We start from the raw sequence: 113,872 nt of genomic DNA, 5'->3' as shown, positions 1-113,872 counted from the left end.
TTTGCCGCACGCATCCACAGCAACGTCGCGCAGATGGCGGTGCTGGCACGCGAGATCCTGCAGCAGGCACGCCAGCGTCATGCCGAACTGCCGGACCATGGGCTGGACGTCTTGACCGCCAACGCCACCGGCGAACCGATCCTCACCGCCGCCTGGTACGCCGACGCGGCGTGAACTTGAAGACCGCGCCGGCGACGGCGCGTTTTTTCTGGATCCGCGCCAGTTTGATTCAAATGCCGGATCGGAAGACGCCGATCAAACCGCACCGCATCGAACGGCCGCGCGAGGTGCATTGCTTGCACAGGCACACCACCCATCTCGCCCGGTCCTTGCCCGCCAACCGTCGCAGGACCTTACGCGGCATGGATGCCGCGTAAGAGCCTCCATGGACGGATTCACGGCATGTCCCGCGATGGTGGGCGGGCAAGGGCCCTGCAGCAAACTCACAGCGGCGAGGACACCGCACCTGCCAACCTGGTCGTGCGCTGATGGGAACCAAACTAGCCGCGCCTACCTGGGGGGAGGCATCGTCGTTCTATCAGCGGCTCTCAGCCCATCCCACCATTGATGCCGATGACCTGGCCATTGATATAGCCAGCTGACTCCGAACACAGAAACGCAACCAATGCGGCCACTTCGTCGGGCTTGCCGACCCTGCCGGCCGGTACCAGTTGCTTGATCACTTCCGGCGCGAAGCTTTCGCCGACCATCTCGCTTTCGATCACGCCCGGCGCGACCACGTTGACCGCAATGCCGCGGCTGGCCATCTCGCGTGAAAGCGATTTACTGGCACCGTGCAAGGCCGCCTTGGCCGCGGCGTAGTTGGTCTGCCCGCGATTGCCCAGCACTGCCGCCACCGACGACACGCTGACGATACGGCCCCAGCGGGTACGCGCCATCGGCAGCAGCAGCGGCTGGGTCACGTTGAAGAACCCGTGCAACGACACGTCGATGACCCGATGCCACTGTTCGGCGTTCATGCCGGCCATCGGCGCATCGTCGTGGATGCCGGCGTTGTTGACCACGATCTGGATCGGGCCGACCTCCAGCAGGCTTGCCAGCGCCGATGCACTGGCCTGCGCATCGGCCACATCGAATGCCACCGCCTGCGCACTGCCGCCGTCGGCCACGATCGCTGCGACCACTTCATCGGCGCGGGCGATATTACGATTGGCGTGCACGATCACATGGCGACCCTGTGCTGCCAACTGACGGCAGATCGCACCACCAAGATCGCCACTACCGCCGGTGACGAGTGCGCGGCGCTGTGCTGAGTTCATAAATAACGATCGCTTGGTCGGACAAGAAGAACGTTATCGTAGACCAAGCTATGCGCCTACAAGCGCAGCTTTCACATCCGGCCAGTCGCTACAGCTGGATGAATACCGGCTAGCTGCCTGCACGGCGATGCACAGGCGACGGCGTTTCATCGACTATGCCGCAGATTGAAAGGCGGCCGCTTGAGCACCTCTGAAACAAGCTGATAGCGTCTTGGCAAAGGCTGTGTAACTTGAAGACGGAGACGGCAAGGGGGACACAATGGACTTGGTCGAACTAGGCAAGCAAGGCGAACATGCAATGAATGCATGGTTGAAAGCATACAGCTTTAGCTACGTCGCCATCTGTCAATCACCTGACACCTTTTCACCATTATTTGGTGCATCGGTCAAACGGCCCGACTTCCTGCTACTGCTGGAATCGATCGGTTTGATCGCTATTGACGTGAAGAACTATAGCCAGTTCAAAGGCTGCTATGGCCTTCCCTATGAGGCCGAAGTCAAACGTGCGGTGACATTCGAGCGGATGTTCCGCATTCCGGTGTGGTATGCGTACTTCAATCGCGATGACGCAGGCCAGTCATTCCACTGGATCAGCGCATTAAAGGCGGTTGAAGTAGGCGAGATCAAGCCAGCCAGGGGTGATCGCGAGGAATTTCTGTCCATCGGCTTGGCGCATTTCGAACATCTGTGCACCGGCATCGACATCGCAAAGTTGTATACGCATCGTCTGCCCAGCGCCTGCAACTTGAGTGCACTGACCGTATTGAAGACAGAGACCATTTCGACCTGAGTGGCTGATGGTTGATCTCAGGCCTTACCCAACATCACCGTGGCACGCCCTTCGGCGAGCAACTGCTCTGCGTGGGTCAGGCGAAAACCGTATTGCTGGCTGTCCTCGCCCTGCATCAACACCTGTGCTTCGCAGATGATCGCACCGGGCAGGTCGTCCAGATAGGTAACATGCAGGTCCACCGCGCGCAACGCCACCAGCATGCCCGGGCGCACCGGCTTGCCCAATTCCCGTCCGAGCAAGCCGCCATGCACAGCCATGGCTTGTGCACCGTATTCGCATAGATGCAGCGCGCGCAGGCAGCCATTGGAACGCAGCGGATGCGTGTCGCTGCGATGGGCATCACTGCGCAACACGATGCGCTGCGCATCCCACTCCACCACTTCTTCCCACAGGCACATGCTGCCCTGGTGCGGAATCAGCGCGGCAATCGCCTCACGTCCCTGCATGTGCATCTCCGTTTCTTGCACGTTCCAGCGCCGGCTCGCGCGACACCAGCAAGGCCAGAATGAAATTGAACAGCACCCCCAGCGCCACCGTGCTGCCGATCGCACGCAACACCGGGATACTGGACGCAGCCAACAACGCGAACACCAGCAGCGTCATCAGGCTGCACACGATCAAGGCATGCAAGGTGCGCAGCTGGTCGGCGTGATCGTCGCCGGCATGATCGAAGAACAACGCGTAATCCAGGCCCAGACCTGCCGCCAGGATCAACGCGATCAGATGGAACAGATTGAGCTCCACCCCCATGCCGCGCAGGATCGCCAGGATCAGCACCGTGGTCAGCGCCATCGGCAGCAGCACGCGCACGATCCGGCGCGGGCTGCGCAACGCGATCGCCACCGTCGCCGCCAGCAGCAGCGCGGCCAGCCCCAGCGCGCCGAGCACACGCCCACGATACGCAGCGACCAGGGATTCGGACGCGTCCTTGAGATCCAGCAGCTGCGCGCCGCTGCCTTGCACGGCGGCGGCCAGTACCGACGGATCACGCAAGCCGGTCAACGACACCAGCGCGGTGCTGCGATCGCCACGGCCCAGCAGCAGCCCGCCGACCGAGGTCGCCAGCGGCGAGCCGGCCAGGTCCTTCGGCAACAGCGGCGCGGCGCGCTTGGCAGCGTCCAGATCCTGCAGGAACGGCGCGAACGCATCGCCGCGAAACGGTGTGGCGGCCACCGCACTGTCGGTCAATGCGCGCGCTTGCCCGGCATCCGGCAACGCGGCCTGACGCGCACGCTGGGTCTTGGCGCTGGGCAGATAGCGCGCGGCCATGTCGTAACCGGTCAATGCGCCGGCGCGCACCAGGGCATCCAGGCGCGGGCGCAACTGCTCGCTGGCCTGCAGCGCTGCCTCGTCGTTGGCGGCAGGCAGCGCGAGCACGTAACGCACGTCGGGTGCGCCCAGTTCCTGCCGCAGATGCGTGTCCTGCGCTAGGGCTTTGGGCGGCACCGGAGTCAATTTCGACAGATCGTTCTGCCAGAACTGGCCGGGGGCGAACGCGATCACCGCGATGCCGATCAGCGCAATCACCGCCAGGCTGATGCGCGGCCGCGGCAGGCGCGCAATGCCGCGCCACAGCGCGGCGAGCATGCGCGAATCGGCGTAGTCGCGCGGCGCCGGGTCGATCAACCACGGCAGCAGCCACCGCGTGGTAATCGCGGCGGTCGCCAGCCCGGCGATGGTGAACACCGCCAGCTGCCGCAAGCCATCCACACCGGAAAACAGGAAGGTCACATAGGCAATGCAGGTGGACACCACGCCGGTGGCCAGCGTCGGCCACAGATGGCGCGCGTTGTCGCGCGGATCCAGACCGGGACGCTGATGGCTGAACAGGTGGATCGGGTAATCCTGCACCACGCCGATCAAGGTGAAGCCGAATGCCACGGTGATGCCGTGCACGCCATCGAACAACACCGCCACTGCAGCCAGACCGGCCAGACCGGCACTGGCCAGCGGCAGCACGCCGAGCACCGGAATCTTCCAGCTGCGATAGGCGACCAGCAGCAGCAAGACCAGTCCCACCGTATCCAGCGTGCCGATCCATTGCGCCTCGCCCTGCGTGCGCGCGGTGATTTCCACCGCAAACGCGCCGGGGCCGGTCAAGGTGAGCCGGGTCGTGCTGCCCTTGCCGACCTTGGCAAACGCCGCCTGCACCGCGTCGTAGGCCAGCTGCTGACCGGTGGGATCGAAGCCGGCTGCACGCGTCTGCACGATCAGCAAGGCCGAGGTGCCGGCACGGTCGAACCACACCTCGTTACGCGTCTGCGGCGCCGCTGCCGGCTGCAGGGTTTCGGCCAGATGCAGCACTTCCAGCGTGGGGTCGCGCGGCAGCAACGGTTCCACCAGCGCAGCCGCAGGCGAGCCCAGATCCTGCACGCGCGACTGCAATGCCGCCTGCAGGGTGTGCGCATCCAGCGGCGTGGTATCGAAACTGTCGCTGAGCAGATAGCGATACGGCAGCAGGCGCTCGGGGATCGCATCCAGCCCCGCAGTGCCGCCATTGCCGACCAGCTCGAACAGCTCCGGCTGTGCGGCCAGGGCCTGCTGCAGTGCCTGCGACTGCGCGGCCAGCGTGGCCGGGTCGCTGTTGGACAGCGCCATCAGCAACAGGCGCGAGCCGGGGCCTTCGCCGAGTTCTTCGATCAGCAGTTTCTGCGCGGGCGTGCGCGGGGCGGGCATGAATTTGCGCAGATCGCCGGTGACCTTGAGCATCTCGCTCAACCAGAATCCGGCGACCGCCAGCAAGGCCAGCCACAGCAGCGCCAGGCCGATGCGGCGGTTTGCGTTCAATTTAAACGCCATGCGCAAGCCTCGCCGTGCCAGCGGAACGTCCACCGGCCGCGCGCGCGGCATCGGGCTGTGCTGGCGCCTTTCTTTTACTGCGGGCGGGCATGAATTTGCGCAGATCGCCGGTGACGTTCAGCGTCTCGCTCAACCAGAATCCGGCGACCGCCAGCAAGGCCAGCCACAGCAGCGCCAGGCCGATGCGGCGGTTTGCGTTCAATTTAAACGCCATGCGCAAGCCTCGCCGTGCCAGCGGAACGTCCACCAGCCGCACGCGCGGCATCGGGCTGTGCTGGCGCCTTGCTTGCGCCGAGGGCGCGCTGCGTCACGCGCCCGACCCGTGGCACAGCGTGGTCAATGCCGCTGCATCGGTCACGCTTGTAGCCTCGCGCGCCGCACCGGCCAGCAGCGTGCGTTGCACGTCGCCCTTGGCCGGCAGGCTTTCGATGCAGCGCAACTCGTCATTGCGCCCGTACAGACGCAACTCGCGCACCTGCCTGGCCACGGCAGCGTCCCTGGGCTGCAGCGTCAGTTGCCAGGCCTGCGGCTGGCCCTGCCCGCTGATGCGGTAGTGCTGCTCCAGTAGCGCGCGGTCGCCGGCCAGCAACGCGCCGAAGCCGGACTTCAAGCCGGCCAGTTCGGGCACCCGGCTCAGCGAAAAACGCCGCGGCGATTTGCCCTCGCGTTCCAGCACGCCTTCGTCGCCTTGCAATGTGGTGGTCTCGCGATACGGCGCACTGACCTCGCGCACCAGGGTCTGCGCATCCGGGCGACGGTAATGGCCCTGCACGCGCAGCGGCGTCTTCAGCAGGGCCGAGCCACGCAGTTCGACGAACTCGGTACTGACCGGTGCGGGGCGTGCCAGGCGCTGCAGCACCTGGCCGACGTCCAGCGTCTCAGGCGGTGCGGCGCATAGCGGTGCGGCGCTGAACAGCAGTATCAGCATCCACGACAGGGTGCGGCACATCGGCATGGTGGGTGTTCCAGAAATCGTAGAAGTTGAACCAGTTGTACGGCGCGTAGCGCGTGTAATGTTCCAGCCTGGCCGCGTAATCGCGCATGAGTACCGCCAGCACCGGCGCGCGCTGGCGACGCGGCACGTCCAGGCCTTCGCTGAAGGTCTCGAACGCCAGCTCGTAATGATTGCCGCCGCGATACAGGCCGAAGGCCAGCACCACCGGCACCTTGAGCGCCGCGGCGATCAGCCACGGCGAGGTCGGGAACATCGCGTTGCGGCCGAGGAACATCGTCGGCAACGCCGGGTCGCCCTCGCGCGGGCGATCGATCAGCAGCGCCACCAGCGCACCGGCGTCGGTGGCGTCCTTGATCGCCATGACGATCGAGGTCGCGTCCATGCCGGCATCGATGATGTTGGCCGCCAGCTGCGGATTCAGCGCGCCCAGCAGCTCGGTCATGGCGCGGTTGTGCGCCTTGTCCAGCACCACCTTGACCTGCACGTCCGGCCGCTCGGTGGCCAGCACGCGCAGCGCATCGAAGCTGCCCAGGTGCGAGCCGAAGATCAGCACGCCGCGGCCGCGGTCCATCTGCGTATGCAGCTGATCCAGCCCGGTGATGTCGACCCGGAAGCGCTGCATCTGCCCGCACAGCATGTACACGCGGTCCAGAATCGTCGAGGCGAAGGTGTGGATATGCCGCGCCACGTCGCGTAGCGTGGCCGGGCGATCCAGCACGCGCGTCAGATAGGAACGCGAGGCGCTGCGCTCGGGCGCACGCACCAGCAGGAAGTACAGCGTGATCGGGTACAGCAGCGCGCGTCCCACCGCGCGCCCTGCATGCTGGGCAATGCCGCGGATCAGCCACAGCGCGAACCGTCCACCGCCTTCCGGGCGTTGCTTCCACTGACTGCTCATCGCGCCGCCTCCGCCACCAGTTCGCCGCTGACCAGCAGCTCGTCGGCGCGCTGTACGCGAAAGCGCCAGCGCGGGCCGACGCCGTCCAGCGTGACCGATGCCATCTGCCCGGGCAGCAACGGCTGCACGAACTTCACCTGCGGCAGGCGTGCCGCGGCACGTGGGCCATATGCGGCCTCCACCGCCTGCAGCACGTGGTCGAGCACGACCACGCCAGGCACCACGGGACGCCCCGGAAAGTGCCCGGGCAGGCAGGGATGATCATGCGGCACGACGAAATCCATAAGCAGGCAACTCAAATCCTGGGTTGAAGCATCGCAGCCACGGCGTTATGTGCCTGCTCGGTCAATTGCTGGCGATCCGGCGCATCCGGCCCGGTCACCGGGATCGGATCGCCGATACGCACACGGATGATGCCCGGGCGCACCCTGAACACACCCTCCACCGGCAGCACCTTTCCGCAGCCATCCACCGCTACCGGCACCACCTGCACACCAGCATCGATAGCGGCCTGCAATAGCCCGGCCTTGAATGGCAACAATGCGCCGCTGCGGCTGCGGGTGCCTTCGGGAAACAGACACAACTGTTTGCCCTCGCGCAGCAGCGCGGCTGCTTGCCGGCGCACCATCGCCCCGGCACGCCGGCTGTCGCGGTCCAGGAACAGCATGCCGGTGGCCCGCGCATACCAGTTCACGAACGGCACCTTGAGCATTTCGTCCTTGAGCAGGAACCGCAGCGGCACCGGCAAGGCGTAGAACAACGCGCAGATATCGATGACCGACTGGTGGTTGCTGACGAACAGATAGTTCCTGGACCAGTCCACGCGCTCGCGGCCTTCCACGATCACCTTGGCACCGGCGCCGCGAAACAGCACCGGCGACCACATCCAGGCGCCCATGCGCAGCAGGCGGTCGGCGTCGCGCGTGATCGCCAGCAACGCCAGGGCATAGACGATTCCGCCAGCGGTAAACGTCAGCGTGAAAGCCAATTGCAACAGATTGAACACGGCCCACGCCAGGCGCGACGGCATCCCTGCCAACGGCATTTTTGTCTTGTCCCCGAAAATGTGCACGTCCGTCGCTGCCCTGGCCACGCACTCAGCGCAGCAGATCGCGCCAGAATTCCGGCCCGAGCCGCGCCATCTGGCGCAAGAAGTCTGGCAGATTACGATAGGGGCGCTGTGGAAACCAGCGGCCGCGCAATAGATATTCGCCCACGAAGAACCCGCCAACCACCCCGTACGCCAGCAGATTGGCGAACAGCGACGCGCGCGCGTCGCTGATCGGCAGCGGCGAGGCGTAGCCCAGTTGCGCCAGCATGCCACTGGGTTCGGCGCACAGGCCCAGCACCAGGTTGACCAGGGTCAGCGCGCATAGCAGCAGCGCCCAGGCCAGGGTGAGGCGGCGCGTGTAGCGGTATTGCTCCGGGCTGATCGGCATGCCGGCCTGGCGATACAGCCCTTCGACAATGCGGCTGATCAACGGCGTGCGCCCGCGGCGCAGGCTGCGGCCGAAGAACCAGGCGATCCAGCCGGTGAACACCACCGGCGGCGCGGCCAGCACCAGCATCGCGTACGGCGAGTGCCACAACGCGCTCAGGCCCAGCACGGCCGGCACGGCCAGCGCCCAGGCCCAGGCCCGGCGCGCGACCATCGGTTCGATCAGCACCATCAGCACCAGCAAGCCACCGGCGATGACGGCCAGGTCCGGGCGATGGCTGGCGTTGGCCCAATGCGCCAGCGGCGAATACGCCACCGCCAGCAGCACGCCCAGCCCCAGCACCCACGGGGGCGCATCGGCAGGCGCTGCAGTTGGCAGGTCAGACGGTCTTGTTGGCTTCGACATGCGCCGACAATGCGCGCAGCGACGCGAAGATGCGACGGTTCTCGTCATTGTCCGAGCGCAGCTGGAAGCCATAGCGCTTGCTGATCGCCAGCGCCAGTTCCAGCGCGTCGATCGAATCCAGTCCCAGCCCGGTATTGAACAACGGCGCCTCCGGGTCGATGTCGGCGGGCTGGACGTCTTCCAGGTTCAGGCTTTCGACCAGGAGTTCGGCCAGTTCACGTTCGGCAGCGGTTTGCGAGGACATCCAGAGAGCTTCCAGGTGAGGGTCGGGCGACAGATTCGCAGCGAAATTACAAAACAACCACCACAGCGTCGCAGGCAACCGTCGGGTCGGCATGGGCGATGTTGCGGAACCACAGACAGTGTACGTTGCCGTGCCGGCCGATTCCGAGCACTCGCCAGGCCGGCCTTGCGGCCGCATTGTCGATGGTGTCGATCGTTCTGCAGCAGCGATTCGGCGGCCGGCATACCTGTCCGGGCCGCCGGTCAGGCTATCATGACTGCATGACGCTCGCCCGCTGCAGGTTCGTTCCAGGATGACTTCCACCGCTGTTGGCCCGACCCCGACCGCCAAGCCGGCAGCCGGGCCGGCTCCCGGACCCGAGTGCCCGGATGTCCTGATCATCGGCGGCGGGCCGGCAGGCTGCGCGGCCGCCATCGTGCTGGCCCAGCAGGGCTGGCAGGTGACCTTGCTGGAGAAGGCGCAGCATCCGCGCTTCCATATCGGCGAGTCGCTGCTGCCGATGAACATGCCGATTCTCGAACGCCTGGGCGTGTTGGAAGACGTGCGCGGCATCGGCGTGCTAAAGCGCGGCGCGGACTTTCCCAACGACAGCGGCGGCTACAACACCTTCCGTTTTTCGCATGCACTGGGCGTCAAGGCCGATTTCGCCTTCCAGGTGCCGCGTGCGCAGTTCGACCATGTGCTGTTCGCGCGCGCGCGGGCGGTGGGCGTGGATGCGCGCGATCAGGTCAAGGTCGAAGCGGTGGAGTTCGACGGGCAGCAGCCGGTGCTGCAGGCACAAGGCGTGGCGGGGGTGCAGCAGTTCCGCCCGCGCTATCTGCTCGACGCCAGCGGCCGCGACACCTTCCTGGGCAACCGCTTCAAGCTCAAGCGCGCCAATGCCAGACATCAATCGGCCGCGCTGTTCAGCCATTTTCGCGGCGTGGCGCGCCGGCCGGGCGAGGATGCCGGCAACATCAGCATCTACCGCCACGCGCATGGCTGGATGTGGCTGATCCCGTTGCCGGACGACATCATGAGCGTGGGCGCGGTCTGCTATCCGGAATACATGAAGAGCCGCAAAGGCGACAGCGAAGGCTTTTTCATGCGCACGCTCGCGCTCAACGCCGAGCTCAACGCGCGCATGCTCGGCGCCGAACGCGTGGCTCCGGTGCATGCCACTGGCAACTACGCCTACGAATGCACGCGCATGTCCGGCCCGCGCTGGTTGATGCTGGGCGATGCCTACACCTTCGTCGATCCGATGTTTTCGTCGGGCGTGTTCCTGGCCATGCACAGCGCCGAGCGCGGTGCGGCGATGGTGGACCAGGCCCTGCGCATGCCGCAGCACGAGGCGAAACTGCAGCGCGCCTTGCAGCGCGAACTCAAGCGCGGCGTGGACGAGTTCAAGTGGTTCATCTACCGCTTCACCTCGCCGACGATGCGCGCCCTGTTCGCGCAACCGCGGAACACCTGGCAGATCGAAGAAGCGGTGGTGGCGATGCTGGCCGGCGATGTGTTCGACAGCCCCAAGGTACGCCTGCGCCTGCGCGCGTTCCGCGCCATCTATGCATTGACCACCTTGTCGATGATGCCGCGCGCCTGGCAGTCCTGGCGCCAGCGCCGACGTCAGGCCACGCTCGGCTTCGACGGCGACACCCTGCAACGCGACACGCAACGACGAGACACCCGATGACCGCTTCCCAGGCCCAGACCACGCACAGCGTGCGCCATCCCCGCCTGCAGGTCGACTATGTCGATCAGACCGACCCGTCCGCATTGCTGGCCGACCCGCAGGTGCTGGCCGTGTTCGGCTTCGGCACTGCGGCGCCGCGCCTGGACGACCCACGCTACCTGCGCGTGCCGCTGCAGCCTTATCAAGCCAACGTGCTGGAAGTGTGGCGCAGCGATGCAGCGGTGCACAGCGGCCGCGACGGCAACATCGCCTGGGCCAGCGACGGCCGCCTGCAGTTCGGCGTGATCGAAATCGACGAGCAGGATGTCAATATCGAAGACGCCGCCGCCAAGGCCTATGCGGAGATCACCGCCTTCGTCACCGGCAGCCAGACTCCGCGCCTGCTGCGTATCTGGAACTATCTGGACGCCATCACCCTGGGCAGTGGCGACCGCGAACGCTACCGGCAATTCTGCGTGGGTCGTGCGCGCGGGCTGGGCGCCTTCGACACTGCGCAGCTGCCAGCCGCCACGGCGGTGGGACGCTGCGATGCCGAACGCGTCATCCAGATCTACTGGCTGGCCGCCAGCGACGCCGGCACCCCGCTGGAGAATCCACGCCAGGTCAGCGCCTACAACTACCCGCGCCAATACGGCCCGCAGCCGCCGAGTTTCGCGCGTGCCATGCTGCCGCCGGCCGGCAGCGACATGCCGCTGCTGTTGTCGGGCACCGCCGCCGTGGTCGGGCATGCCTCGATGCACACCGGCCAGTTGCTGGCGCAGCTGGAAGAGACCTTCGCCAACTTCGATGCCCTGCTCGGCGCCGCACGCCAGCACGCCCCCGCCCTGCCCGCGCAGTTCGGCGCCGGCACCCGCCTGAAGGTCTACGTGCGCGAGCAGGACGACCTTCCCAGGGTCGCGCAGGCGCTGGACGCCCGCTTCGGCGATGCGGTGCCGCGTCTGCTGCTGCACGCGGTGATCTGCCGCGACGAACTGGCGGTGGAGATCGACGGGGTGCATGGGTGAGCGACTGCGGGCGTCAGTGCTGATGCCCGCTGCAGCCACGCGGCAACAATGCTGCGTGGCGAGACCTGCGCTCAGCCGTTGAGCAAACCCAGCACTACATCGCGTGGCAGCTTGCCGGTTTCGTTGCGTGGCAGGGCGGCGAGTTTGCGCAGGCGGCGCGGCAGGAACACCGGGTCGACGCTGACGCGCAGGGCGGCGAGGATCTGCGCCTCGTCCAGGGTCGGGGCGACCACCAGTGCGGCGATGCGGCCGACCGCCTGACCGGGGTCGGGTGCGAGCTGCACGATGGTACCGTCGACGACGCCGGGGATGGCCAGCAGGCGACGGGTCAGATCGGCCAGCGAGGCGCGTTTGCCGGCGATTTCCAGCAGATCGGCCTGTCGGCCGCGCACCTGGAAACGGCCGTCGGCGGCCACGTCCATCATGTCGGCCAACAGGACCGGCGTGGCCAGATGCGGCGCGTGCACCAAGGTGCCTGCCGCCTGCGTTTCCAGGCGGACACCGGGCAGCGGTGTCCACGCCGCCTCCAATGCGGTGCGGCGCACGGCGAACACGCAGGTTTCGGTGGAACCGAACATCTCGCGCACCTGTCCGCCAAACCGCGCCTCGGCGGCAGCCGCCACGTCCTGCGCCAACGGCGCAGTAGCCGACACGATGCCGACCAGCGGCGGCAACGCCACGCCCGATTCCACCAACGCGCGCAGATGCACCGGCGTGGTCACCAGCACGCGCGGGGCAGGAATATCGGCCAGCGCGCGCGCCACATCGTCCGGGAAGAACGGGCGGCCCGCATGCACCGCAAGCTCCGTCACCATCGGCAGCAGGACCGACAATTCCATGCCGTACATGTGCTGCGGCGGCACCGTGGCGACCACGTGCGGCACCGCATCGGTGTGCGCCCACAGGCTCTCCAGCGCGACCAGATCCTGACGCGTGCTGGTCAGGAAGCTGCCCCAGGTCTTGGGGTTGGGTTGCGGGCTGCCGGTGCTGCCGGAGGTGAAGCCGATGGCCACAAGGGCGTCGTCGGCCAGCTGCGGGATCGGGCCTGCGGCCTGCGGCAACTCGGCCGGCAGCTGCCAGTAGCGCGGCGGTGCCAGCTCCAGCGCAAGATCGCCCAGGCAGTAAGCATCGGCATGCCGCGACTGCACTTCGCCGACCACGGCCGGTGCGCGCGAGGACGGCAGCAGCGACACCTGCCCGCGCAGCGCGCACGCATAGAACGCGACCATGAAGCGATAGCGGTCTTCGCACAGGTTCACCGCGTGGCGACCGTCCGGCAGCTGCTGCGCCAGGCCATGCACGTGCGCGATGAAGGTGGCCAGATCGACCGGCCGCCCCGCGCGCCAGGCCAGCGGCCGGCCAGGCGCGCCGACGGCCATCGGGTGGGAAACGGCAGGAACAGGCAGGCTGGACATGGGAACCGACAATCGCAAAGCGCGCTAGCTTGGCCGCCACCTGCCCTGCTGGCAAGTCGGGAGGTTTCCGGCTGCGCGGCGCTGGCCGCGGTTCGGAACCTCGGGCGAAGGCGTGCGTGAAGCAGACTGCACGTCGTCGCTGGCGCGGTGCGCGGCGTGGAGTGCATCGAGCGGATGCGCTGACATCGGCCAACATGCGCGCACCGCATCTGGTCGCGTCCGCCAGCCGCGAATGCCTTGCCTCTTCGATGACGCACTCGCCGCCACCGCGTCCGTGACCTGTGGCCCAAGCCCCCGGTGGAAGCGAGCTGCTAGGCTTGTCCGCTCCTCGTTGCGTCCAGTTGTCACCGATGCCCAGATTGTTGCCGCTGTCCTTGTTGTTGCTGGCTGTCACTGCGCACGCGCAGTCCGTCGCACCGCTCACCATCGAACAGGTGATGGCCGATCCGGACTGGATCGGGCCGTCGGTGGATCAGGCCTGGTGGCAGTGGGACGGCAAACAGGTGCAATACCTGCTCAAGCGCGCTGGTTCCCCGGTGCGCGACACCTATCGTCAGGGCGCCGGCGGCGGCAGCGCCGAACGCGTGGCCGACAACGCACGCGCCGGCCTGGATGCGGATAACCCGAGCTACGACGCGACCCGCCAGCGCATGCTGTTCGCGCGCAATGGCGACATCTTCCTGCGCGACCTGCGCTCCGGCGCGCTGACCCAGCTGACCCGCAGCAACGAGGTCGAGTCGCGGCCGCAATTTGCCAGCGATGGCGGCGCGATCTGGCGCGCGGGCAACAACTGGTACCACTGGCGCGCCGACGCCGGCACCGCGCAGGTGGCGGTGGTCAAGGCCGAGCGCGATCCCAACGCTGCGCCCAAGGCCGACGTGTTGCGCGAGCAGCAACTGGCCACGCTGGCCACGCTGCGGCGCGATCGTGAGCAGCGCGATGCGTTACGCACGCAGGAAGACACCTGGCGTCGCGCCGATGCCACGCGTGCGGCGGCACCGGTGTATCTGGGCGATGAGGTGGAGATCGTCGACAGCGCGTTGTCGCCGGACGGCCGCCATCTGCTGGTGGTCACCCAGGCCAAGCGTGCCGAAGCGGGCCAGGCCGGCAAGATGCCCAAGTACGTGACCGAATCCGGTTACGAAGAATTCCAGGAAGTGCGCACCCGCGTCGGTCGCAATGCACCGGTGGCGCATGCGCTGTGGCTGGTGGATGTCAGCGCCGGCACGGCAAGACCGCTGTCGTTCGACACGCTGCCGGGCATTGCCACCGACCCGCTGGCCGCGCTGCGCAAGGCCGCCAAGAAAGAGACGCTCAAGGGCAACCGCGCCGTGCGTGTGGAAAGCGATGGCGACGGCAGCGGGCCGGCGGTGCATTGGAGCGATGACGGGCGCAATGTGGCGGTGGAGATTCGCGCGGTGGACAACAAGGACCGCTGGATCGCCAGCGTGGACCTGGCCGAGGCCACGTTGCAGCCGCGGCATCGCCTGAGCGACAGCGCCTGGATCAACTGGGACTTCAACGATTTCGGCTGGCTGCCCGACAACCGCACGCTGTGGCTGCTGTCGGAAGAATCCGGCTATTCGCAGCTGTACACCGTGGAAGGCAACGGCAAGCCGCGCCAGCGCACGCGCGGCAAGTGGGAAGTGTCGATGCCGGTACCCAGCGCCGACGGCAGCAGCATGTTCTTTCTGTGCAATCAACAATGGCCGGGCGATTACGAGGTGTGCAAGCTGGATCTGCGCAGCGACCAGCTCACCGAAGTCACTGCCTTGAATGGCGTGGAAGGCTTCCGTCTGTCGCCGAACGGGCAGCAATTGCTGGTGCGCTATTCCGGCAGCTACCTGCCACCGCAGCTGGCGGTGGTGCCGGCCGCGGGCGGCCAGGCGACGGTGCTGACCGACACCCGCACGCCCGCCTTCAAGGCGCAGCCGTGGATCGCGCCGCAGTACGTGCAGGTACCGTCCCGGCATGGCGCCGGCACGGTCTGGGGCAAGTACTACGGGCCGCAACACCCCGAACCCGGCAAGCAGTATCCGATCGTGATGTTCGTGCATGGCGCCGGCTATCTGCAGAACGTCTCGCAGCGCTACACGCCGTATTTCCGCGAGCAGATGTTCCACAACCTGCTGGTGCAGCAGGGCTACATCGTGCTGGACCTGGACTACCGCGCCTCGGAAGGCTACGGCCGCGGCTGGCGCACCGCGATCTACCGCAACATGGGCCACCCGGAGCTGGAAGACTATCTTGACGGGCTGGACTGGCTGGTGACGCACAAGCAGGGCGACCGCGCGCGTGCCGGCATCTACGGCGGCTCGTACGGCGGCTTCATGACCTATATGGCGCTGTTCCGCAGCCCCGGCACCTTCAAGGCCGGCGCGGCGCTGCGTCCGGTCGGCGACTGGATGCAGTACAACCACGAGTACACCTCCAACATCCTCAACACGCCCGAACTCGACCCCGACGCGTACAAGACCTCATCGCCGATCAACTACGCCGACGGACTGCGCGACCATCTGCTGATCGCGCACGGCATGATCGACGACAACGTGTTCTTCAAGGACTCGGTCGACATGACCCAGAAGTTGATGGAGCTGCACAAGGACAACTGGCAGGTGGCGCCGTATCCGCTGGAACGCCATGGCTTTACGCGTGCCGATTCGTGGCTGGACGAATACAAGCGCATTCTCAAGCTGTTCAATGAGCAGGTGAAGCCGTAAGCCATGCCGCTGCGAGCGGGCGATGCGTGGTGCATCGCCCGCTCGATGACATGTCTTCCAGCGGCAGCATCCGGATGCTGCAGCAAGCACCAGGTCAGCCACGTCGCACACGTGGTGCGCTACTGCGTTACGCATCGCCGCGCGCCAACACGCCCGGCGCTCACCTGCACGTACGCAACTGGCCCTAAGCTTGGCGCAGGATCGGCAGATCGCTGGCGCATTGCGCTCCCCTCTGCCGGCCCGCCGCCCGACCGGAGCGCCGCCGGCACCGCAGCGGTTTCCAATTCGCGGCGCGCAGAAGGTAATCGCGATGGGCCTGTGGGACCGTTTGTTTGGACGCAAGACCCCGGTGGCGAAGACGCCCCGAGCCGAACCGACCGCAGCGCCGGCAGCGGCAGCCGATGACACAGATACCGACGTCGAGATCGACCCGGCGCTGCAACCCGCACTGACCCTGTTCCGGCGCGGCGATCAGCTGGGTGCCTACAACGCTGCGCAGGCGCAGTTGCACCTGGGTGCCGACGCGCAACGCCTGTGCGCGCTGGCGTTGAGCGCGTTGGACCGCTATCGCGAGGCGTATCCGCACTGGCTGGCGCTGTACGAGCTGGAGCCCACCGCGCACAACGCACTGCAGTTGGCGACCACCTCGGTGATGTGCAACGAGATCGATCGTGGCGAGCAGTGGTTGCTGACCTTCGACGATTTGAACGCGCAGGAGCGCTCCACTTCGCCAGCCACGGCACGCACCAGCTTCCTCACCGCGCTGACCCGCGCCGGGCACGGCGCGCACGCGTTGCCGCACCTGGACTGGTTGCGCGAGGCCTACGCCGGAATGTCGATCACCGACAGCCATTTCCTCTACGTGCGCGGGCTGCCCTTCCTCGACGCCTTCCTGGAACGCAGCACACCGCTGTTGCGCCAGTGCCTGCCTGCCGACGCGCTGCCGGGTTGGTACGCGCAACTGCAGCCAGCGCTGGATCCTCCGGGCCAGGCCGCCGTGGCCGCCCATATCGCCTCGCTGCAATGAGCACGCCGGCACCGGCCTCCCGGCCACGCGGCGGCTTCGTCACGCCGTTGGCGTGGGTGTCCTTGTTGCTGGGCGTCGTCAGTGCGATGTCCAACCTGTTGCAGATCGCGATGATCGCGCTGATGCCCGACGCGGCGACGCTGGGCCTGCCCGAAGGGATCACCCTGCCCGCCTCGTTGCAGTGGCTGATCGATCATGCCGTGTCATTGTCGGTCATAGGCGTGGTGCTGTCGGTGGCCTTCGCATGGTTGAGCTGGGCCTTGCTGCAGCGACGCGAGTGGGCGCGGGTCGGGTTCGTAGTGGTGTTGCTGGTGACCGGGCTGCTCAATGTCGGCGGCCTGGCGTTGATCGGGCCGGTGTTCGAGGGTGTGCAGGCGATGCTGCCTGCAGATGTCCTGCACAGCCCCGAGTGGCCGCAGCTGCAGGCACGCCTGCAGGCAACACGCCAGGCGGCGTTGCTGTTGACAGGCCTGGGCGTAGTGGCAATCGGCTGTCTCCACGCGGGGCTGGCATGGCGGTTGTGCACGCCTGCGGTGCGCGCCGAATTTGCCACCGCGCGCGGGCGCAACGCATGAGGGAACAGAGACTTCGAGCCGTGGCGACGGTTAGACACGGCACGGGCCTGAATCACAAGCTCGGTGAGTCGAGGGCGCGATGCCCTCACCACTTCCGGGACCGGTAAGGTCCCCGCACCAGGACGTTTTGAGGTTGCTTCATTGAAAGCCTGCTGATTGCTCGGCTCGTCTTGGGAAACTGATTGGGCACGCTGTTACGACAACGCAGGTTATGCTCTGCTTGCAACCTGCACACCAACCATCTCCGGTGGTCCTGGTCCGCTCACCGTCGCGGGACCTTACGCGGCATGGATGCCGCGTAAGAGCCTAAACGGACGTACTTGCGGCGTGTCCCGCGAGGGTGGGCGGGCAAGGGCCCTGCAGCCAGACCGCCGATCGCATGCCCTGCTTTCGCTTCTGCTTCTGCTTCTTCTGCCTCGCCCACACCGCCCGGTCCCAGCTAGACAACACCCCGCATATGAATCCTGGCGTGGGACGACCCGGCAAAGCCTGGCTGGCCAAGCACCCGATGCCTACACGCCGCAGCGCCTCGCCCTGCGACAAACGGGCGCGCTTGCCCGACTGCAAGAAGCGCGGCACACCGCTTAGAATCGCGGCATGAACGAATTCGACCGTGTACGCGATTATTTGACCGGCCTGCAGGACCGTATCTGCGCTGCCGTGGAAGCCAGCGATGGCAGCGCGCGTTTTGCCGAAGACCTATGGCAACGCGAGGAAGGCGGAGGCGGACGCACCCGCATCCTGCGCAATGGCGCGGTGTTCGAGCAGGCCGGCATCGGATTTTCCGATGTGTCCGGCTCGCGCCTGCCGCCTTCGGCCAGTGCGCATCGGCCCGAGCTGGCCGGGGCGACGTGGCGCGCCTGCGGCGTGTCGCTGGTGTTCCATCCGCACAATCCGCATGCCCCCACCACCCACGCCAATGTGCGCTACTTCCGCGCCGAGCGCGATGGCGAAGTGGTGGCGGCCTGGTTCGGTGGCGGCTTCGATCTCACTCCGTTCTATCCGGTCGACGAGGACGTGCTGCACTGGCACCGCACCGCGCAGGCCCTGTGCGCGCCGTTCGGCGAGGAACGCTATGCCGCGCACAAGCGCTGGTGCGACGAGTACTTCTTTCTGCGTCACCGCAACGAGACCCGTGGCGTGGGCGGGCTGTTCTTCGACGACCTGGGTCAGGATTTCGAACGCGACTTCGCCTACCAGCGCGCGGTCGGCGACGGCTTCCTGGATGCCTACCTGCCGATCGTCGAGCGCCGCAAGGACACGCCCTACGGCGAACGCGAACGCCAGTTCCAGCTCTACCGCCGTGGCCGCTACGTGGAGTTCAACTTGGTCTACGACCGTGGCACGCTGTTCGGCCTGCAAAGCGGCGGGCGTGCCGAAAGCATCCTGATGAGCCTGCCCCCGCAGGTGCGCTGGGAATACGGCTTTACACCGGAACCCGGCAGCGCCGAGGCACGGTTGATGGACTATCTGGTCCCGCGCGACTGGCTAGGCTAAATCCGTCGATTAAAAAGACAGCGCCAATGAAACGCTGTGTCGATTGATTGAGATAATTCGGCCTATTTAAATTTGTGATTGCCAATGCCACCGGCGAACCATGCAATGCGATGAACCGGTCTATGTTGCAGGGCAAACTAACGCGAGGCCAGAAAAAAGCCCCGCAGACCAGGGGGAGGTCGGCGGGGCCAGGGAAACGGAAACTTGGGGAGTAGTTTCCGCTCCGAGATCTGCTCCAGGGGATGGGAGAGATCTGACGACAGGCGTTGCGCCCGTCGAGGCATATAACACCATTTTCTACATTGATGGATCGTGAAGATAAGTGTTAAAAAGATGTAGAATTTAGCGGTTATTCATTCCACCGGCGCAGGCTCGATTCGTATTATGTCTGGTCTACGCATTCAGCGTATCAGCCTTATCTGCTGCGTCAGTGCGCCTCATCCCAGTTATCGCCAACGCCAGAATCGACCACCAGCGGCACGTGTAATTCGGCAGCGGCGGACATGCGCCTGGTCACTTCGCTCAGCAGCGTATCGACGAAATCGGTCTCGGCTTCGAACACCAGTTCGTCGTGCACCTGCAGGATCATCAGCGCACGCTCGGCGTGGTCGGTGATCCATCCGTCCACGCTGACCATGGCGCGCTTGATGATGTCGGCCGCGGTGCCCTGCATCGGTGCGTTGATGGCGGCACGCTCGGCGCCGGCGCGCTGGCCCTGGCTGCCGGCGTTGATGAAGTCCAGATACAGCCGGCGGCCGAACACCGTCTCCACGTAGCCCTTGTCGCGCGCCTGCTGGCGGGTGGTTTCCATGAAGTCGCGTACGCCCGGGTAACGGCTGAAGTACAGCGCGATGTAGTCCTGCGCCTCGCCACGGCCGATGCCGAGCTGGCGGGCAAGGCCGAAGGCGCTCATGCCGTACATCAGGCCGAAGTTGATCGCCTTGGCGGCGCGGCGCTCGTCCCCGCTGACGGTGTCGATGGTGCGGCCGAACACCTCGGCGGCGGTGGCGCGGTGCACGTCGGCGCCGGACTCGAACGCGCCGACCAGGCCGGGGTCGCCGGACAGGTGCGCCATGATGCGCAGCTCGATCTGCGAGTAGTCGCAGGCGATCAGCTTGCGCCCGGCCGGAGCGACGAAGGCGCGGCGGATGCGGCGGCCGTCTTCGGTGCGGATCGGGATGTTCTGCAGGTTGGGATCGGACGAGGACAGCCGCCCGGTGGCGGCGCCGGCCTGGTGGTAGCTGGTGTGCACGCGCCCGGACTGCGGGTGGATCATCTCCGGCAGCTTGTCGGTGTAGGTGCTGCGCAGCTTAGTCAGGCCGCGATATTCCAGGATCACCCGCGGCAGCTCGTGCTGGTCGGCGATGGCTTCCAGCGCCTCTTCGTTGGTCGAGGGCTGGCCCTTGGGCGTCTTGACCACGGCGGGGAGCTTGAGCTCGTCGAACAGCAGCGCCTGCAGCTGCTTGGGCGAATCCAGGTTGAAGGTGCGCCCGGCCAGCTCGGTGGCTTTCTGCTGGGCGGCGAGCATGCGCTTGGACAGGTCCGCGCTCTGCCGGCGCAGTTCGGCCGCGTCCACGCACACGCCGTTGGCTTCGATGCGTGCCAGCACTTCCACCAGCGGCATCTCGATGTCGCGGTAGACCTGCTCCAGGCCGGGTTCTGCGGCCAGCTTGGGGCCGAGCACGTGGTGCAGGCGCAGGGTGATGTCGGCGTCTTCGGCGGCGTAGCGGGTGGCGTCCTCCAGGCTGATCTGGGCGAACGGGATCTGCTTGGCGCCCTTGCCGCAGACGTCCTCGTACTTGACCGTGTCGTAGCCCAGGTAGCGCTTGGCCAGGCTGTCCATGTCGTGGCGGGCGCTGCCGGAGTTGAGCACGAAGCTCTCCAGCAGGGTGTCGTCGCTGTAGCCGGCCAGGGCGATGCCGTGGCGGCGCATCACGTGCAGGTCGTATTTGCCGTGCTGGCCGAGCTTGCGCACCGCCGGGTCGGTGAGCAGCGGTGCCAGCTGGGCCAGCGCCTGGGCGCGGTCGAGCTGGGCCGGGGCGCCGGGAAAGTTGTGGCCGAACGGCAGATACGCCGCCTGGCCGACCTGATCGGCCACACTCAGGCCGATCAGGTCGGCCTGCAGCGGATCCAGGCTGTCGGTTTCGGTATCGAAGGCGAACTGGCCGGCGGCGCGCAGGCGCGCGATCCAGCTGTCGAGCTGTTCCTGGGTAAGGATGGTGTCGTACTGGCCGGGTGCCGACAGCGCCGGGTCCACTTCCACCGGGGCGCTGACCGGGCCGGACACGAAGCCGGTACCGCGCGCGCGGCCGGGTTCGGTGCGGGCGCTGGCTGCGGCGGCGCCGAGCGCCATCGGCTCGGGCAGCAAGCCGGCCTGGGCAGCGGCGCCGCCGAGTTCGCGCAGCGCCTGGGTGAAGCCGTAGCGGGCGTACAGCACCGCCAGCGTTTCGGCGTTGGGCTCGCGCAGGTCCAGCGCGCGTGGGCCGCTGGCCAGGGTCACGTCGGTCTTGATGGTGACCAGCGCGCGGTTGAGCGGCAGCCGCGGCAGCGCGGCGCGCAGGTTCTCGCCGATCTTGCCCTTGATCCTGTCGGCGTTGGCGATCACCCCATCGAGCGAGTCGTACTCGGCCAGCCATTTGGCGGCAGTCTTGGGGCCGCACTTCTCCACGCCCGGCACGTTGTCCACGGTGTCGCCCATCAGCGCCAGCAGGTCGACGATCTGGTCGGGGCGCACGCCGAACTTGGCGATCACTGCCGCGTCCGAATCCATGCGGCTGCCGCTCATGGTGTTGACCAGTTCGATGCCCGGACGCACCAGCTGGGCGAAGTCCTTGTCGCCGGTGGAGATGGTCACGCTCAGGCCATCGGCGGCGCCCTGCAGGGCCAGCGTGCCGATCACATCGTCGGCTTCCACACCATCGATGCGCAGGATGTCGATGCCCAGCGCATGCACGATGTCGCACATCGGCTGCACCTGCGCGCGCAGGTCGTCGGGCATCGACGGGCGATTGGCCTTGTAGTCGGCATACAAGTCATCACGGAAGGTCTTGCCCGGCGCATCCACCACGAACGCGACATAGGCCGGACGCTCCTTCAAGGTGGCGCGCAGCATGTTGACCACGCCGAACAAGGCGCCGGTGGGCTCGCCCTGGGCATTGGTCAGCGGCGGAAGCGCGTGGAACGCGCGGTACAGGTAACTGGACCCGTCGATCAGGACTAATCTGCTCATACGCCAATTCTACGCTGCACGCTCACGCCACACCTTGCCGGCGCATACTGGCCGACGACCTAGAACGGATGACGACGATGATCAGAGCGAGTCTTTTGCTGCTGCCGTTACTGCTGCTCGGCGGCTGCGCCACCAGCGGTGCGGTCGGCGATGTGCCGGCCGGTGCGGATGTCACCAGCAAGACCATGGGCAACGGCGACAAGGTCGACGAGTACCGCGTCAACGGCCAACTGGAAATGGTGCGGGTGACGCCTGCACGCGGGGCGCCCTACTTCCTGTACGACCGCGATCACGACGGGCATACCGATGCGGAGAAGGACAAGGTCAACAAGGTGTATTGGAAGCTGTATAGCTGGTGATCCGGGAATCGGGAATCTTAGAGCGTCAGCCCGGCGGGTCTTCGGGCGCCGGTTTCGGTGACGTCAGCCTTGTGTGGCTGATGCCGGGCGAGATGGCCCCGCCGGTTTCGGTACGCCGCCGCAGGACGACAGGGATTACCTGTGCTGTCGCCCTGCGGCAGCTATCGGCCGGCGGCACTCGGCCAACCCGACACTTCATCTCAGCGTTGCGCAACCGACGTCGTGGTTTTCTGCGCTGGAAGTTGCGGGGGAGCGCCTTGGCCGGCGCGGCGCGCGAGCGAAACGCCTGCTGGCCCTGCTCCAGCCGCATCCACGCCTCATGTACCAGCTCGGTCGCCTGCAAGCCCGCGCGCGAAACGCGGTTTCGCGCCATACCGTGTACACCTGCCGCGCCAATGCATCGCCCGCGCCGGGTTCGTCGCGCTGCCAGGCCTGCAACAACTCGTTGATCGGAAGCTCGGACATCCCCGTCCATCTCGCCTGCGTGCGAGTATCCCGCATTGGTAACCGGGCAGGCGTTTCAAAACCGAACGGTCGCTCGCCTGTGCCGTCCCTGGCAAACGCGCGTCAGGGGGCCCGAGTCAGGCAGCCATCGAGATGCGGGCTGCCACGTCGGTCGCATTCGCCGCGCCGCGGGCACTACATGCCGCTATGCCGCGTCATGCGCGAGCTGAGCCAGCACACGCGCCGGGATGACGCGCCGGGGCGTGCCGGCATGCCGCCGGTGCAGCCCGCACCCTTGTTGCACGCCGAAGCGTTGCGGCGTCTTGCACAAGCCAGACGCCGCGTTGCCGCTCGGCCGGAGCCGGTGGAACGCTGATCCGCGTTCGGCGTAGGAGCGTGCCTGCGCGCGATGGGGTATTGCCGGTAACGCTTCGTCGCGCTCGGGCGCGCTCCTACACAAGAACGTGCTACCAAGAGAACATGCGACTTGAGCGCGCGATACGTTGCAGGTGGTCCTGCGCAGCAGGACATCCGGCGATCAGCGGACCACCAGCACCGGAATCGAGCTGTGCGTGAGCACTTCCACCGTCTGGCTGCCGAGCAGCATGCGGCGCATGCCGCGGCGGCCATGCGAGGTCATGATGATCAGATCGCTGCTGCACTCCTTGGCAGTCTGCACGATGCCTTCGGCGGCGAAGCGGTCCAGTACGTGACGCGAAGTGGCCTTGATATTGGCCGCGGCCGCCAGCTCCAGCGCCGGGCGCAGGATCTTCTCTGCGGCCGCTTCCCGCTCGGTGCGGTACTCCGGGCTTGCCTCGTAGCCCACGCTCCAGCCCATCGCGTCGTACATGCCCATCGCCCACGGCTCGGACACGGTGACGATATCCACCTTGGCACCGGTGGCCTTGGCCAACTCCAGGCCTTGGAACAACCCGCGATGCGACAACTCGGACGCATCGATGGCGATCAGGATACGTTTGTACATGGTGACCTCCTTGGATGACCGGCCTGGCTGCCGGTGGAATCAGCCTGACAGTCCGCTGTGGCACACGCCTTGATCCGCATCAATGCCGCCACGCGGGTTGCTGCAATACTCAATCGGTTGGCGCTGCATCGGCAGCGTCGCGGCTTGCGCGTACGCGCGCCGGATTGCCCAGCGCAGTCGCGCCGGCCGGCACATCGCGGGTGACCACCGCACCGGCGCCGATCACCGCGTCGTCGCCGATGCGCACGCCCGGCAGGATGATCGCGCCGCCACCGATCCACACATTGCGCCCGATGCGGATCGGTCGCCCGAACTCCAGCCCGCTGGCGCGTCCTGCCGCGTCGCGCGGATGGTCGGCGGCATAGAACTGCACTGCAGGGCCCACCTGCGTGCCGTCGCCGATGCTGACCTCGCAGACATCCAGGATCACGCAGTTGAAGTTGAGGAACACGTCCGCGCCCAGACGGATGTTGTAGCCGTAGTCGCAATGAAACGGCGGGCGGATCATCGCGCCTGCGCCCACCTCGGCCAATCGCTCGACCAGCAGCGCGTGCCGTTGGGCGGACGGCTGCGCAGTGCTGGCGTTGTAGCGCACCATCCAGTCGGCGGCGGCCGCCTGGTCGGCCTGCAGCTCGTCATCGGCAGCGTTGTAGAGCTCGCCTGCCAGCATCTTGTGTTTTTCGGTGCGCATCGGGCCGTGGGTCTGTGTGCGTTCGATTCGAATGCAAGGGTGTCACCGATGCCGCGGTGAATGCATCGGGCGATGCACCAATGCTGCCGGCAGTGCCTTCAGGACGATCGCACTGTCCCGTCCGGATCGGGACGCGGCTGCCGTCTGCCGAGCACACCCCGCGATGCAGTGCGATTGCCCGCTTAAACCACCGTCAGATTCGCGTATGCCATTACCAGCCACTTGGCGCCGACGTCGTCGAACTGCACCTGCACCCGCGCATGCGCGCCGGCGCCTTCGTAGTCCACCACCACGCCGCCGCCGAACTTGGGATGCTCGACATTGGCACCGAGCTTGATCGGTGCGGCTTCGACCACGCCATGTACCGGTCCGCCGCGGCTAGCGCCCAGCGAGGCGGTGCGCGAGACCTGCACTTTCGGGCGTACCTCGTGCAACAGATCGCGTGGAATTTCGCGCAGGAAGCGCGAGGGCACGTTGTAGTTGTCCTGGCCGTGGATGCGCCGCGATTCGGCGTAGCACAGCACCAGCTTCTGGCGCGCGCGGGTGATGCCCACATAGGCCAGGCGCCGCTCTTCTTCCAGCCGCCCGCTTTCTTCCAGCGAGCGTGCGCTCGGAAACAGGCCATCTTCCAGGCCGACCAGAAACACGATGGGGAATTCCAGGCCCTTGGCCGAATGCAGCGTCATCAGCTGCACGCCTTCTTCGCCAGCCTGGGCCTGGCCTTCGCCGGCTTCCAGCGAGGCATAGGCCAGGAAGGCGACCAGCTCGGTCATGCCCTGACTGTCTTCATCGTCCGGGCGGGTGAAGCGCGAGGCCACCGACACCAGTTCGTCCAGGTTCTCGGTACGCGATTCCGAATCCAGCCCGCTGCGGCTTTCCTTGGCCCAATGCTCGCGCAGCCCGGAGCGCATCAGCACATGGTCGATGCGTTCGGCCAGTTCCATCTGCCCGGTTTCGGCATGCAGCTGGCCGACCAGGCTCAGGAACGTGGCCAACGCATTGCGGGCGCGGGCGGCCAGGGTGTTTTCCTGCGTGGACAGCATCGCCGCTTCCCACAGCGACAACGCATTGGCGCGTGCCAGCCGGCGCACTTCATCCAGCGTGCGATCGCCGATACCACGCGTCGGTGTATTGACCGCGCGCTCGAACGCGGCATCGTCGCTGCGGTTGGTGAGCAGGCGCAGGTAGGCCAATGCATCCTTGATTTCGGCACGCTCGAAAAAGCGCATGCCGCCATACACGCGATACGGCAACTGCTCGGAAATCAGCGCTTCTTCCAGCGCGCGCGACTGCGCGTTGCTGCGATACAGCACCGCCACTTCGCCGTAACTGCCGCCGTCGCGCACCCACTGCCGCGCGCGCTCGACCACATAACGCGCCTCGTCGACCTCGTTGTAGGCCGCATACAGATCGATCGGATCGCCGTCGCCGGAATCGGTCCACAGCTGCTTGCCGATGCGGTCCGGGTTGTGCGCGATCACCGCATTGGCCGCGCCCAGGATATTGGCGCTGGAGCGGTAGTTCTGCTCCAGCCGCACGGTCTGCGCGCCGGGGAAATCCTTCAGGAAGCGCTGGACGTTCTCGACCTTGGCACCACGCCAGCCATAGATGGCCTGGTCGTCATCGCCGACCACGAACACATGCCCGGCCTCGCCGGCCAGCACGCGCACGAAGGCGTACTGGATGGCATTGGTGTCCTGGAATTCGTCGACCAGAATCTCGCGGAAGCGCGCACGGTAATGCGCCAGCAACGCCGGGGTGTCGCGCAGCAGTTCGTGCGCACGCAGCAGCAACTCGGCGAAATCCAGCAGGCCGGAGCGGTCGCAACGTTCCTGGTAGGCCGCGTACACCTGCCGGCGCACCTCGGTCCAATCGTCATTGGGCTCGGGCTGGATATGCTGCGGACGGCGGCCTTCGTCCTTCTGCTCGTTGATCCACCAGCTCATCTGCTTGGGTGGATACTTGCCCTCGTCCAGCTCCAGCGCCTGCACCACGCGCTTGACCAGCCGCAGCTGGTCGTCGCTGTCCATGACCTGGAAGCCTTCCGGCAGCCGCGCATCCTGCCAGTGCAGCCGCAGCAGCCGATGCGCCAGCCCATGGAAGGTGCCGATCCACATCCCGCGGCTGCCGTTGCGCAGCTGCAGGTCGGTGCGGTGGCGCATTTCGCCGGCAGCCTTGTTGGTGAAGGTCACCGCGAAGATGCCGTGGTTGGGCACGCCCTGGACTTCGTTGAGCCAGGCGATGCGATGGATCAGCACGCGCGTCTTGCCGGAGCCGGCGCCGGCCAGCACGAGGTAATGCCCCGGCGGCGCGGAAACGGCCTCGCGCTGGGCGGGGTTTAAATGATCGAGCAAATGAGAGACATCCACCGCCGCATTTTACCGGTTGTGGCGTCGCTGCGGCTGAGATTGCGATGAAGCGGTTGGGAATGCGAGGCTGCGCTCGTCCGCTCATCCGCCTCTGCGGGGCACCTTCTCCCGGCGGGAGAAGGGAACAACGCCGATCAACCGCAGCCCGGCAGTCCCAACACATCCCGCGCAATCGCCGCTGCCTGCTCACGCAGCTCCGGCACCGCCAGGCTCTCCCACAACGAACCGATCCGCAGGCTGCCGATCACCCGCAACCGCGGATTGGCGCGCCCATCGGCATCGATCAGACAGCCATCGGCATCGGTATCCACCCCGATCCCATGCGGCCCGGCGACCGCAATGCCCTGCCCCAGCAGCTGCTGCAGCAGCGGGTTGCGCATCGCCTGCACGCGCATTTCCACGCCGGTGGCGTTGACCAGCGTCTGCACATCCAGCTGCAGGGCATGCCCGGCACTGGCGCCGGCACTGACCCGCACGCAGGCGCCGGCCTGAAACGCCACCTCCAGACGCGCGCGATGCAGCTGCAATTGTCCGCGCGCGCGCATCGCCTGCAGCTGCGCATGTACCGGCACGGCGATGCGATGACGATGCACGTCCCAATAGCGCACCACGTGGCGCAGGAAGCGGCGCTGGTCGGCGATCGACAGCGTTTGCCACAAGGCCTGGCTCAGCGGGCGCACACGCTCCATCACGCTCTGCCAGGGCAGGCCTTGCGCCATCGCAACCTGCGCGCACTGCCGCAAGCTGCGCATCCGCGCACGCAGCGACAGCGCCAGCAACGGTTGCGGATCGAAGTCCGCCGCAATGCAATGCGCCTGCGGCAACGGCAGCAGCCCATGCCGCGACACCACATGCACCGAACCGCGATGCGCCTGCGCGGCAAGCGTCACCACCGTGTCGGCCATGCTCAGTCCCGAGCCGACGATGCACACCGCCGCGTCCTGCGGCAACGCGGCGACCGCGTCGGTATCCCAGGCTTCCACCCGCTGCGTTGCCGACAGGCCGGTGGCCCCGCGCAGCGGCAACGGCCGTAACGCGTTGCCTACCGCCAGCACCACGCTGCTGGCCTGCAGGGTGTGTCCATCGTCGAGCTGCAACAGCGCGCCATCGGCATCGCATTGCAACATCTGTACGCGGGCGCTGTGCACGGTGAGCGTCGCCGGCCCCTGCGCACGCGCGGCCTGCAGGCGATCGCGCAGGTAAGGCGCGTAGTGACGACGCCCGACGAAGTGCTGCGGCAGCTGCGCGTCCTCCAGCTCCGGGCAGCAGCCGTGCGCGCGCAGGTAATCGACGAAATCCTGCGGCGCCTCCACCAACGCACTCATCCGCGCGGCGGGCACATTGAGCAGATGTTCCGGCCGCGTGGTGGAGTACGCCACGCCCTCGCCCAGCATCGGGTGCGGCTCGATCAGCACGATCTGCACCGGCGCCGCGGCCTGACGCAACAGTTGCAGCGCCACCAGCACACCGGATGCGCCACCGCCAACGATGGCGATCACTGCATCGCCGGGATCACGCAGTTCATTCATCCGGCAATTGTAGGCGATGCGTCGCGCGGCACCGATGACAGCGGCCATGCCCGCCGAGAGGGCCGGGATAGCGCCGTGCCGCGCAGACAGACGGGGCCTGCCGCGTGCGTCCAACGGAACGGTGGCACAACGTATCGGTTCAAGCGCGGGGCACGCTCGCATCCAGCCAGACCTTGCTGGCCCAGGCTTGTACCCACCACGTCACCTGCCACCGCAGCCATCACGCTCCAACTGGCACTGCGCGCGCATGGACCGCGCACGCACGCAGCCACTACATCAACGCATCGGCCAGGCGCGCAATGCCCTCGCGACTGCGGCGCCAGGCCGGGCGCGTACGCCATTGCTCCAGCTCCAGCTGGCGTGCGTTGGCCAGGTAATCCTGCTCGATCGCACGCAACCGCTGCACCACGCCCTGGTCGTAACAGAGCATGCCGATCTCGGCATTGAGCGCGAACGAGCGGATATCCAGGTTGATCGAGCCGACCAGTGCAATGTCCTCATCCATGCTCAGGTGCTTGGCATGCAGGAAGTGCGGGCGATACAGCGCGATCTTGACCCCGCAGCGCAGCAGCTCTTCGAAGTACGCCTCCTGCGCCCATGCCGCCAGAATCTGGTTGTTGCTCTCCGACAGGATCAGCTGCACATCCACGCCGGACACCGCGGCGATGCGCAAGGCGCTGAGCAAGGCTTCGTCGGGAACGAAATACGGCGTCACCAGCACCACCTTGCGCCGCGCCAGATGGATCACCGCGTTGATCGCATCGCGCGCGTTTTCGAACGGATACGCCGGCCCGCTGGGCAGCAACTGCGTGGCGATGTTGGCCTCGCATACCGGTGCGTCCGGCCACACGTCCAGGCGCTGCCCGGTTTCGGTGAACCAGTCGCTGGCGAACACCGCTTCCAGATGATTGACCACCGGCCCGCGCACGCGCGCGACCAGCTCGCGATTGGGCACCCCCTCGATGAAGCCGGCCTCGGCCAGATTCTGCGAGCCGACAAAGCCCACCTGGTTGTCGATCACCGCAATCTTGCGATGGTTGCGCAGATCCATGCGCCCGCTGCGGCGCCAGCGCAGGCCGCCGGGCAACACCGCCAGCACTTCCACACCGGCCGCCTGCAGCCGCTTGCGGTAATGGCGCAGACCGCGCTTGGCGCCCACCGCATCCAGCAGCACGCGGCAGCGCACGCCCCGCGCACTGGCGCGCTGCAGCGCGGCGACCACCGCATTGCCCACCGCATCGTCGAACATCAGGTAGTACAGCAGATGCACGCGCTTTTCCGCCATGTCGATCGCGGTGATCAAGGCCTGCAGCGACTGCGTGTAGTCGTCCAGCAATTCCACCGCATTGCCCAGCGTGGGCATGAAGTCGCCCTGGCGTTCGATCAGCGGCACCACCTCGGCGCTGCTGGTGTCCGCCTGCGGGGTCCAGCGCAAGGCATGCAGGGGCAGTTGCTGCTCGCGGATGACCTGCGAGGCGGTGGCCTGGCGTTCCACCCGCACCCGCGACAGCCACGGATGCCCGAACAGCAGATACAGCGGCAGGCCGACCACCGGCACGAAGCCGATCAGCAGCAGCCAGCTACGCGCCGCACCGGGCGTGGTGCGGGCAGGAATCCACAACAGCGCTGCCAGGCGAATCGCCCAGTCCAGCCCCAGCAGCCAGGTCCCTTGCAACCAGTCGGGCAGCATCAGCGATCCGTTCTCAAGAAGGCTCCGATTCTGACGGCCCGGTGCGTGAACGCAACGGGGCGGGCGTATCCATCGGCGCGCAATAGCGAAACGGCCCGCCCTGCGCATCGGCCGGCTGCACGCGCTCGGCGCAGACCTGCCGCAGCGTCTGCACGAACGCCGACTGCGCGCGGGTGGGGTGCCAGTCGCTGCGCAGCGTCATGCCGATCTGGCGGCGCAGCTGCGGCCCGGCGCGGCCGATCTCGCACAACAAGCCGGCGCGGCGCTCGAACAGGAACTGGTCGCGCGACATCAGCGTGAGCCAGTCGCCTTCCAGCAACAACCCGCGGATGGTCAGCTCCGCACCGCATTCGATGCGCAGCGCCGGCGGCTCGATCCGCTGATCGCGAAACATGCGCTCCCACCGCGCGCGCACCGGCGTGCCGGTGGTGGCGATCACCCAGGGATAGTCCAGCAACTGCGCGAACGCATAGGCGCGCCCGGCCAGTGGATGCCCGCTGCGCGCCACAATCACCGGCTCGTCGTCGAACAACGGCTCCTGCAGTACATCGCGTACCGGCAACGGCTCGCGCAGCGCACCGATCAACAGGTCCAGCCCACCCTCGCGCAGATGCGCCAGCAATTCCGCGTACGGGCCTTCGACCACATTGACGCTGGCACCGGGATGCGCGCGCGCAAACCGCGCCAGTACCTGCGGCAGCAGGATCGCCCGCGCCAACGGCATCACCCCCAGCGCGATCCGGCCGGCATGCTGCGAGCGCAGCGCGGCCACTTCGTCCAGGCCGGTGCGCAATTCGGCCAACGCCAGGCGCACCTGCTGCAACAGCCGCGTGGCTACCGGGGTGGCTTGCATGGTCTTGCCGCGACGCACCGTGAGCGGCACCTCGATCACATCGGCCAGCGACTGCACCGCGCGGTAGATCGCCGGCTGCGAGACCCCGGCGCGCGCTGCCGCCAGCGAATAACTCCCCGCCGCATCCACCGCGACCAGCGCCTGCAGCTGCCCCAGCGAGACCCGTCGCTCCAGGCCGGGGCGGGCCGGCAGCCGCAGCGCCCGCCGCGCCACCCCGATGCCGCGACTCACTTGCCCCAACGCCCGCTCGATACGCGGCACCAGCAACTGCGTGGCCTCGGTGGCGACCATGCCGCCCGGATGCCGCTCGAACAGGCGCGCACCGAGCTGCTGTTCCAGCCGCGCCACCGCCTGCGTCAATGCCGGCTGCGACAGATTCACCTGCGGCGCGGCGGCGCTGATGCTGCCCAGCCGGTGCACCACGACCAGGGCGTAGAGATGACGAAGGTTGGGCTCGTGAGTCGACGGCATGCTCTAACTATAAGCAAAACCAATATGCATACCTCAAATTAATCTTGAGCCAGCAGGCGATCGCCGCACAGACTCGGCACACCCCTAACGAGGATGGATGGATGAGCCAGGTCGTCACCCGGATCGAGCGCACCCCGTTGGCCGTCGTCGACGGGCTTGCGCAGGCCGGCGTGGCAACGGTGCACGAGGCGCAGGGGCGCAGCGGCCTGCTGCATCATCGCCTGCGCCCGATCTACGCCGGCTGCCGTATCGCCGGCACCGCCGTCACCGTGTCGATCCCGCCCGGCGACAACTGGATGATGCATGTGGCCATCGAGCAACTGCAGCCCGGCGACGTGCTGGTGGTCGCACCGACCAGCGCCTGTTGCGACGGCTATTTCGGCGACCTGCTGGCCACCTCGGCGCAGGCGCGCGGCTGCCGCGGACTGATCATCGATGCGGGGGTACGCGATGTGCGCGAGCTCACAGCGATGCAGTTCCCCGCCTGGAGCCGCGCCATCTGCGCGCAGGGCACCATCAAGGAGACGCTGGGCTCGGTCAATGTGCCGCTGGTCTGCGCCGACGCGCTGGTGCAACCGGGCGATGTGGTGGTGGCCGACGACGATGGCGTGTGCGTGGTGCCACGTGCCAGCGCTGCCGCCGTACTGGCCGAAGCGCAGGCACGTGAAGCGCGCGAACTGCTCAAACGCGAGCGCCTGGCACGCGGCGAACTGGGCCTGGACATCTACGCCATGCGCGAGCGCCTGGCGGCCAAGGGCCTGCGCTATGTCTGAGCCCGTACGCGCGATGTGGATGCGCGGCGGCACCTCCAAGGGCGGCTTTTTCCTGGCCGACGAGTTGCCTGGCGAGCGCGCTGCACGCGACGCCTTCCTGCTGCGCGCCTACGGCTCGCCGGATGTCCGCCAGATCGACGGCATGGGCGGCGCCGACCCGCTGACCTCCAAGGTCGCAGTGGTGTCGCGCTCGGCGCGCGCCGATGCCGACGTGGACTATCTGTTCCTGCAGGTATCGGTAGAACAGGCACAGGTCAGCGACGCACAGAACTGCGGCAACATGCTGGCCGGCGTTGCGCCGTTCGCGCTGGAACGCGGCTTGTTGCCGGCACGCGATGGCCAAACCGAGGTGCGCATCTTCATGCGCAACACCGGCACGCTGGCCACCGCCAGCGTGCAGACGCCCGGCGGCCAGGTGCGCTACGACGGCGACGCCCGCATCGACGGCGTGCCCGGCACCGCTGCGCCGATTGCGCTGGCGTTTGCCGACATCGCCGGCTCCTCGTGTGGCGCCTTGCTGCCGACCGGCAACCGTGTCGACACCCTGGAGGGCGTGGAGGCCACGCTGATCGACAACGGCATGCCCTGCGTGGTGCTGCGCGCCAGCGATCTCGGCATCAGTGGTTACGAAGACCGCAACACGCTCGATGCCGATGATGCGCTGAAAAGCCGCCTGCAATCGCTTCGTCTACAGGCTGGCCCGTTGATGCGGTTGGGCGATGTTGCCGACGCCACCGTGCCGAAGATGATGCTGGTCGCCGCACCGCGCCACGGCGGCGCGATCAGCGTGCGCTCGTTCATTCCGCACCGCTGCCACGCCTCGATCGGCGTACTCGGCGCCGTCACCGTGGCCACCGCCTGCCTGCTGCCCGGCTCGCCCGCGCATGCGCTGGCGCAGCTGCCTGGCGGCACCACACAGCAGCTGGAGGTCGAACATCCCAGCGGTGCGAGCAGTTGCATGATCACGGTCGATTCGCGCGGCGAGGTGGTGCGCACCGCCGTGCTGCGCACCGCACGCAAGCTGTTCGATGGGCAGTTGTATGGTTGAGCGGATGGATGCCCCACCGGGCTGGATCGATCGCTATCTGCCATGCCAGGCCCGCTCCCTGCGCATGCCGCACAGCGTAGCCGACACCGCGTGTCGCAGCGACATGCGCGTGCGCATCCATGCGCGAACCGCAAGCTACGTGGGCACTTGCAGGTTCCGCGCACCGTGTGGGTCCGCCTCCCGCGCGCGTGGTCGTTTGCTCTTTGATCCCGCCGCCTCGAGAAGACCCTTGCCATGATCATCGACTGCCACGGTCACTACACCACCGCACCCGCGGCGCATGACGCCTTCCGCAAGGCGCAGATCGCCCACTACGACGACCCGAGCTTGCCCGCGCCGGTGTATCCGTCCATCTCCGACGATGCATTGCGCGAAAGCATCGAGCAGCATCAGCTGCGCCTGCTGCGCGAGCGCGGTGCGGACATGACGATTTTTTCGCCACGTGCCAGCACCATGGCGCACCACATCGGCGACGAAGCGGTCAGCCAGGTGTGGACGCGCCACTGCAACGACCTGATCGCGCGCGTGGTGGCGCTGTATCCGCAGACTTTCATCGGCGTGTGTCAGTTGCCGCAGTCGCCGGGCGTGGCGATCGCGCAGTCGATCGCCGAGCTGGAACGTTGCGTCAACGAACTCGGGTTTGTCGGCTGCAACCTCAATCCCGATCCGTCCGGCGGCCACTGGAGCGGCGTGCCATTGACCGATCGCGCCTGGTATCCGTTCTTCGAAAAGATGGTCGAGCTCGACGTGCCGGCGATGGTGCATGTGTCGGGCAGCTGCAACGCCAATTTCCACGCCACCGGCGCGCATTATCTCAATGCCGACACCACCGCGTTCATGCAGTTTCTCGAAGGCGATCTGTTCGCAGATTTCCCGGACCTGCGCTTCATCATCCCGCACGGTGGCGGCGCGGTGCCGTATCACTGGGGCCGCTTCCGCGGCCTGGCCGACATGCTCGGCAAGCCGCCGCTGTCCACGCATGTGATGCGCAACGTGTTCTTCGACACCTGCGTGTATCACCAGCCCGGCATCGATCTGCTGTTCGAGGTCATCGACATCGACAACATCCTGTTCGGCTCGGAGATGGTCGGTGCGGTGCGCGGCATCGACCCGCAGACCGGCCAGTATTTCGACGACACCAAGCGCTATATCGATGCCTTGGCGATTTCCGACGCCGACAAGCGCAGGGTATTCGAAGGCAATGCGCGGCGGGTGTACCCGCGGCTGGATGCGCAATTGCGCGCGCGTGGGTTGTAGCCCTTCCTTCCCTGCGGGAGAAGGTGGCCCTCAGGGGCGGATGAGGCACGTGCGAAGCCCTTGGTACTCCAACTAGTGCGAGTGGCTTCGCCCCGTACCCTCACCCCAACCCCTCTCCCGGAGGGACCGGGAAATGCACGCTGAATAAGGTACGTGCAATCGGAAAAATCATCGACACACCCGTCAAGAACGCCGCGATCGATTCCCACAAACGCAAACACCCGCCTTTCGGCGGGTGTTTGCTTGGATGCAGATCGGGTAATCGGTGGATTACTTGATCTTGCCTTCCTTGTACATCACGTGCTTACGCACGACCGGGTCGTATTTCATCATTTCCATCTTCCCCGGAGTGTTCTTCTTGTTCTTATCCGTGGTGTAGAAGTGGCCGGTAGCGGCCGAGGAAATCATACGAATCTTGTCACGCTTGCCTTTTGCCATGACTGCTTACTCCTCAGACCTTTTCGCCGCGCGCGCGCAGCTCTTTCAGAACGGCATCAATCCCGTTCTTGTCGATGGTGCGCAATGCATGCGCGGAGACACGGAGCTTCACCCAGCGGTTCTCGCTGGCGACCCAGAAGCGGCGCTCGTGCAGGTTGGGCAGGAAGCGACGACGGGTTCTGTTGTTTGCGTGGGAGACGTTGTTACCCGTCTGCACACGCTTGCCGGACACTTGGCATACGCGGGACATTACGCACCTCGATAAATGAATTGCCACCCATAGCCTGGGGAGCGGCGGCCCCGACAGCGCTAAGCTGCCACGCAACGTTGGGAATCAAGAACTTACGCTGGGAACAAGCCGGCAACCCCATCGCGTTGGGTGCCGCCATCCGGAGCGATCCGGGCACAGCGAGCCGCGCATTATGCATGGCAATTCCTTGTGCCGCAAGCACTTAGCCTGCACCACCGTTGTGTGCCGCCTGGCGCCCGGCAGCACTTGCCTACCTAGCCGCTGACTGAGGCTGCGGCCAGTCGGATCCCGGCAGAGGCGCCTGCCGGGATCGTGTCCCGCCTCAACCAACCGCCTTCGTTGCAAGCGGCCCCTGCCGCTCGCGGTGCAACCAGCGATACAGCACCGGCAGCACCAGCAGGGTCAGCAAGGTGGACGAGACGATGCCGCCGATCACCACCGTGGCCAGCGGGCGCTGCACTTCGGCCCCGGCACCGACGTTGAAGGCCATCGGCACGAAGCCCAGTGCGGCCACCAGCGCGGTCATCAACACCGGACGCAGACGGCTCAGCGCGCCTTCGCGCAAGGCCTGCTCCAGCGACATGCCCTCGGCCCGCAGGCTGCGCACGAAGGCGATCATCACCAGGCCATTGAGCACCGCCACCCCCGACAGCGCGATGAAGCCGACGCCCGCGGAGATCGACAACGCCAGGCCGCGCAGCGCCAGTGCCACCACGCCGCCGGTCAGCGCCAGCGGCACGCCGCTGAACACCACCAGCGCATCGCGCAGCGAGCCGAACGACCAGTACAGCAGCGCGAAGATCAGCAGCAAGGTGCCCGGCACCACCCAGGCCAGGCGCTGGCCGGCGGAGATCAGTTGCTCGAAGGTGCCGCCGTAGCCGATCCAGTAGCCGGTGGGCAGGGCGACTTCGGCCTGCACGCGCTGTTGCACCTCGGCGACGAATCCACCCAGATCGCGGTCGCGCACATTGGCGGTGATCACGATGCGGCGCTTGCCGTCCTCGCGATTGATCTGGTTGGGCCCGAGCACGGTGTCGATCTTGGCGACCTCGCGCAGCGGCACCGTGGTCGGTTCGCCACTGCGCCAACCGGCCGCGCGACTGGACTCGTCGACATCGGCGCGCTCGCCATCGCCACGCAGCGGGATCGGCAGATCGGCCAACGCCGTCGGGTCCTGACGCAGGCCTTCCGGCAGGCGCACCACGATGTCGAACCGGCGGTCGCCTTCGAACAATTGCCCGGCCGCCTGCCCACCCACTGCGGCCGACACCGTGTCCTGCACCACGCCGGGATTGAGGCCATAACCGGCCAGCGCGGCGCGATCGGGCATCACCGCCAGCATCGGCAGGCCGGTGGCCTGCTCCAGGCTCACGTCGGCCGCGCCCGGCACCGTGCTGGCGACTTCCTGCACGCGTTGCCCCAGCTCGACCAGCGTGTCCAGGTCATCGCCGTACACCTTGATCGCCACGTCCGCACGCACGCCGGAAATCAGCTCGTTCATGCGCATCTGGATCGGCTGGGTGAACTCGTAATTGTTGCCGGGCAGCTGCTTCACCGCTTCCTCGATCTCGGCCACCAGTTGCGCCTTGGGTTTGCGCGGGTCCGGCCATCGCTCGCGCGGATGCATGATCAAGAATGTATCGGCCACCGACGGCGGCATCGGATCGGTCGCCACTTCGGCAGTCCCGAGCTTGCCGAACACATGCGCCACCTCCGGAAACTGCTTGATGCGTTTTTCCAGCGTGGATTGCATGGTGATGGCCTGTTCCAGGCTGGTGCCGGGAATGCGCAAGGCGTGCAGCGCGATATCGCCCTCGTCCAGGTTCGGGATGAACTCGCTGCCCAGGCGCGTGGCCAATACCGCGCACAGCGCCACCGCCACCACCGCACCGAGACCGACCCAGCGGCCGTGACGCAGCGCGCGATCCAGCAACGGCGCATACACGCCGCGCGCCCAGCGCATCGCGCGGTTTTCGTGCTCGGCCACCTTGCCGCCGAGCAACAAGGCGATCGCCGCCGGCACGAAGGTCAACGACAGCAGCATCGCGCCGGTCAGCGCCAGCACCACGGTGATCGCCATCGGGTGGAACATTTTGCCTTCGATACCGGTCAGCGCGAACACCGGCAGGTACACCGCGGTGATGATGCCCAGACCGAACAGGCTGGGGCGGATCACCTCGGCAGTGGCCTCGGCAGTCAATTCGAAACGCTCATCGCGCTCGAGCACCCGTCCCAGGCGCAGTTGCGCTTGCCCGAAGCGGCGCAGGCAGTTCTCCACGATGATCACCGCGCCATCGACGATCAGGCCGAAATCCAGCGCACCCAGGCTCATCAGGTTGCCGGACACGCCACCGCGCACCATGCCGGTGAGGGTGAACAACATCGCCAACGGAATCACCGCCGCGGTGATCAGGGCCGCACGCACATTGCCCAGCAGCAGGAACAGCACCACGATCACCAGCAGCGCGCCTTCGATCAGGTTCTTGGCGACGGTGACGATGGTGCGGTCCACCAGTGCGGTGCGATCGTAGACCGGCACCGCCTGCACGCCGGCCGGCAGACTGGCATTGGCCACTTCCAGCCGCTGCGCGGCGGCCTGCGCGACGGTGCGGCTATTGGCACCGACCAGCATGAACACCGTGCCGAGCACCACCTCGCTGCCGTCCTGGGTGGCCGCACCGGTACGCAACTCGCGGCCCTCGCCGACCTGCGCTACATCGCGCACCCTGATCGGGACACCCTCGCGCCGATCCAGCACGATCGCCCCGATCTGGGCGATGTCATCCACCTGCCCCGGCACCCGCACCAGAAACTGCTGGCCGTTGCGTTCGATATAGCCGGCACCGATATTGCGATTGTTCGCTTCCACCGCGCGCGCGACATCGTCCAGCGTAAAGCCCAGTGCGACCAGGCGTGCCGGATCCGGGGTGATATGGATCTGCCGCGCATAGCCGCCGATGGTGTTGACCTCGGTCACGCCGGGTACGTTGCGCAATTGCGGGCGCACCACCCAATCCTGCAGGGTGCGCAGATCGGTGGCCGTCCACGCACTGCCATCGGGCTTGCGCGCATTCGGCCTGGCTTCGACCGTGTACATGAAGATCTCGCCCAGGCCGGTCGCGATCGGCCCCAGCTGCGGCTCCAGATCGGCCGGCAGCTGCGACTTGACCTGCTGCAGGCGCTCGGCCACCTGCTGCCGCGCAAAATACAGGTCCGTGCCATCGGCGAAGACCGCCGTCACCTGCGACAAGCCGTAGCGCGACAACGAGCGCGTGGACTCCAGGCCGGGCAAGCCCGCCAACACGGTCTCCAGCGGGAACGTCACCCGCTGCTCCGACTCCAACGGCGAATACCCCGGCGCGGCCGTATTGACCTGCACCTGCACATTGGTGATGTCCGGCGTCGCATCGATCGGCAAGCGCGAAAAACTCCACGCCCCGATCGCAATCAACACCCCCGTCAACGCCAGCATCAGCCAGCGCTGCGCGATCGCGAACCGAATGATGTTGGTCAGCATGACGCCCACCTCCACGCATGATGAACGGGGAGATCGCCGCACCCGTGCTTACCGGGAGCGTCGCTTAAAAGTGCACAAGAGAAGAGCTGTTCGCACGCACGTGCGTGCGGTCGAGGGAGAAGCGAACCGGAAACGCAGCGATCAATGATCATGCGACGCGCCCGACTTCTCGATATCCGCCTTGACCAGATAACTCTGCTCCACCACCACCGCATCCCCGACGGCCACGCCCGACACCACCTGCACCTGCTGCGCATCGCGCGCGCCCAGCGTCACCGGCCGCACCTCGTACACATCGCCCACCCGCACGAACACCACCTCCCAGTCGCGGAACTGTTGCAACGCCCCCACCGGCACCACCATCGCCGCCGGCTGCTGCGCCACCGTCACCCGCGCCTTGACGGCCGAGCCCGGCCGCCACAGGCCGTCGTTGTTGCGCAAGACCGCGCGCGCCACCGTGCTCTGACTGGCCGTGGCCGTGCCCGGCAACACGCGCTCCAGCGTGGTCTGCGCCACCACACCATCGCTGATGCGCGTCACCGTCACCGGTGCGCCGGCGGCGATGTGCCCGGCATCGGCGCCGAAGATGTGCAGATCCACCCACAGGCTCGACAGGTCGGCAATCTCGAACAGCGCCTGGCCTTCGCTGGCGTTGCTGCCCAGGCTGGCGTTGCGGGCGAGCACGGTGCCGCTGATCGGTGCACTGACCGAATACGTGGTCAGGCTCAGATTGCTCTCCACCGTGGCCAGCACCTGACCGGCGCGCACCTGATCGCCGACGTTGACGCGCAGGCTGCGCACCGGACCGGGAAAGCGCGCGGTGGCCTGCGCCTGCGCACCTTCTGCCGGCGTCAGCAGACCTTGCACTTCATGCTGGTCGGCGATGCTGCCGGCACCGACCGGCGCGACCCGGATGCCGGCGTCCTGCGCGATCTTCGCCGCGATGGTGGTGCGGCCTTCATAGCTGGGATAGGCCCAGCGATGCGACTTGCCCTGCACGGTGGCGCGCACTTCCACATCGAACGAATGCGGCTCGCCGACCGTGCTGTCGGCCAACAGGCTGCCGTCGTCGCGCGCGCGCAATCGATGCACTTCGCTGACGCCGCCGAGCCGGGTCAGGCGCACTTCGACAGTGCCGGCGCCGGGCGGCAGGGGCTTGCCGTCGCGATACAGCCAGGCACGATACGTGGGCGGGGTGCCGTCTTCGGCAATCGCCAGCTCCACGCTGTCGCCGTCCTGGCTGAGCAGGCGCCCGCCGTGCGCGCCTTTTTCGGCCTCTTCGCCATGTGCGTCGGCGTCGCCCTCGGCACCGGGCGTTGGGTGGTCGTGCGATTCTTCGCCGTTGCGGCCGCAGCCGCCCAGCAGCAGCGCCAGCAACAGCGGCGCGATCAGAAAACGTGTCATCGAAGAAAATCCTGGTTGGCGCCAACGCCCTGCGTCGGGCGAACGAACGAAGAAGCTGTGTGCCGGATGCTTGAGATGCGCGGTAGGCGCGAGCATCGCCTGGCGACTGCTGGATGCCGACGCGGTTGCGAACGCCGATACCGATACCGGCGCAGCAGATCCGGGCAGAGGCATGCAGGCAGGGCGAAAACGCGCAGCGGACGTCGCACTCATGGCCCCACCTGCGCAGGGCTTTCGACCACAAACGGCTGCCCGGTCAGGCGCTGGATCTCGATCAACGCGGTCTGCGCTTCCAGCGCCGCCGCCAGCTGCTGCTGGCGTGCATCGCTGCGCTGCGCCTGCAGCTGCGCCCAGTCCAGATAACTGGTGGCGCCGGCGCGGTATGCGCGCTCGGCGGCGGCATCGGCGCGCGCAAGTGCGGGCAGCACATCGCTGCGCATCCGCGTCACTTCCAGCTGCGCGGCGCGGTAGCGGCCATGCGCGTCGGCCAGCGTGGTGTAGAGCACCAATGCCTGCGATTGGCGTTCGATCTCCAGCAACGACAGCTCCGCTTCGGCGGCGCGGATTTCCGGTTGCGCACGCGCAGCGCTGCCGAGCGCCAGCGAGACGCTGCCGAGCAGTGCGGTGGCGTCGTTGGCTTCGAGCCGGCGCACGCCCACCTGCCAGTCCAGATCCGGGCGCGCCTGGCTGCGCGCCAGGCGCACCCGCGCCTCGCGCACGCGCTGCTCGCCGTTCAAGCGCGCCAGCTCGGGGGTGGCGTCGAGCAACTGCGCCAGTACCTCGAACTCGGGAATCGCCGGCAGTTGCAATGGGTCGCCGGTGACATCGCCGAAGTCCGGCGTGTGCTCACCCCATAGCACCGCCAGCTGGCGGCGTGCGGCCAGCAGTTCCTGCTGCGCGCGATCGCGCTCCAGTTCCGCGCGCGCCTGCAGGGCCTGCGCGGTCAGCAGCACCGATTCGGGCGAGGCGCCGGCCTGCAGCCGCTGGCGGGCGGCACTGACGGTGCGTTGGCGCTGGGCCAGGGTTTCCAGCGCGACCGTCTGTCGCTGCGTGGCCATGCCGATGGCCAGATAGCGCCGCGCCACTTCGGCCAGCACGTCCAGGCGCGCCAGCGCACGCTGCGGGGCCAGTGCGTCGATGCGTGCCTGGGCCAGGGTGCGCCGCGCGTCCAGCTTGCCGCCACGTTCCAGCACGCCGGCCAGGGTGACGGTGAGTTCGGCCTGGTCCAGCGCGCGGGTCGGTCCGCTGCCGAACACGTTTTCCAGTTCGGCGCCGATGCGCAACGGCGGACGCAGCGCGTCGCGCTCGGCTTCGGCGGTGAGGACCGCGCGCTGACCGTCGGCCAGGCGCAGGTCGGGGTGCTGCCGGGCGACGCGCGTAATGGCGTCGTCCAGGGTCAGCACGGGTTTGGGCGGTGCGTCCTGCGCCATGGCGCACGGCACGACCGCAAAGACGGCAAGTGCCGTCAGTCGCAACCACATGAGGGGGTCTCCGGAATCGGGATCGATGGACAGGCCGGCAGCTGCCGGCGATGCATCAGGCAGCGATCGGGGGACGCAATCCGGTCTCGCTCAGGTGCGACCGGTAGTAATCGAACACGGCCACAGGCTGGGCCTGCGAGTGCGTATGGGTGGCCAACGGCAGCCAGGCCAGCGCCGGCAATACGGCCGGATTCTGGCCGTGGCAGTAGCCGCTATGCATCAGGGCGTGCATCAGGCGGGCCCCATCGCGCTCGCCGTCATCGCCTTCGTCGGCGCCGTCATGGCCGTGCGGCGCAGTATCTTCCAGGTGCATCTGGTCGTGCGCCAGGGCATGCACATCGCCCAGCGCGCAGGCCACCGGCGCGACCAGCACGCCCATGACCAGCACCGCCAGCGCCATCAGGCGCAGCAAGGGGCGCAACAGACGGGCGCGACGCAGCAGCATGGGCGCAGCGTATCGGGGCCGGGGCGGTTACACAATCGCATGCACGGCCGGGGCGCGCACCGGCACCGTCGCGTCGTTGGAGCGCACCTGGCCGCGACGCCGTCCCGTCGGATCGCTGGCATCCCGCCGAGATGCCGGTTGCGCACACAGCGTGCGGATCGTCGGTCGCCAGCAGCGATCACCCGGATGCTCCAGGCCGCGGCGGTGCCGGGGTCGGGACGGCCGTCGCGGCCGGGTCCGCTCCTACGTGGAGCGGACCGTTGTGGCGGATCAGGGCGCGGCGGCGTTTGGCTTGGCGTCGGTCGGGCGCGCCTTGCTGTCGGCGATAAACGCGCGCACTTGCTGCTCCAGCACCGGCAAGGTCACCGAGCCCTGCTTCAGCACCGCGTCGTGGAAGGCCTTGATGTCGAAACGGTCGCCGAGCTCCTGTTCGGCCTCGGCACGCAGCTTGACGATGCTGATCTCGCCCAGCTTGTAGCTCAGCGCCTGGCCGGGCCAGGAGATGTAGCGGTCCACCTCGGTGGTGACCTCGTGCTCGCTCAGCGCGGTGCGCTCGCGCAGGTAGGCCAGCGCCTGCTCGCGGCTCCAGCCGTCGTGGTGCACGCCGGTGTCGATCACCAGCCGGCAGGCACGCCACATTTCATAGGTGAGCCGACCGAACTCCTCGTATGGAGTCTCGTAGATGCCCATCTCCTGTCCGAGCTTTTCGGTGTACAGCGCCCAGCCTTCGCCATAGGCGGAGATGTAGTTTTCGCGGCGAAACGCTGGCTGGTCGCCCTGCTCCAGCGCCAGCGAGCCCTGCAGCGAATGCCCGGGCGAGGACTCGTGCAGGGTCAGCGCCGGCAGGTTGTACAACGGCCGCGATGGCAGGTTGTAGGTGTTGACCCAGTAGGTGGTGGCGCCACCGCGGCCGGCGGTCCAGAACGGGGCGATATCGTCCGGCACCGGCTTGATGGTGAAGCGCCCGCGCGGCAGCGTGCCGATGAACTTGCCGACCTGCCCGTCCACGCGCTTGGAGATCCACGCGGCGCGATCGAGCAGGTCCTGCGGGGTCTTGGCGTAGAACTGCGGGTCGGTGCGCAGGAAGGTCAGGAACTGCGCAAAGCTGCCCTTGAAGCCAACCTGCCGGATGATCGCGTCCATCTGCGCCTGGATGCGCGCCACCTCGTCCAGGCCGATCTGGTGGATCTGCTCCGGGGTCAGGTCCAGCGTGGTGTATTCGCGGATCTGCTGGCGATAGAACGCCTTGCCGTCGGGCAGCGCTTCGGCCGCCAGCGTGGTGCGCGCCTTGGGCATGTACTCGTCGCGGAAAAAGCTCAGCAGCCTGGCGTAGGCCGGCAGCACGGCCGTGCTGAGCGCGGCCTTGGCCTGTTCGCGCAACTGCGCCTGTTCGGCGGCGGGGATCTGCGCCGGCAGCTGCTTGAACGGCGCGTAGAAGCTGGACGCGGTGGGGTCCCTGACATCGGCCACGGTGGCGATGGAGACGTCGCGGCCATCCAGCACCGCGCGCGGCACGCTGAACCCGCGCGCCAGGCCGGCGCGCATGTTGGCGGTTTGCTGGTCGAAGTAGCGCGGCACGTCGTTGAGGCGCGCGATATAGGCGCGGTACTCGGCAGCGGTCTTCATCGGCCGCTGCGCCATGAAGCCGAGATTGGACCAGAACGAGCTGTCCGAATTGAACGGCATCTCGTACAGGCGCAGGCGCACTTCGGCGGCGAGGTTTTCCACCTGCGGGCGGTAGATGGCGTAGTTGACCTGGTTGGTGGGCGAGAGCTGTTTCGGGTCGATGCCGTCGAGCTGCTTGAGCACGCCGTCCCATACCGCCAGGCGCGCCTGCTGCGCGGCCGGGCCGACATCGGGCAGGCGGGTATTGTCGCCGGTGGTGTCGCTGTCTTCGTCGGCCTGGCCGGTCTCGGCCTGGCGCCAGCTCCACTCTTTTTGGTAGATGGCGCGGAAGCGCGCATCGGCGGGGCGCTCGGCGGTCAGCGTGGCGGGAGCCACTGGTGCCGGTGCGGCGGCCTGCGCCGAGGTGGCGGCGAAGCTTGCGCCCAGCAGGGCGAGCGAAAGTGCGGCGGCGAGAGGAGATGTCACGTGCGGGCGGCCTGCGTTCGGATCGAACGTTCGATCATGGCAGCCCGGGCGGCAGCTGCCATGGGCCGGAAGTCCCAGCGCGGGTTGGCGCCGTGGTGTGGCTGGAGTAGCGGCCGCTGCCCCCATCCGCCCTGCGGGCACCTTCCCCCGCAGGCGGGGGAAGGGACTTGGTGGGTTGCCGAAGGTTTTTCGGTCATCCCTCAGACGGGTCAGTCACCTCTCCGACGGGGCGGTCATCCCTCAGACGGGTCGGTCACCTCTCCGACGGGTGGAGCGGCTGACGTTCTTGACGAGGGCAGTGTTCAACCCGCCTGTTATGTTGAACTCCCTCTCCCGCATGCGGGAGAGGGCCGGGGTGAGGGCCGCTTGAGATCGATCGGCGTGGCCTCGGCTCAGGCCTTGCGCACCACCACCAGATGCCGCTCGCCATCCAGGCCGGGCACCTGCAGCGGATGCACCTCGCCTACTGTCCAGCCGGCGGGCAGGGCGGCGATCTCTTCGTGCGGGTAGATGCCCTTCATCGCCAGCAGGCTGCCGCCCGGGCGCAGCAGGTGGCCGCCGACGTCAATGATGCCGGCCAGCGTATCCAGCGCCCGCGCGGTGAGGTGGTCATAGGCGGCCGGTTCGTCCAGCGCCTCGGCGCGCGACTCGGCCACCCGTGCGTTGCCCAGCGCCAGCTGGCGCAGCGCCTCGCGCATGAAGCGGGCCTTCTTGCCGTTGCTTTCCACCAGGGTCACCTGCAGCAGCGGGCGGGTGATCGCCAGCGGGATGCCCGGCAGGCCGGGGCCGGTGCCCAGATCGGCCAGCGTGCCGCTGACGATGTAGGGCTGCATGGCCAGCGAATCGAGCAGATGGCGGGTGACCATCTCGCGCGGGTCGCGCACGGCGGTGAGGTTGTAGGTCTTGTTCCAACGCACCAGCAGCGTCAGATAGCGCAACAGCGGCGCGGCAAACGCCGCATCCAGGGATTGGGCCTGCAGGCCGTTGGCCAGCGCGGCGGCTACATCGGGGGGAAGTGCGGCATCGTTCATGGCGCGATTATCGCAGCTGGTGTGGCGTGCAGGTGCGTGCCACGCAGGCTGGCGATGCGTGGCGTGGGTGCGTGGAGCCATGCGGCCATGTAGCCGTGAGGGGCGAGTGGGTGCGTGGGTGGAATCACCCGCTGCTGTGGCGCACCCTGTCTCCGCCATCCGCCACCGCGCCTTCTACGAACGCTTCCCGCTGCGCGCACGCAGTCGCCCGCATGGTGCCGACATGCGCATCTACCAGGCGCTGGGCTACGGCTGGCCGGCGCGCTTCTACCTGCTCGACGGCGGTCGGTACCGCAGTGGACACCCCTGCCCGCAGGCCAATGGCTGGCGCGGCGGCCATATGGTGGACGACAGCTGCCGCGAACGCGCCGACCCACGCCGCAGCATGCTCGGCCGGGAATTCGCCGACCTCCACGACAGTGGCAGCACGCGTGAACCGCTCTGCCACGACCTCGCCGCGCGCATAATTTCTCTGCGCAACGATGTGCCTGCATCCATCACCACAGGCCGAGCGCTTCTTGCAGCGCAATGGACACGCGCCGGTAAGACGGCGGCGCTATATCTGGGCGCCGCTGCCAGACGTTCGAGAATGCCATGACCGCCTCCGATCCCGCCCGCCGCCGCGTGTTGCAAGGGTTGGGTGCCGGCCTGTTGCTGCCGGCCACCGCCGGTTGGTGCACGCGCAGTCTGGCTGCGCCGTCCGGGCGGCCGCTCATCACCGATGGAGTGCAGAGCGGCGATGTCGTGGATGGCCGGGCGCTGCTGTGGAGCCGCTGCGATCGGCCGGCGCGGCTACGGGTGGAATGGGATACGCGCCCGAGCCTGCGCCAGGCGCGTCGCGTGGATGGGCCGGTGGCTTGGTCGGCGCACGATTTCACTGCGCGGGTGGATCTGGGCGCAGTGCCGCGCGATCAGGACATCTTCTACCGGGTGCGCTTCGAAGATGCCGACAACGGCGTCTTGAGCGCGCCGGTGCACGGCCATCTGCGCAGTGCGCCGCAGGCGCGTGGCGATGTGCGCTTTGTCTGGAGCGGCGACACCGTCGGCCAGGGCTTCGGCATCAATCCGGACATCGGTGGCATGCGCATCTACAGCGCCATGCGCGAGCGCAACCCGGATTTCTTCCTGCACAGCGGCGACACCATCTATGCCGACGGCCCGATCCCGGCCGAGCTGGTCGTCGAAGAAGGCAAGCGCTGGCGCAACCTCACCACCGCGGCCAAGAGCAAGGTCGCCGAAACGCTGGACGAATTCCGCGGCAATTACCGCTACAACCTGCTGGACGCGCATGTACGTCGCTTCAATGCCGAGGTCGCGCAACTCTGGCAGTGGGACGATCACGAAACCACCAACAACTGGTCGCCCGGCAAGCAACTGGACGCGCGCTATCAGGTGCGCGATGTCGGGGTGCTGGCCGGTCGTGCGCGTCAGGCATTTCTGGAATACGCGCCGATGCGCGGCGTGCGTGCCGATGGCGAGGGGCGCATCTATCGCAAGATCAGCTATGGCCCGCTGCTGGATGTGTTCGTGCTGGACATGCGCAGCTATCGCGGTGCCAACAGCGACAACCTGCAGCCGCAGCCGGGCGCGGACGCTGCATTTCTCGGCCCGCAGCAACTGGCCTGGCTGCAACGCGAACTGGCCGGCTCGCGCGCGCAATGGAAGGTGATCGCCGCCGACATGCCGATCGGCCTGCAGGTCCCCGATGGGCAGGACGCCGCAGGGCGCGCGCGCTGGGAGGCGATCGCCAATGGCGATCCGGGCGTGCCACGTGGACGCGAACAGGAGATCGCCACGCTGCTGCGTTTCATCAGCACAGCGCGCATTCGCAACACGCTGTGGCTGACCGCCGATGTGCATTATTGCGCTGCCCATTACTACCACCCGGATCGCGCGGCGTTTCAGCAGTTCGAGCCGTTCTGGGAATTCGTGGCCGGTCCGCTCAATGCCGGCAGCTTCGGCCCGAATACGCTGGACGCCACCTTCGGGCCGGCGGTGATCTTCCAGAAAGCCCCGCCGGCGCCGAACCTGTCGCCGCTGGCAGGATTTCAGTTCTTTGGCGAAGTGGAGATCGACGCACGCACCGGCGTGCTGACGGTGACCTTGCGCGATCTGGATGGGGTGGCGCAGTTCCGTCAGCCGATTTTGCCGCACGCCGCGGTGCGGCCCGAACGTGCCTGAGATGTTGGTCGGGCCGTTACGGCAAAAGATCCACGGCCGGCACGTGCTGCATCCCGATTCGAAGACAACGCGCTGCTGCGCTGCAGACATGCGGTAAGTTGATCGCCGCCCTATTCGTCCGGCAACGGATAGAACGCCAGCGCAGCGCGGCAGTCCGGCGCAGCCCACCATTCGTGCAACTGCCATCGCGCGGCCTGGCCAAGCGCCGGGTCGCACCACTGCAACTGCAATGCGCCGTCGGGCGCCACTGCGTACGCAAGCCGATGCAGGCCAAACGACAGGCCATGCCCATACGCCTTGAGCAGCGCTTCCTTGGCGCACCACAGGCGGAAAAACAGCGCCTGCTGCGCGTCCGGCTCCAGCCCGGCCAGCAGTGAGATTTCGTCGGCATGGAAAAATCGCTGCGCGATCTCCAGCAGACGCGGGCGCGCGCGGATGCGCTCCAGATCCACGCCCAGCCGTACGCCCCGCCCCAGGCCGACCAGCAGGTAGTCGCCGCTATGGCTCCAGCCGGTGTCCCGGTCGGGCAAGGCCGGTTGCAGCGAAGGGCGCCCCCGCGCGTCACGCAGCAGCGGCACCTGGGCGGGCGCCAGGGTCAACGCCTGGCCCAACAGCTCACGCGCCTGTGGTTCGCCGCGCTCGCCATGCCGGTGCGGGCGCAGCCACAGCTGCACCGGGCCGATTTGCCAGCTTGCGTGCGCCGTCACGCTGCGTGCACCAAGCAGAACAGCCGCATGCGCGTGCGATCGCGCTCGACAGTCACTTCACGTCCATCTGCGTTGAATGGCGCCCATGCACTACTTCCGGTGCAATCGAATGAGGAGTTCGGCAACATGGGCATCATCATCTGGTTGATCGTCGGCGGCATCGTGGGCTGGCTGGCGAGCATCATCATGCGTCGCGATGCGCAGCAAGGCATCATCCTCAATATCGTGGTCGGTATCGTCGGCGCGCTGATTGCCGGTTTCCTGTTCGGTGGCGGTATCAATCAGGCCATCACGCTGTGGACCTTCGTGTGGTCGCTGGTGGGTGCGGTGATCCTGCTGGCGATCGTCAACCTGTTTACGCGTGGTCGCGTGCGCTAAAGACGCGTACCACGCTGGAACATCCAACGCCCGGGCTTGCCCGGGCGTTGTCGTTTCAGCCGCCGGCCGCGACACGATCGGCCGGATGGTGCACCCCGTCTTCCACCGGCACGGCGATGTTCAACGCGTAGGGATTGACGCCGTCCAGGCAACCGACGTTATAGCCGTATTCGTCGGGATTGGAGCGTCGGCGATGATGCGTGTAGATGCCGCACACGCTGCAGAAGTAATGCGCCGCCGCGTGCGTGTTGAACTGATACAGCCGCAGCACGTCTTCGCCCTGCAACACATGCAGGCCATCGAGGGTGACCGAGGCGACGATGGCGCCGCGGCGGCGGCACATCGAACAGTCGCAACGGCGCGGATCGAGCAGCCCGTGCGGCAGGTCCAGATCGATCTGCACCGCACCGCAGTGGCAACTCAGCCGATGCACAGGCCCCAGCGTCACCTCGCCGACCTTGTGCGTGCTACGCCGCAGATGCCGCTCGCTCATGCGCTCGCCTCGGCCAGTCGCACCCAGGCCGGCGCATGGTCGCTGGGACGCTCCCAGGTGCGCGGGTCGCGATCGATACCCGATTCCACTGCGCGTGCGCGCAAGGCCTCCGAGACCAGGGTCAGATCGATCCGCAGGCCCAGATTGCGACGGAATCCGGCCTGACGGTAATCCCACCAGCTGAACTGCTCGGCGGCGTCGTGATGCAGTCGGAACGCATCGTGCAGACCCAGCGCCAGCAGCTGTTCCAATGCGGCGCGCTCGGCGGTGGAGGTGAGGATGTGGTGCTCGTTCCACACTGCCGGATCGTGCACATCGCGCGCATCCGGGGCGATGTTGAAGTCGCCCAGCACCACCAGCTGCGGGTACTTGTGCAGTTCCTGCGCCAGCCAGTCGTGCACCGCGGCCAGCCAGCGCAGCTTGTAGGCGTACTTGTCGGTGCCCACGTCCTGGCCGTTGACCACATACAGATTGACGATACGCACGCCATCGACGGTGGCGGCGATCACGCGCTGCTGCACGTCGTCGAAACCGGGGATGCCCATCTGCACATCCAGCGCCGGCGAACGCGACAGGATCGCCACGCCGTTGTAGGTCTTCTGCCCGCAGAACACGCTGCGATAGCCGGCAGCGGCCAGTGCCGCATCCGGAAACTTGTGGTCTTCCAGCTTGGTTTCCTGGATGCCGACCACGTCGGGTGCGAATGTGCCCAGCCACTGTTGCAGGTGCGGCAGGCGCACATTGAGCGAGTTGACGTTCCAGGAGGCGATCTTCATGGCGTGGCGCGGACCGTGGTTCAAACCGCCAATGGTACCGCGCCGCCCGCGCGCGCTCAGGGCCGTGGGGCGATGCGCACGCCGAGCTGGTTGGCGACCGGGCGCGCGCGCCCGGCATGGCGAGGTTGATTTCGGCGATATGCAACATCACCGGTGCGGCCCACGCGCTGCCTGCCGCCAGTAGCGGATGCCCCGCGCCAGCATCGGTTGGCGCTCACGCATAGGACCAGCAGGCGGAGGCGCGCGCACGGACGGGTGCCCAGACGTGACATGGGATGACCGGAGATGGAAAAGGCCGCCAATTTAATAACGTACTGTGAATTAATTATTTCAGTTCGACCGGGTAAGCTAGGGCCTCCCCCGCACCACCGCTCGCCATGCCGTCCACTGCCGCTGTCGCATTGCCGCCGCATTCGCCGGACTTCGCCGGCTTGAGCCTCAACGAGCGCGACATGCTCGACCGCCTGCGCCTGGCCGGCGTACTCACCCGCGCCGACCTCAGCCGCGGCACCGGGCTGACCGTGCAGACGGCGGTACGCCTGATCGAAGGGCTGCAGGCGCGCGGCATGGTCCACATGGGCAGCGGCGTGGCACGTGCCGGGCGCGGCAAGCCGGGCGTGGCGGTGTCGTTGAATCCGGCGCACGGCCACACCTTGGGCGTGTCCATCGCCACCGACGCGCTGAGCCTGGCGCTGGTGGATTTCGCCGGCCAGGTACTGGCGGTCAGCGAGCTCCCCCTGGACGCACGCAGTGCCGACGCGGTGTTGCTGCAGTTGCAGGCCGGCGATGCGGCGCTGCTGGCAGGCCTGGACCACGCGGTGGGGCCACGGCTGGGGATCGGGCTGGCGATGAGCGGGTTTTTTACCGGTGAGGACGGGCGCATCAATCCGCCCGAACCGCTGCGCGCGCTCGGCGAGTTCGCCCTGGCGCCATGGCTGGCGCAGGCCTGCGCGCAGCCGGTGTGGATGGACAACGACGGCAGCGTGGCCGCCGCCGGCGAAGCGATGCTCGGCGTGGGCCGTCGACATCGCGATTTTGCCTATCTCTATCTCAGCTACGGGTTCGGCGGTGGCCTGGTCGTCGACGGCCAGGTCATGCGCGGTGCGCGCGGCAATGCCGGTGAATTCGCCGGCATGCTACCGGCGCAAAAGCTCGAACGCGCCACGCTGGAACTGCTGCGCGAACTGCTGGCCGACGACGGCGTGGTGCTTGCCGACGTGCGCAGCCTGCTGGCCGCCTACGACCCGAGCTGGCCGGCGATCGAGCGCTGGATCGCGCGCAGCGCGCCGGGGGTGTCGTTGATCGTTTCGGCGATCACTGCGGTATGCGACCCGGAAGCGATCGTGTTCGGCGGCCGCCTGCCGGCCGATCTGGCCCAGCGCCTGATCGCGGCCGTGCAGATCGACAACCTGCCGCGCCGCGGTCAGGCCAGGCCGATGCCGGTGCTGCTGCCGGCCGAAGCACCGGCCGACGCCTGCGCGATCGGTGCGGCGACGCTGCCGTTGCAGGCGCGGTACTTCCGTTGAGTGGTGGCGCGATGCTTGCTGGGTCATCGGACGCGGGCGAGTGCACCGCGCCGCTGGCGATGCTTCAGCACAAGACCGCGTAGCGGCGGCAGACGGGCCCAGCCATCAGCGGCTGGTCACGATGCGCAGACGACGGTGCGACAACCGCACAGGCCTGCCTCACTGCTGTTGGCCAGCGCCCTGACGCGCACAGCAGTGCGCGTGCAGATCGCGGGCCAGTGCAACCACCTGCTGTTCGGTGTGTGCATCCATGTCTTCGAACATCGCCTCGCCACGCAGCGGTTGTGCGTCCGGCAAGGGATGCCCAAACGGTTGCTCGGCGACCAGCCGCCAGGCGTCGCCGTACAGCGGTTCGGCGGTGCCGGGCAGCGGCGAGGACAGCAGTTGATCGAGCACCGGCATGGCGGCGCGATGGCCGCGCATGGCCAGGTCTTCCAGCGCCGCCAGCACCTGCTCTGCCTCGGCATGATCGGCGGCAGACGGCGGCGCGAGCATGCCGTCTGCCGCAGCAGGCGCCTGACGCGCCAGCACGGCGTTTGCCCGCCGACGCAGCAGCTCGATCTGCGCATCCACATTGCCGGCGGCGGCCGACTGACGCAGCAGTTGATCCACCTGTGCGTATTCGCCGGCCCCTACGCGACGGCACGCCGCGCGCTGTATCGCCTGCGGGTCCAAGCGGTTCCCGGTACCGGCGCTAACAGCGTCGCCGAGCCTGTCGACGTGCTCCAGTTCCGTCCGGTCGGTCATGGGCTGCGGCGTTTCGGCCATCAGTGCACAGCGCGCATACCGTTGCGCACGCGCGTAGCGGGCCGCAGCGCTGTCGCCAGATGCAATCGCTAAAGCAGCATGCGGCTCCCCGCCTGCTGCGGATGTCACATGCGCCAGGGTGTCGTTGTGCATCGGCGCCGATGATGACGTTGCGTCACAGCCGCACAGGCCACCGAGCCATGCCAACACAAGCCAGCGTGCATGCGCGGCACGATGCAGGATCATTGCAGGCCCTGACGTTCGCGCTTGTCGGCAGGCTGCGAGGCACTGCCCGATGCAGCGGCATCTTCCAACCGGGGCGAACGCGCCTGCACCAGCTGTGCGATGGCGCGGTCACGTGCTTCTTCGCGTAGCTGCGCCTCGATCATTTCGCCGACGTTGGCCAACGTCGCAACGTGCTTTTCCTCCAGGCGGATCAGGTGATACCCGCCCGGCCCCCGCACCGGCTGTGAGACCTGACCGAGCGTCAACGCGCGTACCGCCGCCTCGAACGGTTTGGCCAGATACAGGCCGAACATCGACGACAGCTGGCCGCCCTCGTGCGCCGTCGCCGCATCGTCGGATTCGGTGCTGGCCAGCTGACCGAAATCCGCCCCCGCGTCCGCACGACGACGCAGCGCCTGCGCACGCGCCAGTGCCTGCGCCTGACTCAATGGATGACCACGACGCACACCGTGGTCGGGCTGCTCTGCAATGAAGATATGGCTGAGCCGAAACTCGTCGAAATCGCCTGGCCGCTGTGCAAAGCGTTGCGCGATCTGGGCCTGCGTGATCGTCGCATCCAGCAACAGGCGATTGCGTTCGGCCTGTGCCAGCACCGTGTCGGGATCGGGGTCGGCGCGCAACATGGCCGCTACCTGCGGATCACCGGCAAGCCCATCTGCCCTGGCACGTTCGGCCAGCACCTCGCGCTCGATCTGCGAGGCAACGCGGTCCTGCGCTGGGTGCGGGTCCTGCCCGACCGGCGCAGCATCGCCTGCGGACATCGCGCCGGCCGACGCGGGCAGCATCGAAGCGACCAGACACGTGACAGTCGTCGTTGCGACCAGCAGCCAGCGCAGACCAACATTCATTCTTGCCGACGTCACTGAAACCACTCCAACATCTGACATGAGTTTTCCTTCAAATAGTCGCATCGCGGCGACCGAATCACATGCAATGCCCGGTGCAGGGTCGCGCCTCCGCACCGGGCACCTCTCATACGATCAACCTGTTACGGTGCGTAATGCGATACGCGTCGGCCGTTGACCTTGAGCACGCGCATGGTGGTCTTCGGATCGTCGGTGGTGATCAGTCCGAAGCGCTGCGACATCAGGAAGCCCAGATCGCCGCGATGGTCGGCGGTATCGGGCTTGCCCTGATACGAGGAGAACTTTTCCGACAGCGTGTAACAGCACGAGCCGTTGTTGTTGTAGAACTTGCCGGCCACCGGACCATCGGGAATGGCCTGGAAGACACCGATGCGCTTGCCTTCTGCGCGTGCCGCATTCTTCTGGCCTTGCAGCAGACCATCGTCCTGCTTGACGTTGATCTCCAGCGTATGTGCATAGCTCTGCCACTCGGCCCGACTGGCCGGCACGTCGATACTCGACAGCATGTTGGTGGTGTAGACCGGGATGGCATGCACATACTTGGAGTTGCCGAAAAATGCGGCCGGATGCGGGAACAACGTGGCATTGACCTTCATCGCCACGACTTGCTCGGGATGGTTGGGGAAGGCGCGCAACGCAGCGGTATGCACGGCGCGTACGCCATCGGCCGTCTTGACGTCGAAGATCAATGGCAGCTGCATGTTGTTGTTCTTCCAGTACGCGAACAGCTCATCCAGGCTGTAGACCTGCCAACCGGTGACGGCGCTACGGTCGGGGGTGAGCAGATGCATCCGCTTGATCGTGGCCAGCGGCAGGCTGCTGACGGCCGGGTTGGCGCCCTGATTGGTTGCCGGGTTGTACTTTCCTCCGCCCACCACTGCATACACGTCGGTGGTGCGGCCGAGATTGAAATCGTGCATCAGCACCGGCATGCCGTCCTGGGTGATCTTGACGTCCAGTTCCACACCGTCCATGCACTGGACGTCGGCGGTGAGCACGGCGCGACTGGAATTTTCGGGAAGCGATGCATCGCCCGAATATTTGCCCCATAGGCCGCGATGGGCCAGGACCAGGGTGTCGGCAGTGAATGTGTCGTTGAGGATTTCCGCCATCTTGTGGGCGGTATTGCCGCACGATGCAGCGGCAAGTTGCGGCATTGCAGCCAGCACGGTCAGTGCGCCAAGCAGGCGGCAGGCACGGGCGAGGGGCTGTGGAACGAGGGTGGTCGGCATGGTCTCTATGTTCCGGTTCGTAGATGCAGGAAGGGCAATGGATGGACGAGAGCCGACAGGTCGACGCCATCGGCGAACTCGCTTGCAGCGCACTCGCCAGCCGGTCGATACCGCGGGAGGCCAAGCCGCGCGTGATCAGCGTTCGGCTTGCCCGCCAATTTAGTCACCCCCCATGAATTAATTATTTCTGCGGGATGGCGATCTGTCGCGCATGCGCAGCGGGGCGCGCCAATGCGAAGCGATGCATGGCGTGCCTGCCTGCGCGGCGATCCGCGCGGCGACAACGCGACCGGCCCCTGTCGGTGCCACCGATCGCGGCAACTCCACATGCCCGGGCGGCAGGTGTTGTGACAACTGAGCGCAAGCGGTCCCCAGAACGCAGAACGCCGGCACAAGGCCGGCGTTCTGCGATACATCCAGCGCTAGGTCGGTGCGTCAGTGACCCGACGCACCACTGGCACCCAGGCCGGTTTCGGCACGGATCTGCTGCGCCTTGAACGCGGCACGTTCGTTGGCGGCCTGCGGGCTGCGATCCAGGATCGAGAACAGCCAGATGCCGACAAAACCGATCGTCATCGAGAACAGCGCCGGCGAGGTGTACGGGAACGGCGCCGAGCCGGCGGTATTGCCCAGCGTGTCCACCCACACCGACGGCGACAGCACCGTCAGCACCAGCGAGGAGATCAGGCCCAGGAAGCCACCGACCACCGCACCGCGGGTGGTGCAGTTCTTCCACAACAACGACAGGATCAGCACCGGGAAGTTGGCAGAGGCCGCGATGGCGAACGCCAGCGACACCATGAAGGCCACGTTCTGCTTCTCGAACACGATGCCCAGCAGCACCGCGATCACGCCCAGCACCAGGGTGGTGGCACGCGAGACCTTCAGCTCCGAACCCGGCGCCGGATTGCCCTTCTTGATCACCGTGGCATACAGGTCATGCGACACCGCCGAGGCCCCGGACAGGGTCAGGCCTGCGACCACCGCCAGGATGGTGGCGAAGGCTACCGCCGAGATGAAGCCCATGAACACGTTGCCGCCCACCGCATTGCCGACCAGCACCGCCGCCATGTTGGCCGCGCCCTTGCCGCCGTGAATGGTGCCGGTGGCGACATCGGCGAACTGCGGGTTGGTCAGCACCAGCGCGATCGCACCGAAGCCGATGATGAAGATCAGGATGTAGAAGTAGCCGATCCAGGTGGTGGCCCACAGCACCGACTTGCGCGCCTGCTTGGCATCGGGAACGGTGAAGAAGCGCATCAGGATATGCGGCAGCCCGGCGGTGCCGAACATCAGCGCCATGCCGAACGAGATCGCCGAGATCGGGTCCTTCACAAAACCGCCCGGCCCCATGATCGACAGGCCGGCCCTGGCTGCGTCCTCCGGCGAGGCACCGCCATTGGCCGCAATCGCAGTCTTCACCCGCACGCCCTCGGCAAACAGCGCCTCGAAGCTGAAGTGGAAGTGCCACATGATCGCCACCGCCATGAAGGTCACGCCGGTCAGCAGCAGCACCGCCTTGATGATCTGCACCCACGTCGTGGCGGTCATGCCGCCGAACAGCACGTAGACCATCATCAGCACGCCGACCAGGGTCACCGCCACCCAGTAATCCAGGCCGAACAGCAACTTGATCAATGCACCGGCGCCCACCATCTGTGCGATCAGATAGAACAGCACCACCACCAGCGTGCCCGACGCGGCAAAGCTGCGGATGGCGGTCGGCGCGAAGCGGTAGCCGGCCACGTCGGCGAAGGTGTACTTGCCGAGGTTGCGCAGCCGTTCGGCCATCAGGAAGGTCAGGATCGGCCAGCCGACCAGAAAGCCGATCGCATAGATCAGGCCGTCGTAGCCATTGGCCATCACCGCCGCGGTGATGCCCAGGAACGAGGCTGCCGACATGAAGTCGCCGGCGATCGCCAGGCCGTTCTGGAAGCCGGTGATGCCGCCGCCGGCGGTGTAGAAGTCCGAAGCCGACTTGGTCTTCTTGGCCGCCCACTTGGTGATCCACAAGGTGCCCAGCACGAAGAAGCCGAACATGCCGATCGCCACCCAGTTGGTGGGCTGCTTGTCGACCTGGCCGATGTCGCCGCCGGCCGCCAGCGCGATACCGGCCGGCATCAGCCCGGCCAGCATCAGGAGAAGGCGCGAATACTTGCTCATTTGCGGGCTTCCTCGAGGATCTGCGCGGTCAGCTGGTCGTAGGTGTTGTTGGCGCGACGCACGTAGATGGCGGTGATGACGATGGTGAAGACCATCACCCCGACCGCGATCGGAATGCCGACCGAGGTCACTCCGTCGCCGATCGGTCTGGCCAGAAAGGCCTTGTCGAAGGCGATCAGGCCGATGTAGCCGTAATAGGCCAGCAACATCAGCGCGGTGAGGGTCCAGCCCAGCGTGTTGCGCTGACGCTTGAGTGCGTGGTACTTCGGATTGGCATCGATCTTGGCGATCAGTGCGTCATTCGAGACGGTCATTGTCTGTCTCCTGGTAGAGCGCTGGTAAAACGACGGTGGCGGCTCGTCCCACCGCAGTGGAACGAGCCGCCAGTGGCAGAAACTAGAAGCTGTACTTGGTGGTGAATTGCAGGCGCGAAATGTCGCCGCTGTCGCCGTTCTCGGCTTCGCGACGGCCGTACATCAGCTCCGCGCCCACATCGACCTTGGGCAGCGGCGAATAGAACACGTTGGCGCGGATGCTCTGCTGCGATTTGCTCGCAAGCGCGCCGGTATTGGCGATGTCGTGGTCGTAGTTCACGCGCGAATACATGATCGTGCTGCGCAGCTTGGCGTTGTAGTCGTGGCGCCAGGCCACCCAGCCGGCGATCGTGCTGACGGTCTGGATATTGCCGTCCATGTCGATCTCCACATCCGAGCCGTTGCCCAGACCCAGATAGCGCCCCAGGCCCTCGCCGTAACTGAGCTGGTAACGCAGATCGTTGTTGGAGTTGATGATCCAGCGGCCGCCGCCGGCGATGGCGCCGCCGAAGTCGGTGTCGTTGGTGAGCGCGCTACGCGTGCGGTACTGGCGCGCGATCGCCGACAGGCCGAACGTGCCCCAGGTGCCCTTCCAGTTGTAGCGCGCGGTCAGGTCCGGCATCGCACCGTGGTCGGAGGCCAGGATGGTGTTGCCGCCCTGGTAGGGCGTTGTCAGCGTCTCGGGATTTTCCGCCGACACGCTGAAGGCACCGCGGGTGTAGCGGATCTGGCTCTGGCGGCTGAACAGCGCGCCGTCGGTCGGCCCGACGATGTCGGCCGCCTCGGGCAGGATCGTGGCATCGATGAAGTTGGACCAGGTCTGGCCGGCCAGCCAGTTGTTCCAGCTCACGTAGGCGTGGCGCAAGGTACCGCCGTACAGATTGTTGACCTGGTTGGCCAGCGCGTTGCCGAAGAAATCCAGTTCGATGAAGCCGGTGAGCTTGTCGCCGTTTTCGGTGACCGTGTCCACGCCCAGGTTGAAGCGCGAGAACTTGGCGTGGAAGTCGGTGTCGGTGCTCGAGGCCTGGCCACCGACCGGCGTCTGGGTCGGGATGTACAGGTAACGGCCCACCGCGCCTTCGGGTAATGCGCCGTCGGAGGTGCGGGTGGTCAGGAAGTCGGCCTTGATGAAACCACCGTAGCGGAACGTCGTCCCCGCCGCTGCGTTGGGTGCGATGCTGGTCAGCTGGATCGGCCGCTTGCCGGCCGGCACCGCGGGCGCGGCGGGAGCCTGCGCCTGTGCGGCACGCACCTCGGTCACCTGGGTCTGCGTCTGCGTGATCTGGCCCTGCTGCTGCTGTTGCGCAGACACCAGCAGCTGGACCTGACGCTCGAGCTCGGCGATGCGCGCTTCCAGCGCCTTTTCCTTGACGGTCTGCGCGAACGCCATGCCCGGCAGGATGCTCGCCACCAGCAAGGCAGCCGCCAGCGGATGGCGTACCAACGGTGCAGTACGGTATTTCATCGACCCCCTCCCCGATATGGCCTCGCGCTTGATGGCGGAGCTGTGCGGAGCGTGGGGCAGTCCACGCTTTGGCGCCTATTCGCCTTTGGTCGTAGCTGCAACGCAGCATTCCGCAAGGTGACCGATCGTCGCACCAGGACCGGCAACGGATTGGGGATGACGCGCCGCGGCGGTTAAGACCAAGGTCTAAGGCCCGGTTGAACGCCGGGACAGAATGGATACGGCACACTGATTGTCTACCGGGGCGGCAGTCGCGCCCTCTTCCGACAAGTTCATCGCAAGTGAGGGTGCCATGGCTGATGTTTATCCCGTCGATCCCGCGTTCGCCGCCGATGCGCGCATTACGCGCGAGCAGTACGCAACGCTGTACCGCGAATCGATCGAACACCCCGAGCAATTCTGGGGCAAGGCTGCGCAGCGGTTGGACTGGTTCAAGCAACCCACCCAGGTGAAGGACGTCAGTTACGCGCTGGAGGATTTCCATATCCGCTGGTTCGGCGATGGCGAGCTCAATGCCAGCGTCAACTGCCTGGACCGCCAGCTGGCCACGCGCGGCGACAAGACCGCGCTGTTGTTCGAACCCGACAGCCCGGATGCGCAGTCCTACCCGGTCACCTATCGCGCGCTCTATGAGCGCGTCTGCAAGCTCGGCAATGCGCTGCGCAATCTCGGCGTCAAGAAGGGCGACCGGGTCACCATCTACCTGCCGATGATTGTCGATGCCGCCGTGGCCATGCTCGCCTGTGCGCGCATCGGTGCGGTGCACTCGGTGGTATTCGGCGGGTTTGCCGCCAACTCGATCGCCGACCGCGTGATCGATTGCCGGAGCAAGCTGATCATCACCGCCGACGAAGGCCTGCGCGGCGGCAAGAAGATTCCGCTCAAGGCCAATGTCGATGCGGCGCTGAAACTGCCGGGCACCAACACTGTGGAAACGGTACTGGTGGTGCGTCACACCGGTGGTGCGGTGGAGATGCAGGCACCGCGCGATCGCTGGTTCCACGATGTGGTCGACGGCCAGCCGGCCGCGTGCGAGCCCGAGCGCATGAACGCGGAAGATCCGTTGTTCATCCTCTACACCTCCGGTTCCACCGGCAAGCCCAAGGGCGTGCTGCACACCACCGCCGGCTACCTGCTGTTTGCCAGCTACACGCACGAAGTGGTGTTCGACCTGCGCGAGGACGACATCTACTGGTGCACCGCCGACGTGGGCTGGGTCACCGGCCATAGCTACATCGTCTACGGCCCGCTCGCCAATGGCGCCACTGCGGTAATGTTCGAAGGCGTGCCGAACTACCCGAACGTGTCGCGCTTCTGGGAAGTGATCGACAAGCACAAGGTCAGCATCTTCTACACCGCGCCCACCGCGATCCGCGCGCTGATGCGCGATGGCGAGGAACCGGTCAAGAAGACCTCGCGCAAGAGCCTGCGCCTGCTCGGCAGCGTCGGCGAGCCGATCAATCCGGAAGCCTGGCGCTGGTACTACGAGGTGGTCGGCGACAGCCGCTGCCCGATCGTGGACACCTGGTGGCAGACCGAAACCGGCGGCATCCTGATCTCGCCGCTGGCCGGCGCGGTCGATCTCAAGCCCGGCTCGGCCACCCTGCCGTTCTTCGGCGTGCAGCCGGCACTGGTGGATGCCGACGGCAAGGTCCTGGAAGGCGCCACCGAAGGCAACCTGGTGTTGCTGGATTCGTGGCCGGGCCAGATGCGCTCGGTCTATGGCGACCATCAGCGGTTCATCGACACCTACTTCCGCACCTATCCGGGCAGTTACTTCACCGGCGACGGCTGCCGCCGCGATGCCGATGGCTATTACTGGATTACCGGCCGCGTGGACGACGTGATCAACGTATCCGGCCACCGCATCGGCACCGCCGAAGTGGAAAGCGCGCTGGTCTCGCACCCGAAGGTCGCCGAAGCGGCCGTGGTCGGCTTCCCGCACGACGTCAAGGGCCAGGGCATCTATGCCTATGTCACCTTGATCGCCGGCGAAACGCCGAGCGAGGAACTGCACAAGGAACTGGTGACCTGGGTGCGCAAGGAGATCGGCCCGATCGCCTCACCCGATCACCTGCAATGGGCACCGGGCCTGCCCAAGACCCGCTCGGGCAAGATCATGCGCCGCATCCTGCGCAAGATCGCCGAAAACGCACCCGACCAACTCGGCGACACCTCGACCCTGGCCGATCCGTCGGTGGTGGATTCGTTGGTGAGCGAACGGCTGACGCGCTGACGCGCGTCGGGGAATGGGGAATGGTTGGAGCCGTTCCCCGAGAAGCGGGCAGTAAATAGTCGGATTGGGGACTCGTAAAAGCGGTCCCCCGGCCCACTCCTCTCCACTGCAGATCTTGATTTTCAACCCCGTCACACTGACTTCGCCGTTACCTCGCCGTCGCAGTCTTGCTGTTGCTTGCCTTGCTGCCTTCGCTGTTGCCTTTGCGATTCCCGATTCCCCACTCCCACTTCCCGATTCCCAGCCCCTCAATGACCACCCTGCTGATCGCCGACGACCATCCCCTGTTCCGTGAGGCCTTGCGCGGGGCTGTGCAGCGCGTGATGCCGGGGGTGCAGTTGTTCGAGGCCGACACTGTGGATGCCTTGTACACCCTGGCAGATGCGCAACCGGACGCCGATCTGTTGTTGATGGATCTCAACATGCCGGGCGCACAGGGATTCAGCGCCTTGGTGCACATGCGCGCGCTGCATCCGCAGCTGCCGGTGGTGGTGGTGTCGGCGCGCGAAGAGCCGACGGTGATGCGGCGTGCGATCGACCACGGCGCGTTCGGGTTCATCCCCAAGTCCGCCGATTCGGACACCATCGGCCGCGCCCTGGCCACGGTGCTCGATGGCGAGCGCTGGATCCCGGCCGAAGCGCAGAACCTGCCGCCGACCGACAGCGAAGAACGCGAAGTGGGCCAGCGCCTGCGCGATCTCACCCCGCAACAATTCCGCGTGCTGCAGATGCTCGGCGCCGGGCGCCTCAACAAGCAGATCGCCTACGACCTGGGCGTGTCCGAGGCCACCATCAAGGCGCACGTCACCGCGATCCTGCGCAAGCTCGGCGTCACCAACCGCACCCAGGCGGTGCTGATGGCCGGCAAGCTCGCCATCGATGCCGACGGCATCGTGCTGCCGCCCCCCGAAGACGACTGAGCACGCTGCAGCGACTGGCTGCGCGCACCGTCAGCGCAGACCGATCGTCGTCGCAAGAAACGCCGCCGGTGGCAGCTCCGGCACGCTCGTCAGCGCAATGGCTGGCCCGTGCAGACCTTCGACGCGCTTTGCGGCGAAGGCGCGTGCCACACCTCGTTGCCGTTTTCGTCCTCGCCTTCATAGATCGCGTAGCGCCCATCGTCCTGGCGGTGCATGGTCGGGCTGAAGGTGAGGAAATCGGTGCGACCGTCCGGGCCAATGAAATGCATGTCGCCTCCACAGGCGATATTGGAATTGGTTTCCGGCCCCAGGGCAGCGCAGGTGATCTGCGAGGTCTCCGCGCGCACCACGCGACTCACGCGTGGCCGGACCAGCCCGCGATCGGCAGCATCGCAGAAATAATCGGCAAGCACCGTGCGCATCTCCTGCTGCGACGGCATCCAGGACGGACAGCTGCTGTACGCATCGGCCGTGCAGGTTGGGACAACACCGGCAGGCGCGTTGCGATCGGGCGCAGCAGCGAGGCTGTCTTGCAGTGGCAGCAACAGGCAGGCGGCGACCGCCAGCAGGGGAAGATAGGAAGGCATCGAAGCGTGCGGCCTGGAGTGTGCGGGGCACGCGACTGTACGCCATGGGCGGTTGATGTTGTGCACGCCCGCGCTGCGCGGCATCGGCAGGTGCGTGGCATGCGGTGCGCCTGCGGCGCGTTGGTGCGTGCCGGTCTCCAGGGGATCCATGCAGCCATTTTCTTTTCCGCGCGGCCCGCTCGGCTGAGTTTTGTGCTGGCCGCGCTCGGCTGCGCCAGTGCACAGGCCAGCGACAGCAGCTTCGGCGACGACAACCGCACGATCGGGTTGTTGCATCAGCCCGATGTCAACATGGACAAGGAAGCGCTGCTGCTCAGCGATGAGCGCGTGCAGGTGGATTACGTGCTCGAGTTGCTGTTCGTGCGTGGCGTCGAGTGACCGGCGTTGCCAACACACGCCAGCCGAACGCGTCTCTGCCTGCTGCTGCGGGTGCCTCGCAGCCACGCTGCATGACGGCGTCGACCGATACCGGCACTGCTCGCGTTCGCTCGGCAGCAGGCATTGCGCAATCGATGCATGCCAGGCGAGGCAGGACTGGCAAGCCCAAGCGCCGGGGCGTGACCGCCTCCACAGCCCTGCACCGCGCGACATCGCAGTTGTCGATATCACCATTGACCATCAGCTCATGCCTGGGCAAGGCTCGGGCTTGATGACGCTACTGGAGCTGGCATGGCACGACGTCTTCCCTGGCTCTGGATCGGCCTGCTGATTGCCTGTGCCTTGATCGCGGTGCTGGCATGGCAGAACAAGCAGTTGCGCGCGCAGCAGCAGTTGTTGCAGGCCCGCATCAGCGCGCCGTATGACGGCATGTACGTGCCGCGCATCGCGGTCACCGATACCCAGGGCCAACGTCATCTGCTCGGCGTGCCGCAGCGACAGGCGCAGGTGCTGTTCTTCTTCACCACCACCTGCCCGTATTGCCAGCGCTCGGCACCCACCGTGCGGCGTGCGGCGCAGCAGCTACAGGCCAATCTGCCGGGTCGTCCGCAGTTGCTCGGCGTCTGCCAGTGCGATGCGGCGCAGGCTGCGCGCTATGCGCATGTGCATGGCTTCGATTTTCCGGTGGTCACGTTGACCGATCGCCGCGCGTTGATGCTGTTTCGCGCGCGCAACGTGCCACTGCTGATGGCCATCGATGGGCAGGGGCGCGTGCGCCATTCCCGTCTTGGCGTCTTCGATACCACGGAGCAGGTGCAGGACCTGGTCGCCGCCTTGCGCCGCACGGATGCGCCAGCGGCTTTGGCAACGGTGAAGGAGTAATGCATGAAGAAGCGTTGGGGTACCTTGCGGACGGCGTTGATGGCGGCCACGTTCCTGGCCAGTACCGGTTTCGGTGCGTTCCAGGTGATGGCGGTCGATAACGCACAGCCGAAAACCGAGTCGTGTAGTGCGTGGGCCTGCAAAGCCGAGTGTCCGGAGTTCGGCGGCGACCTGGGACAAGGCAACGTCTGCTATTGCTGCGGCTAAGAGCGGCCATCACACCTACTGCGCAGATACATTTTGTTAGTCGCCCTAGGTCTGGCGGCGGGGTCCCCGCGGGCCCCGCCGTTTGCCGGCATCGCTGCCTGCTGCAAGACCGCGCTCGACGCGGCGCGCGATGACTGAAATCGCGCAGCACCACTACGCCCTGCTGCGCGGCGTAGAGACCGAGCCGCTGGCTCAGGAAGCCGCGGGACATGTTGTGGGGAAACCCGGACATTGCATGCGCGTGGGGTGACGGATCCAATGCCGGCCCTCGTCGAACGAATACTCGAATGTCACCACACGCGCATCGTCGCGCAGGCGCAGGCGGATGCGTCCGTGCGTGTTGACTGCGCGTACCCACGCCGGGGACCGAGGCTACCGCGCAGACGGCGTTGCAGAAAGCAGTCCCGACAGCTGCGGATTCCGGCAGAGATCAGCCCTCACCTCGTCCGGAGCCGGGGTGTGTAGGCCAGGACGCTGGAAACCACCGCAGCGCTGCCTGACGCGCCTGCTGAACCGCCATCGCCTGCGATGCTGCACTGCAGCGTGATCTGTTCACTCATGATTGCGATATTCATATGCGAACAGCCGGGGACTTGCCGGCTGGTGGACGTCGCGATGCCCAGCTGCTGCTTTCCAGATTCCGTATGCGCCTGCCCCGCGGCCGCCCTGCGCGCGGAGCGTGCCGCGTGAGCGTTGCGCGGCAGCGTCTGGGCGGTACCGACGTGCAGCTCTCGGCACTGGGGTTTGGCGCCGCGCCGATCGGCAATCTGTATGCCGAGGTCGATGAGGCCCAGGCGCTGGCTGCCGTGGCGGCCGCATTCGAGGCCGGCATCCGCCATTTCGACACCGCGCCGTACTACGGCTACGGGTTGAGCGAGACGCGCCTGGGCCGTGGCCTGGCCGGTGTGCCGCGCGCCGCCTACACGCTGTCGACCAAGGTCGGACGCTGCCTCTACGACGACGCGCAGGCTGCCGCCGGGCGCGACGGCTTTGCGGTGGCGGGCCGCCGCTCCGAGTTCGACTACAGCGCCGACGGCGTGCGGCGCGCGTTCGCCTCCAGCCTGGAGCGCCTGGGCACGGACTACATCGACGTGCTGCTGTTGCACGACATCGGTGCGCTGACCCACGGCGACAACCATGCCAACGTCCTGCGCCAGGCCTTGGAGGAGGCCTTGCCGGCGATGGCGGAGCTGAAGGCGGCCGGCGCCTGCGGGGCGATCGGGCTGGGCGTCAACGAACAGGACGTGGCGCTGGAGGTGCTGCCACGCTTTCCGCTCGACTGCGTGATGCTGGCCGGCCGCTACACGCTGCTGGAACAGCACGGCGCACGCGCGCTGCTTGCGCAGGCGCAGCAGCGCAACGTGGCGATCCTGTCTGCCGGCCCGTACAGCTCCGGCCTGCTCAGCGACGCACGCGGCCCCGGCGCGACCTACAACTATGCCCCGGTCGACGCCGCCACCCTGCGGCACGCGCAGCGCCTGTACGCGGCCTGCGCGGCGTTCGAGGTGGATATCGGCGCGGCGGCGTTGCAGTTCCCGCTGGCGCACCCGGCGGTGACCACGGTGGTGGCCGGCATGCGCACGGTGGCCGAGGTGCACTCGGCCGCCACGCGCCTGCAGGCGGCGATTCCGCCGGCGCTGTGGCAGCGCCTGCGCGATGACGGCCTGCTCGACGCGGACCTGCCCACGCCATGAGCCGTATCGACGCGCATCTGCATTTCTGGCAGCTGGCCCGTGGCGATTACCACTGGCTGACGCCCGCGCTGGCGCCGTTGTATCGCGACTTCGGCCCCGCCGATATCGGCCAGGCGCTGGACGCGGCCGATGTCGATGGCGTGGTGGTGGTGCAGGCCGCCGCGACCGAAGCCGAAACGCGCTACCTGTTCGAGCTGGCGCGCGCCGATGCGCGCATTGCCGGCGTAGTCGGCTGGGTCGATTTCGCCGCGCCCGATGCCGCCGCGCGCATCGATGCGCTGGTGCAGGCCGGTGGCGGCGTGCTCAAGGGCCTGCGCCCGATGGTGCAGGACATCGCCGATGCGCAATGGCTGGCCCAGCCCGGGCTGGATGCCGCCTTCGACGCCCTGCTCGCGCACGACCTGGCCTTCGACGCCTTGATCCGCAGCGTGCATGTGCCGGCACTGCAGGCACGCCTGAAGCGCCATCCGCAGCTGCGCGTGGTCGTCGATCACGGCGGCAAGCCGCAGATCGCCGCGGGTGAATTCGTCGCCTGGGCGGCCGGCATGGCCGCGCTGGCGCAGCATCCCAATGTGCACTGCAAACTCTCCGGCCTGCTGACCGAAGCGGCGCGCGGCGCCGGCGTGGAGGCGCTGGAGCCGTATGTCGCGCATCTGTTCGCACGCTTCGGCCCGCAGCGTGTGCTGTGGGGCAGCGACTGGCCGGTGCTGACCAAGCGCGCCGAATACGCGCAGTGGCTGCAGATCGCACAACACCTGGTCGCCACACATGCCGACGGCCATGCCAAAGCGGTGTTCGGCGACAACGCACGCACGTTCTATCGTCTGCCACGGCCGGCGGCCCCCACCCACGGAACCTCTTCGGTATGACTGTCTCGCTCTCCCCCACTCCCAACGATCGCCTGCATGGCAAGCGCTGCCTGATCACCGCCGCCGGCGCCGGCATCGGCCGCGAAAGCGCGCTGGCCTGCGCACGCGCCGGTGCGCAGGTGATCGCCACCGATATCGACACCGCTGCCTTGCAGGCGCTGGCGACCGAATCGGAGGCCATCACCACCCAGCTGCTGGATGTCACCGACGCATCGGCGATTGCCGCGCTGGTCGCTGAGCACGGCCCGTTCGATGTGTTGTTCAACTGCGCCGGCTTCGTGCACCAGGGCAGCATCCTCGATTGCGACGAGCCGGCCTGGCGCCGCTCGTTCTCGATCAATGTCGATGCGATGTACTACACCTGCAAGGCGGTGCTGCCGGGCATGCTCGAACGCGGCCGCGGCAGCATCATCAACATGTCCTCGGTGGCCTCCAGCATCAAGGGCGTGCCGAACCGCTTCGTCTACGGCGTGACCAAGGCGGCCGTGATCGGCCTGAGCAAGGCCATCGCCGCCGATTACGTGGCCCAGGGCGTGCGTTGCAACGCGATCTGCCCGGGTACCATCAAGACGCCGTCGCTGGGCCAGCGCGTCAAGGCGCTGGGCGGCGACGAACAGGCGGTGTGGAAGAGCTTCACCGACCGCCAGCCGATGGGCCGCCTGGGAGACCCACGCGAGATCGCGCAGCTGGTGGTGTATCTGGCCTCGGACGAATCGGCGTTCACCACCGGCCAGACCCATATCATCGATGGCGGCTGGTCGAACTGAGTACGACGATGGATCGCGGCGCCGCGCAACGCTGCCTGGGCGGCCACTGCCAGATGCGATGCGTCCCGCTCGTCCGCCTCGGTTTGCGCACGCCATCCTTACCCACCCGATGCACGCGCGCCAGCGTTGCTGGCCGCTCCATTCCTCATCTGCAAAGGAAGACTGCATGAAACTCGTACGCGTTGGCGCCCCCGGCCAGGAACGTCCCGGCCTGATCGATACGCAAGGCCGCATCCGCGATCTGAGCGGCGTGATCGACGATGTGGCCGGCGAGCACATCACCAATGCCGGCCTGGACAAGCTGCGTGCGCTGGATGTGGCCACGCTGCCGCTGCTCGAAGGCGAGCTGCGCTATGGCGCCGCAGTGGGGCAGATCGGCAAGTTCATCTGCGTGGGGTTGAACTACGCCGACCATGCCGCCGAATCGGGCATGGACGTACCCAAGATGCCGATCCTTTTCATGAAGGCCACCACTGCGGTGACCGGGCCGAACGATACCGTGATCATCCCGCGCGGCTCGGTCAAGAGCGACTGGGAAGTGGAACTGGGCGTGGTGATCGGCGATGTGGCGCGCGATGTCTCGGTGGACGACGCGCTGAACCACGTCGCCGGCTACGCGGTGATCAACGATCTGTCCGAGCGCGAATTCCAGCTCGAACACGGCGGCCAATGGGTCAAGGGCAAGAGCGCCGACACCTTCGGCCCGATCGGTCCGTGGCTGGTCACCCGCGATGAGATTACCGACCCGCAGAACCTGTCGATGTGGCTGGAAGTCAACGGCCACCGCTATCAGAACGGCAGCACCCGCACGATGGTGTTCGGCGTGGCCGAACTGGTCAGCCACATCAGCCGCTACATGACGCTGATGCCGGGCGATGTGATCAGCACCGGCACCCCGCCAGGAGTGGGCCTGGGCCAGAAGCCGCCGGTATATCTGAAGCCGGGCGACGTGATGGAGCTGGAGATCGAAGGGCTGGGTCGCCAGCGCCAGCCGGTGGTGGCGCACCCGCGCGATGCGGTTTGAAGTCGTTCTATTCGGCACCTTCGTGCCCACGGGAAAGAAGTTGCGGTCAAGGCAAGTAGTCATGCAGTCGCGCGACATATCTCCCTCCGGGGCGCCAAGGCATGCGCGCCACTGGCGCGCATGCCTTGGAGCGCCCGCGCTGCTGGCGCGGGCCGGGGCGCGGAGCGGGGATTGGGGTGAGGGGACGTAACCACGCAGTCGCGCAGATCGACGCAGCTCTATTGGCTGTTCGGCGTGACATGTCGGAGCCGGAGCTGACGCGTTATTTGCAAGTTGTTTTACGGAGTGTGCGGGTGCGCTGAATGCTCAAGTGCTTCGCGCGTTGCTATCGACGTGCAGTGAGTGCAGTGAGGCATGCAGTTGATTCGCTGATCTGTGTTGCAGACGCATCAGTAACCGCAGCGTCTCGATATCTCCGGCGCTTCGCGTCCGTACCCTCACCCCAACCCCTCTCCCGAGGGGAGAGGGGCTCAAGCGCACCTCTTTCGCTCACGTCTTTTCTGCCCGTTTTTCCATTTCCCGTTTCCATCGCCCAGGACCTTCATGCGCACCATCATCGCCCTCGACACCCACGACGTCCGCTTCCCCACCTCGCGCGAGCTGGATGGATCGGATGCGATGAATCCGGATCCGGATTACTCGGCCGCCTATGTCGTGCTGCGCACCGATGCGCCGGATGACCTGGCCGGCTACGGCCTGGTGTTCACCATCGGCCGCGGCAACGATGTGCAGACCGCCGCGGTGGCCGCACTGGCCGAGCACGTGGTCGGCCTGTCGGTGGACGAGGTCGTCGCCGACCTGGGCGCGTTCGCGCGCCGGCTCACCAACGACTCGCAGCTGCGCTGGCTGGGCCCGGAAAAGGGCGTGATGCACATGGCGATCGGCGCAGTGATCAACGCCGCCTGGGACCTGGCCGCGCGCGCGGCGAAAAAACCGCTGTGGCGCTACATCGCCGAGCTCAGCCCGGAGCAGCTGGTCGACACCATCGACTTCCGCTACCTCACCGACGCGCTCACCCGCGACGAAGCGCTGGCGATCCTGCACGATGCGCAACCGCAGCGCGCGCAACGCATCGCCACGCTGATCGAACAGGGCTATCCCGCCTACACCACCTCGCCCGGCTGGCTCGGCTACTCGGACGAAAAGCTGGTGCGCCTGGCCAAGGAGGCAGTGGCCGACGGCTTCCGCACCATCAAGCTCAAGGTCGGCGCCAACGTGCAGGACGACATCCGCCGCTGCCGCCTGGCGCGTGGGGCGATCGGCCCGGATATCGCGATGGCGGTGGACGCCAACCAGCGCTGGGACGTGGGCCCGGCGATCGACTGGATGCGCCAGCTGGCCGAATTCGACATCGCCTGGATCGAAGAACCCACCAGCCCGGACGATGTGCTCGGCCACGCTGCGATCCGCCAGGGCATCACCCCGGTGCCGGTGTCCACCGGCGAGCACACCCAGAACCGTGTGGTGTTCAAGCAGCTGCTGCAAGCCGGCGCGGTGGACCTGATCCAGATCGACGCCGCGCGCGTGGGCGGCGTCAACGAAAACCTCGCCATCCTGCTGCTGGCCGCCAAGTTCAATGTGCGCGTGTTCCCGCACGCCGGCGGCGTCGGCCTGTGCGAGCTGGTGCAACACCTGGCCATGGCCGACTTCGTCGCCATCACCGGCAAGATGGAAGACCGCGCGATCGAATTCGTCGACCACCTGCACCAGCATTTCCTGGACCCGGTGCGCATCCGGCACGGCCGCTATCTGGCTCCGGAGGCGGCGGGTTTCTCGGCTGAAATGCATGCGTCCTCGATTGCAGAGTTCAGCTATCCGGACGGACGTTTCTGGGTCGAGGATCTGGCCGGCAACGGCAAGGGCTGACCACGTTGACCCTCATCCGCCCTGCGGGCACCTTCTCCCGCGCGCGGGAGAAGGGAACGGTTGTCCGGCCGGGACTGCGATGCGGCCGGAACGGCTCAGGCATCCAGGTGAACGTTATCGGGTCGAGGATCTGGCCGGCAACGCCAAGGGCTGACCACGCAGCCCCTCATCCGCCCTGCGGGCACCTTCTCCCACGCACGGGAGAAGGGAGCGGTTGTCCGGCCGGGACTGCGATCCGGCCAGAACGGCTCAGCCATCCAGGTGAACGTTATCGGGTCGAGGATCTGGCCGGCAACGCCAAGGACTGAGCACGCAGCCCCTCATCCGCCCTGCGGGCCCTTCTCCCGCGCGCGGGAGAAGGGCCTGATCGGCGTTGGCTCAGGCGTGGTGGGCGCGTCTGCGCCCATGTGCCCACCGTTGGGCGTCTGCAGCGTGCTACCGGTCAGCCGTTCGCCAGGCCGAAGACTCCGGCCCAGAAGCGCCCACCCGGTATAGCCAAGCCGGCCGGATCGCAGTCCCGGTCGGACGACCGCTTCGTTCTCCCGCGAGCAAGAAAAGGTGCCCGCAGGGGGATGCGGACCTGCTCGCTTATCGCTTGGCACGGCCGCCAAATCCTCGACTCGGAAGCCTCGCCCCGGATGGCGGAGCCCGCCGGAACCGCAGCGCCGGCCGAACAAGCGCTCCCTTCTCCCGCAAGCGGGAGAAGGTGCCCGAAGGGCGGATGAGGGGCACGGCTAGCGCTGCGCGTCGATCGCCGCACTCAACGCAAAGATCCGCCCGGCTTCGCGCCACTTCTCCCCATGCGCGCTGCCCGGCAGCGGTTTCTGGAACCGCCACATCAAGTCTTCCCAGGCCTGAATCCGCGGATCACTCGCATCCCGCGCCGCCTTGGCCGCCGGATCGTAGTCGTCGCCGACTTCCATCAGCATCACCAGCCGATCGCCGCTGCGAAAGATCTCCAGCTCCAGGATGCCGGCCTGCTGCAACGAGGCCACCACTTCCGGCCAGACTTCGCCGGGCCGATGCCAACGCTCGTACTCGGCGATCAACTGCGGATCGTCGTGCAGATCCAGCACGTAGCACAGACGCCGCGTGCTCATGCGCCCGCTCCTGCAACCGCCGGCGCAGCGCGGCGCGCGCGCAACGCAAACAGCAGGATCACCGCAAAGCACCCGCCCGGCACCACCATCGCCCAGTGGATACCGGCCATGTCCGACACCGCGCCCATCACCGCCGTGAGCAGCGCACCACCGATGATGGACATCACCAGCAACGACGAGCCCAGCTTGCGCGCATCGTCGTGCATGCCATCCAGGCCCAGCGCAAAGATGGTCGGGAACATCACCGACATGAACACGCTGGCGGCCACCAGCGCGTACAGGCCGGTCCACCCGGGGAAAGCGATCGCCACCGCGCACAACACCAGATTGATCGTGGCAAAACTCGCCAGCAACCTGGCCGGCGCCAGATAGCGCAACAGTGCGGTGCCGATGAAGCGGCCGGCCATGAACAGCACCAGCGAGATGGTCAGGTAGGTGGCCGCGCTTTTTTCCGGCGTGCCCGGCACCGCGTCCTGCAGATAACGGATCAGATAGCTCCAGATGCCGACCTGCGCGCCCACGTAGAAAAACTGCGCCACCACCGAAAACACGAACAACCGGTTGCGCAGCAACTCGCCGAAGCGTGCGCGCCTGGGCGCGGCCTCGCCCACGCCGGCATCGCCGGTGGGAAAGCGCGCCAGCGCGATCAGGATCGCCCACAGCACCACCACCACGCCGATCACCAGATACGGCGTCTGCACCGCTGCCGATTCGGTGGCGAAGAACGCCGCGCGCGCGGCCGGCGTCATCGCCGCCAGCTCGGCCGGGGTGTGCTCCACGCCGGAGAAGATGAAGTGCTGGCCGACCAGCACGCCGGTGATCGAGCCCAACGGGTTGAACGCCTGGGCCAGATTCAACCGCCGTGCCGCACCCTCTGCCGGGCCAAGCACGGTCACCAGCGGGTTGGCGGTGGTTTCCAGGAACGCCAGGCCGCTGGCGATGACGAACAAGGCCAGCAGGAACAGCCAGTAGGTATGCACCTGCGCGGCCGGATAGAACAGGAACGCGCCGCACGCATACAGCAGCAGGCCCAGCACCACCGCCGCCTTGTAGCTGTAGCGGCGCATGAACATCGCCGCCGGCATCGCGAATACGAAATAGCCCAGATAGAAGGCGCTCTGGACCAGCCCCGCCTGCAGGTCGGTCAGCTCGAAGGCCTTCTTGAACTGCTTGATCAGGATGTCGTTGAGGTTGTTGGCCATGCCCCACAAAAAGAACAGGCTGACGATCAACAACAGGGGAACCATGGCGGTACGCGCCAGGTTGCCGCGCGGTGACGCGGCAATGTCACTGTGATGCATGCGACCGATCCCCTCCCAAGGCTGTGGCGCTTGCGTTGCTGTGCGGCGAGCGTACTGCGCGCGCCAGTGCCATGCAAATATAAAATCTTTGTTTATATTTGCACGCAAGCGCCACATCTTCCCGCGGCCCGCGATGCCTGTACCCTGGCGCGCCGCAGCCTTGCCTGGAGCCGCAAACGGATGAGCACCGAACCCGCCAAGTACCGCGCCCCCGCCCTGGACAAGGGACTGGACATCCTCGAGCTGCTCGCCCGCCAGGCGCAACCGATGAGCATGGGCGCGATCTCGCAGGGCATCGGCCGCTCGCGCGGGGAGATCTTCCGCATGCTGCAGGTGCTGGAGGAGCGCGGCTATCTCACCCGCGACGGCGAGGGCGACTATGTGCTGACCAATCGGCTGTTCATGCTCGGCATGCAGCAGCCGCAGGTGCAGAGCATCAGCGAGGCGGCGTTGCCGGTGATGCGCCGGCTGGCCGATGCGATCTATCAGCCCTGCCACCTGGTGGCGCCGTCCGGCGACCAGATCGTGGTGATCGCGCAGATGGACGTGCCCAGCGACCTGGGCCTGGTGGTGCGCCCGGGCCATCGCCGCCCGTTGACGCATTCCAGTTCCGGGCTGGTGCTGTTCGCCTTCCAGCAGCCGGAGGTGCAGGCGCGCTGGTTGGACATGCTCGACGCCAGCGAGGTGACGTTCGAGCGTGCGCAGTTTCTGGCTGACGCAGCGCAAGCGCGCAACGATGGCTACGCCATGCAGCCCAGCGAAGCGGTGGTGGGCGTGGTCGATCTGACCGCACCGATCCTGCAACGCGGCAGTGCGACCTATACGCTCACCGTGCCGTTCATCGCACGCCGCCCGGAACTGGTCGGCCCGCACGCGGCTTTGCAGGCCTTGTGTGCGGCGACGGCAGAGATCTCCGCAGCGTTGATGTAGCTGCGGCCCGCGCCGGGAGTTCGAGTCGGCGCTGGTGTTTCCTGCTGCTCGCTTCTGACGGCTGACTTCTGGTGTCTCCCCGTTGCGCGGCTGCCCCTGTGCGCGGAGCGCTGCGCGATCTTTCCGCAGTGCTGCGATGGCAGCGCGGCCATCGCAGCCGCCTCGACCGGCTTCGCGAGCAGCTTCTGCGGCACCGCAGGCTGCACAGTTCCAAACGCTGTGGAGATCACTGCATCGTTGCAGATCGCTGCATCCCTGCATCGACGTCCTGAAAGACAGCTCCATGCAGGCGCTGGCTCTTCCACGCGCGTCCAGACATGCAACTGCCGTATCGCACTGTGCGCAGCACATCCCGCATCAGCGGCTTTTCCCGCGTCTTTCGCTGTTTGCTTCACCGGTACGAAGACGATTTGCCGCTATAGCCAAGGCTATCAGGCGCCACGTTCGCCGGTGGGCGGACATGCCTTGCTGGCGTTTAGGTCTCGAAAACAAGGCAAAAACCGCGTCGACCCTGTGTCGCAATAGCCACGGCTATGAAGATCAGACCGACCTTTGCGTGCGGTGCAGGCGCACCGAACGCGGCCATGCGTTGGTACACTGCGCACCCCTTGGGGAGTAGCCTGCTTTCGTCCATCGAAAGCGCCTGCATCAACATACTCGGCCATTGCGCCGTGGTGCAGGCAACCAGTTCCGGTTTGGCGAGACCAGCGGCATGCGTGCACAACAACGGTTGGCGCGGGCGCATGTCGTTGTGATCGTGCCCAACCCGAGAATGTCGATGTCTCCTTTTTCCATTATTTTGATCGGTTTCGCGATGTCGACCGATGCGTTTGCCGCAGCGATCGGCAAGGGCGCGGCGATGCGCAAGCCGCAGTGGCGCGATGCATTGCGCGCCGGGTTGATCTTCGGTTGCATCGAGGCGATCACCCCGGTGATCGGCTGGCTGCTGGGGCGCGCCGCGTCCAGCTACGTGTCCGACTACGACCACTGGATCGCCTTCGTGCTGCTCGGTGCGCTGGGCACGCACATGATCGTGGCCGGGCTGCGCAACGATCCGGACGACGCCGAAGAAGCAGCGTCCAGTACGCCGAAACGGCATGGCTTGCTCGCCTTGGCCACCACCGGTTTTGCCACCAGCATCGATGCGATGGCGGTCGGCGTGAGCCTGGCCTTTCTGGACGTGCATATCGGCGTGGTGGCGATGGTGGTCGGGCTGTGCACCTTCAGCATGGTCACCGCAGGCGTCATGCTGGGCCGCGTGCTTGGCAACCTGATCGGCAAACGCGCCGAGATCCTCGGCGGTGTGATCCTGGTGATCGTCGGCAGCGTCATCCTCTACGAACACCTCAGCGGTGCCGCGTAGCACACGGCAGTCTCCGGTAGGAGCGCACCCGGGCGCGACGAGGCGTTATCGGTAATGCCTGTCGCGCCCGGGTGCGCTCCTACGATGCATGGCATTGCGCTCCGCGCGCGATCGGCATCGTGGGATTTTTAATCGATGCCGCGTGCAGTCCCGCATGTCGCGGTGATGGCAGCGATACACCCGTCAGCGCGTTTTCGCGTCGTGATGCGCACTCAGGAACGCGCGTAACGAGGCCGGCTTCACCGGTTTGGTCAGCAAGCGATAGCCGCGCGCACGCGCGAGTTGCTTGAGTTCGTCGCGGCCATCGGCGGTGAGCAGGGCGCCGGCAATCGGCGCGGTGGCGACGGCCTGCAGCGCATCCAGCGTGTCCAGGCCATCGAGCCGGTCGTGCAGGTGGTAATCCACCAGCATCAGGTCCGGTTGTTCGCGCGCGCGTTCCAGCGCCTGATCCACCGTGCTGGCGGTGATCACCTCCACCTGCCAGCGACCGAGCAGGGCGCGCATGCCGTCGAGGATCTCGCGGTCGTTGTCCACGCACAGCACGCACAGGCCCGCCAGCGAATCGCCGCTGGGCAGCGCGCGCGCAACGGCGACCGGCAGTACCGGGGCCAGCCGGACTGCCGCCACACGCGGCAGCAGGATCGAGAACATGCTGCCGCGACCGACCTGGCTGCGCGCGCTCAGGTCGTGATCGAGCAGGCGCGAGATGCGTTGGCAGATCGACAGGCCCAGGCCCAGACCCTGCTCGCCCCAGTCGAACGGCTGCTGATAGCGGCGGAATTCTTCGAAGATCTGCCGCATGTGGTGCTCGGGAATGCCCGGGCCGGTGTCCCACACCTGCAGCTCCACGTGCTCGCCGCGGCCGCGCATGCCCAGCACGATGCGGCCCTGGCGCGTGTAGCGCAGCGCATTGGCGAGGAAGTTCTGCATCACCCGGCGCAGCAGACGGCGGTCGCTGCGCACCCACAGCGGGCGGCTGTGCACCTGCAGCTGCAGACCGCGGCTGGCCGCCACCGGCGCGTATTGCGCGGCCAGTTCGTGCATCAGCGCGCTGGCATCGAAGTCCTCGACCGTGGGCCGCAGGCCGCCGGCATCCAGCCGCGAGACGTCGAGCAGGCCATCGAGCAACTCCTCGGCCGCGCGCAGCGAAGCATCCACACGCTCGGCCAGATGGCGTTGCTCCTCGTTGTTCTGATGGCTCTCGCGCAGGGCCGAGGCGAACAGCCGCGCGGCATTGAGCGGCTGCAACACGTCGTGGCTGATCGCGGCCAGAAAGCGCGTCTTGGATTGCTGCGCCAGCTCGGCCTCGCGCGAGCGATCGGCCACGCGCTGCTCCAGGTTCTCGTTGGCGTCCAGCAGCGCGCGTTCGGCACGCTTGTAGTCGGTGATGTCGTTGTAGCTGGTGACATAACCGCCGCCGGGCAGCGCCTGGCCGCGCATCTCGATCACCTTGCCGTCGCTGCGGGTGCGCTCGAACACATGCGGCGAGCCGGCACGCATGTGGCGGATACGGCGATCGATCTGATCTTCGATATCGCCCTCGCCCAGCTCACCGCGCTCGGCGTTATAGCGGATAAGATCCGCCACCGGGCGACCGACATACAGCATGCCGTCCGGATACCCGAACAGCTGCTGATAGCGACGATTCCACGCGGTCAGGCGCATTTCCGGGTCGACCACGCTGACCGCGGCGCTGATGTTTTCCAGCGTGGTGGACAGGATCTCGCGATTGAAGCGCAGCTCCTGGCCGGCTTCGTCCAGCACCGCCACCACCTCGCCCAGTTCCATGCCCGAGCCGCGCAACAGGCTGGTCAGCACCAGCCGTGCGGAGGCCGCGCCGATCGAGGCGGCCAGCAGGCGCTCGGTGAACTGCACCCAGGCGCGATCGGCCACCACGGCCGGTTGCAGTTCGCGCTCCAGCAGCACCGCCTGGTCGACGAAGGCACGATGCGCATGCCGCTCGCCCACCACGCGCTCGGCCAGTGCCTGCAGATCGGCCACGCGCACATGCCCGGGCCAGTCGCCGGCCACCGCCGGACGCTGCGCATACGGCTCCAGGAATGGCGCGGCGCGCAGGCGTTCGTCCACGCCGGGGCGCCAGCGTGCGGAGACCAGCAGCATTGCGCCGACATTGATCAGCAGCGACCAGAACGTGCCGTGCGCCAGCGGGTCCCAGCCATGCATGCCGAACAGCTGCTGCGGCTGCAACCAGGCGATGCCGAACGGCCCGTCCACCAGCCAGTCCGGCTGCATCCAGCCTGCGCGCGTGGCAGCCGGCAGCAGCAGCGTGTAGATCCAGGTCATGAAGCCCAGCACCATGCCGGTCTCCACGCCCTTGCGGCTGGCGCCGCGCCAGTACAGCCCGCCGATCACCCCCGGCGCGAACTGCGCCACCGCCGCAAAGGCCATCAAGCCGTAGGCCGCCAAGGTGGTGTCGTTGGCCACGCTGCGGTGGTAGCCGTAGGCGATCAGCGCCAGCAACAGGATGGCGACGCGACGGATCCACAACACCCGCGAGGCCACCGCCGCGCGCGCATCGGCGCTGCCGCGGCGGCGCAGCAGCACCGGCATCACCAGATCGTTGCTGACCATGGTGGCCAACGCGATGCTGGCCACGATCACCATGCCGGTGGCGGCGGAAAACCCGCCTACATAGGCCACCAATGCCAGCACGATATTGCCCTGGCTCAGCGGCAGCGCCAGCACCACCGCGTCGTCGACCACCGTGCTGCCCTTGCCGAACAAGGCCACGCCGGCCGAGGCGATCGGCACCACCATCGCCGAGATGATCACCAGATAGGCACCGAACAACCAGCGCGCGCGACGGATGTCGCCGACGTCGCTGCATTCCACCACCGCCACATGGAACTGGCGCGGCAGGCAGATCACCGCCAGAAAGCTCAGCAAGGTCTGCGAAATGAAGCCCACCGACGGGGTGTGCTCGAACAAGGTGCGCGCCGAGTCGGCGATGGGCAGCTGGTGATCGCTCAGCCACACCCAGGCGAACAGGCCCACCGCGACGATGGCGATCAACTTGATCACCGACTCCAGCGCGATCGCCAGCATCATGCCGCGGTGGTGTTCGGTGGCATCGACCTGGCGGGTGCCGAACAAGGTCGCAAACAAGGCCATCAACAGCGCCACGTACAACGCCGGATCGGCAAAGATGCCGCGCCCGGCACTGCTATGCCCGGTCAGCACCTCCAGGCTCATTGCCACCGCCTTGTACTGCAACGCCAGATACGGAACGATGCCGACCAGCGCGATCACCGCCACCAACGCCGCCAGCCGCCGCGAACGACCATAGCGCGAAGAAATGAAATCGGCGATGGAGACGGTGTTCTCGGCGCGTGCGATCAGCGCCAGCCGCTCGATGATGCGCCAGCCGAACAGCAGCAACAGCAGCGGGCCCAGGTAGATCGGCAGATAGCCGAGGCCGTTGCGCACCGCCGAGCCGACCGCACCGTAGAAGGTCCACGACGAGCAGTACACCGCCAGCGCCAGGCTGTAGACCGCCGGCCGCAGCCACGGCCGCTCCGGGTACAGCGGACGACGGTCGCCCCACCACGCCACGCCGAACAGCAGCGCGGCATAGCCGACGGAGACCAGCAGCAGGATCCAGCTTGAGACCAAGGGGCGTTCCTAGGCGGCGCGAGGCGAGCCTGGGAGTTTACGCAGTGGGAAATCGGGATTGGGGGTTGGGGGTTCGTGCCGGACTGTTTGGCGGAGCGTTAAGCGTCAGACGCCCCTCATCCGCCGTTCGGGCACCTTCTCCCGCACGCGGGAGAAGGGACTGCGGTTGCGGTGTGCGCCGTGCGCTTGCCTGAGGAATGGTGTTGGTGTGGCGATGCATGCGTTTCGTGCTGCCGGGAAGCCGGCCCTATGAATCAGCCTGTGGCAAGAGGCATTGGGCTAAGGGTCAAACGCCCCCATCCGCCCTTCGGGCACCTTCCCCCGCATGCGGGAGAAGGGAGCACGGTTGCAGTGTGTGCCATGCGCTCGCCTGTCGCATCTCCGGCCCACCCACTCAGGCAGCCGGCAGGGGACGTCTGCGGCATGGCGGTACGAGGTTGTGAACGGTCGGGCGACGATGCGCCGTTGTCGCGATCAGCCGATGATGCAGCAGCCACCCGGTGCTGCCCCCTCTCCCGCCTGCGGGAGAGGGGCCCGAAGGGCGGGTGAGGGCCGTTCAGCCGGGCAGGCGCACCTGCACCCCATACGTACGGCCGGCGACGATGCCGTGCACACGTTGGTCCGGGCAAGCGGCTCCATCCACTTCAACATCTACCTGCGTGCGTCCCGGCTCACGTGTCAGCGTCACCTCGAACTGCGCACCGCGGAACTGGCGCGTCACCTGGGCCTGCGGCCAGTACGAGGGCAGCTGCGGGCGGATCGCCAACGCGTCGCCCTCGCCGACCAGGCCGAACAGACCTTCCAGCACGCAGCGATACACCCAGGCCACCGTGCCGGTGTTGAACAGCTGGCTGGAACGCCCGGCCGTGCGCGGATACTGGTGCCAGGCGCCGCGATAGTAGTTGGGCAACGACACCGGCAGGTGGCCGCGCTGCAGCACGTCCTCGCGGGTGGGGCCGGGCAGCATCGCGCGCAGGACCTCCCAGGCGCGGTCGGCCTCGCCGATCTGGTACAGGCTGTACAGATAGAACGCCACCGCATGGTTGTAGACCGCGCCGTTTTCTGCGGCACCCGGCCACTTCTGCGTCAACCGGCCCACGTCATCGCGCATGTGCGTGTAGGCCGGGGCCAGCATCACCGGCCCGTACGGCGTATGCAGCTGTTCGCGCACCGCGTCCAGCAGGGCCGCGCGCTGCGCGCTATCGGCGGTGCCGGCCAGCAGCGCAAAGCTCTGTGGATTGAGATAGATGCGCCCCTCCACGTCCTCGGCGATGCCGAAGCGCACGCCATCGTCGGTGATGCCGCGCGCATACCAGTTGCCGTCCCACAGTTCGCGATTGGCATCGGCGTTGACCGTTCGCACGGCCTGCGCAAACGTCTCCGCCTGCGTGCTTCGTCCATGCGCTGCGCAGATGCCCGACCACAGCCGCAGCGCATACGCGGTGGCCACGGTGAGCCAGCCGGACACGCCCTTGCCGCGCCAGCCGACCATGTTCATCGGATCGCACCAGTCGCCCTGCGCGATGAAACTCAAACCACGTGCATCGCGCGCGTCCAGCAACCAGTGCATCGCCGCATCCAGTCGCTCGGCCACGCTGAGCGCGTGCCCGTCGTGCGTGCGGACTACCGCGTCGAGCACGCTGGCGTCGCCGGTTTCGGCCAGATAGGCGCTCAGGAAGATCGGCAACCACACGCAGTGATCGGTATGCGGCACCTGGTTGATGTATTTCAGCTCGGCGCCTTCCACCAGCAGGATGCCGTCCGGCATCGCGCCGCTGGGTTCCTGCTGCGAGAGCGCGTGCAGCAACGCCGCGCGTGCGGTGGCCGGCTGCAGGTAGGCCATGCCCATGTGGTCCTGCAGATAGTTGCGCGTCTGCGGATCGGTGGTCAGGCGATTGACGTCGCCGTGATAGAACACCTGCCGCGGCAACCAATGATTGACCAGGTTGTCCAGCGCCGGATCGGGCGTGGCGATCTGCACGCAGCCCTGCCCGCCCTGCAGATAGTGCGCGTAGTCGCGCGCTGCGGCGGCAAAGCCGGCTTCGGACAGATAGCGCGCACGCAGCGCGGCGATTTCCGCATCATCCCTGGCCGGCCCGAACGCGAAGCGATACACGCGTGCCGCATCGGCGTCCAGCGTCAGCCGATACTGCAGCGCGGCTGCCGGGTTCTCGTAGTGCGCGTCGCTATTGCCCAGCTGCTCGGCCTGGATGGCCGAGGGCGCATGCAGGCCGCCCTCGCCTTCGAAGGCCATCTGCTGCGCGTCCCAGGCCACCGGGGGCTGCTCGTGCAGCAGGAAGGTGCAGTCCTTGAAATCGCGCTGACGGAAATAATCGTCCACCTTCTGATACGGCGCCACGCTACGGCAGACAATGCCGCCCAGCGCCGGCTCATAGCCACCGCTCTGGTGCATCCACGACATGTAGCCGATCGGAAAATACGGATACAGACTGAGCCGGCGCGTACGCCCGGACTGGTTATGCACGCGGCATTCCCACAGCTCCACCGCATCGTCGGTGGGCAACGCCACACACAGCTCCACCACGATGCCGTCATGGCGCACCCGCCAGCGCACATCGTGCTTGCCGGCGGAAAACACGAACTGCTCCGGCGGCGCGCGCACCGGTTCGTGCGGCACCGAATACAACGCACCGCTGTCTTCGTCCTTGAGATAGAAGAAACGCCCGGGATGATGCGCGTAGTAGGGCTGCTCGGGCATCATGAAGTTGCGCGCCTCCAGCAGCGGCGCATGGGCGTACTTGGCCGGCTCCGGCTGCATGAACTGCCCGGTGGCGTAACCACGGCAGGTCAGCTGCAGCATCATGCGGCGGTTCCACAGGAATCCACCCGCGTTCGGCATCGCAGTGGGGCTGTAGAGCGCATACCGCGTGCCGTCGGCGCTGGGCGCGAGCAACGCGGAAAGATCGGCGTTGGACGTGGTGCCGGAATCAGCGTGGGAGAGTGCAGACACGGTCAGCGGTACTCCTGTTCGTCGCGCTTGCGCGCGGCCAGTTCGTGTTGGATGCGGCGCAACAAGCCATCGTCGAGTGGATAGAAGCGCATGGTCCAGGCCGCCAGCAGCGCCACCGCGCCCGGGATCACCGTCAGCAGCAGCACGATGCCGGTCAACGACCCGGCCGACTGCGCGCTGTTGGCCACATAGCCCATGCCCGCCAGCACCCAGGCGATGCCGGCCGAGGCCAGCGCGCCGCCGAGCTTTTGCGAGAAGGTCGCGGCGGCAAAGGTCATCGCGGTGGCGCGCCGGCCGGTGCGCCACTCGGTGTAGTCGGCGCTGTCGGCGTACATCGAAAAGGCCAGCGGCGACTTCGGCCCCAATGCCAGCCCGATCAACATGTTCAGCGCAAAGATCGCCCACACCGCATCGGCAGGAATGAAAAACATCAGACAACTCAACACGCCCACCACCGCCATCAGCGCGGTCATCAACTGGCGCTTGTCCCACTGCCGCGTCAGTAGCGGCGTGATCGCTGCGCCCACCGCCAAGGACACCGAATAGCCGCCCAGGAACAGCCCGGTCAGCTCCGGCCGCTGCACGTAGTACTTGAGGTAGTACACGCCCGCACCGCCGCGCATGACAATCGTGATCATGATGATCAGCGACAGCACGAACAGCACGCACCACGGCTTGTTCTGCAGCAGGTCGGCGATATCCCGGCGGATCGGCGTGCGCTGTTGCGGCGGTGGCTGCACGCGCTCGCGCGTGGTCAGCGCCACGGTCACCAACAGCGCCACCGCCACCACGCCGTACAGCATCATCGTGCGCTGCCAGCCCAGCGCATCGTTGCCGGCACCGAGCCAGGCCACCAAGTCCAGGGTGCAATAATTCACTAGCGTGGTGCCGGCGAACGCGGCGATGAAGCGCAGGCTGATCAAGCTGGTGCGCTGGCTGCTGTCGGCGGTGATCACGCCGGACAATGCCGAGTACGGAATGCTCACCACGGTGTAGGCCAGCATCATCACCAGAAAGCTGATCGTGGCCCACCACATGCGCCCGTTCTGGTCCAGCGCGGGCGTGGTGTAGGCGAGCACACCGGTCACCGCCATCGGCACGGCGCCCCACAACAGATACGGGCGGAATTTGCCCCAGCGGCTGCGCGTGCGATCGGCCAGTGCGCCCATCGCCGGATCGGCGATCGCATCGGCGATCTTGGTCAACAGAATCATCGTGCCCACCGCCGCTGCCGGCAGATGCATGGTGTCGGTGTAGAAGATCAGCAAGAACGCGGAGATGTTGGCCCAGTAAAGATTCAGGCCCAGATCGCCGGCGCCGTAGCCCAGCTTTTCGCGCCAGCGCAGACGCGCCGACGCAGGAGACGTTGCAGGCGATGACGTCATCGGCAGACCTTGGAGTGCGTTGAACCCGGCCGAGCGCGCCGTTACGCTGGGCGGCTCGCTCACCTGGCGAGGAGCGCCGACGCTACACCACGCATCGGCTGCCGCCAACGTGAAATCCGGCAAAATGCCGAATCGCTCCGGAGATATAACCTGACGTGATGGACACCGCCACCCCCGCTCCACCCGCGTCCGCTCCGCCTCTGGCCATCGTGGTGATGGGCGTTTCCGGCAGCGGCAAGACCACCATCGCGCAGGCCCTGGCAGCGCATTACGGCTATCGTTTTCTGGATGCCGACGACTATCACAGCGTGGCCGCACGCGCGCAGATGGCCGCAGGCCAACCACTCACCGATGCGATGCGTCTGCCCTGGGTGGAGTTGCTGACTGCCACCCTGCGCGACTGCGTACACGCTGGCGAGTCGGTGGTGCTCGCGTTCTCGGGCTTGCGCGGCGCGCACCGTCAATTGCTGCGCCGCAGCGGCATTCCGATCCGCTTCGTGTTCCTGCACGCGGCACCGCACGTGATCGCTGCGCGCCTGAGCACACGCGCCGGCCACTTCATGCCACCCGGCCTGCTGGATAGCCAGTTGCAGACATTGGAATTGCCGTTGGACGAAGCGGATGTGGTGTCGGTGGATGTGGACGCCACGGTGGCGGAAGTGGTGCAGGATGCGATCGCGCAGTTGGCGCTGATCGCTCCCGCTGCGGTGCATACAGCCGCGCACTCACCTCAGAGCGCGTAACGCGCCGAGCTCACCGCTAAGCGTGCGCTCGATTTGTTCCTTGTCCCACCGGGAGAAGGTGGCGCGAAGCGCCGGATGAGGGGACGAGCGAAGCCTCGTGCATGTTGACGACACAGAAGGCTTCGCCCCTCACCCGAGAGGAGAGAGGCGCTGTTCAACACAGTGGCCACCCTCACAAGGTGGCGCAAAATTTCCTGGTTACTTTTTGCAGACCATTGATTTACGTGCAAATACTCACGCATCGCGACCAATCATTTTTTCTATCGCAGCAGATGCCGATAGTGATGGATCATCAGCATTTGTGCGAATAACGGACACGCTGAACGCAATTTTTCCAAGCTGGTGGCACCAGATGCGAACGGACCCGACCGTTGAATGAATGCAGCGACGTGCGCGTGTTGCACGGTCGCCACAATCGGCCATCTTCAGTCGGCAGATCCGGGGGGATCCAGCGCTTCCTTCCATCTATGGACATGCCGTGATGACACATTCAATTCGCCGCTTGCGATTTCGCAGTTTGACGCTCGTTCCCTGCCTGCTTGCCAGCGCAGTGGCTTTCGCCCAGTCCACCCCCGCAACCGCAAAACAGCCGGTGTCGTCCCTGGATACCCAGGCGTTCGCACGCTCCGGCCAGATCTGGCGCAGCTTCGGCAATCAGCTGCCGTTCGCGAGCCCCACCAGCTGGAGCACCGCCGGCGGCGGCTACTTGAACCAGCGCTTCGCGCCGGGCGAGTGGAAGATCAATCGCACCACCGCCGGGACGCTCAAGCCGGCCTGGACCCTGACCACCACCGGCGACATCTCGGCCACGCCGAGCGTGGAAGGGGGAACGTTGTACGTGCCCGACTGGGGCGGCACGCTGTATAGCGTCGACACCCAGACCGGCAAGCCGAACTGGCAGGCCAAGCTGTCCGACTACACCGGCAACGCCAACTCGGTGACGCGCAACACCCCTGCCATCAGCGCCAACAGCATCATCGTCGGCGACCAGGCCGCCGGTACGGTGCTGGCGATCGACAAGAAGACCGGCAAGCTGCTGTGGAAGACCACCGCCGAAGCCAACCCGCAGGCGCGCATCACCTCTTCGCCGGTGATCTACGGCAACCGCGTTTACCTGGGCATCTCTTCCGGCGACTGGGGCAACATGGACCCGACCCACACCTTCAGTTTCCGCGGCAGCGTGGTGGCCCTGGATCTGAACACCGGCGAGAAGGTGTGGCAGTTCTACAACGTCCCCGAAGGCTATACGGGCGCATCGGTGTGGGGCCAGGTGGCGATCGATCCGGTCAACCGCCGCCTGTATTTCGGCACCGGCAACAACTACAACGTTCCCGCCAGCGTGGGTAACTGCGTGTCCAACGCACGCTCCTACCGCGGCAGCGAACTCACCGTGCAGGACGAACTCGATTGCATGGCGCCGGACAACTACGTCGACTCGGTGGTCTCGCTGAACCTGGACACCGGCAAGCTGGTCTGGGCCGATCGCGCGCAGGGCTACGACGCCTGGAACCTGTCATGCGTCGCGGCGCCCACCAATGGCCTGTGCCCGAACACCCAGGCCAGCAACCTGACCGGCCCTGATTACGACTTCGGCGGCGCCGGCGTGCAGCTGTTCACCGTGCCGCGCGACGGCAAGCCGCAGCAGCTGGTCGGCGCCGGCCAGAAGAGCGGCATGTACTGGGCATTCGACGCCAACACCGGCGCCAAGGTCTGGTCGACCCAGGTCGGCCCGGGCGGCACCACCGGCGGCGTCGAATGGGGCACCGCGTTCGACCCGTACAAGTCGCAGATCTATGTGGCCATCAACAACAGCACCAACGCCACCTATACGCTGGGACCGGACAATACCCAGAGCCACAACGGCGGTTCGTGGGCGGCGCTGGATGCGGCCACCGGCAAGATCAAGTGGCAGGTCAAGGTGCCCGGCATCAACCGCGTGAATCCGAACGTGCCGGCCGGCGGCCAGGGCTCGCTGACGGTGTCGCCGAACCTGCTCTACGCCGGTTCGATGGCCGGCAACATGGTCGCCCTGGATGCCGACACCGGCGCCACCGTGTGGAACTACGACGCCACCGGCTCGGTGATCAGCTCGCCGGCCATCGTGGACGGTGCGCTGTACTGGGGCGCCGGCTACGGCCGCTTCAACTTCGGCACTGCAGCGACCACCAACCAGCTGACCAAGTTCGTGCCGGAGGCCAGCCCGGCCAAGTAAGCGTCAACCCACGTGATCTGCGTCGAGCGACGCACAAGCACGGCAGAACGACGACGCCACCTTCGGGTGGCGTCGTTGTATGTGGCGGGAACACGCCGCTACAGACGCGTGACCTGGCACAAGCGGATCTGCCCCGCTTCCAGCCCGTGCGCCTCGGCCGCGCGGCGGCGCAACGTACCTACCAGCCCGGCGGCATCCAGCGCGCCATCGGCAGGCACCTCCACGCTGTGGGCCAGTTGCCCCCACAACACCGGCCGACCGTCGCAATAGCCCTCGTAGTCGGCGAAATAATGCAGCTGGCGCGGCTCAGGTACCGACGTGGACATCGCCCTGGATCTCCGTGCAGCCCAGATGTTCAAGCGCAATTTCCAGCCCGAGCAGATAGCTCTGCGCGCAGTAACCGCGCACCGTCGCGATGCGTCGCCCGACACCCTCCGGCAGGCAACGCTCCGGCCGGTCCACGCGATCGTCGTGGGCCTCAACGAACGGGTACGGCAACGCGCCGAGCACACGGTGCAGGCGGGCACTGTCCACGCAGCTGCCCGGATCGATCAACGCGATTTCCATCCGCGCCTGCCCGGCCACGCGCAAGGCATCCAGCAGCTCCTGCTCCGACCCGCAGGCACGCAACGCCACCGTCTTGCCCGCATCCCCCGCGCACGCCACCAGTTGCCGGATCACGGCCCGCGGCAACGGCTGCGGCCCACGCACCAGCGGCATCGCCGCCTCCGGCCCACGCACGATCATGATCGACATGGCAGCCTCCTCAGGCAGCGGCGCGCAAGGGCGCGCACGGGGACGGCAGACAGCGCGCGGCAATACCCAACGACATCGCATAGGCGCGCGGCGCATCGTGCGGCGTAATCACCACCGCCAGCGGCGCATGTTGCGGATGCAGCCACGGCTCCAGTTCCTGCGCCGCGTCGGTATGCAGCTCGATGTACGGCGCAGGCAGCGCATCCAGTGCCGCACGCAATGCCGTGGCATGCACCTGCGCACGCTCGGACGGCGACAGATCGCCCGAATCCAGCAACACCAGTTCCACCTCGGCATCGCCGCCGGCGGCCTGCAGGCCGGCGATCAAGCCATCGACATCGGCACACGCCAGCGTGCGCAATGCACGGCCAGCACACTCGGGCAGCTGCATCGGCGCCACCTGCGCCGGATCGGCCTGCGGACCTTGCAAAATCAGGATACACATCGTGTTCGGCTCAACGCACCACAGTGCGGGAGTGCCAAGGTAGGTCTGCCGGCCGTAAAGGAGCTAGGCACGTGCCGATGTAACGGCATAAAGAGTGCGTAATGCCTGCACGATGTCGGCGTGTCCCGCACGGCAATGTGGCGGGGCCGGTTCTAGATAACCGCAGCGCTCGGCCTGGCGATGTCGTCTCGCACGCGTGACCAAACATCCCTGGATATCCGCATTGCGTCAGGCCTGGACCTGACGCGATGCAGTAGCACCACGCACGCCACGCGATACGCTGGTGCACGATTGGCTGCTACTTCTCCCGCCGCCAGTTCACCGAGCCCTTGGTCTCCACCGTGCTGGATTCGGCTTCCACATCGAAGCCACGGCTGAGCAGGTATTTCAGCGTCAGTACCGAGCCGCTGCCGACCATCGAGACACCGTAGCCGACATAGAGTTTGGGCGAGAGGTACTTGCCGAAGCCCACCACCGAGCCGACGGTGCTGGATTCGCTGACGCCGGCTTCGTCCAGGCCGAGCTTGGCGCCGATCTGCGAGGCGATCAGGCTGCTGCCGGCCGACAGCGCGGCCGAGGCGGCGCTGACCTGCTGGGTTTCGTCGCTGCTGGCGGTGGACAGGCCGCGGCCGAGCACCAGGTAGGACAGTGCTTCGGATTGCGACATCGCCGGTTCCGACCACACATCGGCACGCGGCGATTCGGCGCGTCCGCTGACGTCGATGCCGGCGGTGACATCGCCAACCTTGCGTTCGGCGCGCAGGCTCACGCGCGGGTCGGAGACGATGTTGTTGTTCCAGGTCAGCTGGCCGCGACTGATGGTCAGGTCCTGGCCGTAGGCCTTGTAGCGGCCGCGCACGTCCAGCCCGCCGTTGGCGGTCATCTCGCGGCCCGGGCGCGCGCGGATCTGCATCTGCCCGCTCAGTCCACCCTTCAGGCCGAAGCCGCTCATGTTGACCTTGTCGCCAAGCACGATGGCCAGGTCCATATCCAGCGGCGAGGCCGGCGCTTCTTCCGGGTCCACCGGGTCCAGCACCACCACGTCCTCGGACACCGAGGTGCCGCGATCCAGGCGTTCCAGGTCGATATCGGCTTCGGGCACGGTGACCTTGCCGCGCAGTTGCATGGTGTTGTCGGTGATGCCGAACTGCATGTCCGGGTTGGCGATGATGCGCAACTCGCTGGTGTTGTAGGCCAGCACGTTCTGGCCGCGGATATTCAGCAGCAACGGCGTGCTGGTGCCGAACCACGATAGCCCGCCATCGATGTTGAGCGTGCCTTCGCCGGACTTGGCCGATGCGGTGATCTTGGCCGAGCCATCCGGCAGCGCGTCGAAGCGTCCCTTGCCCTCGCTCAGGGTCAACCCCATCGAGGGATATTCGGCAGTGAAGTTGCTCAAGGTGGCATCGCCGCCCAGCAGCGGTTTGTCGCGGGTGCCGCGCAGGCTCACATGGCCTTCGACCAGGCCCTTGGGCTGCACCACATCGGCCACCACCAGCTCCAGCCAGTACAGCCGCGACATATTGAGATACAGCTCGCCGTTGAGCGGCGCGTACGCATCCCAGCCGGTGTTGAACTTGGCATCGACAAAGCCGGCACCCTGGAAGCCGATACCCAGCTTGGCCTGGATCTGCTGCGGGGTGAAATCGGCCTGCACGCTGAACTGGTCGTAGCGCAGCAACTCGCCGCGGTTGGGATTGCCCGCCACCGCCGCGTAGCGGGTTTCGCCCAGGCGGATGCCGCCTTCGGGCGAGGCGAGGCGGAACGAGCCTTCCCAGGCATTGCCGCGCGGCTTGAAGCTGCCATCGAGCGCAAGCTCGCCGCGCAGGTAGATCTGTCGCCCCTGCTGCTTGGGCAACCACGGCTGCACCAGCGACAGCGGCAGCGCATCGCCATGCACCACCATGCCCTCGCGCGGCCAGTTGGCGCTGGCGCACAGCGCGCCGCCGGTGGCCGCGCCCAGGCAGGTGTCGGACAGGGTAAATGCCGCGCCGTCGGTGCTGAATTGCGCCGGCTGGCGCAGCGCCCAGGCATCGCCCTTGGCCGGTGCGATCCGCAGCGTGGCAACCTGGCCCTGCCAGCGCTCGCCGTTGCGACGGACATCGCCCTGCAGCGCAACGTTGGCCATGCTGTTGGCGATATCGGCATCCAGGCGCAGCGCTTCCACCGCACCGCGTGCCTGCACACGCACGCTGTCCAGTACCACGCCGGCTTCGATCGCGGTGCCCTGCAATGCCAGTTGTCCGTCGCTGCCGCGCCACGGCAGACGCCCACGCAGGCTGATGCCATGCGCGCTGTAGTCGTTCCAGCGCAAGCCGTTGCCGACAATGTCGGCAGTGATGTCCGGGGCATCGCGCTTGCCGCTGACCTGCAGTTGCCCGCGCATCGTGCCGGTGGCGCCGGGCAAGACATCGTCCAGCTGCAGCGGCTGCAATTGCGCGGCGATGTCCAGCTGGTCGCCGACCTTGCCCTTGGCAGTGATGCGGCTATTGCCCAGCGACAGCTGCAATTGGCCCTCGCCCTGTTCACCACGCAAGGCGAACTTGCCGTTGGCCGACAGCGCGCGTTGACGCAGCTGGCCGGTCAAGCTTGGAATATCCGCAGTGGCCTCGAAGCCCGGCGACACACCACCGGCCGGTGCCGGCAGCTGGCGGCCCTTGGAGGCGACCTTGCCGGACAGATTGCCATTCCAGCCTGGCGCAAAATAGCCCGGATCGAACTTGGCCAGCTGGGCAGTGACATCCCATTGCAGCTCCGGCGTCCAGCCCACTTCGCCGGTGAGATCCAGCGAGCCGCCCGGGGTCTTGGCCTGCACCTGCTTGAGCTGCGCACGCTGATCGTTGCCGCGGCTGTCGAACACCAGTGCGGCCTGCTGCCCGTCGCGCTCCAGCGTGGCGCGGCCGATCGCCGCCCACGCCTTCAAGGTGCCGGCCACGCCCAGACGCGCGTCGACCAGTTCGACCGGGACCACCGGCGCATCGGGGGTGGCCGGGTCCGGCGTCGGGGTGAAGCGCAGGCCGCTGGCGTTGACCGCAAAACGGAAGCTCGGATTCTGCGTATCGCGAAAATCCGCAGTGCCACGCAACTGCGCGCGGCCTTCGAAGGCATCGATCACCAACGGCTCGACCGTGATCACCTGGTCCAGCAGGCTGATGTGCGAGGGCTGCAAGGTGGCGCTCAACTCGCCCTGCTTGACGCTGCCTTGCAGGTCGGCGTTGCCGCCCTTGCCGGAGGCCTGCAGATTCAGTGCGATCGGTGTGGCCGGGGCGGCGTACTGCCCGTTGGTGGCCGGCATCAGCAGCGAGGTATCCAGCGCCTCGGTGACAGCCTTGAAGGCCCAGGTCGGGTCGTCGCGCCCGGTGAACACCAGGCTGGCCTGCAGCGGTGCCGGCGCGCGGCCGGCAATGGCCACTTCCATCTTGTCCAGATCGCCGCGTGCAACCAGCCCCAGGCTGGCCGGGGTGCGCCCGCGTGCGGCCGGCAGCACCGCGGTGGCGGTGAGGTCGGCGCGGTAATCGTCGTTGGGCACATAGTCGCCGTGCAGGCGGAAGTCGCCCATGTCGGTATCGACCACCAGATTGCGCGTGCGCAGTTCGCCGGTGGCCACTTCCAGCCCGCCCTGCACGGTGTGCAGGACGATCATCGGCTGCTGCAGCTGGGTGATGCGCAGGTTCTCCACAGCGATCTTGTCGGCCTGGATCGCCAGCGGCACGTTGATCTGCGGCAGCGACTCGGGCCAGCTCGGCAGCGTGAACGGCTCGTCGCTCTTGCCCAGATTCAAGGTGGCATTGCTGACCTGCACCGCATCCAGTTGCAGCTTGCGCCCGAGCAGCGGGCGCAGGTCCGGTTCCAGGTACACGCGCTCGGCGGTGAAGTGGATGTCCTGATAACGGAAATCGACATCGCGCAAGGTCAGCGGGCCGGCCACCGGCCCCTCGACCTTGCCATAGGTAAAGGTGGCACCGACCGGCAGGCGCGCGGTGACCTGGGCCAGCAACACATCGCGCCCGGCCACGGTCTGCAGCAACCAGTACACCGCGATCAGCGCCAGCACTACCAGCCCCAGCACGGTCAGCCCGGAGCCCACCCAGAACCGGCGTCGGCGGTAGAAACGCGTGCGGCGCGGGGCGGGGGGCGGCGTAGGGGTCGGCGTGCTCACAGGTTGGCCCCGATATCGATATAGAGCTGGAACTGCGAGTCGGGGTCGTTCAGGCCATGCGCGATGTCCACGCGCACCGGGCCCACCGGCGAGCGCCAGCGCAGGCCGAAGCCGATACCGGTGTGCCAGTCGGGCGTGTCGTCGAAGGCGCTGCCGCTATCGACGAACACCGCGCCGCCCCAGGGGCCGCCCTTGAGGTAATGCTCGTATTCGGCGCTGGCGGTGACCACGTTCTTGGCACCGAGCGCGAATTCGTCCGGCTTGGGCGTGCGCGGGCCGACTTCGCGGAAGGCATAGCCGCGGATGCTGTTGGCGCCGCCGGCAAAGAAGCGCAGGCTCGGCGGCATCGCCACCAGATCGCTGGTCCAGGTGGTGCCGCCTTCGCCGCGCAGGATCACCCGGCCATTGTCGCCGGCGCCCAGAAACCAGCGCAGCTGGCCGTAGACCTGGCCGAAGTTGGTATCCGAGCCGGCGCCTTCGGCACCGCCGCGGATGAAGGCCTGCCCGGACACGCCACTGCGCGGAAACAGGCGGTCGTCGACATTGACGTAATTGACCTGCAACTGCGGATAGATCAGCGTGGAGGTCTCGTAGACCGCATCGGTGAAATCGCTGCCGCTGCTGAACCGCCAGCGCTCGCGCAAGGCATTGATCGAGGCGATCGCACTCCAGCGCTCGTTGATCTGGCCGCTGCGGCTGCCGGTGAGTTTGACGTTGCGCAGGTCGATGTAGTCGGTCTGCTCGTCGTAGAGCCGCGCCGAGGCGGTGTACCAGCCATCCAGCCAGCGGAACGCCGGCACGCGGTAGCTGGTGGTCAGGCTCTTGCGGTTCTGCGCGTAATCCAGCTGCGTGTCCATCTTGTGGCCGCGCGAGTTCACGTAGCGCCGCTCCACGCCGCCACGCACACCGGCGCCGCTCTCGCTGCCGTAGCTCAAGCCCGAGGTGTAGACGGTGCGCTTGGCGCGGGTGAGTTTCACATCCACCGGCACCCGGCCCTGGTCGTCGGCTTCTTCCGGCTTGGGCTGGATATCGATGGTGCTGAAGTAATCCAGCTTGGTCAGCGACTCGCGCAGGCGGTCCAGCTTGCCTTCGTGGTAGTAGCTGCCCTCGTCCCAATACACCAACGGCTCGAACAGGCCGGGGCGGAAGTAGTCGTAGTCGAAGCGCACCTTGCCCATGTCGTAGCGGCGGCCGCTGTCCCAGTTCAGATCGATATCGGCGGCGTGTTCGGCGCGCGTCACCGCGACGCGGCGCTGGGTGAAGTCGGCATCGAAGTAACCGCGCTCGGCCAGCCGGCGGGTGATGCGCACCTTGCTCGCCTCGTACTGCGGATGGCTGAAGACCTGGCCTTCGCGCGGTTCGAACTGCTTGAGATCCTGGCCCAGGTAACGATCCTGCTCGGCCCAGCCGGTGATGGAGATATGCGACTGCCGCACGCGCACCGGCTCGCCGCGCTCCACGGTGATCACCACCGTCACCTTGTCGCCGGCGCGCGGCGCGGCCAGATCGATGGTCGGCGAGTAATAGCCGAACGGTTCCAGTGCCTCGCGCGTCTGCCGTTCGGCCTGCGCCAGCAGATACTCCAGTCGCGATTCGCCCTGCTCCTTGCCCACGGCCTCATACAGAGACAGGGAGACCTCGATGTTCTCGATCATCTCGGCGTCGGCGTCGTCGTCCAAGCCCTTGATTTCGATCTTGTCGATGGTCGCCCGGGCAACCGCTTGCAGCGGAACGAACAGGGTGCACAGCAGGGAGAGAGCAAACGCGGCTTTAAGCATCAGCAAAGGATACCTAGCCTAGGCGTGAAGGGACACAAAATCTAAGCAATCTCGCCTATACGGAGGCGCAGGGGCTGGGTAGAGTCGGGGTGTCGTTAACGTTTCGTTGACAGCAATGCCACGCGGCCTTCCCCCGATTGCCGCGCCCTGTTCCACACCTTTGGAGAGAGAGGTTTCCATGAAGCGCCATTTGTTGGTCAACGCCGTCTGCGCCGCCCTGGCCATGCCATCGCTTGCGATGGCACAGGATTCAGGTGAAGTGACTCAACTGGACAAGGTCACGGTGACAGGGTCGTTGATCCCCCGGTCCCAGGTCGAAACCGCGACCCCGGTGTTTTCGATCACCGCCCAGGACATCCAGCGCCGCGGCTTCAAGGACGTCTACGATGTGCTGCGCTCGCAGCCGATGGCCACCGGCTCGGTGCAGGACGGTCAGTTCAGTGGCGGCTTCACCGCCGGCGCCAAGTCGCTGAGCCTGCTCGGCCTGGATCCTGGCTTCACCCTGGTGCTGATCGACGGCCGGCCGATGGCCGATTACCCGCTGCTCTACAACGGCCAGAGCAACTTCGTCGACCTGGCCAGCGTGCCGGTGGGCATGGTCGAACGCATCGACGTGGCGCCCGGCAACCAGTCCTCGATTTACGGCTCCAGCGCCATTGCCGGTGTGGTCAACATCATCCTGAAGAAGCACGTCGACGGTGTGCAGATGAATTACCGCATGGGCACCTACGACGGTGGCGGCGGCAACAACCAGCGCTTCCAGCTCACCGGCGGCAGCACCCTCGGCAAGGCCGATATCGTCTGGGGCCTGCAGCTCAACAATCAGGACCCGATCTACGGCTACCAGCGGCGCGACTTCGATTCCACCTCCGACAATCCGGATCCCACGCTGCGCTACGGCTCGCGCATCGCGCTGCACAACACGCCAACCACCTACATCGACCCCGGTGCCGCAAACTGCGATGCACTGGGCCCGCTGTTCAACGGCACGGTGCAATACGACAACCGCGCCAATCGCGGCAACTTCTGCAGCAGCCGCACCGAGCCCGGTTACGCCAGCATCCTCAACAAGGAACGCAGCGCCAGCGGCTACGCCAACCTGACCTACGCCTTCAACGACAACACCCAAGGCTACGCGACGCTGCTGCTCAATCGCACCAAGGTGGAGGTCAACGGCGGCTCGCGCTTCTGGCAGACCTCGTCCGATACCGGCGGCTTTTTCTACAATCAGGACAGCCAGCAACTGGAGAGCTACCAGCGCATCTTCGCGCCTGAAGAGACCGGCAACCTGGACTTCAACAACGATCGCCAGACTGCCGATTCCTACAACATCGCCGCCGGCATCAAGGGCGGGCTGGGCGCCAGCAACTGGACCTACGATGCGTACTACGCACGCGCCGAATACCGCATCGACAGCCGCCAGCAGTGGCCGTTGGCCGATCGCATCGAAGACTTCTTCCGCGAGCAGTTCCTGGGGGCCCAGCAAGGCGAGTACTACGGCTATCCGATCTATTCGCCCAACGACGCCAACTTCTATCGCGCATTGACGCCGGCGCAATACCGCAGCTTCAACGACGAGATCCGCACCAAGTCCAGGACCTGGACCCAGAACCTCAACCTGCAGCTCACCAACACCGAGTTGTTCAACCTGCCGGCCGGTGCGGTCGGCGTGGCCGGCGTGCTGCAGGCGGGCAACCAGTATTGGGAAAACCCGACCGATCAACGCGTGATCGCCGGCGACTTCTACCAGCTGACCGGCACCCAGGGCAGCGGCAAGCGCGACAACTGGGCGGCGGCGTTCGAAATGCGCGTACCGATCCTCTCGACGCTGACGGCCAACCTGTCCGGACGCTTCGACGACTACAAGAACCAGGGCGGCGGTGGCGATTCCAAGTTCACCTACAAGGCCGCGCTGGAATTCCGTCCGATCGATTCGCTGCTGTTCCGCGGCAACTACGCCACTGCGTTCAAGGCACCGGACATGGCGTTTTCCTTCGCTGGCGACAGCGGCTTCTTCCAGGGCGTCAACGATTACTACCGGTGCGCCGTCGAAGAATCTAACGTGCCGATCGCCGACTGCACCTACGCGGGCACCTCGATCGCCGGACGCCGCGCCGGCAATCGGGACCTGCAGTCGATCACTGCAAAATCCTGGGGCTATGGCGTGGTGTGGTCGCCGAGTGCGCGCTTCAGCGTCAACGCCGATTACTACAACATCAAGATCGACCAGAAAGTCAGCGACCTGAGCACCGACAACCTGCTGCAGACCGAATCGGCCTGCCGTCTCGGCAGCCTGGATATCAGCTCGCCCACCTGCGTGGATGCGCTGTCGCGCATCGATCGCACCGCAGCCGATGCCCCGGTACCGAACCGCTTGAGCAACATCCGCATCAACCCGATCAATATCTCCAACGAGGAAATCTCCGGCGTGCTCAGCAAGGCGACGTACAACCTGGCGACCGAATCCTGGGGCCTGTTCGTCTTCGATGCGCAATACAACCTCACCCTCAAGCACGAAAGCCAGCAGTTCCCGCAGGACCCGGTGCGCGACCTGCTCAGCGAACCGTTCTTCTCCTCCGAGTTCCGCAGTATCGTCAACGCCTCGGTGACGTGGCAGAAAGACGCATGGACCACCACGTTGTTCGGTCAACGCAATGGCCGCACGCCCAACTTCGTGGCGCAACAAAGCACCGATGGGTATGCGGTGGAAGGCGCACGCAAGGTCGGTGCGTGGACCACGCTCAATGCCACGCTGGACTATGCGCTCAACGACGACATCTCGCTGACGGCCACGGTCAACAACCTGGCCGACACCCGGCCGCCGCGCGACCGCACCTACACCAGCTACCCGTACTACAACATCTTCAACTACACCGGCTACGGCCGCTCCTACATGCTGGAGCTGAACTGGCGTTTCGGCGCGCACTGAGTGATCCAAGGCGGTAGCGTCCAGCGGCAGCCACGGGGCTGCCGCTGGCGTTTTTGGCCAGGCATTAGGGCAAGCGTTTTTGAATCAAGCGCTCGGGGATCGCCGCTACTGCGATTAAGCGAGTTTGGTGTAGCCGAAAGGTGCGCAGCCCAAGCTGGCGACACGCAGGCACTTCGGCTGCGGGCACGCCGCATGCACCGATGCGGCATCCTCGCGTCGTCTTGCTGGCCGTTGTCAGCGTGCGTCAGCCTGGATCAGGCCGGCATGTAGCAAGGCCCGCCGCAGCGGCTCCAGCTGCGTGGCATAGTGCCGCCACTCGTCCACGTTGCGCTCATGCACACCTTCGCGCACCTGCACGCTGCTCAGCGTGGCCGATGCGGCCGCATTGCGGGTGATATCAATCTGCCCGGGCTCGATCTCCAGCCCGCAAGGCGCCATCAACTGCTGCAACACCGTGGATGGATCGCGCACCATCTGCGCATAGTCCACATCGATCACCCGGCCCGGCAATGCCGCGCGCCATTGCGCCATCAACGCGTGATACGCCTGATAGTGACGCGCCAACATGTGCAGGTCGTAGCTATAGGCATAGGAGTCGCCGAACAGCGCGCGGTAATTGGAAAAGCACACCGCCATCGGCTCGCGTACCAGATGCACGATCACTGCACCCGGCAAGGCGCGCGCGATCGCACCGATCGCCACCGCATTGGCCGGTAACTTGTCGATATACCAGCGCGCCGATCCGGCCCGCCATTGCGTCTGTTCCAGGTAACGCGCGCCGATCTGCGCGTAATCCAGCGTCGGCAGCGCCTGCAGCACACGCGCATCCAGCAGGCTGCGGCCGGCCTGGTCGGCGCCCCAACGCAGTTGATGGCCGAAGTCGTTCAACTCGCCCGCCGACACCACCTGGGAATGATTGCCCAGCATCCGCTCCAGCACCGTGGTGCCCGAGCGCGGCAAACCGAGCACGAAGATCGGTTGCGGGCCGTGCGTGGCAGCGGCTTGCTGCGGGGCGAACACGCCCTGGTCGGCCAACGCACCCAACTGCGCATACAACGCTGCCTCGGCGTCGGCGTCGTGACGCAGGCGCGCATGCATCACTGCGTTGCCATGCTGCAACGCGTCCCAGGCGGCCTGGGTCTGGCCGAGATCTTCCAGCTCCTTGTACAGCGCGAACGCCAGCCCGGCGCGATCTTCGCTGTCGGGCTTGGCACGTTGCAGTTGCTGACGCAGTTGCGCGACATGGTTGCTGCTGGCGGTCTGACGGCGCAGGCGTGCACGCGTCAACGCCGCGCGGCCATAGCCGGGCGTGTGTGCCAGCACCTGCTCCAGCGCCTGCGCCGCTTCATCGAGGCGACCGTTGAATTGCAACTGCACCGCGAGAAAGAAACGGAAATCCGGCCCATCGAATCCGTAGGCCTGCGCGCGCTGCATCATCGCCAGCGCGTCGCCATGCTCGCCCAGCGATTGATGCACATGCGCGAGCAGCGCCAACGTGGCGCCATCATTGCACTGCGTCACCGATGGATGCCGCAGCAAGGCATGCAGTGCGCGATGCTCGCCGACACGCAACAAGGCTTGCGCCACGCGGCAACGCATCGCCACCTCGTCACCCAGATCGCCTGCGGCCAGCCGCAATTGCGCCACCGCCTCGCGCATCCTGCCATTGGCCAGCACGGTGCCGGCCAGCAGCACGCGGGCCGACACATGCGCCGGCTCCACCTCCAGCAACGCCTGCAGCGCAGACGCCGCCACCCCCAGGTCGCGACGTGCCAACGCGGCCTGCGCGGTCTGCCAGTGCACCGCGCCGGCGGACGCGGCCATCAGCTGGACAGATGCTCGATGGCGGCCACGCTGCCGAGGCGGTCGCCGAGCTTTTTCAGCAGGGCCAGGCGGTTGGCGCGCAGTTGCGCGTCCTCGGCATTGACCATCACCCCGTCGAAGAACGCGTCCACCTGCGGGCGTAACCGCGCCAGGCGCGCGAGCACGGCGACGTAGTCGTGGCGGTGCAGCGCATCGCCGGTATCGCCGATGGCCGCTTCCACCGCTTCGGCCAGGGCTTCTTCGGCCGGTTCGCGCAGCAGGCTGGTGTCGATATCGCCGGGGATCTCTCCCTCGACCTTGCGCAGGATGTTGCGGATGCGCTTGTTGGCCGCGGCCAGGGCTTCGGCTTCGGGCAGCGTGGCGAAGATGCCGATCGCCTCGATGCGGCGGTCGAAGTCGTAGAGGGAGCCGTGGGTCGCGCCCAGGTGCGCTCCTACGAGCCCTGTAGGAGCGCCCTCGGGCGCGACCGAAAACAATGCGGCGACCGCATTGAAGTGGGTGGCAGGAACGCCCTTGTCTGCGTAGTAGCCGCGTAGGCGGTCGAGGATGAAGTCGAAAATCTCTGCATCTTGACCAGCCTGCGCCAACGCGGTGTGTGCTTCCTTTTCAACAGATGGCGGCAAAGCGGAACCGGCATCTTTTGCCTTGGCGATCGCAGTTTCTGTCTTGAGCAATTGTCTGGCACTTGCTTGGACATTGATCTGATTTCTAGCCTCTACAAGCAGCTTTTTCAAATCCAGATCAAACCCACTCTCAATCACCGTCCGCGCCAATCCCAACGCATTGCGCCGCAGCGCAAACGGATCCTTGTTGCCGGTCGGCTTCAAACCAGCTGCAAAGCCACCGGCCAACGTATCCAGCCGTTCGGCAATCGCCAGCACCTTGCCCAGTGGCGACAGTGCGATGTCGTCACCGGCGAAACGCGGCTGGTAGGCCTCGTCGATCGCCAGCGCAATCTCGCTGGGCTCGCCGGCGGCCTTGGCGTAATGGCGCCCGGCAATGCCCTGCAGCTCCGGGAATTCGTTGACCATGCGCGACTGCAGGTCGTTCTTGGCCAGCTGCACGGCGCGGCGCGCCTGCACCGGATCGGCACCGACCTGCGGCGCGATCGCCTCGGCCAGCGCCGCCACGCGCGCGACCTTCTCGGCCACCGTGCCCAGCTTGGCCTGGTAGGTGACGCTGGCCAGACCCGCGCCCATCGCCTCCAGCCCTTGCTTGAGGTCTTCGTCGAAGAAGAACTTGGCATCGGCAAAGCGCGGACGGATCACCCGCTCGTAGCCCTTGGCGACTTCGGCCACGTCCTTGGAAGCGATATTGGCGATGCCGATGAACTGCTCGGTCAACTTGCCGCCGTCGTCCAGCACCGGGAAGAATTTCTGGTTGATCTCCATGGTTTCGATCAGCGCTTCCTGCGGCACCGCCAGGAAGTCGCGCTCGAAACTGCACAGCACCGCCGATGGCCATTCGACCAGGTTGACCACCTGTTCCAGGTTGTCGTCGCTGATGCGCGCGCTGCCGCCGGCCTGCCTGGCGGCGGCTTCGACTTCCTCGACGATGCGCGCACGGCGTGCGTCGGCATCCACCAGCACATGCGCGGCGCGCAGCGCCTGGACGTAGTCGCCCGGCGCCGCCAGCGACACCTCGCCCTGATGCATGAAGCGGTGCCCGCGGGTGAGGCGATCGCCACGCACGCCCAGCAGCTCGGCCGGAATCACCGCATCGCCGAACAGCAGCACCAGCCACTGCACCGGCCGCGCGAAGGCGTACTCGTGCGCGCCCCAGCGCATCGGCTTGGGGATCGGCATCGCGGCGATCGCCTCGCGCAGGATGTCCGGCAGCAAGTCGGCCGTGCGCGCGCCCGGCGTCACCGCGCGATGCACGAAGCGCTCGCCCTTGGCGTCGCTGGTGCGCTCCAGCGCAGTCCAGTCGATGCCGGCCTTGGCGGCGAAACCGGCCAGCGCCTTGGTCGGCTTGCCCTCGGCATCCAGCGCGATGTTGAGATACGGCCCCAGCACTTCGGAGCGCTGCTCGGGCTGCTCGGTGGCCACGCCCGGCAGCAGCACCGCCAGACGGCGCGGCGTGGACAGCGGCTTGGCATCGCCACGGGTGACCGCGACGCCGCGTTTTTCCAGACCGGCCAGCACGCCATCGAAGAAGGCCTGCGCCAGACCCGGCAGCGCCTTGACCGGCAGCTCTTCGGTGCCCAGTTCGATCAGCAGGGGAAGTTGTTCGCTCATGTCAGGTGAACCTTGGCTTATGTCCCTTCTGCCATCAACGGACGAAGGTGACTGGAGAATGTCCTTCTCCCGCTAGCGGGAGAAGGTGGCGCGCCGCGCCGGATGAGGGTTGTGCCGAGGCGGCGGAGACGTACTGCCCCATCCGCCCTGCGGGCACCTTCCCCCGCTGGCGGGGGAAGGACACAGCATCAGCGCTTGACTGCGGGAAAGCCCAGCTTCTCGCGTTGTGCGTAATACGCCTGCGCCACGCCCTGCGCCAGCGCGCGCACGCGCAGGATGTAGCGCTGGCGTTCGGTCACGCTGATCGCGCGGCGCGCATCCAGCAGGTTGAACGCGTGGCTGGCCTTGGTGACCTGCTCGTAGGCCGGCAACGGCAGGCCGACCTCGACCAGGTGCTTGGCCTCGGCCTCGCAGGCGTCGAAGCGATGGAACAGCTCGGCCACATTGGCATGCTCGAAGTTGTAGGCGCTCTGCTCCACCTCGTTCTGGTGGTACACATCGCCGTAGCTGACCGGCGTGCCATCCGGGCCGTAGGTCCACACCAGGTCGTAGACGTTGTCGCAGCTCTGCAGGTACATGCACAGACGTTCCAGCCCGTAGGTGATCTCGCCCAGCACCGGCTTGCACTCCAGTCCGCCGGCCTGCTGGAAGTAGGTGAACTGGGTGACTTCCATCCCGTTGAGCCAGACTTCCCAGCCCAGGCCCCAGGCGCCCAGCGTCGGCGATTCCCAGTTGTCCTCGACAAAGCGCAGGTCGTGCACCAGCGGATCGATGCCCAAGGCCTTGAGCGACCCCAGGTACAGGTCCTGGATGTTGTCCGGGTTGGGCTTCATCGCCACCTGGTACTGGTAATAGCGCTGCAGGCGGTTGGGGTTTTCGCCGTAGCGGCCGTCGGTGGGACGGCGCGAGGGCTGCACGTAGGCCGCATTCCACGGCTCCGGTCCCAGCGCGCGCAGGAAGGTGGCCGGATGGAACGTGCCTGCGCCCACTTCCAGGTCCAGCGGCTGGATCAGCACACAGCCTTGCTCGGCCCAGTACTGGTTGAGGGTCTGGATCAGGCCCTGGAAAGTGATTGGAACGCGCCGGGAATCGGACATGCAGCAAAGGCCGTGCGGAAGGGGTGCGCTAGTATACCGGCCGACCCGCAGCGCTTTGCCGCGGAGCACCGCTGCAGGGGGCGAACAAGCATGGAACAGCGGCGTACGGCCGATCCAGGGGGTACGGTGGCGATCCTGCCGCGCGGCCGGCTGATGTTCGACCCGGTGGCTGCCGCGTTGCTCGCCGATGGCATGGTGGTGCCGCACGAATACGAGCGTGTGCAGTTCTCTGCCGCCGGCGTGCGCAATGCCAGCGAGGTGCATCCGCTGGTGCTGCTGGCCAATCTCAAACTGCATGCCGCGCAGCCGCCAGCCGGCGAACTCGGGCTGGAACGGCTGACCGAATGGCTGGCCACCCGCACCGGCCTGCGCTACCTGCGCATCGATCCGACCCGCATCGATGTGGCCGCAGTCACCGGCGTGGTCTCGCATGCGTATGCGCGCCGCCACCGCATCCTGCCGCTGGCGCTGGATACCGAGCGCGTGCTGATCGCCACCAGCGAGCCGCTGGCGCTGGACTGGCTGGCCGACGTGCAGCATCTGAGCCGGCGCCGCATCGAACTGGCGCTGATCAATCCGCTGGACCTGCATCGCTACACGATGGAGTTCTTCGGCGTGACGCAGTCGGTGAGAGGCGCGCGCGGCGATGTGCGCAGCGCCGAACCCGGTGCCGGCCTGCCCAGTTTCGAGCAGCTGGTGGAACTGGGCCGCGCCGGCGACGTCAATGCCGACGACCACCACATCGTGCATATCGTCGACTGGCTGCTACAGTACGCCTACGAACAGCGGGCCAGCGACATCCATCTGGAGCCGCGTCGCGAGGCCGGGCGCATGCGCTTCCGCATCGACGGGGTGCTGCACAAGGTGCTGGAAGTGCCGCCGTCGGTGATGACCGCGGTGGTCAGCCGCATCAAGGTGCTCGGCCGCATGGACCTGGCCGAACGCCGCCGCCCACAGGATGGCCGCATCAAGACCCGCTCGCCGGGCGGGCGCGAGGTGGAAATGCGCCTGTCCACGATGCCTACCGCGTTCGGCGAAAAGTGCGTGATGCGCATCTTCGACCCGGATTCGGCGTTCAAGAGCATCGAGCAACTCGGCTTCAGCCCGGAAGAAGCCGCCGGCTGGAGCGCGCTGGTCGAGCGCCCGCATGGCATCGTGCTGGTCACCGGCCCCACCGGCTCGGGCAAGACCACCACGCTGTATTCCACGCTCAAGCGCCTGGCCACGCCGGATGTGAACGTGTGCAGCGTGGAAGACCCGATCGAAATGATCGCGCCGGAATTCAACCAGATGCAGGTCCAGCAGAACATCGACCTGGACTTCGCCAGCGGCGTGCGCACGCTGCTGCGGCAGGACCCGGACATCATCATGATCGGCGAAATCCGCGACCTGGAGACCGCGCAGATGGCGGTGCAGGCCTCGCTGACCGGGCATCTGGTGCTGTCCACGCTGCACACCAACGACGCCGCCTCGGCGATCACGCGCCTGCTGGACCTGGGCGTGCCGCATTACCTGGTGGCGTCCACGCTCAACGGCGTGCTGGCGCAGCGGCTGGTGCGCACCCTGTGCCTGCACTGCAAACGCCCGCAGACGCTCAGCGACGATGAGTGGGCGGCGATCCGCGAGCCGGGCGAAGCGCTGCCGGAGGTGCTGAACGTGCACGCGCCGGTCGGCTGCCTGGAATGCCGCCGCACCGGCTATCTGGGCCGTGTCGGCCTGTACGAGTTGCTGCCGGTGAGCCCGCGCCTGCGCAGCCTGATCCGCGCCGACACCGACCTGGCCAGCTTCAGCCACGCCGCGCGTGGCGAGGGCCTGCGCACGCTGCGCCGCACCGGCCTGGAGAAGGTCGCCGCCGGGCTGACCACGGTGGAAGAGGTGTTGTCGGTGTTGCCGCCACGGGAGTAAGGGGATTGCCTGGCTCGTTTGCTCCCTTCTCCCACCGGGAGAAGGTGCCCGAAGGGCGGATAAGGGGACGTCGGCACATGCACATGCAGCCCTTGCTGACGCCCGCGACACAGCTCGCGGCGCAAACGGCCCAACCCACTGCACCCATCCCGTCCATCCCCGGACGCCGGTCGCCGGTCGCCCCCGCCCCACCGCCACGCCATCAGTACATAGCCATCCGGAATAACCTTAGCTGCATGCGTTGGCACGCCAATTGAAAAAAACCGGCGCGAGCTGCCTACAATCGGGCATATCAGTCGCTGCTGGATTTCCGTCCGCATGTCCGCCTTGCCGTTCCTGATCATCGAAACCGGGCATCCCGTGCCGGAGATGAAGCGATACGGCCGCTTTCGGCACTGGATCCGCGTTGCGGCCGGGCTGGCCGAGCATGAGACCGTCGCCATCGATGTCGCCAACGGCGACCGCCTGCCCGACCGCGACGGCTTTGCCGGCACCATCGTCAGCGGCTCGGCCGCCTACGTCACCGACCGCGCCGACTGGAGCGAACGCAGTGCCGCCTGGCTGCGCGATGCCGCCCACCAGGGCATGCCGCTGCTCGGCATCTGCTACGGCCACCAGCTGCTGGCGCACGCGCTGGGCGGCGAGGTCGACTACAACCCGGCCGGGCGCGAGTCCGGCACGATCGCGCTGGAATTGCACCCGCCAGCCGAGCAGGACCCCTTGTTTGCGGGCCTGCCGGCGCATTTCCCGGCGCACGCCACGCATATGCAGACCGTGGTGCGCGCCCCGGACGGGGCCATCGTGCTGGCGCATTCGCGGCAGGACCGTTGCCATGCCTTCCGCTGGGGCCAGGCCACCTGGGGCGTGCAGTTCCACCCCGAGTTCGCCACCCACCACATGCGCGGCTATGTGCAGGCGCGCGCCGAGTGCATCGCCCGCCACGGCCATTGCGCCCGCACGGTCGCCCGCGAGGTCACCGCCGCGCCGATCGCGCGCAAGCTGCTGCGCCGGTTCGTGCATCACGCACGCGGCCTGCAAACAGTGGCCACTCATCCCGCCGCACACACGCAAAAGCAGTGATAATCGCGCTACGCCGGATGGTCCGGTGCGTATCGATCCGGAATGGGAATGAGCGAAATCCGCAAGGTGCCGGCGTCTGCCGGTGCAGAATGGCTGTTGACCGGTTTCTCGCTGTTGAAGCGGGCGCCGCTGGCGCTTGGCTCGCTGGGGGTGATCTGGAGCGTGGCGGCCACCCTGGTGGTGTCGCTGTCGGTGCTGGTGCCGCTGCTGGGCCCGGCCCTGCAGTTCCTGCTGGTGCTGGCCGGCCCGCTGTTCATGGGCGGGCTGCTGTGGGCGATCCGCGAGGTCGACGAAGGCCGCATCGCCAAGCCGTCGCATCTGCTGCACGGCCTGCAGGACGGCCGCGCGCCGCACCTGCTGGTGTCGCTGCTGCCGCAGCTGATCGCCGGCCTGCTGCTGGGCGTGCTGCTGCTGGTGATGATCGGCGCCAGCGGGCTGCAGCAGCTGTCCGAGGTGATGATCAAGATCAACCAGATCAGCCAGTCCGGCGCGCAGCCGGACCCGGTGCAGATCGAGCAGCTGGCCGCCAGCCTGCCAGCCGGCCGCATCCTGCTGTGGTTGCTGCTGACCATCGCCACGTTCGCGGCGATGACGCTGGCGCTGTTCGTGATGCCGCCGCAGGTGATGTTCGCCCGCAGCACCGGCGGCCATGCGCTGCGCGAGAGCTTGCGAGCAAGCCTGCACAACCTGCCGGCGATGCTGGTGTTCTTCGTGCTGGCCTTCATCGCCATCTTCGCGATCTATTTCGCGGTGATGATCGTGGCGCTGATCGTCGGCCTGGTGGCCGGCCAGACCGTGGCGATGTGGCTGGCCCAGCTGCTGCTGATGGCGGTGCTGATGCCGGTGTTCGCCGGCTCGGTGTACGCCGCATGGAAGCAGATGTTCACCCACACAGGCGCAACCGCGCAGCCCACGGCACCGTCGCGCCCGGATGTGTTTGCAGCCTGATCGCCTTGATCCGGGGATGTGCTGACAACGAAACCCTGATCCGTAGGAGCGCACCTGGGCGCGACGAAGCTTTCCTCGGGAGAGCCCCGGTCGCGCCCGGGTGCGCTCCTACGGGGTGATTGCGTCCGGGTGATGCCGGGTTGCGCACCTGCATGCCGGTGCGCCTCACCACAGCCAAGCCGCTAGGCGGCCTTCGGCCCCACCGCGCGCGAGGCGATGATGCCCAGCTCGTACAGCAGGCACATCGGGATGGCCAGCATCAGCTGCGACACCACGTCCGGCGGGGTGAGCACCGCGGCCAGGATGAAGATGCCGACAATGGCATAGCCGCGGCCTTCGCTCAGCTGCTTGGGGCTGACCCAGCCCAGCAGCACCAGGATCACCAGCGCCACCGGCAACTCGAAGCTGGCACCGAAGGCGAAGAAGATCGCCAGCACGAAATCCAGGTACGAATTGGCGTCCGGGGTAATGGCGATCACGTCCGGCTTGAACGTGGTCAGGAAGTGGAACACCGCCGGCAACACCAGGAAATACGCGAACGCGCAGCCGATGTAGAACAGCGCCACCGCCGAGGCCAGCAACGGGAATGCGAGTTTCTTCTCGCGCTGGTACAGGCCCGGCGCCACGAAGGCCCAGGCCTGATACAGCAGCCACGGCACGCTGAAGAACACCGCCACGAAGAAGGTCAGCTTGAGCGGGGCGAAGAACGCGCCGGCCGGGTTCATCGCGATCATCGTCTGCCCCAGCGGCAGTTGCGAAATTAGCGGCGCGGCCAGCCACGAATAGATCGCGCGTGAAAACGGCAGCAGCGCCAGCAACACCACGCCCAGCCCGATCAGGGCGCGCACCAGGCGCGCGCGCAATTCGACCAGATGCTCGATCAGACTGCTTTCGGCCTGTGCGTCGTCGAACAGGCTCACGGCTGTGTCCCCTGGATCTTGCCCGGCTCGGTCGGCTCGGTCGGCTCGGTCGGCGCCTTCAGCGTGCTCGGCTCCATCGGCGTGGTGGTGACCGGCGTCTGCGCATGCGCGCTGGTGCTGGTGAGATGCGCTGCATGCGGCGCCGGCACCACGGGGTCATGTGGGGCCGGCACCAATGTCTGATGGGGCGCCGGAGCAATGGGCTGTGCCTGGGCAATGACCGATGCCGCAGCCGCATGTTCAGGTGCATCGGCTGCGCCCGCTGCCGACGCAGCATTGGCCCCAGCCGACAAATCCGCATGCGCCAGCTCCAGTGGCGTGGCCACCGGTGCCGCACTGCTGCGGATATCGATATCGCGGCCGACCTCATGATGCAGCGCGCGCGCGCCCTGCTCCAGATGCTGCTGCTTGTTGCGCAACTGGTCTTCGGCCTCGCGCAGCGAGGCTTGTACATCCTGCAGGCTGCGCTTGAGCTCTTCGGCCTCCAGCTCGCGCTCCAGTTCCTGCTTGACCGAATCCCACTGCATGCGCGCGCGGCGCACCCACAAACCGGCGAACCGGGCCGCCTTGGGCAAGCGCTCGGGACCGAGCACTACCAGGGCGACGATCGCAATCAGCGTCAGTTCGCCAACACCTATGTCAAACACCGACGCCGCTCCGGATCAACGCGCGTCGCGATCGCGCTCGGCCTGCGCCTGCCGTGCCTGCTCGGCAGTGCGGCTGTCGTCGCCGAGCTTGCCGGCCGGCTTGTCCTCGTCGTGCATGCCTTTCTTGAATTCCTTGACCGCGCTGCCGAGATCCTTGGCGCCGCTGGTGAGCCGCTTGGTACCGAACACCAGCAACACGATCACCAGCACGATCAGCCAGTGCCAAATGCTGAAACCGCCCATGATCTGCTCGCTTGCTGAAGAAGAAGGAAGACGCAGGATACCCCAGCGCACCGCGCAGGGGGATGACAGCGGGTTAGCGGTTGCCGTCCAGCGATTCGGTGCGGATTTCGCCATCGGACACCGGCTGGAAGCCCTGCTGCGGCGGTGGCGTGGCGCTGGGCTGCATCGGCACGGTGCTGGCCTCGTTGGCCGGCGGCGGCGGTGTGCTCGCGGCCTGTGCCGGTGGCGGAGTCTGCGGACGCGGTGCAGGTGCGGTGCCCTCGGCGGCGCCATCGGTGCCGCGATTGGCGCGTGCGGTGTAGGTCGCTTCTTCCAGGCGGTCGCGGAAGGCGATCACGTCGGTGGAGGCACGCTCGTTGGTACGCCCTTCGAAGATCATGCGCGGGGTGGCGCCGCCACCGTAGGCGTTGAGGTCGGCGGCATCGTCGATCTGCAGCACCGCACCGTCCAGCGCCACGCCGGCGAACAGGCCACGGGCGCGCGACCACGACCAGATTTCGGCCTTGAGCTGGCCATCGGTAGCCGCGGCGGCATTGCGGCCCACCGGGCCGGCGGCCACGCCGGCATCGGCGCCGAGGGTGAACTTGCCGTTGACGATGTTGTCCAGGCTGCGGTCGTTGCGGAACACCAGCACCACGTCGGAGGACTGCACGCCGGCCTGGAAGCCGATGCTGCCGCCGGTGAGTTTGACGAACACCGGCTGCGACCAGCTGCCGTCGGCATTCTTCATCGACATCAGGCCGTGCCCGCGACGGCCGCCGATCACCAGCCCGGCCTTGAGCGTGTCGGGGATGACCACGATGGCGCGCGCCTCGTCGAGCAGCTTGTCCGGGATGGCCTGCTCGGGAATCTTCATGATCTCGTTGAGCACGCGCACCGCGTTACGCGCGCGCTGGTCCTCTTCCGGGCCGGCGACGGCATGGCCGGCGGCGAAGGTCAGCGACAACAACAGGGCCAGGCGCGACAGACGAGGCATGACAAGCTCCAAAGGACAATCCATTAAAGATAGCAATGGCGCGACGTTAGTGGTGGCGCAATGAATCGGTGGTGAGCGCAACCGGGGGCCAGAGGCGGTCAATGGGGGCGATCGATGCGCTGTCCTCGGCAGCACTGCTGCGCTCTGCCAGAATGGTGCGCATGAACACCACCCCCGATACCGCCCTGCTGGTCGTCAATCTCGGCACGCCCGAGTCGCCAACCGCCCCGGCCGTGCGCCGCTACCTGGCCGAATTCCTCAGCGACCGCCGCGTGGTCGCGATCCCGCCGCTGTTCTGGAAGCCGCTGCTGTATGGGGTGATCCTGCCGATCCGCGGGCCCAAGTCGGCCGAGAAATACGCCAAGGTCTGGCTGCCGGACGGCTCACCGCTGGCGGTGTACACGCGCCGCCTGGCCGAGGGCCTGAAGGAGGTCATGCCGGACTGGCATGTGGAGTGGGCCATGCGCTATGGCGCCCCGGCCCTGCGCAAGACGCTGGACGCACTGCGTGCGCGCGGCATCAAGCGCATCGTGGTGCTGCCGTTGTATCCGCAGTATTCCACCACCACCACCGCCTCGATCCAGGACGTGATCGATGCCTGGCGCCCGAGCGCGCCGGAGATCGCGGTGGAGGTGATCCAGGAGTATTGCGAAGACGCCGGCTGGGTCGCGGCGATCGCCGATTCGATCCGTGCGCACTGGCAGGCGCACGGGCGCAGCGAAAAGCTGATGTTCTCCTTCCACGGCCTGCCGCAGCGCGTGGCCAATGCCGGCGATCCGTATCCGCAGCAATGCGAGCGCAGCGCGCAGGCCATCGTCGCCGCGCTGGGCCTGGGCGCGGACGAATGGCAGATGGGCTACCAGTCGCGCTTCGGCTCGGAGCGTTGGTTGCAGCCCTACGCCGAACCGACCTTGTGGAAACTGGCCGAAGGCGGCGTGCGCAGCTTCGACCTGGTGTGCCCGGGTTTTGCCACCGACTGCCTGGAAACCCTGGAAGAAGTGGCGTTGGGCTTTGCCGAAACGCTGGCCGAACGCGGCGCAACGCTCAGCTATATCCCCTGCCTCAACGCCAGCCCGGCGCATGCGCAGGCACTGGCCGCAGTGGCGCGGCGCGCGTGAGGTTGGAGCCGTTTGCGTGCGACCTGGCGATCGGCCGGGTCACCGGACTGCGCAATCCCGATCGCGGCCCGCGCCGGGTGCTGGCCCTGCATGGATGGCTGGACAACGCCGCCAGCTTCCTGCCGCTGAGCGCGCACCTGCACGCGCAGGACCTGGATCTGGTGTTGCTCGATCTGCCCGGTCACGGCCACAGCGCGTGGCTGCCGACCGGTGCCGAATACACGCTCAGCAGCGCGATCGGCATTCTGCTGCAGGTGGCCGATGCGCTGGGCTGGGAGCGCTTCAGCGTGCTCGGCCACTCGCTGGGCGGCGGCGTTGCCAGCCTGCTGGCCGCTGCGGCGCCGGAACGCGTGGACGCCTTGATCGCGATCGAGGCGCTGGGCGCGCTGGCCGAGCCGGTCGAGAGCACCGCCACCCGCCTGCGCGATGCGGTGGCGTCGGCACGCACACTGGCGCAGCGGCCGTTGCGGGTGTTTCCGTCGATGGAGATGCCGGTGCGCGCACGCATGATGGCCAACCAGCTCACCGAACCGGCCGCGCGGCTGCTGGTGGAGCGCGGCGTCTGCCCGGTCGAAGGCGGCTATAGCTGGTGCAGCGACCCGCGCCTGACCTTGCCCACCGCGATCCGCATGACCGAAGCGCAGATCGACGTGCTGCTGGCCTCCATCGCCTGCCCGACCCAGGCCATCTTCGCCACGCCGGCGCAGGTGTACTTCCCCGCTGCCTTGCGCGATCACCGTGTGGCGCTGATGCGCGATGCACGCCTGCAGTTGTTGCCCGGCACCCACCATGTGCACATGGAAGCACCCGAAGCGGTGGCGGCGGTGATCAACGAATTCCTGGCGTCGCTGCCGCCGCAGCGCGCGTGATGCGGGTGACGCGAGCATGCGTCGGCGCGATGCGAATGCGCTGAGGTTCCTGCGGTTTGTTGCCTGGCACGCGACAGCTCACTCTGCCTGCAGCAACCGCCGCAGCTGCGCCTTGAGCTGGCGGCCGTGTTCGTGAAAATAGCTGCGCTCGTCGCGCCAGGCGGGAAAGCGCTGCTCCACCTCGGCCCAGAACGCGGGCGAGTGGTTGGCCTGCAGCAGATGGCAGAGCTCGTGCACCAGCACGTATTCGAACGCGGACGGACGGCCGAGCACCAGCGCCAGATCCAGCGCCATCGAGCCATCCGGTGCCAGCGAGCCCCACTGCGAGGACATCACCTTCAGCCGCACCCGCGCCGGCGCGCGCGGCAGGCCGGGCAGATAGCTTGGCAACCAGCGGCCGACATCGGCGCGCGCCTGCGCTTCGTAGAATTCCTTCAGCGTGCGGCGCAGGCCTGCATCGCCCAGGCGGGTCGGTACATGGAACTGCGCGCCGTCATCGGTAATTTCGATACGCGCGTAGCGCCCGTCGTGCCAGCTCAGCGGCAACAAGGCGCCGCGTAACGGCAGCAACCCCGGCACGCCACGCGCCAACGCCGGAAAGGCATCGACCTGCTGATAACGCGACAGCTGCGTGCCCAACCAGTCCAGGTGCGCCAGCAGAAAGCGCTCGCCCGACACCAGGCTTGCGCGCAGCGGCAAGGTCAGCCGCGCACCGCGTTCGTCCACACTGAGCTTGATGCGCCGCGCGCGCGGGTCGCGCACGCGCAGTACCGCGATTTCGCGCCCGTCCAGCTGCAGGCGCACGCAGTCGCGTTCGACAACCTGCGGGGCGGGCGCGATCAGACGGCGGACGGGCTTGAACATCGGCACAGGATAGCGCTGCGCTGTGTCAGGTGGTGAGATGGCGCGATTGATACATGCGATGTTGACGCTACCTGGAGCGGCTCACAAGACGACGTCGCCCATCGTCAGGTGGGCGCAGCGGACGTCCGTGGATCTGCGACCTGGCTGCAGGGCTTTGAGTAAAACAGTCCGCACACTGTCTGGTGCAGTGTCCTCGCCGGTTGCGGGCTCGTTGGCGGCATGGATGCCGCCAACGAGCCCCGAAGGATGGGTTCGCGGCGTGTCCCGCGAGTGGTGAGGGCACCGCGCACTCGACGCTGCGCGTTGGCTGCAGGGCCCTTGCCCGCCCACCGTCGCGGGACACGCTGCAAGTACGTCCCTGTAAGCTCTTACGCGGCATCCCTGCCGCGTAAGGTCCCGCGACGGTGGGCGGGCAAGGACCAGTCGAGATGGTCGGTATGTGTGGTTGCAAGCAGTGCATGGCGTGCTCTGCTTGGATCACGGGGCGTTCGCTCAACCTCTCACCATTTTTCCAGCGCAAGCCGAGCGGCTACCGGCCTCCAGCACCCAATTTACAAACGTCTCATCTGCCCACCGAAAGCCGAGTGACACGCTTTTAGAATCCAGCCGACCAACTGTCTGTTGCAGTGTCCTCGCCGGTTGCGGGACCGTGTGGCGGCATGGATGCCGCCACCGAGCCCCCAGGGATGGGTTCGCGGCGTGTCCCGCGAGCGGTGAGGGCGCCGCACACTCGACTCACCGAGCTGTTGATTTAGACCTCGGATGATTCAAGCCGCGCATCGCACCTCGACGACGCCGCCGTTCGACGTCCTGGTTACTCCGCCTTGCTCAGCTTCAGCGCGGTTTCCAGCAGCAGGAACAGGCGCCGGATTTCGGCGCTCATCAGCGCGAAGCGCGCGTCGAGTTCGGCGCGCGCGCCGTCGTCTTCGCTGTGTTCGAGCTGGTCCAGTGCGCCATCGAGGAACTTGAGCTTGCGGATCACCAGATCGTCGCCGAGGACGAACGACAGATTGTCGTCCAGCACCAGCGCCAGCTTGGTCACCTGCTTGCCGGCTTCCAGGTGCTTGTCGATCTCGTCGCCGCGCAGTTCCTGGTGCTGGCACTTGACCACCGCGCCGCCTTCGATCGGGTCCTTCATCTCGCACTCTTCGCCCAGGCTCAGGCCTTCGGGCAGGGGTTCGCCGGCGATCCAGCCGGTGAGGATGGCACGCGGTGCGACTTCGGCATTCAACGGCAGTGCCGGGAAGCTGCCGAGTGCGCCGCGGATCTCGCTCATCACGTTCTCGCCGCTCTTGCGGCTGGAGCTGTTGACCGCGATGTAGCCGTGCTGCAGGTCCAGGATGGCATCGGTACGCGAGCTCTTGACGAAGGCGCGCGGCAACAACTCATGGATCAGGTCGTCCTTCAGGCGCTTGCGGGCCTTGCCACCGGGACGACGGCCTTCCTTCTCTTCGATCTCGGCGACCTTGCGCTCGAGCAGGTCGTTGACCACCGCGCCAGGCAGGATCTTGTCCTCGCCACCGACGGTGAGCCAGAGGAAATCTTCCAGACGGTGCGAGAGCACTTCCTGCTCGTCGCGGCCGAACGGGGAAATGAAACCGCGCGAGCTCATTTCCAGCGGGCCGACCGGCTTGAGCTGCACTTGCGGCAGCAGCGTGTCGATCTCGGAGAAATCCAGCGTGGTCGGGAAACGGAACAGGGTGAGATTACGAAAGAACATGCGTCGGACCGAAGAGGAGGAAGAAACGTGGAGGGTGGGAAGACTGCCGCCGCCGTGGTGGCCGCGTCACTCGCTGTCGTGTGCGCTGTCGCCGGCAGCGAGCCAGGCGTTGGAGTCGGGACCGGGCGGTGCGACCTGGCCGCTGCGGCCCAGCGACAGGAAATCGAACAACGCGCGGTCGGCCAGTTGCTCGGGCCGCACATCGCCCAGCGCGCGGGCGATCTGCTCGACCCGCCCGGGCTGCTCGCGGTCCCATTGCTGCAGCATGCGGCCGACCTGTTGGCGCTGCAGGTTTTGCTGGCTGCCGCACAGGTTGCACGGAATGATCGGGAACTGGCGCGCCTGCGCATAGGCGGCGATGTCGGCTTCGCGCACATAGGCCAGCGGGCGGATCACCACGTGCTGGCCGTCGTCGCTGCGCAGCTTGGGCGCCATCGCCGCGAGCCGGGCGTGGTGGAACAGGTTCATGAAGAACGTGGCCACGATGTCGTCGCGGTGATGGCCGAGCGCGATCTTGGTCACGCCGTGCGCCTGCGCGTAGGCATACAGCGCACCGCGCCGCAGCCGCGAGCACAACGAACACATGGTCTTGCCGGCCGGGATCACCCGGCTGACCACCGAATAGGTGTCCTGCTCGACGATGGCGAACGGCACATCCAGCCCGCGCAGATAGGTAGGCAGGACGTGGGCGGGGAAGTCGGGCTGCTTCTGGTCCAGATTGACTGCCACCAGGGTGAACGGCACCGGCGCCTTGCGCTGCAACTGCAACAGCATGTCCAGCAAGGTGTAGCTGTCCTTGCCGCCGGACAGGCAGACCATGATCTTGTCGCCGGGCGCGATCATGCCGAAGTCGGCAATCGCCTGGCCCACCTGGCGCTGCAGGCGTTTGCCCAGGCGCGCCTGCTCACGCTGCAGCCGCTGGCGCGGGTCGCGCGGCGCGGGGTCGGCCAGGGGTTGCGGCAGCGGCAGGACAGCGGTCATAAGCCGGCCATTGTAGCGGCCGGGGGGATTGGGATTGGGATTGGGATTGGGATTGGGATTGGGATTGGGTCGTGAGGCCAGAGGTGGCTGCCCCCATCCGCCCTTCGGGCACCTTCCCCCGTTAACGGGGGAAGGGAGCAAGCTCTCACTACGGGGGAGCGCCTCCCACCCAACCCTCTCCCGGCGGTTTCCCTCTCCTGGCGATTCCCTCTCCCGGCAGTTCTCTTTCGTGGCGATCCCTCTCCCGGCGGTTCCCTCTCCCGGCGGTTCCCTCTCCTGGCGATCCCTCTCCCGGCAGTTCCCTCTCGTGGCGATCCCTCTCCTGGCGATCCCTCTCCTGGCGATCCCTCTCCTGGCGATTCCCTCTCGTGGCGATTCCCTCTCGTGGCGATTCCCTCTCGTGGCGATTCCCTCTCCCGCATGCGGGAGAGGGTGCCCGAAGGGCGGGTGAGGGCCGTACGCCCCAACCCACCAACTACCGGTCATCACCACACCTGGCCGCTACGCAACAATTCGTATCTCGCAGCGCAGCAAGCCTTTCGGCGCCGGGCTGGGTAAAGTCGGTCAGACCGCTTCACTCGGGATCGGCATGGCATCTTCAGCTTCGCTCCATGGCGCGGCTTTTTTCGGTCGCGATTGTGGTAGCGCTAACATTTTGTGCGGCGTGGGTCATCGCCCGCGCCCACATTCGCCTCCGGCGCTGATTGAGCGTGCGCGCTGGTGGCGGGCGGTGGCGGTGCGCATGCGCGATCGCTGCGCTACGTGGCTGGCCACTGGCTTGCGACACCTTTCCCTTCTCCCCTCGCCTCTGCGCAGGAGTTCCACCCCATGAGCAACACCATCTACATCGGCGCCAAAGAATATTTCCCCGGCATCGGCAAGATCGGCTTCGAAGGCCGCGACTCTGACAACCCGCTGGCGTTCAAGGTCTACGACGCCAACAAGCAGATCGGCGACAAGACCATGGCCGAGCACCTGCGCTTTGCCGTGGCCTACTGGCACAGCTTCTGCGGCAACGGCGCCGATCCGTTCGGCCCGGGCACGCGTGCGTACCCGTGGGATATCGGCAACACCGCGTTGAATCGCGCCGAAGCCAAGGCCGATGCCGCGTTCGAATTCTTCACCAAGCTCGG

Annotated in this window: 92 protein-coding genes, 5 pseudogenes and 1 riboswitch (1 of these 98 cut by a window edge); of the genes and pseudogenes, 39 read left to right on the top strand and 58 right to left on the bottom strand. The window is 66.8% G+C overall.

The features are described 5' to 3' along the window. Together XaplCFBP3123_RS15835 and XaplCFBP3123_RS15830 are read left to right on the top strand one after the other, a co-directional pair. On the top strand, positions 1-174 hold the 3' end of the coding sequence (locus XaplCFBP3123_RS15835; RefSeq protein WP_104534899.1) for an NAD(P)/FAD-dependent oxidoreductase. Its footprint begins 1,449 nt before the window's first position; the window shows 174 of its 1,623 coding nt (coding positions 1,450-1,623); its start codon lies off the left edge, out of view; its stop codon occupies positions 172-174. Further along, positions 171-377, top strand: a complete 207-nt coding sequence (locus tag XaplCFBP3123_RS15830) for a hypothetical protein (RefSeq protein WP_146091364.1) — start codon at positions 171-173, stop codon at positions 375-377. Before XaplCFBP3123_RS15835 ends, XaplCFBP3123_RS15830 begins: the two co-directional genes overlap by 4 nt. 171 nt (positions 378-548) lie before the next feature. On the opposite strand, the gene fabG is transcribed toward XaplCFBP3123_RS15830, so the two are convergent. Further along, positions 549-1,280, bottom strand: a complete 732-nt coding sequence (gene fabG, locus XaplCFBP3123_RS15820) for a 3-oxoacyl-ACP reductase FabG (protein WP_104534896.1) — start codon at positions 1,278-1,280, stop codon at positions 549-551. A 259-nt stretch (positions 1,281-1,539) separates the two neighbouring features. Here fabG and XaplCFBP3123_RS15815 point away from each other — a divergent pair, with 259 nt between their 5' ends. Then, complete coding sequence (locus tag XaplCFBP3123_RS15815; protein ID WP_104534895.1) at positions 1,540-2,070, top strand: hypothetical protein; 531 nt, start codon at positions 1,540-1,542, stop codon at positions 2,068-2,070. Between the two features lie 17 nt (positions 2,071-2,087). On the opposite strand, the gene XaplCFBP3123_RS15810 is transcribed toward XaplCFBP3123_RS15815, so the two are convergent. From XaplCFBP3123_RS15810 to xanC, 9 genes are all read right to left on the bottom strand, one after another. Further along, positions 2,088-2,519, bottom strand: a complete 432-nt coding sequence (locus XaplCFBP3123_RS15810) for a phosphotransferase (protein WP_104534894.1) — start codon at positions 2,517-2,519, stop codon at positions 2,088-2,090. Beyond that, positions 2,506-4,872, bottom strand: coding sequence for an MMPL family transporter (locus tag XaplCFBP3123_RS15805; protein ID WP_104534893.1), 2,367 nt, complete (start codon positions 4,870-4,872; stop codon positions 2,506-2,508). Before XaplCFBP3123_RS15805 ends, XaplCFBP3123_RS15810 begins: the two co-directional genes overlap by 14 nt. Further along, on the bottom strand, positions 4,862-5,137 hold the full coding sequence (locus XaplCFBP3123_RS15800) for a hypothetical protein (protein ID WP_172453309.1): 276 nt from the start codon (positions 5,135-5,137) through the stop codon (positions 4,862-4,864). Before XaplCFBP3123_RS15800 ends, XaplCFBP3123_RS15805 begins: the two co-directional genes overlap by 11 nt. A gap of 42 nt (positions 5,138-5,179) precedes the next feature. Further along, complete coding sequence (locus XaplCFBP3123_RS15795; protein ID WP_047125017.1) at positions 5,180-5,827, bottom strand: LolA-related protein; 648 nt, start codon at positions 5,825-5,827, stop codon at positions 5,180-5,182. Then, complete coding sequence (locus tag XaplCFBP3123_RS15790) at positions 5,751-6,725, bottom strand: acyltransferase (protein ID WP_016902835.1); 975 nt, start codon at positions 6,723-6,725, stop codon at positions 5,751-5,753. Before XaplCFBP3123_RS15790 ends, XaplCFBP3123_RS15795 begins: the two co-directional genes overlap by 77 nt. Next, the gene (locus XaplCFBP3123_RS15785) at positions 6,722-6,949 is read right to left on the bottom strand and encodes a hypothetical protein (RefSeq protein WP_230724064.1); all 228 of its coding nucleotides are present in this window, start codon (positions 6,947-6,949) and stop codon (positions 6,722-6,724) included. The genes XaplCFBP3123_RS15790 and XaplCFBP3123_RS15785 overlap by 4 nt, the downstream gene beginning before the upstream one ends. Before the next feature lie 71 nt (positions 6,950-7,020). Beyond that, a complete protein-coding gene (locus XaplCFBP3123_RS15780) occupies positions 7,021-7,770 on the bottom strand; it encodes a lysophospholipid acyltransferase family protein (RefSeq protein ID WP_026064402.1) in 750 nt (249 codons plus the stop codon). Between the two features lie 52 nt (positions 7,771-7,822). Then, the gene (locus tag XaplCFBP3123_RS15775; protein ID WP_172453325.1) at positions 7,823-8,506 is read right to left on the bottom strand and encodes a ketosynthase; all 684 of its coding nucleotides are present in this window, start codon (positions 8,504-8,506) and stop codon (positions 7,823-7,825) included. A 37-nt stretch (positions 8,507-8,543) separates the two neighbouring features. After that, the gene (gene xanC, locus XaplCFBP3123_RS15770; RefSeq protein ID WP_011260626.1) at positions 8,544-8,813 is read right to left on the bottom strand and encodes a xanthomonadin biosynthesis acyl carrier protein XanC; all 270 of its coding nucleotides are present in this window, start codon (positions 8,811-8,813) and stop codon (positions 8,544-8,546) included. Positions 8,814-9,105: 292 nt separating this feature from the next. Between xanC and XaplCFBP3123_RS15765 the strand changes: the two genes are divergently transcribed. Together XaplCFBP3123_RS15765 and XaplCFBP3123_RS15760 are read left to right on the top strand one after the other, a co-directional pair. After that, positions 9,106-10,488 carry an NAD(P)/FAD-dependent oxidoreductase gene (locus XaplCFBP3123_RS15765; protein ID WP_104534890.1) on the top strand — a complete coding sequence of 461 codons (1,383 nt, stop codon included), beginning with the start codon at positions 9,106-9,108 and terminating at the stop codon, positions 10,486-10,488. Then, positions 10,485-11,492 (top strand): pteridine-dependent deoxygenase, encoded by a 1,008-nt coding sequence (locus tag XaplCFBP3123_RS15760; RefSeq protein ID WP_172453308.1) that lies wholly within the window; start codon positions 10,485-10,487, stop codon positions 11,490-11,492. Before XaplCFBP3123_RS15765 ends, XaplCFBP3123_RS15760 begins: the two co-directional genes overlap by 4 nt. A 71-nt stretch (positions 11,493-11,563) precedes the next feature. Here XaplCFBP3123_RS15760 and XaplCFBP3123_RS15755 read toward each other — a convergent pair whose 3' ends face one another. After that, entirely contained in the window at positions 11,564-12,907 is a 1,344-nt protein-coding gene (locus XaplCFBP3123_RS15755) for an AMP-binding protein (RefSeq protein ID WP_172453307.1), read from the bottom strand. Between the two features lie 359 nt (positions 12,908-13,266). Between XaplCFBP3123_RS15755 and XaplCFBP3123_RS15750 the strand changes: the two genes are divergently transcribed. The 4 genes from XaplCFBP3123_RS15750 (at position 13,267) to hemF (ending at position 18,726) form a co-directional block, all read left to right on the top strand. Continuing rightward, positions 13,267-15,627: a S9 family peptidase gene (locus tag XaplCFBP3123_RS15750; RefSeq protein WP_104534888.1), complete on the top strand. Its 2,361-nt coding sequence runs from the start codon at positions 13,267-13,269 to the stop codon at positions 15,625-15,627. 310 nt (positions 15,628-15,937) lie between these two features. Next, positions 15,938-16,654: a hypothetical protein gene (locus tag XaplCFBP3123_RS15745; protein WP_104534887.1), complete on the top strand. Its 717-nt coding sequence runs from the start codon at positions 15,938-15,940 to the stop codon at positions 16,652-16,654. Further along, positions 16,651-17,229 carry a hypothetical protein gene (locus XaplCFBP3123_RS15740; RefSeq protein ID WP_104534886.1) on the top strand — a complete coding sequence of 193 codons (579 nt, stop codon included), beginning with the start codon at positions 16,651-16,653 and terminating at the stop codon, positions 17,227-17,229. The genes XaplCFBP3123_RS15745 and XaplCFBP3123_RS15740 overlap by 4 nt, the downstream gene beginning before the upstream one ends. 597 nt (positions 17,230-17,826) lie before the next feature. Continuing rightward, the gene (gene hemF, locus XaplCFBP3123_RS15730) at positions 17,827-18,726 is read left to right on the top strand and encodes an oxygen-dependent coproporphyrinogen oxidase (RefSeq protein ID WP_104534885.1); all 900 of its coding nucleotides are present in this window, start codon (positions 17,827-17,829) and stop codon (positions 18,724-18,726) included. 427 nt (positions 18,727-19,153) lie between these two features. On the opposite strand, the gene polA is transcribed toward hemF, so the two are convergent. Continuing rightward, a complete protein-coding gene (gene polA / locus XaplCFBP3123_RS15725; protein WP_104534884.1) occupies positions 19,154-21,955 on the bottom strand; it encodes a DNA polymerase I in 2,802 nt (933 codons plus the stop codon). A gap of 77 nt (positions 21,956-22,032) precedes the next feature. Here polA and XaplCFBP3123_RS15720 point away from each other — a divergent pair, with 77 nt between their 5' ends. Beyond that, positions 22,033-22,314: a DUF2782 domain-containing protein gene (locus tag XaplCFBP3123_RS15720; RefSeq protein ID WP_104535033.1), complete on the top strand. Its 282-nt coding sequence runs from the start codon at positions 22,033-22,035 to the stop codon at positions 22,312-22,314. 268 nt (positions 22,315-22,582) lie between these two features. Here the strand turns inward: XaplCFBP3123_RS15720 and XaplCFBP3123_RS15715 are convergent. The 7 genes and pseudogenes from XaplCFBP3123_RS15715 to XaplCFBP3123_RS15685 form a co-directional block, all read right to left on the bottom strand. Then, positions 22,583-22,779: pseudogene (locus tag XaplCFBP3123_RS15715) on the bottom strand (RNA polymerase subunit sigma-70); the annotation flags it as partial. Between the two features lie 517 nt (positions 22,780-23,296). After that, positions 23,297-23,743 carry a universal stress protein gene (locus tag XaplCFBP3123_RS15710; RefSeq protein ID WP_104534883.1) on the bottom strand — a complete coding sequence of 149 codons (447 nt, stop codon included), beginning with the start codon at positions 23,741-23,743 and terminating at the stop codon, positions 23,297-23,299. A gap of 109 nt (positions 23,744-23,852) precedes the next feature. After that, positions 23,853-24,434 carry a sugar O-acetyltransferase gene (locus XaplCFBP3123_RS15705; RefSeq protein WP_104534882.1) on the bottom strand — a complete coding sequence of 194 codons (582 nt, stop codon included), beginning with the start codon at positions 24,432-24,434 and terminating at the stop codon, positions 23,853-23,855. 182 nt (positions 24,435-24,616) lie between these two features. Then, positions 24,617-26,803: a DNA helicase II gene (gene uvrD, locus XaplCFBP3123_RS15700; RefSeq protein WP_104534881.1), complete on the bottom strand. Its 2,187-nt coding sequence runs from the start codon at positions 26,801-26,803 to the stop codon at positions 24,617-24,619. Positions 26,804-26,937: 134 nt separating this feature from the next. Further along, the gene (locus XaplCFBP3123_RS15695) at positions 26,938-28,332 is read right to left on the bottom strand and encodes an FAD/NAD(P)-binding protein (RefSeq protein WP_104535032.1); all 1,395 of its coding nucleotides are present in this window, start codon (positions 28,330-28,332) and stop codon (positions 26,938-26,940) included. 271 nt (positions 28,333-28,603) lie between these two features. Beyond that, the gene (cls, locus tag XaplCFBP3123_RS15690) at positions 28,604-30,022 is read right to left on the bottom strand and encodes a cardiolipin synthase (protein WP_104534880.1); all 1,419 of its coding nucleotides are present in this window, start codon (positions 30,020-30,022) and stop codon (positions 28,604-28,606) included. 13 nt (positions 30,023-30,035) lie between these two features. Then, complete coding sequence (locus tag XaplCFBP3123_RS15685) at positions 30,036-31,346, bottom strand: LysR substrate-binding domain-containing protein (protein ID WP_104534879.1); 1,311 nt, start codon at positions 31,344-31,346, stop codon at positions 30,036-30,038. A gap of 101 nt (positions 31,347-31,447) precedes the next feature. On the opposite strand from XaplCFBP3123_RS15685, the gene XaplCFBP3123_RS15680 reads away from it, so the two are divergent. The 3 genes from XaplCFBP3123_RS15680 to XaplCFBP3123_RS15670 all read left to right on the top strand — a co-directional run bounded on the left by XaplCFBP3123_RS15680 (position 31,448) and on the right by XaplCFBP3123_RS15670 (position 34,424). Next, positions 31,448-32,119 carry a 4-carboxy-4-hydroxy-2-oxoadipate aldolase/oxaloacetate decarboxylase gene (locus XaplCFBP3123_RS15680; RefSeq protein ID WP_104534878.1) on the top strand — a complete coding sequence of 224 codons (672 nt, stop codon included), beginning with the start codon at positions 31,448-31,450 and terminating at the stop codon, positions 32,117-32,119. Further along, positions 32,112-33,167: a 4-oxalomesaconate tautomerase gene (locus tag XaplCFBP3123_RS15675; RefSeq protein WP_104534877.1), complete on the top strand. Its 1,056-nt coding sequence runs from the start codon at positions 32,112-32,114 to the stop codon at positions 33,165-33,167. Before XaplCFBP3123_RS15680 ends, XaplCFBP3123_RS15675 begins: the two co-directional genes overlap by 8 nt. A 234-nt stretch (positions 33,168-33,401) precedes the next feature. Beyond that, positions 33,402-34,424 carry an amidohydrolase family protein gene (locus XaplCFBP3123_RS15670; RefSeq protein ID WP_104534876.1) on the top strand — a complete coding sequence of 341 codons (1,023 nt, stop codon included), beginning with the start codon at positions 33,402-33,404 and terminating at the stop codon, positions 34,422-34,424. 270 nt (positions 34,425-34,694) lie between these two features. Here XaplCFBP3123_RS15670 and rpmG read toward each other — a convergent pair whose 3' ends face one another. The 8 genes from rpmG to rsmG all read right to left on the bottom strand — a co-directional run bounded on the left by rpmG (position 34,695) and on the right by rsmG (position 45,081). Next, positions 34,695-34,862: a 50S ribosomal protein L33 gene (gene rpmG, locus XaplCFBP3123_RS15665; RefSeq protein ID WP_002809462.1), complete on the bottom strand. Its 168-nt coding sequence runs from the start codon at positions 34,860-34,862 to the stop codon at positions 34,695-34,697. 13 nt (positions 34,863-34,875) lie between these two features. Next, complete coding sequence (rpmB, locus tag XaplCFBP3123_RS15660) at positions 34,876-35,112, bottom strand: 50S ribosomal protein L28 (RefSeq protein WP_002809459.1); 237 nt, start codon at positions 35,110-35,112, stop codon at positions 34,876-34,878. Positions 35,113-35,434: 322 nt separating this feature from the next. Next, the gene (locus tag XaplCFBP3123_RS15655; RefSeq protein WP_104534875.1) at positions 35,435-38,629 is read right to left on the bottom strand and encodes an efflux RND transporter permease subunit; all 3,195 of its coding nucleotides are present in this window, start codon (positions 38,627-38,629) and stop codon (positions 35,435-35,437) included. Between the two features lie 141 nt (positions 38,630-38,770). Continuing rightward, complete coding sequence (locus XaplCFBP3123_RS15650; RefSeq protein ID WP_104534874.1) at positions 38,771-40,033, bottom strand: efflux RND transporter periplasmic adaptor subunit; 1,263 nt, start codon at positions 40,031-40,033, stop codon at positions 38,771-38,773. 209 nt (positions 40,034-40,242) lie between these two features. Continuing rightward, positions 40,243-41,514 (bottom strand): TolC family protein, encoded by a 1,272-nt coding sequence (locus tag XaplCFBP3123_RS15645; RefSeq protein ID WP_104534873.1) that lies wholly within the window; start codon positions 41,512-41,514, stop codon positions 40,243-40,245. Between the two features lie 55 nt (positions 41,515-41,569). Beyond that, positions 41,570-41,959 (bottom strand): hypothetical protein, encoded by a 390-nt coding sequence (locus tag XaplCFBP3123_RS15640; protein ID WP_104534872.1) that lies wholly within the window; start codon positions 41,957-41,959, stop codon positions 41,570-41,572. 270 nt (positions 41,960-42,229) lie between these two features. Then, on the bottom strand, positions 42,230-44,050 hold the full coding sequence (locus tag XaplCFBP3123_RS15635; RefSeq protein ID WP_104534871.1) for a DUF885 domain-containing protein: 1,821 nt from the start codon (positions 44,048-44,050) through the stop codon (positions 42,230-42,232). A 392-nt stretch (positions 44,051-44,442) separates the two neighbouring features. After that, entirely contained in the window at positions 44,443-45,081 is a 639-nt protein-coding gene (rsmG, locus tag XaplCFBP3123_RS15630; RefSeq protein WP_104534870.1) for a 16S rRNA (guanine(527)-N(7))-methyltransferase RsmG, read from the bottom strand. A 163-nt stretch (positions 45,082-45,244) separates the two neighbouring features. Between rsmG and XaplCFBP3123_RS21725 the strand changes: the two are divergent. Continuing rightward, a pseudogene (locus tag XaplCFBP3123_RS21725) lies at positions 45,245-45,481 on the top strand (alkaline phosphatase D family protein); the annotation flags it as partial. A gap of 194 nt (positions 45,482-45,675) precedes the next feature. Continuing rightward, positions 45,676-47,262 carry an alkaline phosphatase D family protein gene (locus XaplCFBP3123_RS15620; protein ID WP_104534869.1) on the top strand — a complete coding sequence of 529 codons (1,587 nt, stop codon included), beginning with the start codon at positions 45,676-45,678 and terminating at the stop codon, positions 47,260-47,262. Between the two features lie 110 nt (positions 47,263-47,372). Here the strand turns inward: XaplCFBP3123_RS15620 and XaplCFBP3123_RS15615 are convergent, their stop codons facing one another. Then, complete coding sequence (locus XaplCFBP3123_RS15615; protein WP_104534868.1) at positions 47,373-47,969, bottom strand: 4'-phosphopantetheinyl transferase family protein; 597 nt, start codon at positions 47,967-47,969, stop codon at positions 47,373-47,375. A gap of 126 nt (positions 47,970-48,095) precedes the next feature. Here XaplCFBP3123_RS15615 and XaplCFBP3123_RS15610 point away from each other — a divergent pair, with 126 nt between their 5' ends. Further along, entirely contained in the window at positions 48,096-48,347 is a 252-nt protein-coding gene (locus XaplCFBP3123_RS15610; protein ID WP_016901812.1) for a GlsB/YeaQ/YmgE family stress response membrane protein, read from the top strand. A gap of 55 nt (positions 48,348-48,402) precedes the next feature. Here XaplCFBP3123_RS15610 and XaplCFBP3123_RS15605 read toward each other — a convergent pair whose 3' ends face one another. Next, on the bottom strand, positions 48,403-48,840 hold the full coding sequence (locus tag XaplCFBP3123_RS15605; RefSeq protein WP_104534867.1) for a GFA family protein: 438 nt from the start codon (positions 48,838-48,840) through the stop codon (positions 48,403-48,405). Next, the gene (gene xth, locus XaplCFBP3123_RS15600; RefSeq protein ID WP_104534866.1) at positions 48,837-49,616 is read right to left on the bottom strand and encodes an exodeoxyribonuclease III; all 780 of its coding nucleotides are present in this window, start codon (positions 49,614-49,616) and stop codon (positions 48,837-48,839) included. Before xth ends, XaplCFBP3123_RS15605 begins: the two co-directional genes overlap by 4 nt. A 377-nt stretch (positions 49,617-49,993) precedes the next feature. Between xth and XaplCFBP3123_RS15595 the strand changes: the two genes are divergently transcribed. Continuing rightward, entirely contained in the window at positions 49,994-51,142 is a 1,149-nt protein-coding gene (locus XaplCFBP3123_RS15595; protein WP_104534865.1) for an ROK family transcriptional regulator, read from the top strand. A gap of 159 nt (positions 51,143-51,301) precedes the next feature. Here XaplCFBP3123_RS15595 and XaplCFBP3123_RS15590 read toward each other — a convergent pair whose 3' ends face one another. From XaplCFBP3123_RS15590 to XaplCFBP3123_RS15565, 6 genes are all read right to left on the bottom strand, one after another. After that, the gene (locus XaplCFBP3123_RS15590; RefSeq protein WP_146091361.1) at positions 51,302-51,889 is read right to left on the bottom strand and encodes a hypothetical protein; all 588 of its coding nucleotides are present in this window, start codon (positions 51,887-51,889) and stop codon (positions 51,302-51,304) included. Between the two features lie 242 nt (positions 51,890-52,131). After that, positions 52,132-52,920 (bottom strand): peptidylprolyl isomerase, encoded by a 789-nt coding sequence (locus XaplCFBP3123_RS15585; RefSeq protein ID WP_253254221.1) that lies wholly within the window; start codon positions 52,918-52,920, stop codon positions 52,132-52,134. 203 nt (positions 52,921-53,123) lie between these two features. Continuing rightward, entirely contained in the window at positions 53,124-54,158 is a 1,035-nt protein-coding gene (locus XaplCFBP3123_RS15580; RefSeq protein WP_253254226.1) for a glycerophosphodiester phosphodiesterase family protein, read from the bottom strand. Positions 54,159-54,668: 510 nt separating this feature from the next. Then, positions 54,669-56,396 carry a cation acetate symporter gene (locus tag XaplCFBP3123_RS15575; protein ID WP_104534861.1) on the bottom strand — a complete coding sequence of 576 codons (1,728 nt, stop codon included), beginning with the start codon at positions 56,394-56,396 and terminating at the stop codon, positions 54,669-54,671. Further along, complete coding sequence (locus XaplCFBP3123_RS15570; protein ID WP_104534860.1) at positions 56,393-56,710, bottom strand: DUF485 domain-containing protein; 318 nt, start codon at positions 56,708-56,710, stop codon at positions 56,393-56,395. Before XaplCFBP3123_RS15570 ends, XaplCFBP3123_RS15575 begins: the two co-directional genes overlap by 4 nt. Positions 56,711-56,792: 82 nt before the next feature. After that, positions 56,793-58,175 (bottom strand): DcaP family trimeric outer membrane transporter, encoded by a 1,383-nt coding sequence (locus XaplCFBP3123_RS15565; RefSeq protein WP_104534859.1) that lies wholly within the window; start codon positions 58,173-58,175, stop codon positions 56,793-56,795. A 292-nt stretch (positions 58,176-58,467) separates the two neighbouring features. Between XaplCFBP3123_RS15565 and acs the strand changes: the two genes are divergently transcribed. Both acs and XaplCFBP3123_RS15555 read left to right on the top strand, forming a co-directional pair. Then, positions 58,468-60,411 (top strand): acetate--CoA ligase, encoded by a 1,944-nt coding sequence (gene acs, locus XaplCFBP3123_RS15560; RefSeq protein ID WP_104534858.1) that lies wholly within the window; start codon positions 58,468-58,470, stop codon positions 60,409-60,411. A gap of 251 nt (positions 60,412-60,662) precedes the next feature. Then, positions 60,663-61,331, top strand: a complete 669-nt coding sequence (locus XaplCFBP3123_RS15555; protein ID WP_104534857.1) for a response regulator transcription factor — start codon at positions 60,663-60,665, stop codon at positions 61,329-61,331. A gap of 89 nt (positions 61,332-61,420) precedes the next feature. Here the strand turns inward: XaplCFBP3123_RS15555 and XaplCFBP3123_RS15550 are convergent, their stop codons facing one another. Then, on the bottom strand, positions 61,421-61,984 hold the full coding sequence (locus XaplCFBP3123_RS15550; protein ID WP_253254220.1) for a hypothetical protein: 564 nt from the start codon (positions 61,982-61,984) through the stop codon (positions 61,421-61,423). A gap of 82 nt (positions 61,985-62,066) precedes the next feature. Between XaplCFBP3123_RS15550 and XaplCFBP3123_RS15545 the strand changes: the two are divergent. The 3 genes and pseudogenes from XaplCFBP3123_RS15545 to XaplCFBP3123_RS15530 form a co-directional block, all read left to right on the top strand. Further along, positions 62,067-62,263 (top strand): annotated as a pseudogene (locus XaplCFBP3123_RS15545) (DUF4424 family protein); the annotation flags it as partial. Between the two features lie 351 nt (positions 62,264-62,614). After that, on the top strand, positions 62,615-63,178 hold the full coding sequence (locus XaplCFBP3123_RS15535; protein WP_172453324.1) for a peroxiredoxin family protein: 564 nt from the start codon (positions 62,615-62,617) through the stop codon (positions 63,176-63,178). A gap of 3 nt (positions 63,179-63,181) precedes the next feature. Further along, a complete protein-coding gene (locus XaplCFBP3123_RS15530) occupies positions 63,182-63,385 on the top strand; it encodes a hypothetical protein (RefSeq protein WP_016901788.1) in 204 nt (67 codons plus the stop codon). 124 nt (positions 63,386-63,509) lie between these two features. Here XaplCFBP3123_RS15530 and XaplCFBP3123_RS21720 read toward each other — a convergent pair. Next, positions 63,510-63,742: pseudogene (locus XaplCFBP3123_RS21720) on the bottom strand (family 43 glycosylhydrolase); the annotation flags it as partial. 117 nt (positions 63,743-63,859) lie between these two features. Between XaplCFBP3123_RS21720 and XaplCFBP3123_RS15520 the strand changes: the two are divergent. The 6 genes from XaplCFBP3123_RS15520 to XaplCFBP3123_RS15495 all read left to right on the top strand — a co-directional run bounded on the left by XaplCFBP3123_RS15520 (position 63,860) and on the right by XaplCFBP3123_RS15495 (position 69,605). After that, positions 63,860-64,075, top strand: a complete 216-nt coding sequence (locus tag XaplCFBP3123_RS15520) for a hypothetical protein (RefSeq protein WP_104534854.1) — start codon at positions 63,860-63,862, stop codon at positions 64,073-64,075. After that, entirely contained in the window at positions 64,030-65,079 is a 1,050-nt protein-coding gene (locus XaplCFBP3123_RS15515) for an aldo/keto reductase (protein ID WP_172453306.1), read from the top strand. Before XaplCFBP3123_RS15520 ends, XaplCFBP3123_RS15515 begins: the two co-directional genes overlap by 46 nt. Further along, a complete protein-coding gene (locus XaplCFBP3123_RS15510; protein ID WP_172453305.1) occupies positions 65,076-65,948 on the top strand; it encodes an amidohydrolase family protein in 873 nt (290 codons plus the stop codon). Before XaplCFBP3123_RS15515 ends, XaplCFBP3123_RS15510 begins: the two co-directional genes overlap by 4 nt. Further along, a complete protein-coding gene (locus XaplCFBP3123_RS15505) occupies positions 65,945-66,715 on the top strand; it encodes an SDR family oxidoreductase (protein WP_172453304.1) in 771 nt (256 codons plus the stop codon). The genes XaplCFBP3123_RS15510 and XaplCFBP3123_RS15505 overlap by 4 nt, the downstream gene beginning before the upstream one ends. 166 nt (positions 66,716-66,881) lie before the next feature. After that, entirely contained in the window at positions 66,882-67,739 is an 858-nt protein-coding gene (locus XaplCFBP3123_RS15500; protein WP_104534852.1) for a fumarylacetoacetate hydrolase family protein, read from the top strand. Between the two features lie 543 nt (positions 67,740-68,282). Beyond that, a complete protein-coding gene (locus tag XaplCFBP3123_RS15495) occupies positions 68,283-69,605 on the top strand; it encodes an L-fuconate dehydratase (protein ID WP_104534851.1) in 1,323 nt (440 codons plus the stop codon). 734 nt (positions 69,606-70,339) lie between these two features. Here the strand turns inward: XaplCFBP3123_RS15495 and XaplCFBP3123_RS15490 are convergent. Further along, entirely contained in the window at positions 70,340-70,705 is a 366-nt protein-coding gene (locus tag XaplCFBP3123_RS15490) for an L-fucose mutarotase (protein WP_104534850.1), read from the bottom strand. After that, positions 70,702-72,006 (bottom strand): L-fucose:H+ symporter permease, encoded by a 1,305-nt coding sequence (gene fucP / locus XaplCFBP3123_RS15485; protein ID WP_104534849.1) that lies wholly within the window; start codon positions 72,004-72,006, stop codon positions 70,702-70,704. Before fucP ends, XaplCFBP3123_RS15490 begins: the two co-directional genes overlap by 4 nt. A 180-nt stretch (positions 72,007-72,186) precedes the next feature. Between fucP and XaplCFBP3123_RS15480 the strand changes: the two genes are divergently transcribed. Both XaplCFBP3123_RS15480 and XaplCFBP3123_RS15475 read left to right on the top strand, forming a co-directional pair. Beyond that, positions 72,187-72,936 carry an IclR family transcriptional regulator gene (locus tag XaplCFBP3123_RS15480; RefSeq protein ID WP_104534848.1) on the top strand — a complete coding sequence of 250 codons (750 nt, stop codon included), beginning with the start codon at positions 72,187-72,189 and terminating at the stop codon, positions 72,934-72,936. A gap of 604 nt (positions 72,937-73,540) precedes the next feature. Next, a riboswitch (yybP-ykoY riboswitch) is annotated at positions 73,541-73,702 on the top strand. Between the two features lie 12 nt (positions 73,703-73,714). Further along, on the top strand, positions 73,715-74,299 hold the full coding sequence (locus XaplCFBP3123_RS15475; RefSeq protein WP_104535029.1) for a manganese efflux pump MntP family protein: 585 nt from the start codon (positions 73,715-73,717) through the stop codon (positions 74,297-74,299). Positions 74,300-74,482: 183 nt separating this feature from the next. Here XaplCFBP3123_RS15475 and XaplCFBP3123_RS15470 read toward each other — a convergent pair whose 3' ends face one another. From XaplCFBP3123_RS15470 to XaplCFBP3123_RS15460, 3 genes are all read right to left on the bottom strand, one after another. After that, positions 74,483-77,932 (bottom strand): hybrid sensor histidine kinase/response regulator, encoded by a 3,450-nt coding sequence (locus XaplCFBP3123_RS15470; RefSeq protein ID WP_104534847.1) that lies wholly within the window; start codon positions 77,930-77,932, stop codon positions 74,483-74,485. 556 nt (positions 77,933-78,488) lie between these two features. Then, a complete protein-coding gene (locus tag XaplCFBP3123_RS15465) occupies positions 78,489-80,909 on the bottom strand; it encodes a GH36-type glycosyl hydrolase domain-containing protein (RefSeq protein WP_429001635.1) in 2,421 nt (806 codons plus the stop codon). Further along, positions 80,906-82,288, bottom strand: coding sequence for an MFS transporter (locus XaplCFBP3123_RS15460; protein WP_104535028.1), 1,383 nt, complete (start codon positions 82,286-82,288; stop codon positions 80,906-80,908). Before XaplCFBP3123_RS15460 ends, XaplCFBP3123_RS15465 begins: the two co-directional genes overlap by 4 nt. Before the next feature lie 158 nt (positions 82,289-82,446). On the opposite strand from XaplCFBP3123_RS15460, the gene XaplCFBP3123_RS15455 reads away from it, so the two are divergent. Both XaplCFBP3123_RS15455 and XaplCFBP3123_RS15450 read left to right on the top strand, forming a co-directional pair. Continuing rightward, entirely contained in the window at positions 82,447-83,031 is a 585-nt protein-coding gene (locus tag XaplCFBP3123_RS15455; RefSeq protein WP_104534845.1) for a gluconokinase, read from the top strand. Between the two features lie 481 nt (positions 83,032-83,512). Then, positions 83,513-85,243, top strand: a complete 1,731-nt coding sequence (locus XaplCFBP3123_RS15450) for a PQQ-binding-like beta-propeller repeat protein (RefSeq protein WP_104534844.1) — start codon at positions 83,513-83,515, stop codon at positions 85,241-85,243. A gap of 98 nt (positions 85,244-85,341) precedes the next feature. On the opposite strand, the gene XaplCFBP3123_RS15445 is transcribed toward XaplCFBP3123_RS15450, so the two are convergent. From XaplCFBP3123_RS15445 to XaplCFBP3123_RS15425, 5 genes are all read right to left on the bottom strand, one after another. Further along, entirely contained in the window at positions 85,342-85,569 is a 228-nt protein-coding gene (locus XaplCFBP3123_RS15445) for a hypothetical protein (RefSeq protein ID WP_104534843.1), read from the bottom strand. Further along, positions 85,550-85,999 (bottom strand): 3-dehydroquinate dehydratase, encoded by a 450-nt coding sequence (locus tag XaplCFBP3123_RS15440; RefSeq protein ID WP_172453303.1) that lies wholly within the window; start codon positions 85,997-85,999, stop codon positions 85,550-85,552. The genes XaplCFBP3123_RS15445 and XaplCFBP3123_RS15440 overlap by 20 nt, the downstream gene beginning before the upstream one ends. Positions 86,000-86,009: 10 nt before the next feature. After that, positions 86,010-86,444, bottom strand: coding sequence for a hypothetical protein (locus tag XaplCFBP3123_RS15435; protein WP_104534842.1), 435 nt, complete (start codon positions 86,442-86,444; stop codon positions 86,010-86,012). A 298-nt stretch (positions 86,445-86,742) separates the two neighbouring features. Then, positions 86,743-90,603, bottom strand: a complete 3,861-nt coding sequence (locus XaplCFBP3123_RS15430; RefSeq protein WP_104534841.1) for a translocation/assembly module TamB domain-containing protein — start codon at positions 90,601-90,603, stop codon at positions 86,743-86,745. Further along, positions 90,600-92,381: an autotransporter assembly complex protein TamA gene (locus XaplCFBP3123_RS15425; protein ID WP_104534840.1), complete on the bottom strand. Its 1,782-nt coding sequence runs from the start codon at positions 92,379-92,381 to the stop codon at positions 90,600-90,602. The genes XaplCFBP3123_RS15430 and XaplCFBP3123_RS15425 overlap by 4 nt, the downstream gene beginning before the upstream one ends. A 238-nt stretch (positions 92,382-92,619) precedes the next feature. Between XaplCFBP3123_RS15425 and XaplCFBP3123_RS15420 the strand changes: the two genes are divergently transcribed. Beyond that, complete coding sequence (locus XaplCFBP3123_RS15420; RefSeq protein WP_172453323.1) at positions 92,620-95,310, top strand: TonB-dependent receptor domain-containing protein; 2,691 nt, start codon at positions 92,620-92,622, stop codon at positions 95,308-95,310. A gap of 234 nt (positions 95,311-95,544) precedes the next feature. On the opposite strand, the gene XaplCFBP3123_RS15415 is transcribed toward XaplCFBP3123_RS15420, so the two are convergent. From XaplCFBP3123_RS15415 to glyQ, 3 genes are all read right to left on the bottom strand, one after another. Then, a complete protein-coding gene (locus XaplCFBP3123_RS15415) occupies positions 95,545-97,134 on the bottom strand; it encodes a tetratricopeptide repeat-containing sulfotransferase family protein (RefSeq protein ID WP_104534838.1) in 1,590 nt (529 codons plus the stop codon). Then, positions 97,134-99,371, bottom strand: coding sequence for a glycine--tRNA ligase subunit beta (gene glyS / locus XaplCFBP3123_RS15410; RefSeq protein ID WP_104534837.1), 2,238 nt, complete (start codon positions 99,369-99,371; stop codon positions 97,134-97,136). The genes XaplCFBP3123_RS15415 and glyS overlap by 1 nt, the downstream gene beginning before the upstream one ends. Positions 99,372-99,559: 188 nt before the next feature. After that, a complete protein-coding gene (glyQ, locus tag XaplCFBP3123_RS15405; protein ID WP_104534836.1) occupies positions 99,560-100,468 on the bottom strand; it encodes a glycine--tRNA ligase subunit alpha in 909 nt (302 codons plus the stop codon). Between the two features lie 90 nt (positions 100,469-100,558). Here glyQ and XaplCFBP3123_RS15400 point away from each other — a divergent pair, with 90 nt between their 5' ends. From XaplCFBP3123_RS15400 to XaplCFBP3123_RS15390, 3 genes are all read left to right on the top strand, one after another. Beyond that, on the top strand, positions 100,559-102,373 hold the full coding sequence (locus XaplCFBP3123_RS15400) for a GspE/PulE family protein (RefSeq protein ID WP_104534835.1): 1,815 nt from the start codon (positions 100,559-100,561) through the stop codon (positions 102,371-102,373). A gap of 318 nt (positions 102,374-102,691) precedes the next feature. Then, positions 102,692-103,453 carry a glutamine amidotransferase gene (locus XaplCFBP3123_RS15395; protein ID WP_104534834.1) on the top strand — a complete coding sequence of 254 codons (762 nt, stop codon included), beginning with the start codon at positions 102,692-102,694 and terminating at the stop codon, positions 103,451-103,453. Between the two features lie 48 nt (positions 103,454-103,501). Further along, positions 103,502-104,401 (top strand): BPSS1780 family membrane protein, encoded by a 900-nt coding sequence (locus XaplCFBP3123_RS15390; RefSeq protein ID WP_104534833.1) that lies wholly within the window; start codon positions 103,502-103,504, stop codon positions 104,399-104,401. 182 nt (positions 104,402-104,583) lie between these two features. Here the strand turns inward: XaplCFBP3123_RS15390 and tatC are convergent, their stop codons facing one another. From tatC to XaplCFBP3123_RS15370, 4 genes are all read right to left on the bottom strand, one after another. Continuing rightward, positions 104,584-105,321 carry a twin-arginine translocase subunit TatC gene (gene tatC / locus XaplCFBP3123_RS15385; RefSeq protein ID WP_104534832.1) on the bottom strand — a complete coding sequence of 246 codons (738 nt, stop codon included), beginning with the start codon at positions 105,319-105,321 and terminating at the stop codon, positions 104,584-104,586. Further along, on the bottom strand, positions 105,318-105,968 hold the full coding sequence (gene tatB / locus XaplCFBP3123_RS15380; protein ID WP_104534831.1) for a Sec-independent protein translocase protein TatB: 651 nt from the start codon (positions 105,966-105,968) through the stop codon (positions 105,318-105,320). The genes tatC and tatB overlap by 4 nt, the downstream gene beginning before the upstream one ends. A gap of 15 nt (positions 105,969-105,983) precedes the next feature. After that, entirely contained in the window at positions 105,984-106,211 is a 228-nt protein-coding gene (tatA, locus tag XaplCFBP3123_RS15375; RefSeq protein ID WP_104534830.1) for a Sec-independent protein translocase subunit TatA, read from the bottom strand. Positions 106,212-106,284: 73 nt separating this feature from the next. Further along, positions 106,285-107,187: a lipid-binding SYLF domain-containing protein gene (locus XaplCFBP3123_RS15370; RefSeq protein WP_104534829.1), complete on the bottom strand. Its 903-nt coding sequence runs from the start codon at positions 107,185-107,187 to the stop codon at positions 106,285-106,287. A 152-nt stretch (positions 107,188-107,339) separates the two neighbouring features. Between XaplCFBP3123_RS15370 and hemH the strand changes: the two genes are divergently transcribed. Continuing rightward, positions 107,340-108,305: a ferrochelatase gene (gene hemH, locus XaplCFBP3123_RS15365; RefSeq protein WP_104535026.1), complete on the top strand. Its 966-nt coding sequence runs from the start codon at positions 107,340-107,342 to the stop codon at positions 108,303-108,305. A gap of 2 nt (positions 108,306-108,307) precedes the next feature. Next, the gene (locus tag XaplCFBP3123_RS15360) at positions 108,308-109,174 is read left to right on the top strand and encodes an alpha/beta fold hydrolase (RefSeq protein WP_104534828.1); all 867 of its coding nucleotides are present in this window, start codon (positions 108,308-108,310) and stop codon (positions 109,172-109,174) included. Between the two features lie 78 nt (positions 109,175-109,252). Here the strand turns inward: XaplCFBP3123_RS15360 and XaplCFBP3123_RS15355 are convergent, their stop codons facing one another. From XaplCFBP3123_RS15355 to ttcA, 3 genes are all read right to left on the bottom strand, one after another. After that, positions 109,253-110,038, bottom strand: coding sequence for a SprT family zinc-dependent metalloprotease (locus XaplCFBP3123_RS15355; RefSeq protein ID WP_172453302.1), 786 nt, complete (start codon positions 110,036-110,038; stop codon positions 109,253-109,255). 814 nt (positions 110,039-110,852) lie between these two features. After that, positions 110,853-111,758 (bottom strand): recombination-associated protein RdgC, encoded by a 906-nt coding sequence (locus XaplCFBP3123_RS15345; protein WP_007974628.1) that lies wholly within the window; start codon positions 111,756-111,758, stop codon positions 110,853-110,855. Positions 111,759-111,824: 66 nt separating this feature from the next. Beyond that, positions 111,825-112,739 carry a tRNA 2-thiocytidine(32) synthetase TtcA gene (gene ttcA / locus XaplCFBP3123_RS15340; protein ID WP_104534825.1) on the bottom strand — a complete coding sequence of 305 codons (915 nt, stop codon included), beginning with the start codon at positions 112,737-112,739 and terminating at the stop codon, positions 111,825-111,827. An 828-nt stretch (positions 112,740-113,567) separates the two neighbouring features. Here ttcA and XaplCFBP3123_RS15335 point away from each other — a divergent pair. Further along, positions 113,568-113,872: pseudogene (locus XaplCFBP3123_RS15335) on the top strand (xylose isomerase); the annotation flags it as partial.

The sequence above is a fragment of the Xanthomonas arboricola pv. populi genome (genome assembly GCF_002939945.1).
In the GTDB taxonomy this organism is placed as follows: Bacteria; Pseudomonadota; Gammaproteobacteria; order Xanthomonadales; family Xanthomonadaceae; genus Xanthomonas; species Xanthomonas arboricola_A.
The sequence above is the reverse complement of the archived record's forward strand: the minus strand, read 5'-3'. Positions and strand labels throughout refer to the sequence as shown.

What these genes read in the sequence shown, in the direction of transcription:
- fabG (WP_104534896.1), bottom strand. Translation starts at nt 1,280, where the DNA reads ATGAACTCAGCACAGCGCCGCGCACTCGTCACCGGCGGTAGTGGCGAT.
- XaplCFBP3123_RS15815 (WP_104534895.1), top strand. Translation starts at nt 1,540, where the DNA reads ATGGACTTGGTCGAACTAGGCAAGCAAGGCGAACATGCAATGAATGCA.
- XaplCFBP3123_RS15810 (WP_104534894.1), bottom strand. Translation starts at nt 2,519, where the DNA reads ATGCAGGGACGTGAGGCGATTGCCGCGCTGATTCCGCACCAGGGCAGC.
- XaplCFBP3123_RS15805 (WP_104534893.1), bottom strand. Translation starts at nt 4,872, where the DNA reads ATGGCGTTTAAATTGAACGCAAACCGCCGCATCGGCCTGGCGCTGCTG.
- XaplCFBP3123_RS15800 (WP_172453309.1), bottom strand. Translation starts at nt 5,137, where the DNA reads ATGCCGCGCGTGCGGCTGGTGGACGTTCCGCTGGCACGGCGAGGCTTG.
- XaplCFBP3123_RS15795 (WP_047125017.1), bottom strand. Translation starts at nt 5,827, where the DNA reads ATGCCGATGTGCCGCACCCTGTCGTGGATGCTGATACTGCTGTTCAGC.
- XaplCFBP3123_RS15790 (WP_016902835.1), bottom strand. Translation starts at nt 6,725, where the DNA reads ATGAGCAGTCAGTGGAAGCAACGCCCGGAAGGCGGTGGACGGTTCGCG.
- XaplCFBP3123_RS15780 (WP_026064402.1), bottom strand. Translation starts at nt 7,770, where the DNA reads ATGCCGTTGGCAGGGATGCCGTCGCGCCTGGCGTGGGCCGTGTTCAAT.
- xanC (WP_011260626.1), bottom strand. Translation starts at nt 8,813, where the DNA reads ATGTCCTCGCAAACCGCTGCCGAACGTGAACTGGCCGAACTCCTGGTC.
- XaplCFBP3123_RS15765 (WP_104534890.1), top strand. Translation starts at nt 9,106, where the DNA reads ATGACTTCCACCGCTGTTGGCCCGACCCCGACCGCCAAGCCGGCAGCC.
- XaplCFBP3123_RS15760 (WP_172453308.1), top strand. Translation starts at nt 10,485, where the DNA reads ATGACCGCTTCCCAGGCCCAGACCACGCACAGCGTGCGCCATCCCCGC.
- XaplCFBP3123_RS15755 (WP_172453307.1), bottom strand. Translation starts at nt 12,907, where the DNA reads ATGTCCAGCCTGCCTGTTCCTGCCGTTTCCCACCCGATGGCCGTCGGC.
- XaplCFBP3123_RS15745 (WP_104534887.1), top strand. Translation starts at nt 15,938, where the DNA reads ATGGGCCTGTGGGACCGTTTGTTTGGACGCAAGACCCCGGTGGCGAAG.
- XaplCFBP3123_RS15740 (WP_104534886.1), top strand. Translation starts at nt 16,651, where the DNA reads ATGAGCACGCCGGCACCGGCCTCCCGGCCACGCGGCGGCTTCGTCACG.
- hemF (WP_104534885.1), top strand. Translation starts at nt 17,827, where the DNA reads ATGAACGAATTCGACCGTGTACGCGATTATTTGACCGGCCTGCAGGAC.
- polA (WP_104534884.1), bottom strand. Translation starts at nt 21,955, where the DNA reads ATGAGCAGATTAGTCCTGATCGACGGGTCCAGTTACCTGTACCGCGCG.
- XaplCFBP3123_RS15720 (WP_104535033.1), top strand. Translation starts at nt 22,033, where the DNA reads ATGATCAGAGCGAGTCTTTTGCTGCTGCCGTTACTGCTGCTCGGCGGC.
- XaplCFBP3123_RS15710 (WP_104534883.1), bottom strand. Translation starts at nt 23,743, where the DNA reads ATGTACAAACGTATCCTGATCGCCATCGATGCGTCCGAGTTGTCGCAT.
- XaplCFBP3123_RS15705 (WP_104534882.1), bottom strand. Translation starts at nt 24,434, where the DNA reads ATGCGCACCGAAAAACACAAGATGCTGGCAGGCGAGCTCTACAACGCT.
- XaplCFBP3123_RS15695 (WP_104535032.1), bottom strand. Translation starts at nt 28,332, where the DNA reads ATGAATGAACTGCGTGATCCCGGCGATGCAGTGATCGCCATCGTTGGC.
- cls (WP_104534880.1), bottom strand. Translation starts at nt 30,022, where the DNA reads ATGCTGCCCGACTGGTTGCAAGGGACCTGGCTGCTGGGGCTGGACTGG.
- XaplCFBP3123_RS15685 (WP_104534879.1), bottom strand. Translation starts at nt 31,346, where the DNA reads ATGCCGTCGACTCACGAGCCCAACCTTCGTCATCTCTACGCCCTGGTC.
- XaplCFBP3123_RS15680 (WP_104534878.1), top strand. Translation starts at nt 31,448, where the DNA reads ATGAGCCAGGTCGTCACCCGGATCGAGCGCACCCCGTTGGCCGTCGTC.
- XaplCFBP3123_RS15675 (WP_104534877.1), top strand. Translation starts at nt 32,112, where the DNA reads ATGTCTGAGCCCGTACGCGCGATGTGGATGCGCGGCGGCACCTCCAAG.
- XaplCFBP3123_RS15670 (WP_104534876.1), top strand. Translation starts at nt 33,402, where the DNA reads ATGATCATCGACTGCCACGGTCACTACACCACCGCACCCGCGGCGCAT.
- rpmG (WP_002809462.1), bottom strand. Translation starts at nt 34,862, where the DNA reads ATGGCAAAAGGCAAGCGTGACAAGATTCGTATGATTTCCTCGGCCGCT.
- rpmB (WP_002809459.1), bottom strand. Translation starts at nt 35,112, where the DNA reads ATGTCCCGCGTATGCCAAGTGTCCGGCAAGCGTGTGCAGACGGGTAAC.
- XaplCFBP3123_RS15655 (WP_104534875.1), bottom strand. Translation starts at nt 38,629, where the DNA reads ATGCTGACCAACATCATTCGGTTCGCGATCGCGCAGCGCTGGCTGATG.
- XaplCFBP3123_RS15650 (WP_104534874.1), bottom strand. Translation starts at nt 40,033, where the DNA reads ATGACACGTTTTCTGATCGCGCCGCTGTTGCTGGCGCTGCTGCTGGGC.
- XaplCFBP3123_RS15645 (WP_104534873.1), bottom strand. Translation starts at nt 41,514, where the DNA reads ATGTGGTTGCGACTGACGGCACTTGCCGTCTTTGCGGTCGTGCCGTGC.
- XaplCFBP3123_RS15640 (WP_104534872.1), bottom strand. Translation starts at nt 41,959, where the DNA reads ATGCTGCTGCGTCGCGCCCGTCTGTTGCGCCCCTTGCTGCGCCTGATG.
- rsmG (WP_104534870.1), bottom strand. Translation starts at nt 45,081, where the DNA reads ATGAACGATGCCGCACTTCCCCCCGATGTAGCCGCCGCGCTGGCCAAC.
- XaplCFBP3123_RS15620 (WP_104534869.1), top strand. Translation starts at nt 45,676, where the DNA reads ATGACCGCCTCCGATCCCGCCCGCCGCCGCGTGTTGCAAGGGTTGGGT.
- XaplCFBP3123_RS15610 (WP_016901812.1), top strand. Translation starts at nt 48,096, where the DNA reads ATGGGCATCATCATCTGGTTGATCGTCGGCGGCATCGTGGGCTGGCTG.
- XaplCFBP3123_RS15605 (WP_104534867.1), bottom strand. Translation starts at nt 48,840, where the DNA reads ATGAGCGAGCGGCATCTGCGGCGTAGCACGCACAAGGTCGGCGAGGTG.
- xth (WP_104534866.1), bottom strand. Translation starts at nt 49,616, where the DNA reads ATGAAGATCGCCTCCTGGAACGTCAACTCGCTCAATGTGCGCCTGCCG.
- XaplCFBP3123_RS15595 (WP_104534865.1), top strand. Translation starts at nt 49,994, where the DNA reads ATGCCGTCCACTGCCGCTGTCGCATTGCCGCCGCATTCGCCGGACTTC.
- XaplCFBP3123_RS15590 (WP_146091361.1), bottom strand. Translation starts at nt 51,889, where the DNA reads ATGACCGACCGGACGGAACTGGAGCACGTCGACAGGCTCGGCGACGCT.
- XaplCFBP3123_RS15585 (WP_253254221.1), bottom strand. Translation starts at nt 52,920, where the DNA reads ATGCTGCCCGCGTCGGCCGGCGCGATGTCCGCAGGCGATGCTGCGCCG.
- XaplCFBP3123_RS15580 (WP_253254226.1), bottom strand. Translation starts at nt 54,158, where the DNA reads ATGCCGCAACTTGCCGCTGCATCGTGCGGCAATACCGCCCACAAGATG.
- XaplCFBP3123_RS15575 (WP_104534861.1), bottom strand. Translation starts at nt 56,396, where the DNA reads ATGAGCAAGTATTCGCGCCTTCTCCTGATGCTGGCCGGGCTGATGCCG.
- XaplCFBP3123_RS15570 (WP_104534860.1), bottom strand. Translation starts at nt 56,710, where the DNA reads ATGACCGTCTCGAATGACGCACTGATCGCCAAGATCGATGCCAATCCG.
- XaplCFBP3123_RS15565 (WP_104534859.1), bottom strand. Translation starts at nt 58,175, where the DNA reads ATGAAATACCGTACTGCACCGTTGGTACGCCATCCGCTGGCGGCTGCC.
- acs (WP_104534858.1), top strand. Translation starts at nt 58,468, where the DNA reads ATGGCTGATGTTTATCCCGTCGATCCCGCGTTCGCCGCCGATGCGCGC.
- XaplCFBP3123_RS15555 (WP_104534857.1), top strand. Translation starts at nt 60,663, where the DNA reads ATGACCACCCTGCTGATCGCCGACGACCATCCCCTGTTCCGTGAGGCC.
- XaplCFBP3123_RS15530 (WP_016901788.1), top strand. Translation starts at nt 63,182, where the DNA reads ATGAAGAAGCGTTGGGGTACCTTGCGGACGGCGTTGATGGCGGCCACG.
- XaplCFBP3123_RS15515 (WP_172453306.1), top strand. Translation starts at nt 64,030, where the DNA reads ATGCGCCTGCCCCGCGGCCGCCCTGCGCGCGGAGCGTGCCGCGTGAGC.
- XaplCFBP3123_RS15510 (WP_172453305.1), top strand. Translation starts at nt 65,076, where the DNA reads ATGAGCCGTATCGACGCGCATCTGCATTTCTGGCAGCTGGCCCGTGGC.
- XaplCFBP3123_RS15505 (WP_172453304.1), top strand. Translation starts at nt 65,945, where the DNA reads ATGACTGTCTCGCTCTCCCCCACTCCCAACGATCGCCTGCATGGCAAG.
- XaplCFBP3123_RS15500 (WP_104534852.1), top strand. Translation starts at nt 66,882, where the DNA reads ATGAAACTCGTACGCGTTGGCGCCCCCGGCCAGGAACGTCCCGGCCTG.
- XaplCFBP3123_RS15495 (WP_104534851.1), top strand. Translation starts at nt 68,283, where the DNA reads ATGCGCACCATCATCGCCCTCGACACCCACGACGTCCGCTTCCCCACC.
- XaplCFBP3123_RS15490 (WP_104534850.1), bottom strand. Translation starts at nt 70,705, where the DNA reads ATGAGCACGCGGCGTCTGTGCTACGTGCTGGATCTGCACGACGATCCG.
- fucP (WP_104534849.1), bottom strand. Translation starts at nt 72,006, where the DNA reads ATGCATCACAGTGACATTGCCGCGTCACCGCGCGGCAACCTGGCGCGT.
- XaplCFBP3123_RS15480 (WP_104534848.1), top strand. Translation starts at nt 72,187, where the DNA reads ATGAGCACCGAACCCGCCAAGTACCGCGCCCCCGCCCTGGACAAGGGA.
- XaplCFBP3123_RS15475 (WP_104535029.1), top strand. Translation starts at nt 73,715, where the DNA reads ATGTCTCCTTTTTCCATTATTTTGATCGGTTTCGCGATGTCGACCGAT.
- XaplCFBP3123_RS15460 (WP_104535028.1), bottom strand. Translation starts at nt 82,288, where the DNA reads ATGACGTCATCGCCTGCAACGTCTCCTGCGTCGGCGCGTCTGCGCTGG.
- XaplCFBP3123_RS15455 (WP_104534845.1), top strand. Translation starts at nt 82,447, where the DNA reads ATGGACACCGCCACCCCCGCTCCACCCGCGTCCGCTCCGCCTCTGGCC.
- XaplCFBP3123_RS15450 (WP_104534844.1), top strand. Translation starts at nt 83,513, where the DNA reads ATGACACATTCAATTCGCCGCTTGCGATTTCGCAGTTTGACGCTCGTT.
- XaplCFBP3123_RS15445 (WP_104534843.1), bottom strand. Translation starts at nt 85,569, where the DNA reads ATGTCCACGTCGGTACCTGAGCCGCGCCAGCTGCATTATTTCGCCGAC.
- XaplCFBP3123_RS15440 (WP_172453303.1), bottom strand. Translation starts at nt 85,999, where the DNA reads ATGTCGATCATGATCGTGCGTGGGCCGGAGGCGGCGATGCCGCTGGTG.
- XaplCFBP3123_RS15435 (WP_104534842.1), bottom strand. Translation starts at nt 86,444, where the DNA reads ATGTGTATCCTGATTTTGCAAGGTCCGCAGGCCGATCCGGCGCAGGTG.
- XaplCFBP3123_RS15425 (WP_104534840.1), bottom strand. Translation starts at nt 92,381, where the DNA reads ATGCTTAAAGCCGCGTTTGCTCTCTCCCTGCTGTGCACCCTGTTCGTT.
- XaplCFBP3123_RS15420 (WP_172453323.1), top strand. Translation starts at nt 92,620, where the DNA reads ATGGCACAGGATTCAGGTGAAGTGACTCAACTGGACAAGGTCACGGTG.
- XaplCFBP3123_RS15415 (WP_104534838.1), bottom strand. Translation starts at nt 97,134, where the DNA reads ATGGCCGCGTCCGCCGGCGCGGTGCACTGGCAGACCGCGCAGGCCGCG.
- glyS (WP_104534837.1), bottom strand. Translation starts at nt 99,371, where the DNA reads ATGAGCGAACAACTTCCCCTGCTGATCGAACTGGGCACCGAAGAGCTG.
- glyQ (WP_104534836.1), bottom strand. Translation starts at nt 100,468, where the DNA reads ATGTCCGATTCCCGGCGCGTTCCAATCACTTTCCAGGGCCTGATCCAG.
- XaplCFBP3123_RS15400 (WP_104534835.1), top strand. Translation starts at nt 100,559, where the DNA reads ATGGAACAGCGGCGTACGGCCGATCCAGGGGGTACGGTGGCGATCCTG.
- XaplCFBP3123_RS15395 (WP_104534834.1), top strand. Translation starts at nt 102,692, where the DNA reads ATGTCCGCCTTGCCGTTCCTGATCATCGAAACCGGGCATCCCGTGCCG.
- XaplCFBP3123_RS15390 (WP_104534833.1), top strand. Translation starts at nt 103,502, where the DNA reads ATGAGCGAAATCCGCAAGGTGCCGGCGTCTGCCGGTGCAGAATGGCTG.
- tatA (WP_104534830.1), bottom strand. Translation starts at nt 106,211, where the DNA reads ATGGGCGGTTTCAGCATTTGGCACTGGCTGATCGTGCTGGTGATCGTG.
- XaplCFBP3123_RS15370 (WP_104534829.1), bottom strand. Translation starts at nt 107,187, where the DNA reads ATGCCTCGTCTGTCGCGCCTGGCCCTGTTGTTGTCGCTGACCTTCGCC.
- hemH (WP_104535026.1), top strand. Translation starts at nt 107,340, where the DNA reads ATGGTGCGCATGAACACCACCCCCGATACCGCCCTGCTGGTCGTCAAT.
- XaplCFBP3123_RS15355 (WP_172453302.1), bottom strand. Translation starts at nt 110,038, where the DNA reads ATGTTCAAGCCCGTCCGCCGTCTGATCGCGCCCGCCCCGCAGGTTGTC.
- XaplCFBP3123_RS15345 (WP_007974628.1), bottom strand. Translation starts at nt 111,758, where the DNA reads ATGTTCTTTCGTAATCTCACCCTGTTCCGTTTCCCGACCACGCTGGAT.
- ttcA (WP_104534825.1), bottom strand. Translation starts at nt 112,739, where the DNA reads ATGACCGCTGTCCTGCCGCTGCCGCAACCCCTGGCCGACCCCGCGCCG.